Source organism: Nocardia sp. NRRL WC-3656 (genome assembly GCF_000720265.1).
In the GTDB taxonomy this organism is placed as follows: domain Bacteria; phylum Actinomycetota; class Actinomycetes; order Mycobacteriales; family Mycobacteriaceae; genus Nocardia; species Nocardia nova.
The window spans coordinates 171497-284608 of the sequence record NZ_JOJF01000001.1; the positions used below are offsets into that span (position 1 = coordinate 171497).

Below are 113112 nucleotides of genomic sequence, written 5' to 3' on the forward strand. Positions count from 1 at the left end.
GTAGACGGATGCGGCCATGCCTGCCGTGGTGAGGATCAGCGACAGTGCCGCGATCCGCGCGGTACCCGGCAGGTCGATCCGCCGCGCCACCGACTGGATGGCGAAACCGCATCCGAGCGTGATCACCGTGATCAGCGCGGAGAAGGCGATCGGGGTTCCGGCGATGCGGTCGGCGGCCAGCGTCGGCAGGATCGCGTAGGCGGTCGCGGCGGAGGTGAACAGCCACAGCGCCAGCGGCAGTGCGATGCGGCGGAAACGCCGGTGGCCGGCCGCCGGAATCCGCAGATCCTCACGCAGTGGCTTGCGAATCGGTTGCGGTGCCACTGTTTCCGGTGCGCGCTGCACCCAGACGGCCGCGATCAGGCACAGCGCCACATTGATGAGATAGGCCAGAGTCGCGGGCCACGGCGCCCACTGCGCCAGCACCCCGGCGACGCCGGCTCCGATGGCGAAACCGCCGGTGAGGCTCATCGCCGAGCGGCGAGCGCCGGTGCCGGGAGCCGACACGGGCCCCAGCGGCGGCTGCGACAGCTCCTTCAACCAACTGCTGCCCACGGCCATCGCCAGCCCGAGACCGACTCCGCACAGCACGCGGCCGATCGACAACATCGGCACCACGCCGGAACCGAAGGCCAGCAGCGTCGATCCGACCGCGGTGATCAGCGGTGCGGGCCGCATCAGCCGCTGCCTGCCGTAGCGATCCGACAGCGGCCCGCCGATCAGCAGTGCCGGCACGATGCCCAGGACGTATTCGAACAGCAACAGATCGACCGTGGTGACCGGCAGGCCGTCGTTCTTGTACATCACCAGCAGCGGGGTGAATTCGTTTCCGCCCCAGGCGATCGCGAAGACCGCCGCGGCCACGCCCCACCACACGCGCGGCGTGGTGGCGACCCGTGCCGGGCGGATGTCGACGGCGGTCGGCGCGGTCATCACAGTCCTCTCAGTTCGAGCTGGTGCACACCCGAAAGGTGTTCGGCCAGTGCGGTATCGAAGCCCGCGGTATCGCCGGCGGCGATCAGATCGGTCAGCTGCGCATGCTGTTCCACGATGCGGGCGGTATTCATCGGCGCGCGGTGCAGGGCGACGCTGTTCATCCGCCGCTGGCGTTCGCGCAGCGAGTCGTAGAACCCGGTGAGCAGCGGGTTGCCCGCAGCGACCACATAGCCGCGATGGAAGTCGGTGTCCTCGGTGGCGAAGTGTGACAGCGCCCGGCCGTCGGAGGCGGCGAGGTTCGCGACGAGTTCGCGCTGGCGGGTCAGCGATTCGCGCAGGGCGTCGATCAGCGCCGGCCGGTCGTCGGCGGTGAGGGCGCGCACCGCCGCGGTCTCCACGACATAGCGGGCATGTGCGACGTGTTCGGCCTCGTGTGAGGGAATAGGTACCACCAGCGCGCCGCGTTTGGGATACAGCCGCATCCAGCCCTCGGTCTCCAACCGCAGGAACGCCTCCCGGACCGGAGTGCGCGAGGTGCCCAGATCGGTCGCGATCTCACCCTCGCTGATCAGCTCTCCGCCGGGCAGTGCCCCGGTCAGGATGCGCTCCTTGATCTCCCGATAGGCGCGCTCCGCGGCGGAATACGTCTTAGACACAAGTTGTAGCTTAGCGGGAACATGGGATGAATTGCCATGTGGGTGCCGACACGTACGACCCGCCTGGAGCGTGGGTGGTGACGGCCTTCCCTTCGATGTGACGCCCCGCACAGTACTTCCCGGTAATGCTGTTTCGGTCGCCGCTGAGCTGGGAATTCGGCGGACTATCGGCGAGGTTGCGCGATGGTGCCCGGCACGGCCGGTCGCCGGTGTTGACCTCCGCCGCTATAGGTGTAACTATGGGAAACAGTTACCCATGCGAGATGGAGAGGCTGTGACGACGATGTCGGTTGCCGCGACGCCGGAAGTAGACCCTGTGGTCGCCGAGGCCATGGAATACGCCCAGAAGCTGCTCCTGCTGTCCGAGGGTTCGGTCAACAAGCACTTCGATCCGTTCACCGACATCGATTGGGACAACCCCGACTTCGCCGCGACCGCCGGCGAGAAGCGGTGGATCCTTCCGGAATCCGCCGACCCGCTGGGGCGTCACCCCTGGTACAAGGCGCTGTCGGACGAGCAGAAGATCGCCCTCGGCAAGTACCGCCAGGCCAATGTCGCCAAGGTCGGCCTGCAGTTCGAGTCGATCCTGATCAGTGGCATGGTCACGCACAACTTCAGTCTGCCCAACGGCTCGCCCGAATTCCGGTACTGCTCCCACGAGATGATCGAGGAGCACAACCACACCCTGATGTTCCAGGAGATGGTCAACCGGATCGGGATCGATGTGCCGGGGATGGGCCCGCTGGTCCGTAAGCTCCGCTACATCGCCGCGCCGGTCGCCGCCCGGTTCCCGAATCTGTTCTTCATGGCGGTGCTCGCCGGTGAGGAGCCGATCGACCACATCCAGAAGCAGATCCTGCGCTCCGGCGAGGAAGTGCATCCGATCATGCGCGGCGTCATGGCGATTCACGTCGCCGAGGAGGCGCGCCACATCTCCTTCGCGCACGAATTCCTGAAGAAGCATGTGCCCGAGTCGAATCCGGCCGCGAAGTTCGTGCTGTCGCTGGCCATGCCGATCGTGATGTGGATCCTCGGCCGGTCCATCGCGACCCCGCCGAAGTCCTTCTTCAAGGAATTCGACATCCCGGAGGACGTGCGCAAGGAACTGTTCTACGGCTCCGCCGAGGCGCAGCAGACCTTCGCCGACTACTTCATCGACGTGCGGGCCCTGGCCAAGGAGCTGGGCCTGATGAACCCGATCTCGAAGAACGTCTGGAAGCTGCTGAAGATCGACGGCCCGGCCAGCCGGTACCGCTCCGAGCCGCAGCGCGCCAAGACCAAAGCCGCCTGAAGGGTAGCCATACAGTGCCGTATGTAGTCACCCAGCCGTGCTGCAGCGACGCCTCGTGCGTCTACGCATGCCCGGTCAACTGCATCCATCCCACGCCCGACGAACCGGATTTTCTGACGGCGGAGATGCTGTACGTCGACCCCGCGGCATGCGTGGACTGCGGCGCCTGTGCCACGGCCTGTCCGGTGGACGCCATCACCTCCTCGAAGAAGCTCACCGCGGAGCAGAAGCCGTTCATCGAGATCAACGCCGATTTCTATCGCCAGGCGCGGCCGCGTCCACTGCTGGCCAAGCCGGTGCCGGCCGCCGAGGTGGACACCGATCGCGGCCCGATGCGCGTCGCGATCGTGGGTTCGGGTCCCTCGGCGATGTACGCCGCCGACGAGCTGCTCACCCAGCCCGAGGTGACGGTGACGGTCTTCGACCGGTTGCCGGTGCCCTACGGCCTGGCCCGCCACGGCGTCGCGCCCGACCACACCCGGACCCGGCAGGTGAGCCGGTTGTTCGATGTGATCTCCGCGCAGCCCGGATTCGGGTCGTACCTGAATGTGGCGGTGGGTGCGGACATCTCGCACGCCGAACTGCTGGACCATTTCGATGCGGTGATCTACGCCGTGGGCGCCTCCTCCGACCGCAAGCTCGGTATCCCCGGCGAGGGTCTGCCCGGCAGCCTGTCCGCGACCGAGTTCGTGGCGTGGTACAACGGCCATCCCGACTTCGCGCAGCGCAGTTTCGATCTGTCGCAGCGGCGCGCGGTGATCGTCGGCAACGGCAATGTCGCGCTCGACGTGGCCCGGATTCTCACCATGGATCCTGAACTGCTCGATGCCACCGAGGTGTCGCCGGCGGCGCTGGCGGCACTGCGGCACAGCAAGATCGAGGAAGTGGTGATCGTGGGCCGCCGCGGTCCCGCCGAATCCGCCTTCACCGTACCCGAATTCGTGGGCCTGCTCGGATCCGATCTCGACATCGTCGTGGAAGGTGATGTGCCGGAACCGACTCCGGATATGCCGCAGAAGGTCGAGCAGAAACTGAAGCTGCTGCGCAGCGTGGCCGACCGTCCGGTGGGCGCGCGCAAACGCATCGTCTTCCGTTATCTCTCCTCGCCGGTGGCGCTGGTCGGCACCGACCGGGTGACCGGAATCGAGCTGGTGCGCAACGAACTCGTGACCGACGAGGCCGGTATCACCCGCGCTGTCGCGACGGACGAAACCGAAACCCTGGATGCCGCACTGGTTCTGGCTTCGGTGGGGTACCGCGGCGTGGCCGTGCCGGGGGTGCCGTTCGACGAGCGCGCCGGCGTCATCCCGAACGCCGACGGCCGGGTGCTCGAATCCGCCGGCGGCGCGGTGGTTCCGGGCACCTATGTGACCGGCTGGATCAAGCGTGGTCCGACGGGCTTCATCGGCACCAACAAGTCCTGCGCGCAGCAGACGGTGCGACAGCTGGTCGACGACTTCAACGCCGGGCGTCTGCGCCGGCCCACCGCCGACGCCACCGATTTCGATCGGCTGGTCCAGCGCCGCCGCCCCGATGCGGTGCGCGGCGGCGCCACGGCCCAGCCGTGGTGGAAGCGAAAGCTGCTCGCTCGCGCCTGAGCCGGATCTTTCGACCGAATGCCCCGATCCGCCCGGATCGGGGCATTCGTCGTTTCGGCAACCATCCAGTCATTCGGAACGGCCGCACGGATTTCGGTCTCGTGAATGTCATTGCCGCAATTCCACAGAAAACCGGTCGGTATTCCGCGCGATCAACTGTGAAATGGCCAGTTTTGCCAGCTATTCTCGTGCGGTAGCCGAATTCGGCCTTTCGAACTTGCGGAAGATCGCGGCCTATCAGGTGTTTTGCTCGATCGAGCGGTGGATGTGAAAGCTTTTCCGCCCATTCGGTTTCCGTGATCGAGACCGACCAGCTAACCTGTGTTCGCTATTTGGTAAACGACCGCGACCACATGGTTGAACCACCTGGGGCCGTGGTCTCGGTGCGTTGACGGGATGGCAATGACGGTTGGCTTCGGCATGAGCATCGGCACAGTGAATTCCGTGTGGGCGGCAACTGCCGGTGATCGCGGCCGGCCGGCGGTCCGCGTGCGTCGCACCGCGGTCACCTTCGACCGCTTCGGCGATGTCCGAGTCGGGGGAGTGCCTCGATTCGCGCCGGTGGTCACGGATTTCGCCGATCTCACCCGCCCGCGCGAGCCGGTGTCGCTGGGCGGCCGGATCCGGTCCTCGGCCGACCTGGTCGCCTCGGTCGCCACCTGCCTGATCGAGGGCAGCGATCCCGAGGCCGGGCCGGTCCTCACCTATCCCGCCTGTTACACCGACCGGCAGATCGCATCGCTGCAGTACGCGCTGCACCGCTGCGGCGCCTTCGACGTGATTCTGATGCCCGAACCGGTGGCCGCCGTGGAATGGCTGGACGACGAATACGGTGTTTCCGCAAGCTGTTCCACACTCGTCTACGATCTGGGCGCCAACAACCTGGACGTCGCGGTGGTCCGGACCGAGCCCGAATGGAATCAGCGCGGAGTGCTCGGCTCGGCCCTGCGATCCGATGCCTTCGGCGGCCGGCCGCTGGGCGCCGTCCTGGCGCGCTACGCACGGACGCTGGCTCCGGACGTGCCGGCACCGGTGTCGACGGTGGTGCCGGCCGAGGACACCCGCCGCTTGCGCGCCTGGCATGTCCGCAATTCCCTTCGGGTGGTGCGCGATTGCCTGCAACGTGCGCGGGTGACCATCGACGACATCGATCGCGTGCTATTGATCGGTGGCGCCGCGCGACCGGTCGAGGTGGCGGAGGTGCTGGCCGAGTTGGGTCCTCCGGTGATCGTCCCGCCGGATCCGGCGCATACGGTCGCGACCGGAGCCGCCATCGCCTCGGCTCGATTCGCCACGAGCAACAGCAACGCCGGGCGATACGCCCGGGGCGCCGCGGTCGTATCCTCCGCCGCGGTCGTGTCCGCTCTCGCGATGTCGGCGGCGACCATGATCGGCGGTGGCCCGCTCGGTACCGACGGCCCGATCATGGAATTCGCCCCCGCGCTGGCCGGCCCGGCGGATGCGTTGCGCGAACAGATCGGCGACCTGCCGCAGACACCCGGCTTCGGTGTCGGATTCGCTGCGCTGGCGGCCCGCGCCGACAGCCTGATGGGCACCTCGCTGTCCGGAATGCGCGGCTATGCCGGTGCGGCGCACGACTTTTCGCACGCCATGACCGATCGGGTCGAGAACGCGCTGCGCGACTACGGCGCCGTCACGCCCTGTGTGCCGCCCCGCGCCCGGACCTACTCCGATCCGGCACGCTTCACCAACCCCATGCCGTTCGTGAACTCGGGCGCGGCGGCGCTCCTGGCCGCCGGCGCCGCGGCCCGCAACCTGCCCGGCACGGGACACCCCGGGCAGCCGGGATCCGGTGATCAGGGCACCCCGCCCGACGGCGGTTCCACACCCGGGGACTCGTCGAAGCCCGGAAATCCGGCGCCGAAACCGGACGGTTCGAGTACACCCGCATCCGGCACGAACCCCGCACCCGCCGACAAGACGACCGCGACTCCCGGTGCGTCGTCCGGGAATTCGCATACCGGCGATGCCGCGTCCACTCCGCGGCCCGGGCACTCGGGCGGCACCGCGGGCAGCGGTGACGGCTCGGGTACCACGTCTGCCGAGTCGAATTCGGCCGGTGCGACCGGCGGGTCGAGTGCATCCTCCCAGGGCTCGGACTCCGACAGCGCCGATACGCACGGCTCGCACGCCGACGACTCCGCGAACTCCAGTGGTACGAACTCGGATCCGGCGAAACCGGGGGCGGCGAACTCGGGCCCGGCGCACTCCGGCGACGCCACGAACTCCGACACCGGACCCGATGCCGGTGGTACGACGAATTCGGGCGACGGTTCCCACTCGGGCGACTCCGCGAATTCGAACGGCACTGCCGATTCGAACGGCACTGCGAACGCCGGGGACAACGCGAAGCCCGGCACCTCCGCCCCCGCCGGTGGCGGCACCGATTCCGCGCCGGCCGGTGGTGCCCGATCCGCCCCCGGCACAACGTCTTCCGATACCGCTCCGGGTGCCGGAACCGCCCGTACTCCCGGCCTCGGGGGCAGCACGGCCACACCTCCCGGCGGCGCTACCCGCCCCGGCGGGACGAACCCCGCACCGGTCGCCCCCGCCCACCCCGGCGCCGTCGCGCCGAGCCACCCCGGCCTCGGCGCCACCCCCGGTGGCGGCTTCCACGGAGGTGGCCTGGGCGGCGGCTTCCACAGCGGTGGTTTCGGCGGTTTCGGGCACTGACCGGGTTCACCGACAGGGCTCGGCCCCGATATCGCGCCGAACCGGCGATGACGAGTCCCGACGGCTGTCCAGGACGTCGAGGTAGTGCTGGTTGGACATGATGCCGAGCAGATTGCCGAAGGGGTCGACCACCGAGGCGGTGACGAAGCCCGGACCGCGTTCGGTGACGGGTTGGTGTTCGGCGGCACCGAGTTCGCGGAGCCGTTGCAGTGCGGCGTCGAGATCGTCGACGTGCCAGTACAGCAGTGCGCCGCCGGGTTCGTGGGCGGGGTCCGGGCAGTAGCGGCGATCGATGATGCCGAGTTCGTGCCGGTAGTCGCCGATCCGGAACTCGATATAACCCGGAACCTCGAAATACGGTGTGGTATCCAGCAATTCGCTGTACCAGCGCTTGGCGGCCGCCAGGTCGTCGGCGTAGTAGGACACGGTCGTCATTCCGCGCAGCATCGGTCTCTCCTCGGTCGTTGCGGTCTTCGATACGATCCTCACGGTCAAAGTGCTCACCGAATGAGCACTTTGTACGGCAGAATTGCCGTATGCGCGCCGACCGTCTGATTGCCACGCTGCTCCTCATGCAGGCGAGGGGCCGGGTGACCGCCGCCGAGCTCGCCGGGGAACTCGAGGTGTCCGTGGCGACCGCGCGCCGCGACCTCGAGGCGCTGTCGTCGGCAGGCGTTCCCGTCTACCCGCAGCCCGGCCGGGGCGGGGGCTGGGCGCTGATCGGTGGTGCCCGGACCGACCTCAGCGGAATGACGGCCGACGAGGCGCGGGGGCTGTTCCTGCTGCTCGGCCCGGCGGCCTCGGGCTCGCCCGCGACCCGCTCGGCGCTGCGAAAGTTGTTGCGAGCCTTGCCGGAGACGTTCCGCGAACAAGCCCTGGCCGCCTCGGCGGCGACGCTGATCGATCCGGTCGGCTGGGGCCGGCGGCCGCGATCCGAACCGGCGGAGGTCGAGTTGCTGCAACAGGCCGTCGCCCGGCGACGGACGGTCCGCTTCCGCTACGGCCCGGCCGGTCGTGAGCGAGCCGTCGATCCGTGGGGCGTCGTCGACAAGGACGCCGTGTGGTATCTCATCGCCGGGACCGACCGGGGGCGCCGGACCTATCGCGTCGACCGGATGAGCGAGGTGACCGCCGAGGACGGCGTCGCCGACGTCCCGGCGGATTTCGATCTGGCGCAGGCGTGGTCGGAGATCGTCGAACAGATGGAACATCGGCGCGGCGAGGTATCGGCGATCGTGCACGCCGATCCCGAGATCGTGCCGGTCCTGCGCGATCGGCTGGGCCGGCACTGCGCCGAGGACGGCCCGGTCGACGGCGGCCGGGTGCGGCTGCGGATCAGCGCTCATCTGCCGCGCGCGATCGCCGAACAGCTCGCCGGATTCGGGGGACGCCTCGAAGTCGTTGCCCCCGAATCGATTCGGCGTGAGCTGGCCGCGCTGGCAGCCGAGCTCACCGCCATCTACCGTTGATCCGCGTTACCGAGCGGTGAAACCGCCGTCGACCGCGACCGCCGCGCCGGTGACGAAGCTCGCCTCGTCGGAGAGGAGGTAGGCGCACAGCGAGGCGATTTCCTCCGCGCGGGCGATTCGGCCGAGCGGATGCAGCGCCGCGATCGCCGCCTCGCCTTCGGGTGTCGCGCCCATCGACGCGCGAAACGCCGGGGTATCCACCGCGCCCGACACCAGCGCGTTGACCCGCACACCCGCGGCGGCCGTCTCCAGCGCGACCGCGCGGGTCAGGCCGACCACGCCGTGTTTGGCCGCGACGTAGGGGGCGACCGAGCCCATACCGACCACGCCGAGGTTGGAGGCGTTGTTGAGGATCGCCCCGCCGCCGGACTCCAGCAGCGCCGGCACCTGCGACCGCAGGCCGAAGTACACGCCGGTGAGGTTGAGGTCCAGATCTGCGCGCCAACCGGCTTCGTCGATGTCCTGCACCGGGCCGAAGGAGTTGACCGCGCCGGCGTTGTTGAAGGCCGCGTCCAGCCGGCCGAATTCGTCGATCGCGGCGTGGGTGAGCCGATCCACGTCCTCGGCCACGGTGACGTCGGTCGGGACGAAGAGGGCCCGGCCGCCCTGGCCGCGGATATCCGCGGCGATCCGGTCCCCGGCCTCCTTGCCCCGGGCGCCCAGCACCACCGCGGCGCCCTCCGCCGCCACTCGCCGGGCCACGGCCGCGCCGACCCCGCTGCTGGCGCCGGTGATCAGTACGACCTTCGATTCGAAGCGGTGGTGCACTGTCGTGTCCATCTCTGCTGCCCTCTCCATATCCGTTGTCTGCCACGCGATCTCGTGACAGATGCCAGTCAAGTCGCGCGAAACCGGCAAAGCTGGCGGGATTCGGACCTGTAGTTGATGTGTCATCTAGTCGTCGGAGTGGCATACCGCCGGGTAACGGCGGCGGGGCTGTAAGCGCAGATGCACGATCGGTGACAATGACCGGGTGAACAGTCCTCGACTGATTGCCCTGGATGTGGACGGGACCATCCTGCAGGCGGGCGCGCCGATGAGCCCGCGGGTGCGTGCGGCGGTGCGTGCCGCGGTCGACGCGGGCGCCCATGTGGTGATCACGACCGGCCGCACCCTGCTCGCCACCCGGCTCGTGATGGAGGAGCTGGGACTCGAGGAGGGCCAGGCGCTGTGCTCGAACGGCGCTGTGCACGTGGACATTTCGAACTGGGAACCACTGGCGGTCCATACCTTCGATCCGGAACCCGCGGTCGCGACACTGCGTTCACTGCTGCCCGATATGGTGCTGTCGGTGGAGAAGGTGGGGGTGGGGACCTGGGCCACCGGCTACTACCCCGGCAGCTTCCGGCTCGGCGAATTCCGCTTCGTCGACGATGCCGAACTGAGCCTCGAGCCCACCACGCGGCTGAACGGCTGGTGGCCCGGCGGCAGCCTCGACGAAATGATCGACGCCGTCGGCGAACTCGACCTCCCCGGCGCCGGCTGGGTGCACGGCGAGGACGAACCGTGGCTGGTGGCCTCCAAACAGGGGGTGTCCAAAGGCTGGGCGCTGGAACAACTTCGCCTGGCCCTCGACATCCCGCTCGAGCAGACCCTGGCCATCGGCGACGGCTACAACGATATCGACATGCTCACCTGGGCAGGGCATTCCGTCGCCATGGGCAACGCCGTGCCCCCGGTCCACGAGCTCGCCGACGAAACGACCGCCGATATCAGTGAGGACGGGGCGGCCCTGGTGCTGGAGCGCTGGTTCGCGGGATGAACCGCGAAGCCGGCACGACCCACGTGGGTCCGGGCCGGGCGGGACCAGGGTGACCGAGACTGCCGGAAGGGCAGGCGGAATCAGGCCGTGAGATCGAGGGACATCCGGTCGACGGCCCGATAACGCTCGAGCGCGACCTCGGTGAGGAACCGGTGCGGCCCGATCGCAGGGGCGTGCACGAGGCCGGGTTCGGCGACGGCGAGACGATCGATGAGCAACCCCGGGGCCAGGAACCACGGGGCGACCATCACCCGGCGGGCTCCCCGGCTGCGCAGATCCGAGACCGCTCGGCTCAGCGACGGCTGTGTGGTCGCGAAGCAGATCGCGGACCGCCAGCGGGTGCCGTGCGTGAGCGCCACCGCGACCTCGGCCGTGATCCGGTTGGCGGCCGCGGACGAGGATCCGACGGCTGCGACCGCGATACCCAGCTCGGCATCGTCGCGGTCGGCGCCCGCGTGCAGCGCTCGGTCCCGCAGCGCCGCCACCAGTCGTTCGTCGGTCCCGAGCACATCGGCCTGCGTGATCCGCAGCAGTGGATGCCGGCGGCGGGCAGCCGCGAGCATGCCGGGCAGATCCACCCGGGCGTGAAACGCGCTGCCCAGCAGCAACGGGACGACAACGGCCACGGTATGTCCCTGTGCCGCAACGGCATCGATGACCTGTTCCACCGAAGGCGTGTTCAGGTCCAGGAATGCCAGCCGCACGTCGACATCCGGACGTTGTCCGGCGATCTCGGCGACCACGGCCGACATCGTCGCGGCGGATCGCGGATCACGGCTGCCGTGTGCCACCGCGATCAATGCCGGGGCGCGGCCGGTGGTGACACCGGCGAGCGACCGCTCGCCGTTCACGAACATCCCACCGGCCGAACCCATCTCAGCTGCCGACCTCGACCGAGGTCAGTACGTCGCCCACCAGGCCCGCGGCCAGCGTGTTACCGCCCGCCGGGTCGATGAGCAGGAAGCTGCCCGTGTACCGGTTGACCCGATAGTCGTCGGCCGCGATCGGCTCCGCGACGCGCACGGAGATGCGGCCGATATCGTTGAGCGCCAACGACTCCGGATTCGGATCGGCGGCCAGGTTCTGTTCGTCGAACCGCTCGATCAGCGCGCCGACGATGGCCTGCGTGGTCCGGGTGCCGTGCTTGAGCAGCAGGCGGGCGCCGGGCCGCAGCGGCTTGTCGCCGAGCCAGCAGACGGTGGCGTCGAACGCATCGATCGGTTCGGGAGCATCGGCGGCCGCGACGATGGTGTCGCCGCGGGAGATGTCGACATCATCGGTGAGCAGCAGGGTCACACTGCGTCCGGGCTGGGCGGAGGGCAGTTCGCCGTCGGCGGTGTCGATGCGCTCGACCGTGGTCCGGATGCCGGAGGGCAGCACCACGACCTCGTCACCCTTCGACACCACGCCCGCGGCGACCTGTCCGGCATACCCGCGGTAGTCCGGGTACTCCGCGGTCCGCGGGCGGATCACGTACTGGACCGGGAAGCGCAGGCCCACCTGATGGCGGCCGGTGCTGTCGGCATCGACCGGCACCGACTCCAGATGCTCGATCAGGGATGGGCCGTCGTAGAACGGGGTGTTCTCCGAGCGCGACGCGATGTTGTCACCGTGCAGCGCCGAGACCGGGATCTCGACGATGTCCTCGGGGGCCCAGCCGAGTTTGCTCGTGAGCTCGGTGAACTCGGCCACGATCTGCGCGAAGACCGCTTCCGAGTCGTCGACCAGATCGATCTTGTTCACCGCCAGCACCAGCTTCGGCACACCCAGCAGCGCCATCACGGCGGCGTGGCGCCGGGTCTGCTCGATGACGCCCTTGCGGGCATCGACCAGCAGGATCACCAACTGTGCCGTCGACGCGCCCGAGACGGTGTTGCGGGTGTACTGCACATGGCCCGGGGTGTCGGCGAGCACGAAGGACCGCTTCGGCGTCGCGAAGTACCGGTAGGCCACATCGATGGTGATGCCCTGTTCGCGTTCGGCGCGCAGCCCGTCGACCAGCAGCGAGAGATCGGGGGTGGCCAGGCCCTTGTCGACCGAGGCCCGGGTGACGGCGTCGATCTGGTCGGCCAGTACCGATTTCGTGTCGTAGAGCAGGCGTCCGACCAGTGTGGACTTGCCGTCGTCGACACTGCCGGCGGTGGCCAGTCTCAGTAGGTCGGACATCAGAAGTAACCCTCTCGCTTGCGGTCTTCCATGGCGGCCTCGGAGACGCGGTCGTCGCCGCGGGTCGCGCCACGTTCGGTGAGTCGCGACGCGGCGACCTCGGCGAGGATGTCGTCGTTGGTCGCGGCATCGGAAAGTATTGCGCCGGTGGTGGATCCGTCACCGACGGTGCGGTAACGCACCGACTTGACGACCAGCTCCTCGTCCTCGCGCGGACCACCCCAGGAGCCCGGGGTCATCCACATGCCGTCGCGCTGGTACACGGGCCGCTCGTGCGCGTAGTAGATGGTCGCGAGTTCGACGTTCTCGCGCGCGATGTAGCGCCAGATGTCGAGTTCGGTCCAGTTGCTCAGCGGGAACACCCGCACGTGCTCACCGGGCGCATGCCGGCCGTTGTACAGGTTCCACAGTTCCGGGCGCTGCCGCTTCGGGTCCCAGCGGCCGAAGGCGTCTCGCAGCGAGAAGATCCGCTCCTTGGCCCGCGACCGCTCCTCGTCGCGCCGCCCGCCGCCGAAGACCGCGTCGAAGCGGTTCTCGGTGATGGCGTCCAGCAGCGGCACGGTCTGCAGCGGGTTGCGGATACCGTCGGGCCGCTCGGTGAGCCGGCCGTCGGCCAGATACTCCTCGACGCTGGCGACGTGCAGCCGCAGCCCGTACTTCTCGACCACGTGGTCGCGGAAGGCCAGCACCTCGTCGAGGTTGTGGCCGGTGTCCACGTGCAGCAGCGAGAACGGCAGCGGCGCGGGCCAGAAGGCCTTGAGCGCCAGGTGCAGCAGGACCGTGGAGTCCTTCCCGCCGGAGAACAGGATCACCGGACGCTCGAATTCGCCTGCCACCTCACGGAAAATGTGGATGGCTTCGCTCTCGAGGGCGGCAAGGGTATCGAATTGTGTCTCGGTCACCGTTGAAGTCATGAGGCGTGCAACCCGCATTCGGTCTTGGCGAGGCCGGCCCAGCGGCCGCTTCGCGGATCGGATCCCGGTTCCGGCTTCCGCGTGCACGGAGCGCAACCGATGGACGGATATCCCTCCTCGACAAGGGGATTGACGAGAATGCCGTGCTGGTCGATATACGCGGCCATCTCGTCGTCGGACCAGGCGGCGATCGGATTGATCTTCACCAGGCCGAAGCCCTCGTCGAAGGAGATCAGGGGGGCGTTGGCCCGGGTGGGGGCCTCCACGCGCCGGATGCCGGTCACCCACGCGTTGTAGGGGGCCAGCGAATTCTGCAGCGGCACCACCTTGCGCAGCCGGCAGCATTCACCCGCATCGCGCGCGAACAGATCCTTGCCCAGCAGCTGATCCTGTTCGGCGACAGTGTGTTCGGGCCGCACGTTGAGGATGTTCACGCCGTAGACGGTTTCGACCGCGTCCCGGGTGCCGATGGTTTCGGCGAAGTGGTAGCCGGTGTCGAGGAACAGCACCTCGACGCCGGGCCGCACCTGCGCGGCCAGTTGCACCAGCACCGCATCCTGCATATTCGAGGCGACGATGTAGCTCGAACCGAAGGTGTCCTCGGTCCACTGCAGCAGCTCGGTGGCCGAGGCGTCCGGACCCAGCTGCGCCGCGCCGTCCTCGGCGATCCTGCGCAGCTCGGCTTCGCTCAGCTTTTCCAAAGTGGTTGCCATACTGAATCTCCCGTTACCGAAGGTCGGCCTCGTCGGCGCGGACAGCCCATTGCGCGAACCGCTCACCGTCGTTGCGGTTCTTGACGAAATTGCGGACGACACGCTCGATGTAGTCGCCGAGCTCCTCGCTGGTCACCTTGTGCTGGCGCAGCTTGCGGCCGAAGCCGCTGTCGAGCCCGAGGCTGCCACCGAGGTGAACCTGATAGCCCTCCACCTGATTCCCGTCGCCGTCGTCGACGAGCTGGCCCTTGAAACCGATATCGGCGATCTGCGAACGGCCGCAGGAGTTGGGGCAGCCGTTGATGTTGATCGTGACCGGCACGTCGAGCTGGGCGTTGATATCGGCCAGGCGCTGGTCGAGTTCGGGCGCCAGGACCTGCGAACGCTTGCGCGTCTCCACGAACGAGAGCTTGCAGAACTCGATACCACTGCAGGCCAGCAGGTTTCGCCGCCAGGCCGACGGCCGGGCCTGCAGGCCCAGCGGTTCCAGTTCGGCGATCAGTTCCTCGACCTTGTCGTCGGGGACGTCGAGCACGACGACCTTCTGATACGGGGTGAACCGGATCCGGTCCGCACCGACCCGTTCGACGGCGTCGGCGACCTGCGTCAGAATCGTGCCCGAGACACGGCCGGCGATCGGGGAGAAGCCGATCGCGTTGAGGCCGTTGCGCAGCCGCTGCACGCCCACGTGGTCGATGGGCCGGGCCGGCTTCTCGGGCGCCGGGCCGTCGATGAGCTTGCGCTGCAGGTACTTCTCCTCGAGAACTTCTCTGAATTTCTCGATGCCCCAGTCCTTGATGAGGAACTTCAACCGCGCCTTGGTCCGCAGCCGGCGGTAACCGTAGTCACGGAACAGCGAGACGACGGCTTCCCACACATCCGGCACCTCCTCCAGCGGCACCCACGCACCGACTCGCTGCGCGAGCATCGGGTTGGTGGACAGGCCGCCGCCGACCCACAGGTCGAAACCGGGGCCGTGCTCGGGATGTTCGACGCCGACGAATGCGACGTCGTTGATCTCGTGGACCACATCCTGCTGACCGGAGATCGCCGTCTTGAACTTGCGGGGAAGGTTCGAGTACTCCTTCTTGCCGATGTAGCGCCGGGTGATCTCCTCGACCGCCCAGCTGCCGTCGACGACCTCGTCCAGCGACTCACCGGCCAGAGGGGAACCGAGGACCACGCGCGGGCAGTCGCCGCAGGCCTCGGTGGTCTGCAATCCGACCGCCTCGATGCGCCGCCAGATCTCCGGGACGTTCTCGATCTCGATCCAGTGGTACTGCAGGTTCTCGCGGTCGGACAGATCGGCGGTGTCCCGGGCGAACTCGGTGGAGATCTGGCCGAGGGTGCGCACCTGCTCGACGTTGAGCGCGCCGCCGTCGCAGCGGATGCGCATCATGAAGTACTTGGCCTCGAGCAGGTCGATGTTCTCGTCACCGGTCCAGGTGCCGTCGTAGCCCTGCTCACGCTGGGTGTAGAGGCCCCACCAGCGGAAGCGGCCGCGCAGATCGCTCTTGTCGATCGAGTCGAATCCGCCCTTGGCGTAGATGTTCTCGATGCGCGCACGGACGTTGAGCGGATTGTCGTCCTTCTTGCTCTGCTCGTTCGCGTTCAGCGGTTCCCGGTAACCGAGGGCCCACTGGCCCTCGGACTTGCGGCGGACCGGCTTGCCGGTGCGTTCGCGCGGGCCGGAAGCCTCCGGGCGGGGCCGGGCACGACGCTCACGGGCGAGGCGTTCACGATCCGCGCGAACGGACTCGGGGCTGGGACCGGCGTCGGTACTCGACGTCATAGGGTCGCTCCTGAAGAAGATGGATCAGGCCTTGCGGCAGGCGGGAGGGGCTGGCTCGCGCCTTCGGAGTTCAGCGAATCGGACCGATGGGGCATCGCGACGGATGCCGGGAACCGGGAGAGGGGAGGCCGAGCTACCGGAGGCGATCCGGCAGACAACTGGCGCTGCAGACGCGCTTGAAGTCGACATGGCGGCGCGCCACGAGTCGTACTCCAAGTCCGGTCATGGAAGTTATTGTGCCATGTCAGGTGGGTCTTTCCGACCGGTGGGTCATATTCTCCGCAAAAAAGCGGGAAATTCCCTGGACGGCCGTCCCAATTTGTGAGATGCGTCATAGATCAAGCGGATTCGCCGATCGCGACGGCGCAGGGCCGTCCCACGGGGGCACCGAGGGGTCGGCTACGGCACGATGACGAGCTTTCCGGTCGCCTCGTCGTTCTGCATCCGGCGGTGGGCCGCGACCACGTCGTCCAGTGTGAAAACGCGGTCGACATTCGGACGCAAGGCACCCGTTTCGACGGCGTCGACGAGGCGCTGCAGCACCGTCGTGCTGCCCGCGCACTCGTCGCTGTGGAAAGCGGTGAGTCCGGTTCCGGGCGGGATCATCGCGATCGGCTCGAAATCCGGAATCAGCCATCCGCTGAGCGAACCGGCCACGCATACCGTGCCGCCGCGGCGAACCAGGCGAAGCGAGTCCACCGCCGTCCGCGCGCCGACCAGATCCAGGACGTGGTCGGGACCCTCGGGCCAGATCGCGTGAACGCTCTCGGCCAGGGAGCCGCCGTCGTCGGCCAGGACGTGATCGACGCCGGCGGCGATGAGCGCGTCCACCTTCGCGGGCTGCCGGGTCGTGGCCGCGGTCTCGATACCCTCGGCGGCCGCGATGGCGATCGCCGCCATGCCCACCGACGAGGTCCCGCCCCGAATCAGCAGCCGCGCCGCGCGCTGCCGCACCCCGGACAGGACGCCCGAGGCCGCCAGCGCGCCGTGCGCGGTCAGATACGTCTCGGGCACCGCGGCCAGCACGTGCCAGGGCAGGGTGGTGCGGACCGGCATCAGTAGTGCGTTCGGCAGCAGCGCGAATTCCGCGTACCCGCCGTCGAATTCGCGTCCCATCCCGCCCATCACCGCCGCGACAGTCGTGCCCTCCGGCAGGCCGGGATCGGTCGATGCCGCCACTTCGCCCACGCACTCGATACCGAGCACGCGCGGGAATCTCACCGCCGGGGAATGACCCTGCCGGGTCCGCAACTCTGAACGGTTCACCCCCGCCCCGCGCACCCGGACCAGGCTCCATCCCGCCCGGACCCGCGGAATCGGCAGCTCCCTGATCTCCAGGACCTCCGGCCCACCCGCTCGCACACAGACCGCCGCACGCATCGTCGTCTCACCCATGCGTTCACTGTCGTGGGCGACCGCGGCGGCCGACCACCGATAGAATGCCGATTCATGCCCGTTCGCCGCCAACCTGCTGAGGCGGGTCCGACGTCGCGGCTGTGGCCGTCCGGGGGCGTTCACCAGTGGGCTTCGGGAGCGTCGAGTTCGGTCCACTCCCATGCGCGCGGGCATCTGGTGTACGCCGCCCGCGGGGTGCTCTCGGTGCACACCGAACGCGGGACGTCGATCGTGCCGGCCAACCGAATCGGCTGGACCCCAGCCGGATTCACGCACCAGCACCGCGCCCACGGGCGAACCGACATGCGGATCGTCTTTCTCCCGGCGGCCCCGGCCCGGCTGCTACCGGACCGCCCCGCGGTATTCGGGGCCACCGATCTGGCCCGCGAGGTGTTCCTCAGCCTCACCGGGCCCCGCGACCACGACCGCGGTGCGCGCGCCCGGCTGCATCGCGTGCTCGTCGACGAACTGCGGGAAGCGCACGAGCAGCCGCTGCAACTGCCGCAGCCCCGCGACGACCGGTTGCGGGCCCTCGCGCGGATTCTGTACGACGACCCCGGCGACCACACCGCGCTGGCCGAACTCGGGCGCAGGGTCGGCGCGGGAGCGCGAACGCTGAGCCGGCTGTTCCACGACGAGCTCGGCATGACCTTTTACGAGTGGCGCACCCAGTTGCGCATCTCGCACGCGCTCGTCCTGCTCGCCGAGGGGCACGACGCGACGTATGTCGCGCACGCCTGCGGGTGGGCGAATCCGAGCGGCTTCATCGCGGCGTTCGCCGACATCGTCGGCACCACTCCCGGAAAATACGCCCGTTCGCACCGAACTCGCGGGCTACCGGCGCCGGAAGCGATCGACTAGCCGGTGTGCCGCCGGTCACTGCGCCGCACCGGGCACACTGGTGGGGTGACCGCGCCCGCTCCCGAACACACCACCGCCGCGCCGACGCTGCGCGATTTCGGCGGCGGGCCGTTCGGGATCTACGTGCACGTCCCGTTCTGCGCGACGCGCTGCGGCTACTGCGATTTCAACACGTATACGGCGGGCGAGTTGGGTTCCTCCGCCTCGCCGGAGTCGTGGCTCGACGCCCTGCGTGGCGAATTGGCCACCGCGGCAGCGGCTTTCGCGGAACTGCCGAGCGCGCAACCGCCGGTGTCGACGGTCTTCGTCGGCGGCGGCACCCCGTCGCTGCTGGGCGGCGACGGCCTGGCCGATGTCCTCGACGCCATCCGTGCCGAGTTCTCCCTCGCCGCCGATGCGGAGGTGACCACGGAATCGAATCCGGAGTCCACCTCCCCGCAGTTCTTCGAGCGCATCCGAACCGCCGGCTACACCCGCGTCTCCCTCGGCATGCAATCGGCCGCAAGCCACGTTCTGCGCATTCTCGACCGCACCCACACCCCCGGACGTGCCGTAGCGGCTGCCCGCGAGGCCCGGGCAGCCGGTTTCGACCACGTCAACCTCGACCTCATCTACGGCACGCCCGGTGAATCCGACGCCGACCTCGACGCCAGCCTGGACGCGGTCCTCTCCGCCGGTGTCGACCACGTCTCCGCCTACTCCCTGATCGTCGAGGACGGCACCGCCATGGCTCGCAAGGTCCGCCGCGGCGAACTCCCCGCCCCCGACGAAGACACCCTCGCCGCCCGCTACGAACGCATCGACGCCCGCCTCACCGCGGCGGGATTCGGCTGGTACGAGGTATCCAATTGGGCCACAACATCTTCCGCGCGCTGCCGGCACAACCTCGGCTACTGGGACGGCGGCGACTGGCTCGGCGCCGGTCCCGGCGCGCACAGCCACCTCGGCGGCGTGCGCTGGTGGAACGTGAAGCATCCGGGCCGCTACGCCGAGCGCGTCGCAGCCCGGGACGGACTGCCCGCCGCCGGATGGGAGGCGCTGACCAACGCGGAGCAGTACACCGAGCGCGTGATGCTCGGCGTACGCCTCCGCTCCGGACTCCCGGTCGGGGAATTGGATGCCGACGGCCGCGCGGCATGTGAGCGTGTGGTGGCCGACGGATTGGCCCGGGTGGACGGTGATCGGTTGGTGTTGACCGACCGTGGGCGTCTGCTCGCCGATGGAGTAGTTCGCGAGCTGCTGGGCTGACCGGCTGTCGGTCGGTAGCGGCCCGGTGAATCGGTCTATTTCGCCCCGAATTCGGCGCTGCGGCCCGGGCGGGAGTCCGGACAGCGTAGGGTTCGAGACAACTTGAGGAGATCCATGTCACAGGCACGCCACATCACACTTGTCCACGAGCAGAGCGAGTTCGCCGAAACGCGTGCCGCAGAGAAGGCCGAGGCCGCACGGCGCGGCGCGCTCGCCGCGCGGGCGGTGGCCAGTCATTCGACCGGAGTCGACGACTGCCAGTCGCTGCTGACGATGCTCGGATTGGATGCGGCGGCAGGCAAACTCGTCGCCGAATCGGACTGAGTTCGCGCCGCGGGCGCAAGACGGACGTCTTCGCCCGCGCCTTCCGTGGCTCCACCTCCGTTCCGCTGCGCGACCGGGTCCCCGGCGCCGGCCCGGCATCACTGTGCGACCTCACACGCGGGAACTCGTGAGCACAGGAACTAAACTGGTGTCGGATCAACCGGGAATCCGCGTGGTCGATGCTGCCCGTGTGCGGCCGCGTGGACCCCGAAGGCGAACGAGGAGGTGGGGCCGATGTCGAGCACCGAGGAGCGGCGGCTGGAGGTCCTGCGCGCGATCGTCGCGGACTACATCGCGACCAAGGAGCCGATCGGGTCGAAAACGCTGGTGGACAAGCACAATCTGGGCGTCTCCAGCGCAACCGTGCGCAATGACATGGCGGTCCTCGAGGCCGAGGGGTACATCACTCAGCCGCACACGAGCTCCGGTCGCATCCCGACCGACAAGGGCTATCGCCAGTTCGTGGACAACATCTCCGAGGTCAAGCCGCTGTCCAATGCCGAGCGCCGCGCGATCATGGAATTCCTGGAAAGCGGCGTCGATCTCGACGACGTCCTGCGCCGCGGGGTGCGGCTGCTGGCGCAGCTGACCCGTCAGGTCGCGATGGTGCAGTACCCGACGGTCTCGGCGTCGACCGTGCGTCACCTGGAGGTCGTGGCGCTCAATCCGGCCCGGCTGCTGCTGGTCGTGATCACCGATACCGGGCGGGTCGATCAGCGGCTCGTCGATCTGGGTGCGGTGATCGACGAGGAGGATCTCGCCGCACTGCGCGGCATGCTCGGCAAGGCGATGGACGGTAAGCGTCTGTCCGCTGCCTCGAGCGCCGTCGCGGCGTTGCCGGAGAACGCCCCCGCCCGGCTGCGCGACGTCTTGGTCCGGGTGTCGACCGTTCTGGTCGAAACCCTGGTGGAGCATCCGGAGGAGCGGCTGGTGCTGGGCGGCACGGCCAACCTGACCCGCAATGCCGGCGATTTCGGCTTCCCGGGTTCGCTGCGTGCCGTGCTCGAGGCGCTCGAGGAGCAGGTGGTGGTGTTGAAACTCCTGGCCGCCGCGCAGCAGCCCGGCACGGTGACGGTGCAGATCGGCGAGGAGACCCGCGTCGAGCAGATGCGCGGCACCTCGGTGGTATCCACCGGGTACGGTATGCCGGGTACCGTGCTGGGAGGTATGGGAGTGGTCGGCCCGACCCGGATGGACTACCCCGGCACGATCGCCTCGGTCGCCGCGGTCGCCCGTTATATCGGTGAGGTGCTCGCGGAACGATGAGCCCGCCCCGGTAATCGGGATCCGCGCCGGTCGGCAACCTGGTTCGCCGGTCGGCCACAGTGAACATGGCAGCATCGGCTGTGAGCAGGGATGCTGGACGACACCCATTCGGAACAGGACTAGAGACTCAAGTGGCACGGGACTACTACGGAATCCTCGGCGTCGGGCGTAACGCGTCCGACCAGGAGATCAAACGCGCCTACCGCAAGCTGGCCCGGGAACTGCACCCCGACGTCAACCCGGATCCGGACGCGCAGGAGCGGTTCCGCGAGGTATCCACCGCTTACGAGGTTCTCACCGACTCCGAGAAGCGCCGCATCGTCGATATGGGCGGCGACCCGATGGAATCGGCGGGCGCGGGCGGCGGCTTCTCCGGCGCCGGTTTCGGTGGTCTGGGCGATGTGTTCGAGGCCTTCTTCGGCGGTATGAACGCCACCAGTTCGCGCAAACCGCGCGGCCGGGTGCAGCCGGGCGCGGATTCGCTGCTGCGGACCCGGTTGTCGCTGGCCGAATGCGCGGTCGGTGTCACCAAACACCTCACCGTCGACACCGCGGTGCTCTGTGATCTGTGCCAGGGCTCGGGTACCAACGGCAATTCCAAGCCGGTGCGCTGTGAAACCTGTGGCGGCGCGGGTGAGGTGCAGACCGTGCAGCGGTCCTTCCTGGGACAGGTGATGACGTCCCGGCCGTGCCCGACCTGTCGCGGTACGGGCGAGACCATCCCCGACCCCTGCCGCAAATGCGGTGGCGACGGCCGGGTGCGCGCCCGCCGCGAGATCGCCGCGCCGATTCCGGCGGGTGTGGCCAACGGCATGCGGGTGCGGCTGGCCGCGCAGGGCGAGATCGGCCCCGGCGGCGGACCGGCCGGCGATCTGTACGTCGAGATCGTGGAGCAGCCGCACGACACCTTCGTCCGTGACGGCGACGATCTGCACTGCACGATCCGGGTACCGATGGTCGATGCCGCGCTCGGCACCACGGTGGTCATCGACACCATCCTGGACGGGCCCACCGAACTGACCATTCCGCCGGGCACCCAGCCGGGCGAGGTGTCGGTGCTGCGCGCCCACGGCATGCCCAAGCTGCGTTCCAGTGCGCGCGGTGATCTGGTAGCGCACCTGGACATCGTGATCCCGACCAAACTGGACAACAAGCAGTTCGACCTGCTGCGCAAGTACCAGGCGATGCGCAACGGCGAACACACCGAGGTGCTCTCGGCCCAATCCGAACACAACAGCGGATTGTTCGCACGGTTGCGGGCCTCCTTCAGCGGTCGCTGAAAACGCCGTGGCCGCAACGGTTTTCTATCTCGACGAGATACCGCCGGTCGGCGCGGTCGCGGTGCTCGACGGTCCCGAGGGACGGCATGCCGCGACCGTGCGCCGCATCCGGGTCGGCGAGCCGGTCACGCTCTCCGACGGTGCGGGACTGCTCGCCGAATCCGAGGTCGTGGCCACCGGGCGGGATCGCCTGGATCTGAAGGTGCTCGACCGCGTGGTCGCCCCGCCCGTGTCGCCGGCGGTGACGGTCGTGCAGGCACTGCCCAAATCGGATCGTTCCGAACTCGCGGTCGAATTGATGACCGAGGCGGGCGCCGACGCGATCGCCCCGTGGCAGGCCGCCCGGTGTGTCGCGAACTGGGAAGCCAAGGCGCGCAAGGGCGTCGACAAGTGGCGTGCGGCGGCCCGGACGGCGGCCCGGCAGTCGCGGCGGGCCTACATCCCCGAGGTCGCCGATCTGCATCGCACCGCGGATGTGGCCGAGCTGGTCCGGAAAACCGTCGCGGACAACGGCATAGCGATCGCGCTGCACGAATCCGCGACGGCGCGATTCGCCGAGCTGGCGTTCCCGCAGACCGCGCCGATCGTGCTGATCGTGGGCCCCGAAGGCGGTCTGGACGACTCGGAGTTGGATGCGCTCACCGCGGCGGGAGCCACCGTCGCGCTCCTGGGGCCGACGGTGTTGCGCACCTCCACCGCCGCGGCGGTCGCGCTCGGTGCGCTGGGGGCATTGACTCCGCGCTGGTAGGTCCCGGATCCGGCCGGCATCCGCGGTCGTCAGGCGGGGCCGGAAGTTCCGATCTCGGATGGGCCGGCGGTAGGCCGGGACCGGGAGTTCTCGGCTCGCAACCGCAATCCGAGGCAAGCCACCAGCCCCGCCGCCACGACGATCAGCACTCCCACGTACAGCGCCAATCCGGCCCACCCGTGCCAGCTGTAGGCCAGGCCGGCCAACGCGCCGACGATCGAACTGCCGACGTAATAGGCGAACAGGTACAGCGAGGACGCGGCCGCCCGATTACCCGTAGCCGTGGCGCCGACCCACGCGCTGGCCACCGCGTGCGCGCCGAAGAAGCCCGCGGTGAACAACAGCAGACCCGGCAACAGGATCGCCAGATGATCCGGAAGGGTCAGCAGCAGGCCGATACTCATCGTCGCGAGAGAGATCGCCACCACCGGGAAACGGCCGAGCCGATCGGCGAACCGGCCCGCCGCGGTCGACGAGACCGTGCCCGACAGATACATCAGGAAGACCGCACCCGCGGTGGCCGCGGACAAACCGAACGGCGACTGGATGAGCCGGTAGCCGAGGAAGTTGTACACCGAGACGAATCCGCCCATCAGCAGGAAGGCCAACCCGAACAGCGGCAGCAGCGCGCGATTGCGCAGATGCGTGGTGAGGTCGCCGAGCAGCGCGCCGACGCCGAGGGGCCGCGCGACGAAGTATCGGGAGGGCGGCAGCATCCGCACGAACCACACCGTGCACAGCGCGGCGCCCACCGCGAAAATCGCTGCGCCCCAACGCCAGGACGCCACCTCCAAGGTGAAGGCGGGAATCAGCCGACCGGCCAGACCGCCGATGGTGGTGCCCGAGACGTAGATGCCCATCGCGGTGCCCAATCCGGCCGAACCGATCTCCTCGGCGAGATACGCCATCGCGACCGCGGGCACGCCGGCCACGGCGATGCCCTGCACGGCCCGCCCCGCCAGCATCAGGTCCAGATTCGGGCTGAAGGGCAACAGCAGACCGATGACGCTGGTCGCCACCGCGGACGCGATCATCACCCGGGTGCGGCCGTACCGCCCCGACAGCACGCTCACCGGCACGATCGCCACCGCCAGCAGACCCGTCGTCAGCGATACCGCCAGTGCGGCGTGCGCGGGTGTGGCGCCGAAGGCCGTGGACAGGCTCGGCAGCAGCGCCTGCGCGCTGTACATCGACCCGAAGGTGGTGAGTCCGGCCGCGAACAGCGCCAGGGTGATCCGCCGCTCGTGCCGCGCGTCCTCGGCCGTCCGGACGGGAGCGGTGGTCACGGTCGCGCTGGTCATGCCTCCACCGTGGCTCCACAGGGCTGGAAAAGGAAATGCATAATGATCGGTAAGTTGATGCAATTGCGGCATTAGCTGAGCTGAGCGCGGGGAGCCTGCCGATGGCGAGTGACGATTTGCACTGGTTTCTGACCCTCGCCGAACTCGAACGCGTGGGTGCGGCGGCCGATCGGCTGCATCTGGCCCAGCCCACGCTGTCGCGCATGCTCGCCCGGCTGGAACACCGACTCGGCACGCAGTTGTTCGATCGGCACGGTAAGCGGCTGACGCTCAACGAATCCGGGCGCATCTTCTACGAACACGCCCGCCGCGCCCAGGCCGAACTGGACGCCGCGAGCCGGGCGCTCGCGGATCTGGCGAATCCGGCCCGGGGGTCGGTGCGGCTGGCGTTCGTCCATTCCTTCGGCGGGCGGGTCGTGCCGGAGCTGATCGCCGGCTTCCGGCGCGTGTCGGGGCGGATCACGTTCCGGCTCGATCAGGGACCTGCCAACGTGGTGGCCGCCGAGGTGCTCGACGGTACGGCGGATCTCGGTCTGACCTCGCCCGAACCGGCGCTGCCCGGGCTGGGCTGGCGCACGCTGTTCCGGCAGCGCCTCGCCCTCGGAGTTCCGGTCGATCATCGGCTGGCGGGCCGGCGGCAGATTCGGCTGGCGGAGGCCGCGGAGGCCGAATTCATCGCCATGCCCACCGGCTACGGGATGCGCAGAATTCTCGACGAGCTCTGTGCCGCAGCGGATTTCCGGCCACGGATCGCGCTGGAGTCCAGTGATCTGGTGACCGTGTCGGGTCTGGTGGCGGCGGGACTCGGAGTGGCGCTGCTGCCGTTGGAGGAGCCCGCGGTGCGGGGGCCGCAGCCCGGGCCGGTGCTGGTTCCGCTGTCGGATCCGGGTGCCGCCCGCGCGGTCGGATTGATCTGGTCGGCGGACGCGGTGCCGGGCGATGCGGTGCGCACCTTTCGCGAGTTCGCCGTCGAATGGTCGCGCGGGAGCGGGCGGTGAACGAACGGTGACGACCGCTCATCTTCCGGGTGAGCGGCCTCTGAGCTGGGGCTGGAGATCAAATAAGTGGGCGGTGTCGGTGCCGCGCGATAGACTTTGAGGAAAGGAGAGGATCCGTTCGAGACCGGAAAGCAGGCCATAGCCCCTTTTGCGAACATCAGGCGATATCGGCGACCCGACAACACCCACGACCGGCATCGGAGCCGGTACCCCCGGCAATGGTAGCGGTTCGGGTCCAGCGGCCCGGACGGTGCGGTCCAGCATCGAACTGGCCCCGGAGTCCGTATTCGGATTCCTCGGTTCCGCCGATGCGAACCTGCGTGAACTCGAAGGTCTGCTCGATGCCGACATCCACGTGCGCGGGAACTCGGTCACCCTCACCGGTAAGGCCGCCGACGTGGCGCTGGCCGAGCGGGTGGTCGAGCAGCTCGTGGCGTTGACCGCGCACAATCGCGTCGTCACCCCGGAAGCGGTCCGGCATACGGTGTCCATGCTGACCGAGGGGTCCTCCGATTCCCCGGCCGAGGTGCTGAGTCTGGACATCATCGCCCGGCGCGGAAAGACCATCCGCCCGAAGACGCTGAACCAGAAGCGCTATGTCGACGCCATCGACGAGCACACGATCGTCTTCGGCATCGGCCCGGCCGGCACCGGTAAGACCTATCTGGCGGTCGCCAAGGCCGTACAGGCGCTGCAGAGCAAACAGGTCACCCGCATCATCCTCACCCGTCCGGCGGTGGAGGCAGGGGAGCGGCTGGGATTTCTGCCGGGCACGCTGAACGAGAAGATCGACCCGTATCTGCGTCCGCTCTACGACGCCCTGCACGACATGATGGACCCCGAGGCGATTCCGAAGCTGATGGCGTCCGGAGTGATCGAGGTCGCGCCGCTGGCGTATATGCGCGGACGCAGCCTCAACGACTCGTTCATCATCCTGGACGAGGCGCAGAACACCACGCCGGAACAGATGAAGATGTTCCTGACCCGGCTCGGCTTCGGCTCGAAGATCGTCGTCACCGGCGACGTCACCCAGGTCGACCTGCCGGGTGGCACGCGATCCGGGCTGCGGGTGGTCAGCGACATCCTCACCGATATCGACGACATCCATTTCGCGGAGCTCACCTCCAGCGACGTGGTGCGCCACCGGCTGGTCTCGGACATCGTCGACGCCTACGACCGCTACGAGTCCGACGCCCGGCCGCAGGTGGCGCGGCACTACCCGGGCGGCAACCGCGCCCAGCGCCGCGCGGCGGACAAGGCGGCTCGCCGCTGAGTTGCCCGAGCGGCTCGCCGCTGAGTTGCCCGAGCGGCTCGCCGCTGGTGTGGTGGTGAGGCCATGCGCGGCCCCCATTAGGCTGGCAGGGTGAGTATCGAGATCGCCAACGAGTCGGGCATCGACGTATCGGAACCGGATCTGGTCAGCGTCGCGCGGTTCGCGATCGAGCGGATGGACGTGCATCCGGCGGCCGAATTGTCGATGGTGCTCGTCGATCTCGACACCATGGCCGACCTGCACATGCGGTGGATGGACCTGCCGGGTCCCACCGACGTGATGTCGTTCCCGATGGACGAACTCGAACCCGGTGGCCGTCCCGACGGCGCCGAACCGGGCCCCTCGATGCTCGGCGACATCGTGCTCTGCCCGGAATTCGCGGCCGCCCAGGCCGGTAAGGCCGGCCATTCCCTCGACCACGAACTGGCGCTGCTCACCGTCCACGGGGTGCTGCATCTGCTCGGCTACGACCACGCCGAGCCGGAAGAGGAGAAGGTGATGTTCGGCCTGCAGAACCGCCTGCTCGCCGAATGGTACGAAAGCCTGCGCGAGGCCGCCCGCCGAGCCGAACTGGCCGAACGCGACCGCCGCCTGCTGGGGAAGACCGGTTTCACGGCCCCGGGCGACCCCCTGGACCCCGCATGAGCGGTCGGGGCCGGAGGCGGCAGCGCAGCGTTACCACGGAGGCCCGAGCTCATGCGGCGGTTGAACACAGCGTGAGCGGTCGGGGCCGGAGGCGGCAGCGCAGCGTTACCACGGAGGCCCGAGCTCATGCGGCCGAGGGCAGAGCGTGAACTGGCTGATCCCACTGTTGCTGGCGATTCTGCTGGTGCCGGTCGGCGGTGTCTTCGCGGCGATCGATTCCGCGTTGATGACCGTTTCGCCGGCGCGGGTCGACGATCTGGTCCGCGCCGACCGTCCGGGCGCCCGCCGGCTGGCCCGGATCACGATCGACCGGCCGCGCTATGTGAACCTCATGGTGTTGCTGCGGCTGACCTGTGAGATCGCGGCGACGGTCCTGCTGGCCGCCGCGCTGAGCGAGGTGCTCGGCTGGGGGTGGGCGCTGGCTGTGACCGCGGTGATCATGGTCGTGGTCGACTATGTCGTCATCGGTGTCGGCCCGCGCACCCTGGGCCGCCAGCACGCGTATTCGATCTCGCTGGCGGCCGCGCTGCCGCTGCAGGCGATCGGGGCGCTGCTCGGACCGGTGAGCCGGTTGCTGATCATGATCGGTAACGCCATCACCCCCGGTCGCGGATTTCGCAACGGCCCCTTCGCTTCCGAAGTGGAGCTGCGTGAAATCGTCGATATGGCCCAGCAGAGTGGTGTGGTCGACTCCGAGGAACGCCGGATGATCCAGTCGGTGTTCGAACTCGGCGATACCGCGGCCCGCGCGGTGATGGTGCCGCGCACCGAGATGGTGTGGATCGAGGCGGACAAGGCGGTGGCGCAGGCGATGTCGCTGGCCGTGCGGTCCGGGCACTCGCGCATTCCCGTGATCGGTGAGAACGTCGACGACATCCTCGGCGTGGTCTATCTGAAAGATCTTGTGCCGTATGCGGATCGGGGCCGCAGCGTGCAGGTGCGGGCGGTGATGCGGCCTGCCGTGTTCGTGCCCGATTCGAAACCACTCGACGCCTTGCTCGACGAGATGCAGCGTCGCCGGAACCATATGGCGCTGCTGGTGGACGAATACGGCGGAATCGCCGGGCTGGTCACCATCGAGGATGTGCTCGAGGAGATCGTCGGTGAGATCGCCGACGAATACGACACCGACGAGATCGCGCCGGTGGAGGAGTTGGGCGAGGGCGTCTACCGCGTCTCCACCCGGCTGCCGGTCGAGGATCTGGGCGAGCTGTTCGGCCTGGAGATCGAGGAGGAGGACGTCGACACCGTCGGCGGCATGCTGGCCCACACGCTGGGCAGGGTGCCGCTGCCGGGATCGGAGGTCGTCGTGCACGGGCTGCTGCTGCAGGGGGAGGGCGGCGCCGATGCCCGCGGCCGGGTGCGGGTGCACACCGTCGTCGCGCGCCGCGCGGAGGAACCGGACGAAATGTCGGGCGCGCTCGCGGATGCGGTGCGTGGTGACCGTCAGGGGCGGGAAGAGACGTCGAGATACGAGAACGGAGATGGCGATGACCGAGGGTGAAACCGCCGATTTGAACACCGCCGATTTGAACGCCGAGGACGGCAAACTGCTGGTGCTGGCGCGCGGTGCGATGGGACGCACCGGCGGGGTGGCGGGCGCGGCGATCCGCGATACCGACGGCCGCACCTACGCCGCGGGCACGGTGGAGCTGAACGCGCTGTCGCTGTCCGCGCTGCAGGCGGCGGTCGCGGCCGCGATCTCCAGCGGTGCGGAGGGGTTCGAGGCAGCGGTGCTGGTCGGTGGTCAGGATTCCGATCCAGGGGTGGCCGCGGTGCGCGAGGTGAGCGCGTCGGCGGTCGTCATCGTCACCGATCGCAAGGGCGCCGGCTACCGCACCGTCGCCGCCGGAACCGAGTCGGCGCGATGAGCGTCCAGCAGCCCGGCGAGGGCGAATTCCGTTCCGGCTTCGTGTGTTTCGTGGGCCGGCCCAACACCGGCAAATCCACGCTGACCAACGCCATGGTCGGCCAGAAGATCGCGATCACGTCCTCGCGGCCGCAGACCACCCGCCACACCATCCGCGGCATCGTCCACCGCGACCACGCCCAGCTGATCCTGGTCGACACTCCCGGGCTGCACCGCCCGCGCACCCTGCTGGGGCAGCGCCTCAACGATCTGGTGCGCGACACCTACTCCGAGGTCGACGTGATCGCGCTGTGCATTCCGGCCGACGAGAAGATCGGCCCGGGTGACCGCTGGATCGTCCAGCAGGTCAAGCAGATGGCGCCGAAGACGACGCTGCTCGGCGTGGTCACCAAGATCGACAAGGTGGACAAGCCGCAGGTCGCCGAGCAACTGCTCGCGGTCTCGCAACTGCTGGGCCCCGAGGCCGAGGTGGTTCCGGTGTCGGCGGCCAAGGGTGAGCAGGTCGAACTGCTCGTCGATGTGATCGCATCCAAGATGCCGGAGGGCCCGGCGTTCTACCCCGACGGGGAGCTGACCGACGAGCCCGAGGAAACCCTGATGGCCGAACTCATTCGCGAGGCGGCGCTGGAGGGTGTGCGCGACGAACTGCCGCATTCGCTGGCGGTGGTGATCGAGGAGGTCATGCCGCGCGAGGAACACGAGGACATGCTCGACGTGCATGCCCTGCTGTACGTGGAGCGGCCGAGTCAGAAGGCGATCATCATCGGCAAGCGCGGCGCCCGGCTCAAAGAGGTCGGCACCGCGGCGCGCAAGCAGATCGAGCACATCCTGGGCACCCGGATCTATCTGCATCTGCACGTGAAGGTCGCCAAGGACTGGCAGCGCGACCCCAAACAGCTGCGCAAGCTGGGATTCTGAGCGTCGTTCCCACCGGGGATCGGCCGCCGACCGGTGCGGCTCCGAACGATGACGTCGCCATCTGTGATCTCCGTCTCGGGGCGCGCGCGAAACCCGGCGCGAAGCTGGTCATCCGTCCATATCGGAGTCGCAGGTTGGCCGTAGTCGAATTGTGATGTCCGGTTCCGGTATTTCCGCAGGAGCGGGCGAACTGTGTGCGCACGCACATTGTGAGACGGGCCTACGATCCTGGCGTGAAGTGGATGTCCCGGGCGTTCGGCTCGAAAGAGCTGCCGCCGCAAGTGCGTTCGGATCTGGAATCGGAAGGGATCGTCGTATTCGGCCCGGTGAGTGGATCGCTGGCCAGACGCAATTATCGGACACCACTGCACTACGGTTCTTCCAGTTGGGAGAATATCGTCGGCGGAACCATCGGGATGAGCAGAAAACGCCTGGTCATCTGGGGGAATGGGGAGGCGTTGGTCGACGTCTGGCTGGGCCATCCCGCCGTCACCATGGAACTGCAGGGTTCCGAACGCATGCTCGTCGAGGCCGATCGGGGCGCGATCGATCCGATTCGCACCGGCTGGACCACGTTGCTGCTGCGCACGATTCACGCCCCGCGCATCGCGCAGCTGTATGCGGAGGGACTGCCGCGCAGCGTGTGAGACGTCGCGGGTGTGACGTCGGAAAGCGTCGCGCGATCGGCGGCCGAGTGGCGTGGGGGCGCGGGCACGTCGGAGCGGCGTGGGAGACTGTCAGCGTGTTGTTGTATCGGGACCAGGCGATTGTGCTGCGCCAGCACAAACTGGGTGAGGCCGATCGCATCGTCACGCTGCTCACCCGTCAGCACGGGCTGGTCCGGGCGGTGGCGAAGGGTGTGCGCCGCACCCGTTCGAAGTTCGGCGCCCGGCTGGAACCGTTCGCCTATATCGACGTGCAGCTGTATCCCGGACGCAACCTCGACACCGTGACGCAGGTGCATACCGTGGAGGCGTTCGCCGCCGATATCGTCGCCGACTACGGTCGCTACACCACCGCCTGCGCGGTGCTGGAAACCGCCGAACGCCTCGCCGGCGAGGAGCGCGCCCCCGCCTCCCGCCTGCACACCCTGACCGCCGGCGCCCTGCGCGCGATCGCCGCCGGCCGGCGCCCGCACGAACTGATCCTCGACGCATTCCTGTTGCGCGCCATGGGTTTCGCGGGCTGGGCGCCCGCCCTCGACGAATGTGCCCGGTGCGCGACCCCCGGCCCGCACCGTGCCTTCCACGTGGCCGCCGGGGGAGCGGTCTGCGTCCACTGCCGCCCGCCCGGCTCGGCCACGCCCTCGGTCGGGGTCCTGGAATTGATGAGTGCGCTCAATCGCGGGGACTGGACCGGACTCGACGCGGTCGCCGAGTCCGTCCGCCGCCAGGCCAGCGGGCTCACCGCCGCCCATTTGCAATGGCATCTGGAACGGCAGCTGCGGACCTTGCCGTTGATCGAGCGCTCGCGTCCGCACGAGGCGGCGGAGCCGCCGGCCTCGCGGGTGGGATAGCCCGGCCGCCTACCCGAGGTCGGCCAGCTGCGGGACCGCCGGCGCCATGCCCTCGATCCATGCCGCGGGCGAGCTCGTGGTCGGGGTGATCAGCACCGCGTCGATGCCCAATTTCGCGTAATCGGCCATGCTGCGGACGAATTCGTCGCGAACGTCCGGATTCGGGCGCGGATTGTTGGCCATGATCGTGGTGCGGATGGTGTCGAAATCGCGGCCGACATCGTCGCAGTGGCGGCGCAGCACATCCAGCTTGTGGGCCACATCCTCCGGCGACGTGCCGAACAGATTGCAGGCGTCGCCGTACTGTGCGACCAATCGCAGCGTCTTCTTCTCGCCGCCGCCACCGATCAGCACGTTCGGGCGATGGATCGGCTGCGGCGAGCACAGCGTCTCGGCCAGCTGGTAGTACTTGCCCTCGAACGGCCCGTTGTTGTCCGGATCCCACATCTGCGCGCAGATCCGCAGCGTCTCCTCCAGCCGCTCGAACCGTTCGGCCAGCGGCGGGAACTCGACTCCGAGCCCGCGATGCTCCCGCTCGAACCAGGCGGCGCCGATACCCAGCGTGGCCCGGCCGCCCGACAGCACGTCGAGGGTGGTGACGATCTTGGCGAGCAGACCCGGATGCCGATAGGTCACGCCGGTGACCAGCAGTCCGAGGTCGATCGAGCTGGTATGTGCCGCAAGGTATCCCAGCGTGGTGTATCCCTCCAGCATGTTCGCCTCGGCCGGTAGGCCGGTCGGCTCGATCTGGAAGTAGTGATCCATGAACGACAACCAGGTGGCGCCCGCCGCCTCCGCGGCCTGCCCCACTCGCGCCAGCTCACCCGCGATCGCGGGGGTGCCGCCGTCGATATCGAAGATAGGAATGTGAAACCCGAGCTCCATGGAGTTCTCCTCGTCAGTGACTGACTTCCCGGGGAGAACGCTATGCCCTGGAGCGCACTCCAGGTCAAGAGGTTTCCCGGAATGCGGGCCCTACGTGCGGCTCGGACGAGGTAACTTCACTCGAAGGTCCCACCCAACCTTACGGAGAAAGCTTCGATGTCTCACGAACTGGTCGAGTTCGATACGGAGAAGGCGCATTCGGCGCGGATGTACGACTACTACCTCGGCGGCAAGGACAACTATCCGGCCGATCGCGAGGCCGCGTCGAAGGTGATGGAGGTATTTCCCGAGACCGCGCAGGCGGCGCGCGCCAATCGCGAATTCGTCCATCGGGCAGCTCGTTTCGCGGCGCGCAACGGCGTGCGGCAATTCCTCGACATCGGTACCGGAATTCCGACCGAACCGAATCTGCACAACGCCGTGCAGGCGGTCGACCCGCACTGTCGCGTGGTGTACGTCGACCACGACCCCCTGGTGCTGGCACATGCCCGCGCGCTGATGATCGGCTCGGAGGAGGGGCGTACCGAATACATTCCCTCCGATGTGCGCGATCCGGACGTGATCCTCGGCTCCGAGGCGTTCCGCGCGGTGATCGATCTGTCCCGGCCGGTGGCGCTCAACCTCGCCGCGATCATGCATTTCGTCACCGACGAGGAGGGCGCCTACGACATCGTGCGCACCTATATGGACGCGTTCGCGCCCGGGTCGTACCTCAGCATCACCCACGCCTCCAGCGATGTGAATCCGGAACGGCTCGCGAAGGTGGCGGCGGTCTACGCCCAGGCCGGAATGAAGGTCGCCCTGCGCAACAAGGCCGAGGTCACCCGCTTCTTCGACGGACTGGAGATCATCGAGCCCGGCGTGGTTCCGATGCACCGCTGGCAGCCGAATCCGGACTTCTACATCCCGGAGGAACGGCTCGCGTGGGCCGACGAGGCGTTCGGCATCTGGGCCGCGGTCGGCGTCAAGCGCTGAATTCCCACGGCCCCGGTCACGTGCGATGCGCGGTGATGCAGGATAGGTGGCGTGATCGGTAACCGCTCCCAGACCACCCGCACGATTCGTCCGCCGTCACCGCACCCCTCGGGCGCCACTCCGCCCGCGCTGCCGCCGGAGTTCGTGCCCAGGCATGTGGCGCTGGTGATGGACGGCAACGGCCGGTGGGCGCAGGATCGCGGGCTGCCGCGCACCGCCGGGCACGAGCGCGGCGAGGCGGTGCTGATGGACACCGTCGAGGGGTGTATCGAGATCGGCGTGAAATGGCTTTCCGCCTATGCGTTTTCGACCGAGAACTGGCGGCGCAGCCCGGACGAGGTCAAGTTCCTGATGGGCTTCAACCGCGACGTGATCCGGCGCCGCCGCGACGAGATGCACGAGATGGGGGTGCGGGTTCGCTGGGCGGGCCGCCGCCCGCGCCTGTGGCGCAGCGTGATCAAGGAGCTGGAGATCGCCGAGGAGCTCACCAAGGACAACACCGTGATGACGCTGACCATGTGCGTCAACTACGGCGGCCGCGCCGAAATCGCCGACGCGGCACGGGAAATCGCGCGGAAGGTCGCGGCCGGACAGCTGGATCCGGAGAAGATCACCGAATCGACCTTCGCGAAGTATCTCGACGAACCGGATATGCCGGATGTGGATCTGTTCCTGCGGCCCTCCGGTGAGCTGCGCAGCTCGAACTTCCTGATCTGGCAGTCCGCTTATGCGGAATTCGTCTTCCAGCACACCCTGTTCCCCGACTTCGACCGCCGCGACCTGTGGGAGGCCTGTGTGGAGTACGCCAAGCGCGATCGCCGGTTCGGTGGCGTGAAGTGAGCAACGATCTGACCGTCGCCCGGGAATTGCAGGCCCAAGCCGCCGCCTGCCTGCGGAAATGCGATATCGCCGTGCGGGAGGAGGACGGCGGCGCCCTCGGCTTCGAATTCGAGGGCGCGCTGTGCTCGCTGCGCGGCGTCACACTGGCGCCCGGCCTGGACGTTCTCACGCTGACCTGCGTCCTCGCCTGGGATCGTCCCTTGAAGCCGCAACTGCACAAGCGGGTCGCCGATCGCAACAACGCGCTGCAGTTCGGCTCGCTGACCATCATCGCCCACGAAAAACTGGCCGACGTGCTGCTGCGCTACACCTTCCCCGCGGCCGGCCTCGACGACGACGCGCTGGCGACGATGCTGCTGCTGGTCCTCTCCGGCGCGGGCCGCGCCCGCCAGGGCCTGGTGCCCTGACCGGCGGGCGACCGCGATCAGCGCCCGATGTGGGCGCAGTCGCGGCAGGTGCCGAACACCTCCATGGTGTGGCTGATGTCGGTGAAGCCGTGCTCGCCCGCGATGGCCGCGGCCCAGGCCTCCACGGTGGGACCCTCCACCTCGACGGTGCGTCCGCACTGGCGGCAGACCAGGTGGTGATGGTGGCCCTTGGAGCACTGCCGGTACACGGATTCGCCTGTGTCCGTGCGCAATACGTCGACCTTGCCGGCGTCGGCGAGCGACTGCAGCGTGCGGTACACGGTGGTCAGGCCGATGCCCTCACCGCGGCGGCGTAGTTCGTCGTGCAGCTCCTGGGCCGAACGGAATTCCTCGATATCGCCCAGCAGGGCGGTGATCGCGCTGCGCTGGCGGGTGCTGCGAATTCCGACAGTCTTCTCGGCGGTGCCCGTCTTCTCCGGCACGGTCATCCTTCCTCGGCGTGTGCGACGGCGTCGACGACGATGCGTGCCAGATGGTCGTCGACCAGTTCGTAGATCACCTCACGGCCGGTGCGTTCACCGCGCACCACGCCCGCGGACTTCAGAATGCGCAGGTGCTGGCTGACCAGGGGCTGTGTGACGCCCAGCGTGTCGACCAGCTCGTGCACGCAGCGCGGCGATTCCCGCAGCTGCAGCACGATCGCGATCCGCACCGGCGCGGCCAGCGCGCGCAGCAGTTCACCCGCGTTGTCGAGGGTGGTGCGGGCGGGGACCGCGGGGGCGGTCGGAGCGCGATACGGATACGGGTCGTGCGGGATCGGCGCGGGCGCCTCGACGGCGACGCGGCTTCGACGCGCGGGGACACCGCTGTCGGCGGTCATCGAACCAACTCCTTATTGGAAACCGATGCCATTATTGATATGCATAAGTGCGCATGTCAAGGAGGCGGGCCGTCGATGCTGCTTCGCGGTGCGCCCGGGGGTGTCGCTAGGCTGGGGCGAATCGTTCCACCCATCATCCAGAGGGAGAGCTCGTACCGTGGCACCCAAGTCGAAGATCGACACCGTCGCGAACCTCGCCAAGCGTCGTGGCTTGGTATACCCCAGCGGCGAGATCTACGGAGGGACCCGGTCGGCGTGGGATTACGGTCCGCTGGGCGTGGAGCTCAAGGAGAACATCAAGAAGCAGTGGTGGCGGGCCATGGTCACCAGCCGCGACGATGTGGTCGGCCTGGACTCCGCGATCATCCTGCCGCGGCCGGTGTGGGTGGCCTCCGGACACGTCAGCGTCTTCAACGACCCGCTGGTCGAATGCCTGAACTGCCACAAGCGGCACCGGCAGGACCATCTGCAGGAGGCGTACGCCGAGAAGCACAAGATCGACGATCCGGACAGCGTGTCCATGGATCTGGTCGGCTGCCCGGACTGCGGCACGGTTGGCAAGTGGACCGAACCGCGCGATTTCAACATGATGCTCAAGACCTACCTCGGGCCGATCGAGTCCGAGGAGGGCCTGCACTACCTGCGCCCGGAGACCGCGCAGGGCATCTTCGTGAATTTCGCGAACGTGATGACCACCGCGCGCAAGAAGCCGCCGTTCGGTATCGCGCAGATCGGCAAGAGCTTCCGCAACGAGATCACCCCCGGCAACTTCATCTTCCGCACCCGCGAATTCGAGCAGATGGAGATGGAATTCTTCGTCAAGCCGGGTGAGGACGAGCAGTGGCACCAGTACTGGATCGACACCCGGTTGGCCTGGTACACCGACCTCGGCATCGACCCGGAGAATCTGCGGCTCTACGAGCACCCGAAGGAGAAGCTCTCGCACTATTCGACCCGGACGGTCGATATCGAGTACCGCTTCCACTTCCAGGGCAGCGAATGGGGTGAGCTCGAGGGTGTCGCCAACCGCACCGACTTCGACCTGTCGACCCACTCCAAGCATTCCGGCACCGATCTGAGCTACTTCGACCAGAACACCAACGAGCGCTACACGCCGTACGTGATCGAACCGGCGGCCGGCCTGACCCGCTCGCTGATGGCCTTCCTGATCGACGCCTACACCGAGGACGAGGCGCCGAATGCCAAGGGCGTCATGGAGAAGCGGACTGTGCTGCGCCTGGATCGCCGGCTCGCGCCGGTGAAGGCCGCCGTACTTCCGTTGTCGCGCAACGCCGATCTGTCGCCGAAGGCGAAAGACCTTGCCGCGCAACTGCGGAAGAACTGGAACGTCGACTTCGACGACGCCGGTGCGATCGGCCGCCGCTACCGCCGCCAGGACGAGATCGGCACCCCGTTCTGCATCACCGTCGACTTCGACACGCTCGAGGATCAGGCCGTCACCGTGCGCGAGCGGGACTCGATGACGCAGGAGCGGATCGCGCTCGACCAGGTGGAGGGCTACCTGGCCCAGCGCCTGCTCGGCGCCTGAGTTCACCGCGCCCGGGTATACCGAATTCGGACATAACCGAAGACCCGGGCGTCATCGGGGCTAATCGCGCGCAAAAGTGGGAGTGGCGGAAATATCGCGGTGGTCCGAGTCGTTCCGGGCACTGAGAATCCGGGATTCGGCGGGCCGAGTGGGGTCCGGCCGGGCCCGGCCCACAGGTGCGACGAAAGGTCCTGATCATGGCGCAGGCGGTCAAGTTCGATCGTTACGGCGATGTCGATGTACTAGAGGTTCGTGAGGTGCCGGATCCGCAGCCCGGACCGGGCCAGGTCGCGGTCGAGGTGGTGGCCGCGGGCATCAATCCGGGCGAGGCCAAGATCCGCAACGGCTCGCTGCACGAGCTGTGGCCGGCCACTTTTCCAGAGGGGGAGGGCACCGATTTCGCCGGGCGCATCGTCGCGCTCGGCGACGGGGTGAGCGGGATCGCCGTCGGCGACGAGGTGCTCGGATTCAGCGACAAGCGGTCCAGCCACGCCACCCGGGTGGTGGTGCCGGCCCAGCAGATCACCCCCAAGCCGGTGGGCCTGTCGTGGGAGGTGGCCGGATCGCTGTACGTCGCGGGCACCACCGCCTTCGCCGCCGTGCGGGCCGTGAGCCCGGAGGCCGGCGACACCATCGCGGTGTCCGGCGCGGCCGGTGGAGTCGGATCCATTGTGGTGCAACTGCTTCGGGCCCGCGAGGTGACGGTGATCGGCATCGCCGGGCCGGACAACCAGGACTATCTGCGCGAGCTGGGGGCGGTCGCGGTGGAATACGGTGACGGGCTCGCCGAGCGCATCCGGGAGGCGGCGCCGGGCGGTATCGACGCCTTCATCGATACACACGGCAACGGCTACGTCGAAATCGCCCTCGATCTCGGCGTGAAGCCCGAGCGCATCGATACGATCATCGACTTCGCCGCCGTGGAGAAGTACGGCGTCAAGGCGGAGGGCAATGCGGCCGCCGACACCATCGACGTGCTCGCGCAGCTGGCCGAACTGGCCGCCGCGGGGACCGTCCGGATTCCGATCGCCGCCACCTATCCGCTCGGCGAGGTGCGCGCGGCGTTCGCCGAACTCGAGCGCGGCCACACCCGGGGCAAGATCGTCCTGCTGCCATGACATCTGTCATGGCACAGTCGTGACGCTCGGGCCAGGTACGGCGCCGGGTTCCCCGCGACAGTGGAACCATGACATCAGCAATGACATCCGGTTCGGCGGAACGGGTCGCCGCCGCACCGGTGATCGAGCTTCGCGGATTGACCAAAACCTTCCGCAGCTCCGCCGGGCCCGTCCGCGCGGTCGACGGACTCGATCTGACCGTCACCGCGGGTGAGGTGGTCGCCTTCCTGGGGCCCAACGGTGCCGGGAAGTCCACCAGTATCGACATGATGCTCGGCCTGCTGCGGCCCGACGCCGGAACCGCCCGCATTCTGGGCGCAACGCCGGCGGAAGCGGTTGCGGCGGGCCGGATTTCGGCCGTTCTGCAGTCGGGTGGTCTGCTCCCGGATCTCACCGTCGGCGAAACGGTGCGGGTCGTCGCGGCCCTGCATCGGAATCCGCGCCCCGCCCGGGAGGTGCTCGTCCGTGCCGGAATCGACGGCATCGCCGACCGCATGGTGGGCAAATGCTCCGGCGGTCAGCAGCAGCGCCTGCGGTTCGCGCTCGCGCTGCTGCCCGATCCGGATCTGCTGATCCTCGACGAGCCGACCACCGGCATGGACGTCGAGGGCCGCCGCGATTTCTGGAACGCCATTCGCGCCGACGCGGATCTCGGCCGCACCGTCGTCTTCGCCACCCACTATCTGGACGAGGCCGACGCCTACGCCGACCGGATCGTGCTGGTGCGAGGCGGGCGGGTCGTGGCCGACGGCAGTGCGGCGTCGGTGAAGAATCTGGCCTCCGGCCGCACCGTCTCGGCGACGCTGCCCGACGCCGATCCCGCGAGCCTGCTCGCCCTCGCCGGCGTGGACCGGGTCGAACAGCGTGGTGGTCGAGTGCTGGTGCACGGCAACGACTCCGACGCGGTCGCCCGCTATCTGCTGACCAGGACACCGGCAGTCGACATCGAAATCACCGGCCGCAATCTCGAAGATGCCTTCCTCGCACTGACCGGAGACCACTGATATGACTACATCGATCGTGCCCGCATCGCATGCCGCCCGCCCGGGCACCGGCGGATTCAGCTGGGGATTCCTGCTGCTCGAACTGCGCCGCATGCTGCGCAACCGCCGCACCGTCATCTTCGCGCTGGTGATGCCGGTGGTGTTCTTCGTGATCTTCGGCGCCCAGAACTCCTCCCGCAACGAAACCTACGGCTCGGCGAACGTCACGGCCTACGTGATGGTGTCGATGGCCGTCTACGGGGCGATGCTGGCCACCACCAGCGGCGGCGCCATGGTCGCGGTGGAGCGCGCCGCCGGCTGGGTACGCCAGCTCCGTCTCACGCCGCTGCGCCCGGCCGCCTACGTCGCCACCAAAGTGGCCGGCGCGATGGTGCTCGGATTGTGTTCGGTCGTCGTCGTTTTCGTCGCCGGCGCGGTGACCGGCGCGCATCTGACCACGGCGGCCTGGGTGGGCTGTTTCCTGATCGCGTGGCTGACCTCGGTGGTCTTCGCGGCCTTCGGACTGTTCATGGGCTATGTGCTGCCCTCGGAGAATGTGATGCAGATCCTCGGCCCGGTCCTGGCGCTGCTGTCGTTCGCCGGTGGATTGTTCATGCCGCTGCACGGCTGGTTCGAGACGGTGTCGAAGGTCTTCCCGACCAACGGCGTCGCGACCCTGGCCCGATTGCCGCTCGGCGACACCGGTGCCGGTTCCGCCGCACTGGCCGTGCTGAATATCGCGGTGTGGGCGTCGGTATTCGCCCTCGGAGCCGCGGTTCTGTTCCGGCGTGACACCGCTCGCTGACCGCCGCACCGCACCGTCCGACTCGGTGGACGGTGCGGTAGCGTCGGAATCCGGCGGCGGCCAGGGCAGGAGACGGAGGGTGAGGATGCGGGTACCTCCGGTCGATCGGCCGATATCCGGAGCGCTGGACCGGATCGCCCGCGGGATGGACCGCGAACCCGCCCCGCATACCGCCATCCAGCATCGACGCCTGTTCTTCGGCGCGGTGCTGGCTTTGATCTGGCTGCTCTATCTGATCGCGCCGATCGTCTCGCAATGGCAGGACGGGCATCGGATGCGGGCCGTCGCGGCGGCGGTATGCCTCGCGGCCTTCTGGGTACTGACGGCCTCGTGCTTCGGTCCGTTCCGGCAACCGGACTGGGACGAGGGACACGCACAGGCGGTGCTGCCGGTCTCGTACGAGTGGCCGCGATGGCTCGTGGTGGGCGCGCTGGCGGCGCTCGCCGCCGCGATGACCGTACTGCTGGGTGTCACCGGCCTGGGCACCGCCATCTACGTCGCGGCCGCCGCCGTCTTCGTCCTTCCGACCGCGAAATCCGGTGCGGTGGTGGCGGGTACGGCCGCGCTGCTGATCGGCCTGTCGCTGCATTACGGCAGCGCCCCGCTGTATTTCGCCTTCATTCCGGTGGTGATGTGGACCGGTCGCGAAATCGGCCGGCGGCGTGGCCAGTTGCGGGAACTGACTCGCCGTCAGCAGGGCGAGCTCGCGATCGTGGAGGAACGCAACCGGGTGGCGCGCGACGTGCACGACATCCTGGGTCACTCGCTGACCGTCATCACCGTCAAAACCGAATTGGCGCAACGGCTGCTCGATTCGGATCCGTCCCGGGCCCGGCAGGAGATGGCCGATGTGGAGCGACTCGCCCGGGAGGCGCTGGCCGGGGTGCGCGATACGGTGGGCGGCCTGCGCGAGGTGTCGCTCGTGAGTGAACTGGTCAACGCGCGCACGGCCCTGCGCGCCGCCGGTATCGAGGCGGAGCTCCCGGGCCCGGCCGAACTCCCCGAGCGATACGCGGTGATCTTCGGATGGGTCCTGCGCGAGGCGGTGACGAACGTGGTGCGCCACAGCGGCGCCCGCCACTGCCGGGTACGGGTGAGCGAATCGCGGATCGACATCTTCGACGACGGAAAAGGGCTGTCCGGCAGCGTCTTCGGCTCGGGACTGAGCGGCTTACGCGACCGGGTGCGCGCCGAGGGCGGTGTGTTCACGGTCGACACACCTCCCTCCGGGGGAACCTTGATCGCCGTGGACTTCACCACCGCGGACGAGCACCGCTGAGCGACGCAAGGCAGCGGACGGGCTGCCGAAGTCGTGCCGAGTCGCGACGCCGCGAGCGGCGACGCCCGGCCGGTGTGCGGCGTCGAGGTTCGGCCGGTCGGGCGGCGGCGAGCCTGCCGTCCGGATTAGGGTCGCAGGTGTGCGATGGATGATCTCGGTCGGTGAATCACGGCGGGGGCGACGGCGATGATCCGGTTGCTGCTCGCCGACGACCAAGCGCTGGTGCGGGGCGCATTGGCGGCACTGCTGGGTCTGGAGTCCGACCTCGAGGTGGTAGCCGAGGTGGGCCGGGGTGACGAGGTTCTCGACGCGGTGCGGCGCACCACACCGGATGTGGTCCTTCTCGATGTGGAAATGCCCGGAATGGACGGTATTTCGGTCGCGGCGCGTCTGCATGCGGAATTCCCGGACATCCGGATTCTGATGGTGACCACGTTCGGCCGGCCCGGCTATCTGCGCCGCGCCATCGACGCCGGAGCCGGCGGATTCGTCGTCAAGGACACGCCCGCACGGGAATTGGCGGATGCGGTGCGGCGCGTGCACATGGGCCTGCGAGTGGTGGATCCGGCGCTGGCCACCGAAACCCTCACCGCGGGAACCTCACCGCTCACCGCGCGCGAGCGCGAGGTGCTCGCCGCCGCGGCCGACGGATCGACGGCGGCGGTCATCGCGGGCCGCCTGCATCTGTCCGAGGGGACCGTTCGCAACCATCTGTCGGCCGCGATCGGCAAGACCGGCACCCGCACCCGCGCCGAGGCCGTCCGCGCCGCCGAACGCCTCGGCTGGTTGTGAGCGACCCAGGTTAACGCGGGCGTAGATTCGCCGATGTGCACCTGACGCAGATCCGCTTGATCGTGTCCGAATTCGACCGCTGCGTGACGTTCTATCGCGACATTCTCGGACTCACACCGCAAACCGACGACCCGCGCCCGCCCTACGCGGCCTTCAAACCCGAGCTGGGTAGCACGCTCGCTTTGCATGAGCGCGCGAATCTGGCCGCGGCGCTGGGCGATACCTTGCGGTCCGAGGCCGGCCCGCGATCGCCGTCGGGCAGCGACGTGGCGCCGGTCCCGTCCGCCGACGCGGCGATGGTGTCGCTGCGGGTCGACGATCTGGACGCCTATCTCGCCGAGATCACCGCGCGCGGCGCCGAAATCTCGGGCGAACCAGTCGAATACGACGGCCGTCTCCGCTGCGCCTATCTGCGCGACCCCGAGGGCAACCTGATCGAACTCCAGCAGTGGCTCGCGACCCGCGCCGGTGACGCCGTGCCACCGGCACGGTGAGACGACCGGATCAGAACCGCCCGCCCCGGCTGATCCGGCGGGAACTGTCGGATCCCCCGAAAGAGGCCGGGCCCCAGCCGGATCCGCCCATCGAACGGCCGCGATAGCCGCTGCCCGCGCCGCGCAGCAGACTGTCGATCAGAATTCCGCCCAATACGGCGCCGGCCTGCGAGGTCCCCGACATCGGCCGGCGCGCCTGCCACTCCCGAACATCGGCCTCGGCGGCGTGCAGTGCGCGGGTGGCCAGATCGGCGGCCTGTTGCGCACTGTCCAGGGCGGCCTGCGGGTCGGTGGCCGAAAGCTGCTGCGCCCGATCCAGATTCCGCTGGGCCTCGGCCAGGCGCGTGCGGGGCGCGGCGTCGATACCGCCGCGGCGCGTGTCGATGAAGTCGGCGGCCGCCCGGACCTGGCTCTGCGCGGCGATCACGGCCTGGTCCAGGCGGCGCCGCAGTTGTTCGGCGGCGAGTTTGCGCTCACCGGCCGCCGCGACCGCGCGATCCAGTGCGGTATCGGCCGCGACCGCGCGGTGGAACGTGCCGAGCGGGTCGCGGTCCCCGGTGGTCCGGGCCGCCTCCCATGCGGTGCGGGCGCCCGACATCGCGTCCGCCAATTCCGGGCCGCCGTGTTCGGTCAGACCCCGCGCGGTCTCGAGGTCGCGGCCCAGTTCGTCGATCGCCGCCGGCAGACCGGCCCGCGCCTGGGTGATATCGGTCTCGGCGGTGTCCACGGCGTCGAGCAGGGTACGGGCGGCGGTCACCGCCGCCTCCGCGCCGCGAATCGCCGCGACCACCCCACCCTGGCGTCCGACCGGCTCGGCCGCGGCCTGCCTGCCCTGTTCGATCGTGTTCTCGGCGAAGCCGATTCGCTCCCGCGCCATCGTCACGTTGTCGCGCACCGGCGCGGTGACCGATTCCGGTTGTGCGGCCAGCAGCCGCCGCAGCGTCTCCTCCGAGCGCGGCAGGCGCACTGTGAGATCGACCACATCGCGAGTCAGCGCGTCCAGCCGTTGCGGGGCGTCGATCAGCAGATTGCGCATGGCGTCGAATTCGGCCACCTTGTCGTCGAGTTCGGCATCGGCCCGCCCACAGGTGGTGATCAGCTCGACCAGCAGATCGCGGCGCTGATCAGGAGTTTCCGGGATTTCGTCGTCGAGCCGCTGGCGAATCGAAAAGGCATGCGCCATCGCCTGTTTCGCGGACTCGAGCGCGGCGGCGAACGGGGCGGTCGCGGTGGTGCCGAATTCGTCGGTGGCCAGGCGCAGTTCCTCGGCGCTGGCCCGGATCGCGTTGTCGGTGTCGACAAGCACCTGCGCCGAGCGAGCCTCGAGCAGATCCTGGCGGAGCCCGGCCAGCGCGGCGGTGTCGGTCGGGTCGACCGCCCGGGCGGCGTCGGCCTCGGCGCGCCCCCGCGCCCGCCGGCGCAACTGCGAATAGCCCAGCACCAGGCCGATCACACCCAGCACGATCAAGGTGATCACGATCAGCGGCCAGATCCCGACACCACCGGAATCGCCCATGGCCGTGGACAATCCGTCGGCCGCGGCCACCGCGGCCTCGGCCCACTGGCCGTTGTGCAGCCGCGGCTCCACCTGATCGGTGAGCAGCGAATTCAGTTCCGCATCGCTCACCGAGGGCGGGAGCGCACCGGTGAAGGCATAGGAGCGGTCGCTGGTCGCGATCGACAGCAGCACATCGCGCTCGCCGAATCCGGACGCGGTCGCCGTGCGCTGGCCCCAGGTCTGCGGATCCACGCCACCGAAATCGCGGACGTACACCACCCACAGCCGCTCCCGGTGCGCGGTGTAGAGCGCGTCCACCGACGCGCGCACGGTGTCGCGCTGCGGACCGTCGAGAACCTGGGCGGAATCGGTGACGTATTCGTTGAGCCGCATCGGCTCGTCGGCGACCGCCGGGCCGCAGCAGCCGAGCACGAACCCGAACACGATCGACAGCAGCACCGCGAGCAGCGTCGGCGGCTGTGATCGGCGAAGACGCGAGTCCGGCGGCATAGCACGAATGTATCCGCCGACACGGCGTAAAGGGCGTTGATCCGGCCGACCCGTGTCGGAACCGATGATTACCATCGGCAGGGTGATCACGCTGGATATCCCCTATACGGGCCACGTCGCGCCGGGTTCGAATCCGCAGCAGCGCGATGTGCCGGGCGCCCGGATCGTCAAGATGTCGGTCGGCGGTATGGACAACAACGTCTATCTGGTGCAGGACACCGCCACCGGAGACGCGGTGCTGATCGACGCCGCCAACGAATCCGAACGCATCCAGGCCCTGCTGGACCAGGAGGTGCCCGGGCGGCTGCGGCTGATCGTCACCACCCATCAGCATTTCGACCACTGGCAGGCCTTGAGCGCGGTGGTCGCCGACACCGGCGTACCGACCGCCGCCCACGCCCTGGATGCCGAACCGCTTCCGGTGCGGCCGGACCGGCTACTGGCCGACGGTGACACCGTCTCGATCGGTGAACTGGAATTCGAGGTCGTCCACCTGCGCGGACACACCCCGGGTTCGGTCGCGCTGGCGCTCACCGACGGGTCCGGGCGCACCCATCTGTTCACCGGCGACTGCCTGTTTCCCGGGGGTGTCGGACGCACCACTTCCCCGGAGGATTTCGATTCCCTCTACAGCGATGTCACCACCAAGGTGTTCGACCGCTTCGGCGACGATACGGTCGTCTACCCGGGCCACGGCGACGACACCACCCTGGGTGCCGAGCGTCCGCAGCTCGCGCAGTGGCGGCAACGCGGTTGGTGAGCGGTTCCGGTGCCCGGCAGCGGTGAGGATCCGGCGCTCCGCAATCGTGGCGTGACCGAGCACTGGCACACTCGGGGAATGCCCTCGGCCCTCACCCATCCCGCCCCGACCCGCACGCCCGTCGCGCCGCGCCGTCCGCGCGGATCGGCGGTCGCGCGCTGGGTGCGCCGGGTGATCGCCGGCACCGTCCTCATCGGGGTCGTGCTCGTCGGCGGCACCGCTTTCCGGGTCTGGCAGGTGGCTCGGATCGACGACTACAGCCGTGCCGACGCGATCGTGGTGCTGGGCGCCGCGCAATACGACGGCACCCCGTCCTCGGTTTTCGAGGCCCGGCTCGGCCAGGCCTATCATCTGTACACCAAAGGTGTTGCGCCGCTGGTGATCACGGTCGGCGGCAAACAGGTGGGCGACAACTACACCGAGGCCGCCTCCGGTAAGAACTACTTGAAGAATCGCGGCGTGCCCGCCGACCGGGTAGTGGCCGTGGAGACCGGATCGGACACGTTGCAGAGTATCGAGGCGGTCGCCTCCGCGATGCGGGCTCGCGACCTGTCCTCGGCGGTGCTGGTCAGCGATCCGTGGCATTCGCTGCGCACCCGCACCATGGCCCGCGACGCGGGTCTGGACGCGTGGACCGCGCCGACGCGCACCGGCCCGGCGGTCTACACCCGGGAGTCCCAATTCCACGGCATCGCCCGCGAAACCGGTGCGCTGCTGTGGTATCAGCTCACTCACTTCTCCGCGGATTTCAAATACACCGCGGAGCAGTGAGAAACGTACCAGGCGGTATCCTCCATGAGTTTCGACGCGATGCCCGAATGCCCGTATGTCGACAGCGATCACGAGCGCATGGTGTCCGAGACCTCGCCCACGGCGGGGTTGCGGTGGTCGCCCGCACCGGCGCGGCGCAGCGACTTCGCGCGGGACCGGGCACGGGTGCTGCATTCGGCGGCGTTGCGGCGACTTGCCGACAAAACCCAGGTGATGGGTCCCCGCGACGGCGACACACCGCGCACCCGGCTGACCCACTCGCTGGAGGTCGCCCAGATCGGGCGCAGCATCGCCGAGGGGCTGGGGTGTGACGCGGACCTGGTCGATCTGGCCGGGCTGGCTCACGACATCGGCCATCCGCCGTACGGCCACAACGGCGAACGCGCCCTCGACGAATTCGCCGACGCCTACGGCGGGTTCGAGGGCAACGCCCAGAATCTCCGGATTCTGACGAGATTGGAGCCCAAGGTCTTCGATACGGCGGGGGAGAGTTACGGCCTCAACCTGACCCGCGCCGCCCTCGACGCCACCGTCAAATATCCGTGGGGCAGAACGGCTTCCGGGTCGAAGTTCGGCGCCTACGACGCCGATCTGGACCGGCTGAGCTGGGTCCGCAAGGGTGCGCCCGAGCGGCGGCAATCGCTGGAATCGCAGGTCATGGACTGGTCCGATGATGTGGCGTACTCGGTGCACGATGTCGAGGACGGGGTCATCGCGGGCCGGATCGATCTGCGGGCGCTCGCCGATCCGGCCGAACAGGCCGCCCTCGCCGAACTGGGCCAGCGCCAGCACCGCGACCTGTCCGCCGACGATCTGATCGCGGCCGGTCAGCGGCTCTCGCAGCTGCAGGTGATCGCCGAGGCCGCCGGCTACGACGGCACCCTGCGCGCCGCTGTCGCGCTCAAGCGGCTGACCAGCGATCTGGTCGGCCGGTTCGCCACCGCGGCGGTCGAGGCGACCCGCGCGGCATGGACCGGGCAGTCGCTGTGCCGCTACGCCGCCGACCTCGAGGTGCCGGCCGTGGTGGCCGCGGAGGTCGCACTGTTGAAAACGGTCGCCCTGCGGTACGTGATGTCGGACCCCGAACATCACAAACGCCAGGCCGAACAGCGCGAGCGCATCCGATTCGTGGCCGACCGCCTGCTGGCCGGCGCCCCCCAGGGCCTCGACCCGATCCTGCTGCCGTGGTGGGAGGCGGCCACCGACGACACCGCCCGCGTGCGCGTGATCGTCGATCAGATCGCCTCCTACACCGAGAGCAGGCTGGAACGGATCGCGGCCTGCTGACCCCGGTCGTCGGCGTGGGCCCCCAACTCTGTGGGGCGCATCCACCCATGGCACTTGGGTGGGCAGCGCCGGATTGATGTCGGTGCCGTGTGGGAGGCTTGGCGAGTTATGGCCAGGCACACTACTTTCAGGTTCTGTCTCGACCCGACGGTCGAGCAGAGCGGCGTGCTCAGCCGACATGCGGGCGCTGCGCGGTTCGCGTTCAACCACTGCTTACAGGTGGTGAAGACGTCCCTTTCTCAGCGCTCGTCCGACCCGAAAATTGTTGTGCCGTGGACCGGGTTCGACCTGATCAACGAATTCAACAAATGGAAAAAGAGTGTGGACGCGGGTCGGATCTTCGCCGTCGATGGAGAGGGCGTTGCCGAGGTGGTGGTGACGGGGCTGGCATGGCGCAACCAGGTCTGCCAACAGGTTTTCGAAGAAGCCGCCGTCGACTGTGGTCGTGCGCTCACAGCTTGGTCCGCCTCCCGGTCCGGTAAGCGACGAGGTCGGCGGGTTGGGTTTCCGCGATTCAAACGCAAGGCCACGGCTGTGCGGTCGTTCCGGCTCCGCAACAAGCGGTCGACGAGTGGTCGTCCTCTGATTCGCGTCGGAGAATGCGATCGGCCGCGCTCGGTCGTCTTGCCCGGCATCGGATCGATCGCAGTGCTTGACGACACTCGACGTTTGCGGCGGATGATTGCCAAGCAGCGCGCCAAAATACTGTTTGCCGCCCTCAGCCACCGCGCCGGGCGATGGTGGATCAGTCTGACCGTCGAGGCCGCTGACTTGCATCCCGACCTTCACCACTCGGCACTTAGTGAAACGGATCGGTCGGGTTGGGTCGGTGTCGATCGGGGGTTGTCGGCATTCGTCGTTGCGGCCACTTCGGACGGCACCGAAGTCGCCCGAATCACCGATCCGCCCAGGGCGCTCGCCGCACGTATCCATCGGCAGCGTCGGCTCGCGAAATCGGTGTCCCGCAAGAGAAAAGGGTCGAATCGCTACAACGAGGCACATGCACGACTACGGCGGCACCATCGGCATGTCGCCGACATTCGCCGCCACTTCCTCCACTCGGTTTCGAACAAGCTTGTCAAAACCCACGACAGGCTTGTCCTCGAGGATCTGGATGTGGCCGGGATGCTGCGTAACCATCGGCTCGCTCGCGCCATCTCCGATGCGAGCTGGGCCGAGTTCGCACGGCTTCTCGAATACAAGCAGCGATGGCGGCACGGCCGGGTCGAGATTGCCGACCGTTGGTTTCCTTCGAGTCGGCTCTGTGCGGCCTGTGGGAGGCGCAACGCAGAACTGACGCTGGCTGACCGCGTCTTTACCTGCGGATGTGGCTACCGGCTCGATCGAGACCTCAATGCCGCGATAAATCTCGCACGCTGGGCAGCCGCCCAGCATGAACCCCCGGACCCCCAAGCAGGAGGCCGGGTCATCAACGCCCGCTGACGGAAAGGCTCTGACCAGCACCGTCGAGTGCCGGTGAAACCTTCCCGAGAGACGTGGGAACCGACGTTCACTCCGTTTGCCGCGGTGGGGACCGACGACGCCCGAGAAGGGCGGTGCCGACCGATCAACCATGGTCGTTCGACACGCTTTAGACTCGGATGCCGTGGCAGGTCGACTTCCGGATCGCGATATCGCGGCAATACGTGAACGCGTACGCATCGAGGATGTCGTCGGTGAATATGTGTCGCTCAAGCGGGCCGGTGCGGACTCGCTGAAGGGCTTGTGCCCCTTCCACGACGAGAAGTCGCCGTCGTTCCACGTGCGGCCGAACCACAGCCACTTCCACTGCTTCGGCTGTGGCGAGAGCGGTGACGTGTTCGCGTTTCTGCAGAAGATCGACCACGTCGGATTCGTCGAGGCGGTCGAGCAACTGGCCGACCGGATCGGCTACAAGATCAATTACGAGGGCGGCGGAACCTCGGTGCAGCGCGACCGCGGCACCCGTTCCCGGCTGGTCGCCGCCAATGCGGCCGCGCACGAGTTCTATCAGGCGCAACTGCGCGAACCGGGCGCGGAGATGGCTCGCAAGTACCTGACCGACCGCAATTTCGATGCCAACGCCGCGCGGCATTTCGGCTGCGGTTACGCCCCGGCCGGTTGGGACACGCTGACGAAATACCTGCTGCGCAAGGGTTTCGACATCAAGGAGCTGGAGGCGGCGGGGCTGTCCAAGCCCGGCCGGCACGGCCCGATCGACCGGTTCCACCGCCGGCTGCTGTGGCCGATCCGGAATCTGAGCGGCGACGTCATCGGCTTCGGCGCCCGGCGCCTGTTCGACGACGACCAGATGACCGCGAAGTACATCAATACGCCGGAAACGGTGTTGTACAAGAAGTCTCAGGTGCTGTTCGGGCTCGACCACGCCAAGCGGGAGATCGCCAAGAGCCACCAGGCGGTGGTCGTCGAGGGCTACACCGATGTGATGGCCATGCATCTGGCGGGTGTGACGACCGCGGTCGCCTCCTGTGGCACCGCCTTCGGCGACGAGCACCTGTCGATGCTGCGCCGGTTGCTGATGGACGACAATTTCTGGCGCGGTGAGATCATCTACACCTTCGACGGTGATGCCGCCGGCCAGGCAGCGGCGCTGAAGGCCTTTTCCGGTGACCAGAAACTGGCCGGGCAGACCTATATCGCGGTCGCCCCCGACGGGCAGGACCCGTGTGAATTGCGTCAGCGTTCCGGCGACGGGGCGGTCCGCGATCTGGTGGCCCGGCGGGTCCCGTTGTACGAGTTCGTGATTCGCGGCCTGCTCGCCGACCACAACCTCGACACCCCCGAGGGGCAGGTGGAGGCGCTGCGTCGTGCGGTGCCCGTGGTGGCGCAGATCAAGGACAACGCGCTGCGCAAGGCGTACGCCACGAAGCTGGCCGGGTGGGTCGGCTGGGACGACATCCAGCTGGTGGTGCGACGGGTCGGTGACCACGCCCGCCGCGGTAAGCCGGTGAAGGGCGTGCCCGGCCGCGAAGCGGCCGCCGAGACAGCGGTCGCGGAGTCGGCCGCCGCGCGCCCGAATCCGGGCGATCCGGTGCTGCTGCCGCAGCGGCAAGTACTGGCCGCCGCCCTGCAGTATCCGGCGACCGCGGGACCGATCTTCGACAGTCTCGAGCCCGAAGCGTTCACCCACCCCGCTTACACCGCCGTGCGCGCCGCCCTCGCCGCCGCCGGTGGCACGGCAGCGGGACTCGGTGGCGCGGAATGGGTTTCGCGCGTCGCCGACCACACCGACGATCTGATGCTGCGCGCACTGGTCTCCGAACTGGCCGCCGAGCCGCTCCCGGTCAAATCGATGGACGACATCCCCCGGTTCATCTCCGGCGTGCTGGCGCGGGTGCAGGAGGCGTGGGTCGGGCGCCAGGTCGCCGTGCTCAAGTCGAAACTGCAGCGGGTCTCGTCGACCGAACAGCCGGACGACTACATGGCCCTGTTCGGCGATCTGGTCGCCCTCGAGCAGTACCGCAAGAGCCTGCTCACCCAGGCCATGGGCAACTCGGATGATTTCAACGTGGCCTGATCGTTCCAATCGGAATGTCCCGGAGTCATGTCCGATGCCGCCACCTGGCGACCCGTCGTGGAGCGGCTCGGACTGCCCAATCCGGTGGTGACGATCAATCGCCGCGGACGGGTGCCGAGCGGCCCGCTGGGAGCCGACTACTCCGTACGAACCGAAATCGACGACTTGCACCACATCCTCGACGCCCTCGGCGCGGCGGTGGAGCTGTTCGGATGGAGCTACGGCGGACTGATCGCCCTGGAGGCGGCCTGTGAGCGGTCGGATCTGCGGTCGGTGATCGCCTACGAACCGGTATCGGCGCCCTTCGCCCCCGCGGCGATCCCCGCGCTGCGCGTCGCCGTGAACCGCGGTGATCTGGATGCGGCCGTCCGGCTGGTCAACACCGATGTATCGGGTTTTCCGCGGAATATGTTGCCGCCCTGCGGGAATCGCCGGCGTGGGCGGTGCTGCGCCCGCTGGCGGCCCCGCTGCCGACGGAACTCGCGGCAATCGAGGCCTACCGAGTGGACGTGCGGCGGTATCGCGCCCTGAGCGTCGCCGTCACCCTGCTGCTGGGCGAACTCAAACGCGAACGCCGAACCCTACGGCACCGCATTCGACCGCATCGCCGGAGCACTGCCGCAGGCCCGCATCGACCGGCTACCGGAGCAGGGACATCTGGCGCACGCGGAGGCGCCGCACCTGCTCGCCTGCCACATCGCCGCGGCGGTACGCGCGGGCTCGCCGGCCGAAGCGGGGCCCGGGAAAATCGGCTCGGCCGGTAATTAGGCGATCCGGTGACACGCTGCCCGGTGGAAACGTCGGGCAGCGTGTCACCGGGATCGCAGCTCAGCGGCGGAGCTGGTCCTGGGGGACGAGGACGGTGGTGCGCTCGTCGATCGGCTCCATGGGTTCGAGCCGCGGCTGGGTATTGAGGCGGTCCGACAGCTTCTGGCGGCCGGCCTGAACCAGTTTGCGGGTGACCGGGCTGGCGGCGACAGCACGGGTGGTCTTGCTGATCTGCTCGTAGCGAGCCCGCCCCGCCTTGGCCCCCAGCACATAACCGGCTGCGACGCCGATGATCAACCGCAGCATTCTTTCGGGCTCCTCCCAGTAGCTGTCCGCGCCGTACATCCTGCCCGACATCGAGCCGGACTGTCGATCCGGCACCACCTTGCCAGACCCCACCGACAATTTCCGATCCCCGCCGCCGGCTTTCGAAATCTCCACCCGCACACTCCGGTGGGAGACCGCGGTCGGGGCCGTGCCGCCCGCCCCCGACACGCCGCTGCGTTCCGCATTTCCCCAGCTCCCGGGCCGATTTGGGGAGCGGACCGGACATAAGCTAAAGTTTGTGCTCGGCCGGCCCGCACGGGCTGACCGGAGCAATCCCCTATAGCTCAATTGGCAGAGCAGCCGACTGTTAATCGGCAGGTTTCTGGTTCGAGTCCAGATGGGGGAGCAGAAACAGCCCCTGGCCTGTGGGAATGTACCACAGGCCAGGGGCTGTTCTCGTTCTGAGAGCCCTGGCCGGGGCGAACGCCGACCGTCCGATTCGGGATCCTCACCGCCGGGCGGTCGCAGGGCGCGGGGATACGATGTGCGCCGCGTACGGGCTCACGAGGAGATCGATGGACGAGGCGGCATACGAGCAGGCGAGTCCCGCTGTGCAGGCGCGCATCCGGGACAGTTTCGAGCGGCAGGGGCTGATGCGTCATCTGGGCGCCCGGCTCGCCCATATCGGTCCGGGGCGGGTGCACATCGAACTGCCGCACCGGCCCGAGGTGACGCAGCAGCACGGGTATGTGCATGCCGGCGCCACCAGCGCCATCGCGGACAGCGCCGGCGGATATGCGGCATACACGCTGTTCCCCGACGACTCCTCGGTGCTGACAGTGGAGTACAAGATCAATCTGCTCGCCCCGGCCGAGGGGGATCACCTCGAGGCGGTCGGTGTCGTCCTCAAATCGGGGCGCACGCTGACCGTGTGCAGGCTGGAGGTGTTCGGTGTCCGCGACGATCGGCGCACACTGATCGCGACCGGCCAGCAGACGTTGATCTGTCTGAGCGGCGCATCGGATCAGCCGATCCGGAAGCCGTAGCCGACGATCCCCGGACGGGAGTTGATCTCGGCCAGCACACCCTCGATGCCGGAGAACCAGAACGGGCCGGCCGGTGTCGTGGGGTTGATCTGCGAGTCGATGCCCACCAGACCCGTGCCCTGGTAGGCGGGGGAGCCGCTGTCGCCGTTGAGGCCCGGGACGGAGGTGTGGATCACATTGTCGGTGACCGAATCGACCTGGCCGCTGGTGGAGCGGGTGGTGCTGCCGTATTTGTCGAGGCGGCTGCCGGGGGCCGGGACCGCACCGACGTGATCGATCACGGCGCCGTTCGGGGCCACGGTCGAGATGCCGAGCCCGGGACGGAGTGCGATGACGGCCCAGTCACTGGTCGAATCCGATTGCAGCAGCGCCCATTTCGATGTCCAGCTGGCGTAGTGCCCGATCCTGCCGATGGCGGGGGCCACGACGCTCTGCCCGGGGCTGAACATGCAGTGACCGGCGGTGAGCGCCACCGCGTTGCCCGCGGCGTCGTGTCCGGCCGCGGTGATCGTGCAGAGGCCGAGCGAGGTGCCGGGCCCCACCACCCGGGAGGGGGAATCAGCGGGAGCCACCGCCGGCGCCGCCAGGACGACGGCTCCGGCCAACAGCGCGGTTGCGATGATCGATCTCTTCATCTGCTCGGTCATGGCGCCCTCGGCGTCACTCCTCCCTGCCGCCTGCGATGTCGCTGCAGCCTTTTCTACGGACAGGGTGCCGGCTGTCGATAGGGTCTTCGGTCACTTGCCGAGGAATAGTCGCGATCGGCTCGGGTAGTGCGCGTGATGGGGAGGGAAAACGCGTCCGAAGACCGGGATCGAACGCCGAGGCCGCCCGCAGCTGTCCTGCTCGGCACCGGCCCGAGCTGTGTCGTTGGTTGAGCGATCGGGATATCGAGGACTGCAACGACTTTCGCTCGCTGTCGCGGGCTGGAGGGTCTGCTCGTCGAAGTTCGCCGCACAGCCCTTTCGGTAGCCGAGCGAACGTTGGTCTCCGGACCGGGCGGGTCTCGGCTCGGTGACCGAGGGGTTCGGCGTACAGCGGCAGGAGGTCGGGAGATGACGGACAGTGTGGCAGGTCGGCCGGGCAACGGCGGCGAAACTCACCAGGAGGCAACCGGTGAGGACGTGCGGCTGACCACCCAGCAGGGTGTGGTTGTCGGAGACGATCAGAACACATCGTCGAGGCGTTCGTCTTCGAGCTGAGCAAATGCGATCGAGTCGAGATCCGTGCCCGGGTCGTCGCCGCGCTGCGCAACGTTCACGAGGATCTGGCCACGGCGGTCGCCGACGGGCTCGGCCTCGCGGAGCTTCCGGAACCGGCTCGCTGTGCCCGCGAGCCGATCACCGATCTGGCGCCCTCGCCCGCGCTGAGTATCGTGCGCAACGGCCCGGACAGCATCGCGGGGCGCAAGATCGGCGTGCTGGTCACCGACGGGGTCGATGCCGAGGCATTGGCCGAGGTGCGTGAGGCGGTGCAGGCGGAGAAGGCGATCCTGGAGATCGTCGCGCCGAAGGTCGGCGGTGTCACTACCGAGGACGGCAAAACTGTCGAAGCGGACCAGAAGATCGACGGCGGACCCTCGGTGCTCTACGACGCGGTCGTGATTCTCGCGTCCGAGGCCGGAGCCGCCGATCTCGCCACCCCTGCGCGCGGCCGGGCGAGTTGCGGTCCAGTGCCGACGAGCCCGCGGCGCGCGAACCGATGCTTACCCACGGATTCAAATGGCGCACAGGGGGATTCGGCCGGGAGCCGCCGCCGTGCGGCTGGACTGTCACATCCGCCGCCCGCCCGGTTGCCCGATGGTTCTGCTCCGGACCGTTTGCATCGCCGCTGCGAGGGCATGACGACCACGAACCGGTTCAGAAGTCGACGATCGAGCCGGGCGCAGCGAGTCCCAACATCCATGGCACGGTTTCCGCCGGCTATGGCGCAGTTCGAGAGCGCGAGATCCACCGGCGGCGACGCGGATCGGAGGAAGCGTGAAGATTGCGATGGTGTCCGAGCACGCGAGCCCATTGGCTCCCCTGGGTGGTGTGGACGCGGGCGGGCAGAACGTGCACGTGTCCGAGCTCGCTGCGGGACTGGCCCGGTTGGGGCACGATGTGCGGGTATACACCCGCCGAGACGACCCCGACATTCCCCCCGAGGTGCTGATGGGGGCGGGATATCGCGTGATCCACGTTCCGGCCGGTCCGCCGGAGCGCATCTCGAAAGACGATATTCTGCCGTTCCTCGGCGAGTTCGCCGCCTTCCTGCGCGCCCAGTGGATTGCCGATCGGCCCGACGTCGTGCACGCGCATTTCTGGATGTCGGGGATCGCCGCCGAACGCGCCGCATGCGACCTCGCCGTTCCGGTCGTTCTGACCTTCCACGCGCTGGGCACCGTGAAGCGGCGCTTTCAAGGGCTGGCCGACACCAGCCCACGCTCCCGTGTCCAATCCGAGCGCCGGGTGGCGGCGGGAGCGACCCATATCGTCGCGACCTGTTCCGACGAGGTCCGCGAGCTGGGCAGGATGGGTGTGCCGCGCGAGCGCACATCGGTGGTGCCCTGCGGTGTCGACCTGTCGCTGTTCACTCCCGACGGCCCCGCCGAGGAACCCGAGTTGCCGCGGCGGATCGTCTCGGTCGGCCGCATGGTGCGGCGCAAGGGCTTCGACACCGCGATCGCGGCACTGTCGGAGGTCCCCGATACCGAACTGGTCATCGCCGGCGGTTCGGCGAGCGCCGAGGACGAAGCCGAGCAAGCGCGATTGCGGGCCGTGGCCGCGGAATACGGTGTGTCGCAACGAGTCCGGCTGCGCGGGCCGGTACTGCGGGCGGAGATGCCGATGCTGTTGCGCTCGGCCGACGCCGTCGTGTGCACGCCGTGGTACGAGCCGTTCGGCATCGTTCCCCTCGAAGCGATGTCGTGCGCGAAGCCCGTGGTCGCCACCGCGGTCGGCGGAATGCTCGACACCGTTCTCGATGGGGTGACCGGACACTTGGTCCCCTCGAGGGACCCCGCCGTTCTGGCCGAGGTCCTGTCGGGCTTGCTCGACACCCGGCAGGCGCGCCGGGTGATGGGCGAGGCGGGTCTGCAACGAGCCCGCGGACGTTATTCGTGGGATCGGATCTCCAGGGATACCTCGGCGGCCTATCGGCGGACCGCCGCCACGGCCGCTGCGGGCGTCATCGCGTCGTCCGCTCGCTGACATCAGGAGGCGCTCGCGGAGAATCAACCGACATGCCCGCTCGGCAATGTCGTCATCACCGGTGGTGCGTCCGGACTGGTCGCGGCGACGAGGGCGGGGCATATCGGCGATCCGCACGCCACCGAACCGGACCCCGGGCTGCTCCAGATCGGGACCGGTCCGGTCATCGCGGCAGCGATTCGGCAACTGCGATGTTTCGGCCCCGATTCCGGTGGTATCGCCCCGTCGTTCCATTCCCGAACGGACAGTACCGAGAGAGGAGAAACGATGAGCCAGAAGGTGAATCCCATTCAGGTGCAGAAGTATCTCTCCGGCGTGGACTATCCGTGTGACCGCCGCGATATCGTGCGCGCGGCGCGGAACAACGGCGCCGGCGCGGAGATCGTCGACGCGCTCGAGAGCATGCCCGACCGTATGTTCGACGGACCGAACGCGGTGAGCGAGGCCATGTCCTGACCTGAATGCACCTGGGCCGCCCGCACTGCGGGCGGCCCAGGCTGTATCGATGGGCAGTGCGTGTCAGAACGTGAATTGATCGCCGTACGCGGTGGTTTGGACCAGACCCGTCGCCGTCGACACCGTGGTGGAGACGAACGGGACGGCCGCAACCGGGGATGCGCATTGGGAGACGTTCAACGCGGCGTTGTTGAAGGCGATGTGGTAGGGGAACGTGGTCGTGTTGTCCAGGGTGGCCGTCGCGGTGGTGGCGGTGGTGACCTGACCGGGACCGATGTTCGCGTCCAGATTCTCGGACAGGCCCAGGAGGCCGCCGACGCTCGGCCCGAGGTCGAAACCGGGCGGCGATACTCCGGGCAGGGTCGCGCTGCCGGACGTGGTCGGCAGGGTGGGGGTGGTGGGAGTCGTCGTGGGGGGAGTCGTTGTAGGGGGAGTCGTCGTGGTGGGGGTGGTCGTGGTCGGGGTTGTCGTGGTGGTGACCGTCGTGGTGGGCGCAACACTCGTGCCGACAGCCTTGGTCTGGGTGGTCGTGGGGCGAGTTGTCGTGGTGCGGGCGGTTGTGGAGGAGGCGCCGGTACCGCTGGGGGTGGTCGTGGTCGGAGTGGCGCTGCCGGTGGTCGCGATGGGAGCGGCGGCGGTCGTCAGCGACGGTGGCGTGAACGTCGGGGAGATGCTCAATTGCAGCCCTTGGTTGGGCGAAATGCCTACGTCGAAGCCGCCTGCCACGCTGATCCCGCATCCGAGCAGGAATCCCGCCACCGCCTGACCCGAGGTGATCGGATCGCCCTCGACGTTGACCGAGAAATTCCCGGACAGCTGCGCGGCATGCGAGAACGTCATGAGATAGTTCGGCGTCCGGTCACCGGGTGGGTTCACCCCGATGTTGTCCACCGACGCGGTCAGATGGACTCCCGAGCCGGTCACGTCCGTGCCGGGTGGCTGGGCGTGACTCGTTTCGCTCCCGCCGGTCCATAAGATCGACGCGACGGCGGTAACCGCGGCGATACCCGTCGCGGCGGCGATGAGAGGACGTCGCATAGCTGGATCCTGTTCCTCGGTGTCACGGCAGCAGTCCCCGAACAGCTATCGACCGGCAAGCATAATGCGCGAACCCGCACGGACCCCGGATTCGACGCGCGCCACGCCGCCCCCCTCGAGATTTCAAGCGGGGTAGACATGGATTTCGGTCGCCTTGACCGCGGCCCATACCCGCATACCCGGTTGAATGCGCAGGTCGGCCACCGCCGCCGCGGTAATGTCGGCGAGCACAGGTGGAGCTCCGTCGAGGCGGACGCGGGTGAGATTGGCGTGGTGTTCCAGGCCGCCGACGGTCACCGGCCAGGTGTTGCGGGGGCTGCCGCCGGGTTGCTGGGGATGCAGGCTCACCGCGGTAGGCGGGAAGGTGAGGAAGACGCGGCCCGTGGCCGGAGCGGCGACGGTGAGGTGCCCGCCGTTGTCGATCTCGACGCCGGTGCCCGCGGCGGTGCCGCGAAACAGATTGAGCCCCATCAGATCTGCGACATAGTCCGACCGCGGCCGCCGGGCGATCTCGGCCGGCGCGCCCTGCTGGACGATAGCGCCCTGTTCGAGGATGACGAGCCGGTCCGCCAGCACCATCGCGTCGAGCGGATCGTGGGTGACCACCACGGTATGGCCGCGATAGTCACGCAGGTGGCGGGCCAGGTCGGCGCGCACCTGCACCCGGGTCCCGGCGTCGAGCGCGGCCAGTGGTTCGTCGAGCAACAGCAGCTGCGGGTCGGTGGCCAGGGCGCGCGCGAGCGCCACCCGCTGCGCCTGTCCGCCGGAGAGTGTGCGCGGTGTGGCGTGCGCGTGCTCGGCGAGACCGACCCGGGCGAGCTGCTCGGCGGCGCGGGCCCGCGCCTGCGCGCGCCGCATGCCGCGGGCCCGCAAGCCGAAGGCGACGTTCTCGAGCGCCGAAAGATGCTGAAACAGCAGGTAATCCTGGAAGACGACGCCGACCTGTCGCTGCTCGGCCGGGACGAACACTCCCGGCGGTTCGTCCCAGACCCGGTCGGCGACGCTGAGACGTCCACCGGTGAGCGGTTCGAGTCCGGCCAGCGCACGCAGCGCCGTGGTCTTCCCGGCGCCGTTGGGCCCGAGCAGCGCCACCACCTCACCGGGTTCGACGGTGAGCGCGAGGCCGAGGCGGAAGCGCTCCCGCCGCACCTCGAGTTCGGCCCGCAGCGTCATACCGCTCCTCGAATCCAACGCTCGCGCAACGACACCAGCACCGCGACCGACACGAGCAGCAGCACCAGGCTGAGCACGATCGCGGCATCGGGATCGGTTTCCAGCGCGAGATACACCGCCAGCGGCATGGTGGTGGTGCGGCCGGGGAAATTCCCGGCGAAGGTGATGGTCGCGCCGAATTCGCCGAGCGCCCGGGCCCAGCACAGTACGCCGCCGGCGAGCACGCCCGGCAGGATCGCGGGCAGGGTGACGCGGCGGAAGGTGTACCAGGGGGTCGCGCCGAGGGTGGCGGCGGCTTCCTCGTAGCGGGTGTCGGTACTGCGCAGGGCGCCCTCCACCGAGATGACCAGAAACGGCATGGCGACGAACGCCTCGGCCACCACCACTCCCGGCGTGGTGAACGGCAGCGAGACGCCGAACCAGTCGTACAGATACTGCCCGAGCAGCCCGCGGCGGCCGAACACCAGCAGCAGCGCCACGCCTCCGACCACCGGCGGCAGGACCAGCGGCACCGTCACCAGCGCGCGGATCACGCCCCGGCCCGGGATGTGCGCCCGCGCCAGCAGCCAGGCCAGCGGGATGCCCAACAGCAGGCAGATCACGGTCGCGCAGCTCGCGCAGATCAGCGAAAGTCGCAGGGCGGTACCGACTTCCGCGCTGAACAGCCGGTCGGTCAGGCTCGCCCACGGGGTGCGCACCAGCAGACCGATCAGCGGAATCACCAGGAACGCCAGCGCGCCGAGCGCGGGCAGCACCAGCACGACCGGCCGCCGTGCCGATACCGTCCGTCGCCGCGTTCCCGGCCTGCTCACGGGGTGTCGAATCCCGCGGCGGCGAACACCTTCTTCGCCGCATCGGAGTGCACGTAGTCGACGAAGGCGGCGGCCGCGGCGGCGTGCGGGGCCTTGGCGAGCGGTGCGATCGGATAGGTGTTGACCACCTTCGCCGATTCCGGGAAGTCCATGCCCTGCACCTTGTCGCCGGCCGCCTGCACATCGGTGCGGTAGACCAGTGCGGCGTCGACCTCGTCCAGGGTCACCTTGGTGAGCACGGCCTTGACATCCTGCTCGCGGGTGTCGGGCCGCGGGGTGATGCCGGCGATCTGGAAAACCTTCTCCGCGGCCGCACCGCACGGCACCTGCACCGCGCACAGCGCGATCCGCGGCTCGGTTTCGCCGAAGTCTGCCAGTCCGGTGATCTTGCCCGGATTGCCCTTGGGCACCGCGATTTCCAGCCGATTGCTCACGAACGTCTCCGGTTTGGCGGTGACCTCACCGGCGTCGACCACCTGCTGCATATTGGCCGGGGCCGCGGAGGCGAAGACATCGGCCGGCGCCCCCTGCTCGATCTGCTGGGCCAGTGCCGAACTGCCGCCGAAGCTGTAGACGACCTTCACGCCCGGGTGGGCGGCCTCGAAGTCGTGTCCGAGTTTCGTGAACGTCTCGGTGAGCGAGGCCGCCGCGAAAACCGTGACCGTGCCCGAGACCTGGTCCGTTCCGGTGGCGGACTTCGCGTCGTCGGAACCGCATCCGGCCAGGCCCGCGGTGACGGCCACGGCGGCCGCCGCGGCGCCGATGGTGCGCAAGATCTGCATTCTCGTCAACTTTCCGGAATTTCGACCACGACGTGGGTCGATTTGACCGAGGCGACGGCGATACTGCCGACCTCGAGACCGAGTTCGTCGACCGATTCCCGGCTGACCAGCGAGACCAGCCGGAACGGTCCGGCCTGCATCTCGACCTGCGCCATCACCGTGTCCTTGATGATGCGGGTGACGATGCCGCGCATCCGGTTGCGGGCCGAGGCGGCGACGGTGACACCGGGTTCGCGCGCCTCGGCGTGTTGACTACGCAGGACCTCGGCCAGATCCGCGCCGCGCACCCCCTTGCGGCCGCTGTCGAGCCGGATCTCCGGCAGCCGCCCCTGATCGATCCAGCGCCGCACGGTGTCGTCGCTGACCCCCAGCAGCGCCGCCGCCTCGCTGATCCGCAAATTCGTCACAATGGGAAGCATATTGCCGTGAATGCGGTACGCAAGCCCCGCCCGGTTGCGGACCGGTTACCCGATTCTCACCGGGACGCGCCCTCGTCCGTGCGGGGCCTGATATCGCAACGGCTAGGCCCACCCCGACACCACGATTCGGATCGGAAGGCAAGTCCGCCCGGCGCGGGCGCGGGTCGCCACCGCGACGGAATATCCGGACTGTGGCGTGAATTCGTCGCTATGACACCGGATTACGAGTTCTATCGGCGCCAGGCGGGCGGGCGCACGATCCCGCTGGTCGTTCTCGAACCGCGCTGAGCGTTCAGCAGTACAGGTCGACGAACCGGTCGAGGGAGCGTTCGATATCGCCCCGCAGCGCTCGTGCCACCGTCGCTCCGATCGGGCCGAACAGCGGTCGCCCACCCAGATCGATGTCGACGGTAACCGCCGAACCCGAGGCGTTCGGCGCGACCAGCAGTTCCAGTCCCAGTTTGGTGCCGCCTTTGCCGGCGCCGCTCAGCACGAGCCGGCGCGGTGGTTCGGCGGTGCGCACGGTCCAGCGCACGCGGTTGCGCAGACCCTTCACCGAGGCGATGCCCACCAGTTCGGTACCGGGAGTGAGCTCGTCGGGCACCCGGCCGCGCCACGCCTCGTGCATGATCAGCCACTGGTCGAGCTCGCCCAGATTCGCCGCGTGCGACCACGCCCGATCGGGGGAGATCGGAACGTCCACCGAGACCTTCAGTTTCGCCACGGGTGGATGGTAACCGCCGGTGATTCGGCCATCCGACCGTGGTTACGAGGCGAGTCCGGGGTCGGCGTGGATCGGCCGGTCCGTCGCCGAGAGCGGTCGCCCGGAACCGCCGCGGCGCACCGCCACGATCTCGGCGCCGATCGACACCGCGGTCTCCTCCGGTGTGCGGCCACCGAGTTCCAGTCCGATCGGTGAATGCAGCCGGCGCACCTGATCATCGCTGATGCCGTTGTCGCGCAGGTGTTTCCGTCGCTCTCGATCCGACCGCCGCGAACCCATCGCCCCCACATAGGCCACCGGCAGTCGCAGCGCTGTCGCGAGGACCGGCACATCGAATTTCGGATCGTGGGTCAGCACGCAGATCACCGTGCGCGAATCGACGTGCGTACCGGCCAGATACCGATCGGGCCGATCGCGCACCACCTCGTCGGCCTCGGGCAGACGCGCACGGTCGGCGAAGACCGGGCGCGGTTCGCAGACGGTGACGCGGTAGCCGAGCAGCCGCCCGACCCGGCACAGCGCGGTGGTGAAATCGGTGGCGCCGAAGACGATCATGCGCGGTGGCGGGGCGAAGGACGTCACGAACACCGTGCGTTCACCCTCCGCGCACCCGATGGTGCGGATCGCGCTGGTGGCGGCCTCGAGCATGGCGCGAGCATGTGCGATCACCGCCGGGTCGGCGGGCCCTCCGATCGAGCGATCCGGTCGCACCGCGACGATCGCGCCGGATTCCAGATCGCGGACCAGGGCGACCGGCCGATCCGGATCCAGCGCGACGTCGATCGTCTCGTACTCGGTCGCGGTCACCCGGTGGATGAACACCTCCAGTTCCCCGCCGCAGGTGAGCCCGACCGCGAAGGCGTCGTCGGCGTTGTAGCCGAAGGTGCGCCGGACCGGCTCCCCGGATGCGAGCACCTGCAGGCATTCCTCGTAGACCGCGCCCTCCACGCAGCCGCCGGAGAGGCTGCCCCGCACCTGGCCGGACGCGGAGACCGCCATGGTGGTGCCCAATGTCCTCGGCGCGCTTCCCTGTACGCCGATCACGGTGGCCAAGGCGTATGTGGTTGCGGCGGCATGCCAGTGCCGCAGGTGCTCGCCGAGTTCCCGCACGCCGACCTCCGATGAGAATTACATTCTCCTTCTACTGTAGCGACGTACTCAATATCGGCATATATTGTTAACCGACCCGCGAGGTGCCGGTCCTTGTCCGACGGCGAACAAGAGGGGATCAGTCCGATGACCGCGATGCGAGCCGCCCGATGACCTCGACGACAACAACCGCGAGCGCCTCCGTGGTCGGCGCGCGGATCCCGCGCATAGAGGACGCGCGCCTGGTCACCGGCGCGGGAACCTTCGTCGACGATGTGACCCGCCCGGGCGCGGCGCACGCCTGCTTCGTGCGCAGCCCGCTGCCCCGCGCGACCATCGGCACGATCGACGTGTCGGCGGCGCTGGAACTGGACGGGGTACTCGCTGTCTACACCGCCGCGGACCTCAATCCCGGTGCGCACGAGATCTCCTACGACCTGGACATGGTCGGTATGCCGCCGGTGCCGCGCCCGCCGCTGGCCGAGGAGGAGGTCCGATTCGTCGGCGATCCGGTCGCGCTGGTGATCGCCGCCGACCGCTATATCGCCGAAGACGCCGCCGAACTGGTCGTCATCGACTACGAACCGCTGGAGCCGGTGGTCGACTACACCACCGCGGAACAGTCGCCCAATCTGGTGCACGCCGGATTCGCCGGTAATTCGGCCGGGGCGATGGGCGGGCGTCCGGCCGCCGACCTGGCACCGCTGTTCGACTCCGCCGCGCATGTGGTGCGCCAGCAGATCTTTCAGCAGGCCTATCTGCCGGTGCCGATGGAAACCCGCGGCATCCTCGCCGAATGGTCGGCGTCGACGGCGGAGATGACGATCTGGATCGCCACCCAGTCGCCGCACGAGGTCCGCGCGTTCTGCGCCCGGCTGCTCGGCATCGACGAACACCAGGTCCGGGTGATCGCGCGCGACACCGGCGGCGGTTTCGGGCTCAAGCAACTGCCGCTGCGCGAGGAGACCTGCGTCATGCTCGCCTCGCGTGCGCTCGGCACCCCGGTGAAGTGGATCGAGGACCGTCAGGAGAATCTGATGGCCTCGGGCCTGGCCCGGCACGAGAACGCCGATGTGGCAATGGCTTTCGATGCGGACGGCCGGATCGTCGCGGCCTCCATCGACCATGTGCAGAACGTCGGCGCCTATCCGACACCCTCGCCGATCACCGGTGGTGTGGTCGTGGGCATTCTGTTCCCCGGCCCTTACCGCATCACCGACGCCTCGTTCAGTTCGAAGTTCCTCTACTCCAACACCGTCGGGCGGGTCGCCTATCGGGGGCCGTGGCAGTTCGAATCCGTGGCGCGCGAGGTGCTGCTCGACCACGCGGCCCGGCAGATCGGCATCGACCCGATCGAGCTGCGCCGCCGGAACATGCTGCGCCGCGACGAATTACCGTGGGCCAATCCCAACGGCATGTCCTACGACAACATCTCGCCGATGGAGACGCTCGAGCAGGCGGTCGAGAAACTGGACTACGACGCCTTCCGTGCCGAACAGTGCGCCGCCCGCGCGCAGGGCCGCTACCTCGGCGTCGGCACCTGCACGTATGTGGAACCGACCACCGGCGCGAGCCCGTTCCTCAGCACCGAGGGCGCCACGATCCGCATCGAACCGAGCGGCAAGGTCAACGTCTACGTGGCGGGTGGTTCGGCCGGTAACAGCTTGGAGACCACCGTCGTTCAGCTCGCGGCCGACGCGCTCGGGGTCACGCTCTCGGATGTGCGGACCATTCAGGGCGATACCGCGGTGACGCCGTTCGGCGGCGGCACCGGGGGCAGCCGGTCCGGATCGATGACCGCGGGTGCGATCGGGCAGACCACGGCCGTGTTGCGCGAGCGGATCGTCGCGATCGCCGCCCACCGCTTGGGCGTCGCGCCGGAGAAGATCGAGTTCGCCGACAGTCGCGCGAGCGTGCGCGGCGCTCCCGACAAGGGGCTGACGCTGGCCGAGATCGCCGATATCGCCTACTTTCAGGCCGACAGTCTGCCGCCCGGAGTGCCGCCGGGGCTCGAGGCCAACGGCCGGCACAAGACCTCGCAGATGGCGATCTGGGCCAACGCCACCCACATCTGCACCTGCGAGGTCGACATCGAGACCGGAGCGGTGACGCTGCTGCGCTACATCGTCAGCGAGGACGTCGGCCCGATGATCAACCCGAATGTGGTGGAGGGCCAGATCTACGGCGGCACGGTGCAAGGCATCGGCGGCGCGCTCTACGAACATCTCGCCTACGACGAGAGCGGAAATCCGGTCGCGACGACCTTCCTGGACTATCTGCTGCCGACCGCGATGGAGGTTCCGGATATCGAGGTCGGCCACGTCGAGACGCCGAGTCCGGGGCCGGGCAGCTTCAAGGGCGTCGGCGAGGGCGGGGCGATCGGCGCGGCGCCGGCCGTGCTCAACTCCGTCGCGGATGCGTTGTCGCCGTTCGGGATCGAGCTGCGGGAGCTGCCGCTCTCACCCGCACGGATCGTGGAGATGGTGGAGCGGGCACGTGCCGCCGGGAAGGAATCGGCATGAAACCGGCCGCCTTCGACTATCACGCCCCCGGCTCGGCCGAGGAGGCGGTGACGCTGCTGGCCGAACTCGGCGACGAGGCCAAGGTCATCGCCGGCGGCCAGAGCCTGGTGCCGATGCTGGCATTGCGGCTGGCGGTCTTCGACCATCTCGTCGACCTGCGGCGAGTCGACGACCTGCGCGGTATCGAGGCCGGGGCCTCGAGTGTGCGGATCGGTGCGGGGACCACCCACGCGGCGGTCGGCGCCTCCGCGGAGGTCCGCCGGGCGGTTCCACTGCTGCACCGGGCGACACCGCTGATCGGGCACTTCCAGATCCGCAACCGCGGCACCATCGGCGGTTCCATCGCCCATGCCGACGCCGCGGCCGAATATCCGGTGGTGGCGCTGACCCTGGACGCCGAGATCGAGGCGTTGTCACCGCGCGGACGGCGCACCCTCGCGGCAGCGGACTTCTTCACCGGCATGTGGACCACCGCGCTCGAACCCGACGAACTGGTCACCGCGATCACCTTCCCGGTCCGATCCGGGCGCAGCGGCTTCGCGATCGAGGAATTCACCAGGCGCAGCGGCGATTTCGCCATGGCCGGGGCGGCGATAGCGGTCCGGCTGGACGGGGACTCCCGCATCGACCGCTGCGCGATCGGACTGTTCGGCCTCGCGCCGACCCCGGTGCGGGCGCATCGGGCCGAGGCCGCACTGCTGGGGCGGCCCGCCGATGCGGTGGCGGCCGAGGAGGTCGGCGCCGCGGCGACCGCGGACCTGACCGCGATCTCGTCGGATGTGCACGGTTCGGCCGAATACCGCCGCCGGCTCGGTGCGGCGATGGTGGCGCGGGCGTGGGGCCGCGCGATAGAGGAGGCGAGCAATGACTGAGGTCGATATCGAGGTGCGTATCAACGGCACCCGCCGCCGCGACAGCGTTGCGGCCCGGCTGACGCTGGCCGATTATCTGCGCGACCGCTGCGGGCTGACCGGCACTCACCTCGGATGTGAACACGGCGTGTGCGGGGCCTGCACGGTCCTGCTCGACGGCGCCGCGGTGCGCTCCTGCCTGATCTTCGCGGTCCAGGCCGACGGCGCCGAGATCACCACCGTCGAGGGCATCGCGGGACCCGACGGGAAACTGTCGGCGGTGCAGGAGGCCTTCCGCGCCGAACACGGATTGCAGTGCGGCTTCTGCACGCCCGGCTTCATCGTGTCCGCGACCGCCTTCCTGCAGGAGAATCCCGACCCCACCGACACCGAGATTCGCGAGGCGATCTCGGGAAATCTGTGCCGCTGCACCGGATATCAGGGCATCGTGCGCGCGGTCCGTGCCGCCGCCGATGCGCGCGACGCCGGTGCCGAATCGTCCACCGGCGACGAGGCGGCCGATATCGCCGCACCCGCCGCGCGGCGGGCCTGATCCGACCGAGGACCTTCATGAAACTCGACAACACGTTCACCATCCCCGTTCCGGCGGCGCAGGCCTGGCCGGTACTGCTCGACCTCGAACGCATCGCACCGTGTGTGCCCGGCGCGACCATCACCTCGCGCGAGGGCGACGATTTCCACGGCCGGATCAAGGTCAAACTCGGCCCGGTGGGGCTGAGCTACAACGGGATCATCAAGGTCGTCTCGCAGGACGAACAGGCCGGGGTCGCGGTGCTCGAGGGCCGCGGCCGTGAAGCGCGCGGCAACGGCACGGCGAAGGCGACCATCACCTGCCGATTGGTCGAGAACAACGGCAGCACCGACGTTTTCGTCGATACCGATCTGGCGATCACCGGTAAGCCCGCCCAGTTCGGCCGGGGTGCGCTGGCCGATGTCGCGGGAACGCTGATCGGGCAGTTCGCCACCAATCTCGCCGACGAGATCACCGCCTCGGCACAGCCGGCGGCCGAACCACTGCGCGCCGTCACGGAGTCGCAGGACACGGGCGCGGCCACTGTCACCGCGCCACGGCAGCGCAGCGTCGCCGCCGCGCCGCGGACCCCGGCCGAGCCGCTGGATCTGCTCGCGGCCGCGGGGTCCGGAAATCTGGTGCGCTACGGCGGATTCGCGGCGGCGCTGCTGATCGTGGTGCTGGTGGCCGCGCTTCGGCGGCGAGCACGACAGGGCTGACCGGGCCGCGTCAGCGCTCGAGGTCGCCGGGCTCGTCGATATCGCGGCCGGTGGCCAGATCACCGCATTCCACGGTCTGCGCGGGGACAGTGCGCAGATAGGCGGCGGCACCGCGGTCACCGGACAGGGTCGGCAGCAGGTCGGCCCAGTGCCGGCGGGCGATCACTACGGGATGGCCGGGGCGTCCGGCGAAACTCGCGCGCGCGATACCGGACGGGTCGGCCGTCGCTCGCTCGATCACCCGGGCGACGACATTCGCGCCGACATCGGGTGTATCCACCACGTGCAGGGCGGCGTAGGTACCGTCGAGCCGCTGCGCCGCAACGATTCCCGTGCGCACCGACGCGCTCATTCCCTCGGCCCACTCCTGCGCCACCACCGTGGTGGTCGCGGGAACGGGTGGGACCTCGGCGGCGCCGAGCACCACCACGACCTCCGCGCAGCCGCCGTCGCGCAGTGCGTTCACCGCGGTGGTCAGCCAGTCGCCGACGGTGGCCTTGGGACGGCCGAATCGCCGTCCCGCCCCGGCGGCGAGGACGACTCCGACGACTCGATCCGACATGGTTGGCCTCTCGGTGGGGAAACTGCTGTGGCGCCAATGTAATAGCGGAAACGCCGGTCCTTTGTGGACTCGGCCAATTCGCCGTCGCAAGCCGCCGAACAGGCGAAATATCGTTCGCGGGCATCCTAGGATGAGTAACCGACCAACAGGCGCGAGATCAGGTAGGAGTGCGTGATGCCGTCCAAGGCGGTCGGTCAGCGTCGACGCCCGACGCAGGAGCGTGCGAAGGAAACCCGCCAGCACATCCTCGACACCGCGGCGCGGTTGTTCGGTGAGCGCGGGATCGAGAACACCTCGACCAACCGGATCGCCGCCGAGGCCGGCCTCAGCATCGGCACCGTCTACCGGTACTTCTCCGACCGCACGGTCATCGTCGAGGAATTGCTGGAACGACTGCTGGTGAGCATCGAACGCCGCTTCACCGAACGGCTGGATCGCGCGGACCGCTCGGTCGAGGATATGACCGCCGACATCCTCGCCGCCATCTGCGACGAACTGGTCGACAACGCGAAACTGGTTCGCGCCCTGGCCGCCGGAGTGCAGTTCTACAACAGCGGCATCCCCGAATTCGAACCCCGCCTGCGCCTGCTGGTGAAGGTCCTGCTGATCCAGATCCTCGGCCCCAGCGACGACCATGAACTCGACGTCATGGCCTTCGTCTTGGTGAACACCGGTTTCTCCGCGGTCCTGCGCGCCTCCGCCCTCGAGGTCGACCCCGAGGAACGCCGCGAAGCCATCGTCATGACCGCCCGCATGATCGGCGCCTGGAGCACCGCGGAAATCGAACGCCGCGTGGCGAATTCGGCCTGAGCGCTCCCTCGCGGCCACCGAGCGCGGGCCGCTGGCGGGAATACGGTGCCCGGATGACGATGATTCGAGCCGGTCGCGATCTCGCGGCGGATATCCGGGTGCGCTCGCTGTTGTCGGCGGCCGCGGGTGGCGCCTAGGTCCTGCTCACCACGACCTCGCTGGGCGAGAAGTATCCGGGCGTCGAGCGATTCCTGGTTCGCCTGGCGGCAGGTGATGACAGCGGCTGATATCGAGGTGTAGCGTGATGGCAGTCGCTGACATCGGCGGCCGCCGTGCGAGAGGTGCGGCGTATTCCTCGCGGGAAGGTCTTTCCATGCGCGTATTCATCACCGGGGCGTCGGGACATGTGGGGTCCGCGGTCGTGCCCGAACTGCTGTCAGCGGGACACGAAGTGATCGGACTGGCACGATCGGATGCCTCGGCCGCGGCGTTGGAGGCCGCGGGAGCGCAGGTGCAGCGCGGAAATCTGGACGATCCGGAGGCGCTGGCCGAGGCGGCGGCCGCGGCCGACGGCGTAATCCACCTGGCGTTCAAGCACGAGAACATGATCGCCGGAGACTTTCTCGGTGCGGCGGATGCCGATCTCCGAGTCGTCCGGGCGTTCGGTGAGGCCCTGGCGGGGTCGGGTAAGCCGCTGGTCAGTACGTCCGGAACAGGTCTGCTCGCGGCCCTGGGACGAACCGGCACGGAGGCCGACTCGCTGCCGGCTGGGCCGCGCATCGACTCCGAGAACGAGGTGATCGGATTCGCCGAGCGCGGAATCCGATCCAGCGTGGTCCGGCTGCCACCGACCGTGCACAGCACCCTCGACCGTCAGGGTTTCGTCCCCATCCTGATCGCCACCGCCCGCGAGAAGGGCGTGTCCGCCTACGTCGGCGAGGGCACCAACCGCTGGCCCGCCGGCCACACCCTCGACGCGGCGAACCTGTACCGCCTGGCGCTCGAATCCGCCCCCGCCGGCACCCGCCTGCACGCCGTCGGCGACGAAGGCATCTCGCTGCGCCGCATCGCCGAGGTGATCGGCCGCCACCTCGACGTCCCCGTCGTGAGCATCGCCGCCGAGGACGCCCCCGCCCACTTCGGTTTCCTCGCCCCCATGGTCCAGCTGGACAACCCCGCCGCGGCCGAGGCGACCACGGCCCTGCTCGGATGGAAACCCTTGCACCCCAACCTCATCGAGGATCTGGAGGAGGGCCACTACTTCACCGGGCAATAACCCGGAAGCACCGGCGGCCCACACGAGCCGCCGGCGCTCACCGCATGCGCCGTTCACACTCCTCGAACGGTGTGCCGGCATTGAAGCAGTCGGCCACACCGCTTTGGATGTCACCACTGGTCGGCGGCTCGCCGCAGAGAATTCCGCAGCGCTGATAGCCGGGGACGGCGGAACCGTCGGGGAAGTGACAGCCGTTGTCGTCGCAGGTATAGCCCCGGGTATTGGGGTCGTGGTTCAGGGGTCCTCGCGAGTAGGACCACACGTAGGCGTCCGTGCCTTCGACCTGAGTGCAATAGACGGTGCGGCCGCTGACGAGGTGGGCGCTGCCACCGTGGTCGTCACAATAGGCGTTGAGCTCGACCTCGGGGCCCGGAGCTGCGGTCGGCGACGCGGATCCGCTGCCGGGTGCAGGGACAGCCCCGGCCGGCGCGACCATCAGAATGGTCGCGGCCGCGGCGCTCACGAATCCGACGGCACATCGTCCTGTGCTCCGGAAACGCTTCGATCGGATCATCGGCCCCACCCTTCGGTCCCTGTCGACGACAGGTCCGGACGATACTTATTCGCACCGACAGCTGTCGACGGCGCCCGGACGACCCTATATCGATGCCGGCGAGGACACCGTTAACCGCGACTGCCCATCCCCGAACTACCCGACTGCGTCCATGCGCAGGGTGGTGTTCTCGGCGGCGGGGGCCAGCATGGGTTCGAGGGCGGTGGGCTGGTCGCGGTACTTCGACTCGTAGGCCTTGCGGACGCGGTCGTTGGTGTAGGAGTCGGTGACCGGGTGCAGGGTCACGTCGGTTTCCACGCCGTGGGCTCGGATCCGTGCGCCGCGGGTGTGCATGGCGTGGCGGTACCAGTCGCCGGATTGGCCGTAGGCGGAGCGGATGTAGAGATCGTTGTCGACGCGCACCACCCAGATGGTGGTCCAATCCCGCAGGGCGCCACTCTCGTAGTAGCTGGTGATCTGCAGTTCTTCGGAAGATCCGATCCGATCGAGCTGAGCGGCAGTCCAGGCCATGTCGTTAAACCTCCATCGATCGCGATGCGGTGGTTCGCCCAGGCTAGGCCGATTCCTGGCGGCGATGGGGCTGTCTCAGCGCGGTTCGGGGAAACTTTCGGCGACCGCGGCGATCAATGCGCCGGCCCAGCGGTCGAGGATCCGCGCGCCCTCGGCGGCGTCGGCGGTGGTGGGATCGCCGAGTATTCCGTTGGCGCTCACCGCTTTCACCCCGCCGGACCGCAGCCGCGGCATCAACTCCCGCAGCGGCCGGGTGGCGCCGGGTTCGGCGCGGTGCATCGTCACCCGCGCCGGGGCCAGGTGGAGCATGACCGAGGTTTCCCCGTGTCCGGCGTGGGTGTCGTCGGCCGGACCGGTCGGCGACCACACCAGCGTCGATCGGCCCTCCGCGGTGAGCAGGCGTTGGGCGGCCCGCAGTGGCCCGAGGTTTCCGCCGTGCCCGTTCACCAGGATCACGCCCGCGAATTCGTCCGCCGAGCGCACCAATTCGACGATCAGCAGTTCCAGGGCGCGGTGCCCGATCGACAATGTCCCCGGGAATCCGGCGTGTTCACCACTCGACCCGTACGGAATCTCCGGCGCCGCAACGATATCCGGACGCGTGGCGACCAGACGGCGGCACAGTTCCTTCGCCACGGTGGTGTCGGTGCCCAGCGGCAGATGCGGTCCGTGTTGTTCGGTCGCGCCGAGCGGAATCGCCAGCAGCGGCGCGCGGTCGGCCTCGGCGAGGTCCGCCGAGGTCAGATCAGCCAGACGCATCACTGTCTCCGTCGGTTCGATACAGCAGCGGCACCACCGGCTCGGCGGTCCGCGCCCGCAGACAGCCGGCCCACACTCCCGTCCCGTAGGCGAGATCGTCCGCGATGCGCAACAGTCCGGCCCGCGGATCCGGCCCGGCCGCCACCGCGCGGGCCACGACCGGCAGGTAGGCCGCGAGCAGCAACCGGCGGCCGCGGCGGCTGAACAAGGCCGCCGGCCACCAGATTCGGCGCAGCGCATCGGCGAGCTGACGCACCGCGGACACTTCGGCCTCGCCGACCACCGTCGCGGCCATCGACGCCGGCAGCCCGGCGGTACGCAGCCGCCGCAGCTGCCGCACCGGTTCGACGGCCGTCACGATGCCGAGCCCCGGGCGGCCCAGCGCGATCGTGGCCCAGCGGAACGCGGTGCTGCGAGGCAGGCGCGCGCAGTACAGGTGTCCTGGATGTCGCCGCGCCAGGACAGCGGCCGAGGTGCCGTAGTCGTAGCGCTGCCGCAGCCATGCCCGCAGCGTGGTGCGCGGCTCGTGCCGCACGACCGAATCGGGTTGATAACGAACGACTTTCCCGTCCCCCACGAGCCGCCAGACCAGATCGACATCCTCGCCGTAGCGCAGGCTTTCGTCGAATCCGCCCGCTCGTTCCCACGCCGACCGCCGCACGACCAGCGCCGCGGTCGGGACATAGGAGATGCGCCCGCCCGGCCGCACCACCGCCGGTTCGCCACCCATATCCAGGCTCGACCGATGGGCCTCGTAGCTGCCGAGCACACCGTGCTCGAAGGTCCGCACCCGAGGAGCCACGGCCGCGACCGCGGGATCGTCGAACAGCGGCAGGAGCGGGTCGAGCCAGCCCGGGTCGGGCACGATATCCGAATCGAGAAAGGCGATCAGCTCGGTGGCGACCGCGCGGCATCCGCTGTTGCGGGCTGCCGCCGGGCCGCGCGCGGACGCGTGCCGGACGATCGTCACGGTCGGTGTCGCGTGCGTGCGGTCCCCGTCCTCGGCGACACCATCGGTGATCGGCTCGGCCGAACCGTCGTCGACCACGATGCGGGAGCTCACGTCACCGGTCGCGGCGAGCAGCCGAGTGAGTCCAGGGAGGTTGTCCTTGACCGGGACCACGACCGTGACATCGGCTGTGGTGTGCCGGCCCTGCCCGACTGCCGGGTGCGCGATGCCCGCCGCCAGCATCCGCTGCGCCAGCGCCTGGGCGCTCGCATCACCGCCGACCGGCTCGCCCGCGAACCACGCCCGCACTCGACGGGCGCCGGCGGGAGAGAGGCGCAGCATTCGTAGCGGACTGCCGCCCAGCAGTACTCGTCCGTCGGGCGAGGACCGCAACCGCGCGTCCGGACGCAGTGTGACGGTCACAACGGCACAACCTCCATCGGCACGACCCGGCCGGCACCGGCCGCGTCCGGAACGAACCAGACCAGGCTACGTGTGCCGCCGGAGGGGGTGGCCGGTGGATCTATTCGATGCCGAGTGTCACCTCGGTCGATTTGATCAGCACCTTGACCGTCGAGCCCTCGGTGAGGCCGAGATCGTCCACGGCATCGCGGGTGATCGACGAGGTGATCTCGTCGCCGCCGGTGAGGCGGACCCGCACGACTGCCATGGCCTCACCGCGAGTGACCGAGACGACGGTGCCGTCGAGTTGGTTTCGGGTGCTCAGGCGCATGCGGCGACCATACGCCCGCGACCTGCTGCCGCGAGGGAGGACGGAGTCGGCGCGCTCAGCCGATCTCGCGGAGGGCCGGCGCGATCGACGCCAGCTGTTCGATACCGGAGGCGAATTCGGTGCCGATCGGTGGCAGCAGCACCACATGGTCCGCCCCGGCGTCCAACTGGGCGCGGATCGTGGCCGCGATGGATTCCGCGCGGCCGTGGGCGACGAGTGCGTCCACGACCCGGTCACCGAGTTCGTCGATTTCGATTGCCGGATAGCCCAATTCGACGAGTGTGGCGCGAAACGACGGCCAGGCGGACCAGGTTCGCACCACCTCGCGGGCGGTCGCGCGGGCTCGCCCGCGATCATCGTCCACGACCACCGATTGACCCACCACCAGCAGTTTTCCGGGGCCGAGCGCGTCCCGGGCGCGCGCGGTATGTTCCGCGGGCAGGCCGGCCGGCAGGGCGCCGTCGGCGATATCGGCGGCGAGCGCGAGCATCTTCGGACCGTTCGCGGCGAGAATGCGGGGATAGGACGTCTCGGGCGCGGGTGGCCAGGTTTGTTCGTCCATTCCCGCCACGTAGTCCCGCATCGTCGTCAGCGGGCTGCCGAATTCGCGGCCGACGCTGTCGGCCTGCTGCGGATACCCCACACCCAGGCCGAGCACGAATCGCCCCGGATACGCCTGGGCGAGGTAGGCGGCGGCGCCGTGCGCGGTCTGCGGCGCCCGAGCCCAGATGTTGGCCACGCAGGTTCCGGCCGTCATCCGTTCGGTGGCGGCGAGCAGAACGGCCAGGTGCGCGAAGGCGTCCTTGCCGATCACCTCGTTGGTCCATACCGCCCGAACGCCGGCCTCTTCCAACCGGCGGCCCGCGCTGCGTTGCTCCTGCGCCGAGGGAGTCCGGGTGAACGACACCGGGAGGGTGACGCCAACGCGTCCCAGCGCGCTGCGTGCGGCTTCCACGACGGTGGTGCTTGTCATCGTTTGTCCCTCCTGGGATGTACGGCGATTCGTTGAAATGAGTTGTGCTGGTGAGGAATACGTAGGTCTCGACGGGTGTCTCGGGTTCGGCGTCCGGTAGTGCCACCCGGTGTCGCGGACCGGCCGCCGGTAGCGAAACCGGTGTCGCGGACCGGCGGCTGCTGGTGCAACCGGTGCCACGGACCGAGGGCGCGAAGGCAGTGTCGTGGGGCGTCGGCGCAAGGTGAGTCACGATCCCGTCGACGCCGCCGCCGGATCTCCGCCGGTAACTCACTCTCGCACCGGCGACGGACGCGGTGCCAATGAATCTTTCGTCTGACGCAATACATTTTCCGTATCGCCCCAGGTAGGCGCAGCTGAGCACTCGGGCTCACGGCTAAGCTGGCGTCATGCCCGAGACGTCGCCCGTGGACCTCGATCTACGGCTGGTGCACTGTTTTACCGTGGTCGCCGATCATCGGCACTTCGGTCGCGCGGCCGAGGCGCTGCACGTCACGCAGCCGTCGCTGAGTCGCCAGATCCACCGGCTGGAACAGCAACTCGGCGCTCGCCTCCTGGACCGCACTCCGCAGGGAAGCCGGCTCACCGAGGCCGGTGAGGTGTTCCTGCCGCAGGCCCATGCGCTGCTCCGGGCGGCGGCCGCGGCGGTCGCCAAGACCCGCGCCGCCGCCCAGCCGGGGCGCCTCGCGGTCGGCTATACCAGCGGGCTGATCGTCACCCCCGCCGTCCGGGAACTGCGCCGCCGCCATCCCGATGCCGAGGTGCGCGCCCAGCACGTGCCCTGGAACGACGTCCCCACCGCGCTGCTGGAACATCGCGTGGACGCGCTGGTCACCCGGCTGCCCTTCCCCACCGAGCGGCTGCACGTCACCGTTCTCTACGACGAACCGCGCGTGGTGATCCTGCCGACCTCCCACCGGCTCGCGGGCAAGGAATCGGTCACCCTCGCCGATATCGCCGACGAACCGTTGCCCCGGCTCCGCGATTCCGATCCGGCCTGGAATGCCTACTGGCGCATCGACCCTCGCCCCGACGGACGCCCCGCCCCCGACGGCCCGGTCATCGACGCGATGGAGGACAAACTCGAGATCATCGCCGCCGGCGAGGCCATCGCCATCGCCGCCGGCTTCCGAATCCACACCCTCCGCCCCGACCTCACCGCCGTCCCCCTCACCGACGTCGACCCGGCCCACGTGGTCCTGGCCACCCGCGCCGACGACCGCAGCCGCCTCGTCGCCGCCCTCCGCAAAACCGCTCAAACCATCCTCACCGGCCCCACCCCGGAGGGCTGATCACGCCGGATGCCGGTCGAGCGGCCCCGGCCTGGAGAAACGGTCGCTCTCAGTCGGCGTCGGGGACGAGGCGTACGGCGCGGCGGGCGTTGGCGATGGCGGAGACGGTGGTGGTGCCGAGGACGCCGTCGCGGTCGAACATCACCGCGGTGCCGACGGTGAGGCCGTGGTGTTCGACGCGTTCGGTGAGGGCGAGGCCGATTTCCCTCTCGGCCGGCAGCCGGGTGATCGCCATCGTCACATCGGGATTGATGTATTCCAGGCCCGCGCTGCCGAGATTGGACACCATATTCGTGACGTCGGCGACCGAGGCCGCGAACTGGAACGGGGTCGGCTCCTCGCCCTCGACGACCGGAATGGCGAAGTGCCAGATGCGTTTTCGGGGGCTGTCGCGGAAGGCGTCGGACCACTCGCCCCAGCCCTCGGATTCGGTGTAGTAGAGCCGTTCCGGGTCTCGGGTAGCGCGCAGGCCCGGATCGGGCGCGGTCGGGGTGGTGCCGCCGGACCACACCTGCCCGGGCGGGGCCTCGCTCGCTCGCAGGAACAGCGCACTCGCGCGAGCCGCCGGTTCGCCGTCCTGACTCAGCACCGCGTCGACCAGGCAGAGGCGGGGACCTTCACGGACAATCGTCGCGGAGGTCACCGAGGGGCGCATCCGGACCGCGCGGAACAGATCGAGCGTCCACCGCACCGGCTGCAGATCCGGACGGCCCAGGGCCTCGACCGTCCGCTCGACCTCTCGCGCCAGCGCAGCGCTGACGGCCGGCCCGCGCATCTGGTCCGCACCCCAGCCGCTGCCCGCGCGGGGTTCGGGGTGCAGTTCCTCGGTCTCCTCGTGCTTGACGCGGAAGAACGCACTGTCCATGGCGCCGAACTCCTTCCTCACCGACCGACGGCCGGGCACCCACGATCATCAACCGCCCGGAATCGACGATTACTTCCGGGGTCGGCGAAGCCGGGCCGGCAACCGAGGGGATCAGGGCGCCGGCACCCGGCCGGGGTGGACGAGGCAACGCTCTTCAGACCCGAATGCGTTGTGGCAGAAGGTATTCCGCCGACCGGTGAGACGAATCACAACCAGGCCAGCAATCGGTGCCACCGGCTGCGGCGCACGTGCGCTTCGGCGGTCATGGGCTGTGCTCGCGAGGGCGCGGGCGTAGCGGGCTCGCCGCCCGAGGCCGGATCCGGGACGGCCGGGGACTCGGCGTCGCCGTAGGATCCGGGTGGCGTCGCACCGGCCTCGGTCATCGGCGCCGGTTCCGCGCACGGAGCCTGTGACCAGGCGAGATGGGGTGGGGAATGGGGGCCGTCCGGCGGCATGAAATGGGTGAAGCGCGGCAGTTGCACGGTCGGGTCGTCCAGGTCCCGGCGCAGTTGGTTGCAGAACTGCTCGACCGAGCCGTAGCGATCGACGATCTCCTCGACCAGCAGAGCCGCCGACGGAGTTGTCGTGATCAGTTTGCCGCTCACCGTTCTCCTCACCTCACAGCCCGGACTCGATCTGCCGCATACCGGGCTCAACCGACATATGTCTGCGAATAACCCCCAGCACATCCACGGCGAGTCGGGGAAATATCGGAATCGCTCCCGCTCGAGCGCTATCCGCGCCGCGCCGTGGTGATCGTTCTGCGAGGCAGCCTAGTCAGAAACGCGGTTATCCGCAAACTTTCCGCGAGCTGGTCGGTGGCCCGAAACAACCTGGTGTCCAGTCGTTTTCGAATGGTAGTGTTGGTTCGGTGGAAATTCGGGGGATTTGTGGTGAGTAAGCCTTCCAGCTTCAGCAAATATCGAGCACATGCTTGGTTCGGTGCTGCCGGATTTGTCCGCCGGAATATCGGGGACGCCGAAAAATCTCCGGCGGCCATCGGGAATATCGGGGGAGGGCAGCCGGGTTGCCGATGGGGGTGAAGCGTAGGTGGTGCGCGGAAGGCGGAAGGATACCCCCAAGGTGTGCAGGTCAACGGTGGGATAGGCTGGATCGGTCATGATGTCGGCTTTCCCGGGTCCGGTCGCAGCGGCGCCCAAGACGGTCTACCTCGATCACGCGGCCACGACACCCATGTTCCCGGCCGCCGTCGAGGCGATGACGGCTGTGCTCGGCACGGTCGGTAACGCCTCGTCTCTGCACGGCTCCGGCCGCACCGCGCGGCGATTGCTGGAGGAGGCGCGCGAATCCGTCGCCGCCGATCTCGGGGCGCGGCCCTCGGAGGTGATCTTCACCTCGGGCGGTACGGAAAGTGACAATCTCGCGATCAAGGGCATCTACTGGGCTCGTCGCGACGCCGATCCGCGCCGCACCCGCATCCTGGTGAGCTCGGTCGAACACCATGCGGTGCTCGACGCGGTGGACTGGTTGCAGCAGCACGAGGGCGCGCAGGTCACCCTGCTCGACGTCGACTCCGAGGGGATCGTCTCGCCGGGTGCGCTGCGCGAAGCGCTGTCGGTGCACGCCGACGATACCGCCCTGGTCAGCGTGATGTGGGCCAACAACGAGGTCGGCACGATCGAGCCGATCGTCGGATTGGCTTCCGTCGCCCAGGAATTCGACATTCCGATGCACAGCGACGCGGTGCAGGCGGCCGCCCAGCTGCCCATCGATTTCGCATCGAGCGGCCTGGCCGCGGCCAGTTTCGCCGGGCACAAGGTCGGCGGTCCGCACGGATGTGGGGTCCTGCTGCTGGGCCGGCAGGTCGGCTGCGTGCCGCTGCTGCACGGCGGCGGCCACGAGCGCGATCTGCGATCGGGCACCTCCGATGTGCCGGCCGCGGTGGGAATCGCCGCGGCGCTGCGGGAGACCGTGCGGGAAATGCCCGCGCGCACAGCGGAATTGATCGAGCTGCGCGATCGCCTGATCACCGGAGTGCGCGACGCGATGCCCGGGGCAGTCCTCAACGGCGCTACCGGTGAACGGCGCCTGCCCGGAAACGTCCACTTCACCTTCCCCGGTTGCGAGGGCGATTCCCTGCTGATGCTGCTCGACGCCGCGGGGATCGAGTGCTCGACCGGATCGGCGTGCAACGCCGGAGTGGCCGCGCCGAGCCATGTACTGCTCGCGATGGGGGTGGAACCGCGTCAGGCGCGCGGTTCCCTGCGGTTCTCGCTCGGTCACACCACGACCGTGGCCGAGATCGACAGAGTGCTGGAAGTTCTGCCCTCCGTGGTGGAGCGGGCCGAAGCGGCCGGGCTGGCCGGTGCGAAAGGAGGTACGCGATGAGAGTGCTGGCAGCGATGAGCGGCGGCGTCGATTCCGCCGTGGCCGCCGCGCGTGCGGTCGCCGCCGGCCACGAGGTGGTCGGAGTGCATCTGGCCCTGTCGGCCACCCCCGGAACACTGCGCACCGGGTCGCGCGGCTGCTGTTCCAAGGAGGACGCCGGCGATGCGCGCCGCGCCGCCGACGTGCTCGGAATTCCGTTCTACGTCTGGGATTTCGCCGACCGCTTCAAAGAGGACGTGATCGACGACTTCGTCGCCGCCTACGCGGCCGGCGAGACGCCGAATCCGTGCCTGCGCTGTAACGAGAAGATCAAGTTCTCGGCGCTGGCCGACCGCGCCGCCGCGCTCGGATTCGACGCCGTGGTGACCGGCCACTACGCGCAGCTGTCCGACGGTGTGCTGCGCCGTGCCGTCGACGGCGACAAGGATCAGTCCTATGTGCTGGCCGTGCTCACCGCCGACCAGCTGTCGCGGGCGATGTTCCCGGTGGGTGACACCCCGAAGCCGCGCATCCGCGAAGAGGCCGCCGAGCGCGGTCTCGCAGTCGCGAACAAGCCCGACTCCCACGACATCTGCTTCATCCCCTCCGGCGACACCCGCGCGTTCCTCGGCGCCTCGATCGGTGTGCGTCCGGGCGCCATCGTCGACAGCGACGGCCGCAAACTGGCCGACCACGAAGGCGTACACGGATTCACGATCGGCCAGCGCAAGGGGCTCGGGCTGCCCGGCCCCGCCGCGGACGGCCGCCCCCGCTACGTCACCGAGATCGACCCGGACTCCGGCACCGTCCACGTCGGGCCCGCCGAAGATCTGGACGTCTGGACGGTGCGGGCGGACCGGGCCGTGTGGACCTCCGGTGAGGTGCCGTCCGGGCCGTTCGACTGTGTCGTCCAGGTGCGTGCGCACGGCGGCATCGCCCCGGCCGTCGTGGAGGCGGTCGACGGCGGTCTGATCGCGCGGCTGCGCGAGCCCCTGACCGGCGTGGCGCGCGGGCAGGCGGTAGTGGCCTATCTGCCGGATCCGTTGGGAGACCGGGTGATCGGCAGCGGCACCATCAGCGGTACCGGACGTGAGCGCGCCGGGGAGCTGGTCGCGGATTCCGCGCGGTGAGCGCGGACGTCGTCCGGATCGGGGGCCACTTCGGGGAGTACGGCCGGCTCCGCGTCCACGTTCGGATACGGTTGCGCCGTGCGTGATCACGTCGTGCGGCCGCCGACGTTCGGTGCGGTGATCGAGATGGGTGACATATGACGAGCGAGAACCGATCCGACGCGCGGCCGAGCCTGCGGGGAGGTATCGCCACGGGTGTCGGTTCCTGGCCGGGCACCGATCCCCGCGAGGCCGCCGCCACCATCGTGGGGGAGCTGCCCGAACTCGCCCATCTACCCGAATTGCCCGGGCGCGGTGCGGGTTCCGATATGGTCGGGCGGGCCTCGGCGTTGCTGGTCGACATGCAGTTCGACACCACCACCCGCGGATACCGCTTGAGCCCCCGCCCCGGAGCGACCGCGCGGCGCGCGCACGATCTGCTTCGCACCGATCTCGACGCGCTCGAAGAAGCCTGGGAGACAGCGGGTCTCACCGGTGCCGGCCGCACCCTCAAGGTCCAGTCGGTCGGACCGCTGACGCTCGCCGCGCAGGTCGAACTGGCGAACGGTCATCGCGTGCTCACCGACTCCGGTGCGGTGCGCGACCTGTCGGAATCATTGGCCGAGGGGCTGTCCGATCATGCCGCCGAGGTGGCCAAACGGCTGGGCGCCGATGTCGTCGTGCAACTGGACGAACCGTCGCTGGGGGCCGTGCTGGAGGGAAGTCTGCGCGGCGCCAGCGTGCTGAACACCGTGCGCGCGGTTCCCGAGCCGGAGGCGCTGCACATCCTCGACACGGTCGTCACCGCCCAGTCCGGCCCGGTGCTGATCCACAGCTGCGCCGATGCGCCGCCACTGTCGCTTCTGCGCGGAAGTTCCGCTGCCGCAGTAGGTTTCGATATGGCGGCCGTCGCCACCGGCAACCTCGACGCCGTCGGTGAACTACTGGACGCGGGCAAATATCTCGCGCTGGGGCTGGTCCCCACCACGGCCCCGGCCGCTCCGCCCACCTGGCGGCAGCTCGCCGAACCGGGCGTGCGCCTCGTCGACCGCCTCGGCTTCCCGCGCCGCACCCTCACCGACCGCATCCTGGTCACCCCCGCATGTGGCCTGGCCTCCGCCCCCTTGGCGTGGGCCCGTCGTGCGCTGGACCTGTCGTCCGACGTGGCCCGCGCCTACGCCGACGACCCGGATTCGCTCACCTTCGAATAGGGCGCGGCGGGGTCTGCGCCGGGCTCACAGCCCTGCGGCCGGCCCCGGGCCGGGATGGCCGATCTGCCAGTGCTGAGGCTTACCCGGCGGATAGACGACGGGGAGGTCTTCACCGGGGAACGGCCACTGGTTGACGTCCCAGGCGAAGCGCCCGTACACGGTCTCGGCCGCAACGCTCGGCCCCGAGATCGTGCCGGTGATCGTCACGAACTGCTCGCCCTGCGCGGCCGGGCGCGGGCTCACGCCGGTGATCCGCAGCGTCCCGGCCTCCTGCGCGCCGCGCTGGAAACCACCGAAACGGCCCCGGCCGCGAAAGTTCATCAGCAGCGCGATCAGTGCGCCGGCGATCAACACGATGAACACGATCTGCAGCAGCATGCCTCCATGCTAGGCGGACAAACGGGACAGCCTCGATGTGCCGCCGTCGCCGGGGCGCCGCGGCGATATCAGCCGGCGCTGAGCTCGCTGGTGCCAGCGGCGGTGCGGCGCACCTGCCACACCCGGGTGCGCCGAGACTGCGAGCGCCCGTTGCCGCGGTCGATGAGCGTGCGGTTGCGGGTGGTGAAGATCAGCTGCGCACCCCGGGAGTTGGTCTCCGGATTCTGGAACAGCTGGATCAGCCGGTCGGCGGTGTCCCCGGTGAGGTGGGTGTCGACATCGTCGACCGCCAGCACCCGGCCGGTGTCGAGCGCGTCGAGCACGGTCGGCAGCAGGCGCAGCAGGGCCAGTGTGGCGGTGGATTCGTCGGCGATGTCGAAGGCGGCGCCGATGCCCTCGTGGACCACACCGAGCCCGACCCCGCGGCGGGCGACCATGCGCGCGTAGAGGGTGTCGCGGGCCGCGCGCAGATTGCTCAGTTCCCGCTCGAGGGCGACGGGTTCCACGCCGAGGGTTTCGCGCACCCGCAGGGCGTGCGCGGGCGAGGCGGCACAGGCATCCAATTCCTTTGCCATCCCGGCGATTTCGCCGTCGATATCGCGCAGGTAGTCCGCGTACATCGGATCGTTCTCGGCCAGGAGCAGATCCTCGATGCCCAGTTCGGCCGAGCGCAGCAGCATCAGCAGCCGCGCGGCGTTGTCGGCGGAGCGGGAGATGTGGCCGCCGAGGCGCTCGGCGATGCTGTGCGGGTCGGCGGGCCCGCGCTGGACGTCGAGCTGCGCGGAGAACCAGCGATAGGCGGGCACCAGCGCCTCGGCGTACATCTGCCCGGTCAGGCTGAGCAGCAGCGCATTCGGCCGCACCAGCGGCACCAGGGCGGTGATGCCGAAGCGCACCGGTTCGAACATCGGCCCGATCCGGATCTGCTCGCCCTCCCGTTCGAAGATGACGCGTTTGCGGTTGTGCGGATGCGTATGCAGCCATTCGGCGGTGACATCGGCGTTGTCGAGGCGGAACCCATAGGTGTAGGGAGTGCCCTCGGCGACGAAGGTGGCGACGAATTCCGAAGGCCGGTCGGCGAATCCGAGATGCGGCGTGCGCACCGGCCCGGCGTAGGGATCCCAGCCGGTCACCGAATGCAGGACCGCGTCGCGCATGTGGGCCAGTGCGTCGACGAGACCGGATTTCCCGCTCGCCGCCGCGCCGTGGACGGCGGTGACGGGAGCGGGCAGCGCACCGGCCCGGCTCGACACCAGGCGGAGTTCCTGTGGTTCGGCCAGGGAACGGTGATTGGTCACCTGAAAACTACGCAGCACCCGAGCCATCCTGCCGTCCGCCGGGCGGCGCCGCGACATCAGGTGCGAAGTTCGCTCCGGTACAGCGAGACCAGACAGACCACGAGGGTGACGATCTCGGCGACGACCGCGACCATCGCCTGCGGTGCCGGCTGCCAGCCGGTTTCGGTGAATCCGAACAGGCCGCTCGTTCGCGACAGCACGAAGCCGGCCAGGGCGGCGGCGCTGAGCACCGCCGCCGCCGCGCGCAGGCTCCAGGGGCCGACGAGAACCAATGCGGCCAGCGCGAATGCGGCGGCGGCCTGGATGGCGAACGACGGGCCCACGTAGTCGATGTAGCGATAGCCCCGGCCGTAGAGTTGGGTGTGCACGACACCGGTCGTGACGAGTCCGGCGCTGATCGCCAGGCGCACCGGGAACTGCGAGCGTACGGTATTCAGCGTGTTCATCGCAGTGTCTGCTCCTTGATCGCGAGCATCTGCCGGCCCTGCTGGTAGCTCACTTCCCGGATCCCCAGGGCGTCGTGGAGCTTTCCGGCCGGCAACGTCACCGGTTTGGGCGCGGGCCCGTCGCCGGGATGCGGCAGGGGATAGGCGGTGGTCGTCCCGCTGAAGAAGGTGATGTTTCCCTCGGTCTTGGTGAAGAGTTGATGCACATGGCCGTTGAGGCAGGTGACCGAGGAGAACCGCCGCAGCAGGCTCAGTACTTGCGCGGCATCGTCTGTGCCCCAACCCCATTGGGGATACATCGCGAACAGCGGGATATGGCTGAAGACGATGATCGGGGTGTCGGCGGACAATCCCGCCACGTCGGTGCGGACGAAGTCGATCTGATCCTGTCCGAGATGGCCCAGATTCTGCGCGTTGAGCGTATTGACCAACCCGATGACGTGCACCCCCGCGATGTCGAAGCTGTACCACCCGTCACCGCGGGTGCCCTTGCCGAACACCGAGCGGTAGCGCTGTCCGCCGTCGTCGGTCGAATCGTGTTCGCCGGGCACGGTGAAGATGTGCGGCGTGGACAATCCGGACATCATCTGGCGGACCTGATCGAATTGCGCGGGCGTGGCGAGGTGTGTCAGGTCACCGGTGTGGATGACGAAATCCGGTGTGTATCCGAGGGTATTGACCTGATCGATCGCCTCGGTGAAGGTGTCGGTGACATTCGCGTTGGCGGTGCCCTGGAATCCGATGTGGCTGTCGCTGATCTGCGCGAATCGCAGGGTGGGGCGTTCGGCGGTGGCCGGGGCCGCGCCCGCCACATGGGAGATGACCTCGCCGCCGACCACGGTCAGGCCGACGGCCGCGCCGAACCAGGCGCTGTGGCGTAGCAGCTGACGCCGGGTCATGGCGTGCGGATCGCGCGGATCGGTGTGCTGTGGGAGTTGTTCGGTCACGGGGTCACCACCACTGTCGCGTGCATGAAGGGATGGATCGAGCAGAAGTAGGCAAAGGTGCCCGGCTGGGCGAAGGTGAAGCCGAATGTGGCCCCCGTGCCCATTCCCGGGGAGTGGAACGAGCCGTCGCGCGCCACCACCGTATGCGGTTCCTCGTCGCGATTGGTCCAGGTCACGGTGGTACCGGCCCTCACGGTCACGGTCTGCGGGCCGAAGGCGAAATTGTCGATGGCGACGGCGTTCGGTCCGGCCACGGCGGCCGGCGTGCGAGGCGCATTCGACATTCCGGGCATATTCGGCATCGGTTCCGGGCCGCCCGGGGTCATACCCAGACCGGGGTCCTCGGAGCGGACGGTGGGAGCGGGTGGGCTCGCCCCCTTGTCGGCGGGGGTCGCGCACGCCGACAGTGTCATGACGCCGAGGGCGACCGTCGCAGCGGCGGTGAAATTCAGAACGAGGTGTCGTGGCATCGGATCCGGCCTCCATCGGACCCCGCGGAGTGCGGGGCTTCACCGACAGATAGGCGACCGGGTTACAGGCCGAGGTCGATATTCAGTTCCGACGCCGCGCGCAGCGCCCGATGCTGCAGCACCTTCGCATTGGCCACGCTGATGCCGAGCGCGGCGGCCGATTCGCGCACCGACAATCCCTGCAGGAAACGCAGTTCGAGAATCCGGCGGTAGCGTTGCGGGAGTTCGCCCAAGACCGCGCGGACGTGTTCCGGTGCCCTCGACGCGGCGGAATCGGTTGGCGTCGAAACGGTCTCGTCCGGAATGTCGTCGTCGATGACCGTGATCTCGCGGCCCATCCGCGATCGCCAGTGCGCGGCCAGGACCGTGCGAGCGGTGGCCCGCAGATAGGCGCGCACCTCGGCGACGCTCGCGGTGATCCGCAGCGGTTTCAGCGCGGCCACGAACACCTCCGCGGTGAGATCCTCCGCATCCGGCTTGTTGCCGACCTTGCCGAAGATCAGCGCGTAGACCCAGCCGACGTTGTCCCGGTACACCTCTTCCCAGCTGGGATAGCGATCTTGCGGTACCAGTCGCAGGTCGCGGCGCCGGGGCTCCTCCGGCGATCGCGACCCGGCCGTGGATCGCCCTGCCATCCCAACCACCCTCCTGCAGCCCGGTGACGCACGCGCCTGTCAGGGATAGATACGGGATGTGGTTACATGCGGTTCGGTGCGCGCTGTCAGGCCGGCTTCTCCGGTGCGAACACCTCGATCGAGCCGTTCGCTTCACGGACCTGCAGCCGCGGCAGGGGGGCGGGCGTGCGGGGCAGCTCGTGGGTCACGACCTCACCCTCGAAACCGAAGGAGGTCGAGTGGCACGGGCAGCGCAGCCGAGCCGCCGCCGCGTCCAGCCACAATTTGCACCCCTGGTGGGTGCAGATGCCCGACAGCGCGTAGACGATCCCGTCGCGGCGGCGGAGGAAGCCGTTGACGGCGCCGACATCGAACGGTGTGGTCGCGCCGTCGGGTAATTCCGCACTGGCGAGGACCGGTTGCCAGGTTCCGTGCGACGGCACCAGGGTCTGCTGTGCGGCAGGAACTTTCGGCTCGCCGGGTCCGCTCAGCACCGTGTGGTCGATCACCCCGCCCGCCGCGGCCGCGGCCGCCACCGACGTGCCGATCAAGACCGCGCGCCGGGTGGGACGCCGCGTGCGCGCACCGGGGTCGGCGGCGGGCTCGTCGAGGTCCTCGGACAGGCGGTGATGCAGCCGGGCGATGAACTCCTCGTCGGGGCTGCCGGCACCGGTCCGGGCCGCCCGCAGCGCGATCGCGGCGCGGATCTGGGCGGCGTCGTCATCGTCGGGCCGGAAACCGCGCGGGCTGCGGCCGGCCAGGATGTCGTCGACGTAGCGCTCCACATCTTTGCTGCTCACAGCGAGCCTCCTGATCCGGGACGGGCGGCCGATCGCAGCGCCGAGCGCTGGCGTGCCTCGGCCTCGGGAACGCTGACACCGAGCCGCGCCGCCGTGTCGGCCATCGAAAGTCCTTGCAGGAAGCGCAATTCCAGGATCCGCCGATCGGGTTCCGGCAGTTCGGCGAGCAGATCGCCGAAGGCTGCCGGCGTGGTCGAGGTACGGCCGGGCGGCTCGGTGTCGATCACGGTGATCTCCCGGCCCACCCGGGAGAGCCAATAGCGGGCCAGGACCGCACGCGCGGTATGTCGCAGCAGTGCCGGAATCTCCGATGGTTCCGCACCGAGGGGCGATGGTTCCAGCGCCGTCATGAACACCTCCGTCGTCAGCTCTTCGGCATCGGGCGCGGCGCCCACCTTCGCGAGCATCAGCGCGTATACCCAGCCGACATTGCCGCGGAAGATCTCCTCCCAGTCGGCGTAGCCGTCCCCGGATGGCGGCGCCGGTGTGGGCGCCGACTCGGGCTGCCCGCTCATCTGCCGCCGCCCTCCTCTCCGATGCCGCCGCACTCGAGTCCCTCTCGGGCCGATCGGGTGTGCGAACACTGTGCCGCCGTCGAAAACTGTGCCGCCATCAATTAGATAGCAGGGCGGTTACACATACCACCGGTTACCCGCCATGAGTCGGGCCGAGCGCCGCGCCGCGTAACCCGCGCTCCTATCTGCAGGCACAACGACTGCGAGGAGTGAAGAAGATGAACGTGGCATTCGAGGTGCAGTGCGCACGAGTAGTGGCGGCCGGCGTTGCCCTCGCCGGTGCGATCGCGGCGGCCGCACCCGGTGGCGCTGCCGGGGCGCCCGACCATACGGCCGTCGATCCCGTTGCCGTGCAGTGTCTTTGGGCCGACACCGCGCATTCGCGCGGAGACACCGTCACGGCGGGCGGGTGGAGTTACAGCTGCGGAACCGACGCCGCCGGCGCACCGCGGTGGATTCGCGGGGCGGCGGCGGTCGGGCCGAGTACAGTGCCCAATCCGGGAGCGGCGAACGCGCCCGCCGGACATTTCAGCGCGGGGGCCCGGCAACCCGGCACCGAATACACCGACTACTGCGTGGGGGACCAGTTGATCGAAGGGCGCGACAACGTCTACGAAGCCACGCCGAGCGGGACCGGACTGCTGTTCTGGCGGTCCGCCGCGGCCCTGGACTCGTGGACGTTCGACCCCGGCAGCCGTCCGGCGCCGCCCTCCGCGCGCGGTTCGAGCCTCTGCCGGGACAGTCAACTCCTCTGAATTCGGGTCTTCCAGGCGTCGCCCGACCATGGGCCGCGGCACATCGGCGAGTGAATCACCGGCGGGCGGGTAATCGCACTGCCGAGCGAAGTTGTCGCGGTGCGGCGCCCCCGGGTGTGGCAGTTGCGACGGTTTCGGTGCGAAAGTGCGGCGGCCGGGCGGTGACGTTCGTCCGGTTCGTGTCGGTGGGACAGGAATCGGCATGTTCTCCGTAGGGTCGCCGGTGTCGAGGAAAGGGGCCGTCCGGATGTTCGAGCGGGTAGTGCAGAAGTCGGTGGAGACGTTCGTGCGGGCGGGGACGGGGGTGCAGGAACCGCTGGCGGCGAAGTACGTGGGCCGGTTGCGGCGCAAGCATCCGGAGCGGACGCCGGAAGATATCGAGCGCGGCCTGCGGTGGCGCTATCTGGGCGCGGTGACCGTCAGCGGCACACTCGCGGGCCTGTCGGCGGCGGTGCCCGGAGTGGGCACGATCATCGGACTGGCGGCCAGCGGTGTGGAATCGGTCTTCTTCATGGAGGCCTCGGCGTTCTACGCCGTCTCGGTGGGCGAGCTGCACGGGATGCGAACGATGTCGCAGCAGCAGCGCCGGGCGCTCGTGGTGGCGGTGGTCCTCGGCGAGGGCGGGGCGCAGTTGCTCGGCAAGGGCGCCGGGCAGTCGGCCAAGGATTGGGCCTCGGCGGTGGCGGACAAGCTTCCGGTGGTCCGCTCGATCGACAATCCGATGGCCCGCAAATTCGTCGTCGGGTTCATCGCCAAGCGCGGGGCGTTGCTGTTCGGCCGGGCGCTGCCCGCCGGCCTCGGTGCGATCATCGGCGGCACCGGCAACTACGCGCTGGGCCGGGCGGTGCTCGCGAACGCCGATCGCACCTTCGAATCGGCGCCCCCGTCCTGGCCGGACGACGTCCGGGCCGCCGTCAACGCCTGATTCCGACGTGCCCGAAGGGTCCGCGAGCATGTCGGTGGGCTGGGCTAATGTGCCAGAGGTGAGCGAAACCGGGATCGAGGACGCACGTGCCGCGGAGGCGGCCGACACCGCCGAGGCGGCGACGGGCGACGAGCGCACCGAATGGCAGCAGCTGGCCGAGGAGGTCCGCGAGCACCAGTTCCGGTACTACGTGCGCGATGCGCCGATCATCTCCGACGGTGAGTTCGACAAGCTGTTCCAGCGCCTGCTGGCGCTGGAGGAGGCGCATCCGGACCTGCGCACACCGGATTCGCCGACGCAGCTGGTCGGCGGCGGCTTCGCCACCGATTTCACCGCGGTCGACCATCTCGAGCGCATGCTCTCGCTGGACAACGTGTTCGACGAGGACGAGATGCGCACCTGGATCGGCCGGGTGGTCGCCGAAACCGGGGCCGATACGCACTTCGTCTGCGAGGTGAAGATCGACGGCGTGGCGTTGAACGTGGTCTACGAGAACGGCCGGCTGGTGCGCGGTGCCACCCGTGGCGACGGCCGCACCGGTGAAGATGTCACCCTCAACGCGCGCACGATCGAGGACATCCCCGAACAGCTCACGCCCACAACGGAATTCCCGATCCCGGAGCTGCTCGAGGTGCGCGGTGAGGTGTATTTCCGGCTCGAGGACTTCGAGAATCTGAACGCCGCGATCGTCGCCGAGGGCAAACCGCCCTATGCGAATCCGCGCAATACCGCCGCCGGATCGCTGCGGCAGAAGGATCCGGCGGTCACCTCCCGGCGCCGGCTGCGCATGATCTGCCACGGCTTCGGCCGGATGGTCGGATTCAGCCCGTCCTCGCAGTTCGAGGCCTATCAGGCGCTGGCGGCCTGGGGCCTGCCCGTCTCGGCGCACACCGTGCGCGTGCAGGGCGCCGACGCGGTGGTCGAACGCATTCGGTACTGGGGTGAGCACCGCCACGACATCGAGCACGAAATCGACGGCCAGGTGATCAAGGTCGACGAGTTCACCCTGCAACGCCGCCTCGGCAGCACCTCGCGCGCCCCGCGCTGGGCGATCGCCTACAAGTACCCGCCGGAGGAGGCCACCACACGCCTGCTCGACATCCAGGTCAACGTCGGCCGCACCGGCCGGGTGACGCCGTTCGCGGTGATGGAACCGGTCACCGTCGCCGGCTCCACGGTCGCGATGGCCACGCTGCACAACGCCTCGGAGGTCGAGCGCAAGGGCGTGCTGATCGGGGATACCGTCACCATCCGCAAGGCCGGCGACGTCATTCCCGAGGTCCTCGGCCCGGTGGTCGACGTGCGTGACGGCAGCGAACGGCGCTTCGTCATGCCCACCCACTGCCCGGAATGCGGCACCGAGCTCGCTCCCGAGAAGGAGGGCGATGCCGATATCCGCTGCCCGAACCAGCGGCACTGCCCCGCGCAGCTGCGGGAGCGGGTCTTCCACATGGCCGGGCGCGGCGCGTTCGACATCGAGGCGCTGGGCTACGAGGCCGCGATCGACCTGCTGAAGTCGGGCGCGATCGCGGACGAGGGCGATCTGTTCGACCTCACCGAGGAGAAACTGCTCGGGACAACGCTTTTCGTCAACAAGAGCGGCACCCTCTCGGCCAACGGCAAACGCCTGCTGCAGAATCTGGACACCGCGAAGGACCGTCCGCTGTGGCGGGTGCTGGTGGCGCTGTCCATCCGCCACGTCGGGCCGACCGCGGCGCGCGCCCTGGCCGCCGAACTGGGGAGTACGGCGGCGATCGAGGAGGCGTCGGCCGAGGCGCTCGCGGCCGTCGACGGCGTCGGCCCGATCATCGCGGCCGCGGTGAAGGAATGGTTCACCGTCGACTGGCACCGCACCATCGTCGACAAGTGGCGTGCGGCCGGGGTGCGGATGGAGGACGAGCGCGACGAATCCATCGAACGCAACCTGGAAGGGCTGTCGATCGTGGTCACCGGCTCCCTGCAAGGATTTTCCCGCGACGAGGCCAAGGAAGCGATCCTGGTGCGCGGCGGCAAGGCGGCCGGATCCGTGTCGAAGAAGACGGCCTTCGTGGTGATCGGCGATTCCCCCGGGTCCAAGGCGGCCAAGGCCGAGGAACTCAATGTGCCCATTCTGGACGAGGACGGGTTCCGCACTCTGCTGGCGGAGGGGCCCGATGCGGTGCGGCCGGAGTCGGATACCGAGGACGAATCGGACTGAGGATGGATCAGCTGGATACGGGGGTGCGGATTCGTTCCGCCGACCCGGACGATTTCGCGGCGATCGCACTGCTCACGGTCGACACCTACGTCGGCGAGGGGCATGTGCATTTCGAAAGTCCCTATGTGGCAGAACTTTCCGATACCGAGACCAGAGCGCGCGAAGCCGAGGTCCTCGTCGCGGAGCGCGACGGAGACCTGCTCGGTTCGCTGACCATCGCGCGGCCCGGCACCCCGTACGCCGATATCGCGCGGCCGGGCGAACTGGAGTTCCGCATGCTCGCGGTCGCCAAGCGTGCCCGTGGCGCCGGTGTCGGCACCGCTTTGGTCCGGACCGTCGTCGAGACGGCCCGGGCGGAGAGTTTCGCCGCCGTGGTGCTGACCACGATGCCCGGGATGGCCGACGCACGCCGCATCTACGAGCGGCTGGGATTCGCCCATGTGCCGGAACGGGATTGGCACACCGACGCCGGGCTGCCGCTCACCGTGATGCGGCTGGAGCTCACGCGAGGCGCGTAGGCGTATCCGGCGCGAGGCGGGCAGGGGCGGGTACCGCGCAGGTGCCCACCGCTGGTCGTCGCCGAGATGTGCTGCGCCGCAACCGGTTCAGCTCAGCACGGTGGCGATGATGCCCGCCAGATAGCCCAGCCGCGCGATCTCGGACGGCCGGAAATCCGGCCCGCCCGGGCGGCCCAGCAGCAGCGCCTTGCCGGTATTGCCGAGCGGGGCGGCCGCGAGCTTGGTGTCCATGTCCCGCCAGATCTGCGGGACCCAGTCGGCCTCGGGATCGAGGGCGGTCGGCTTCTCGAGCGGCATCCACGGCACACTGCCGGCCTGCGTCTCGGGTGCACTGGTGCTGCCGACCAGACGCTGGCCGCCGCCGTGCGGGCCCAGATCCATCACGGTGCTCCATCCGACCTGCAGGACGCGCGGGACGCCGTCGACCAGCACTTGCAGCCGGTCGTCGCGGGCGGTGGCGACCTGGTCGATCAGCTCCAGCTCGCGATGGGTGTCGAGAATGCCGGAATACGGACGCAGCGAATCGACCCGCACATCGGCGAGCGATTCGGCCGCGGTGATCAATGTGTCGGGCAGCGCGCCCGACGGAACTTCCACCACCAGATCGTCGATCGCATATCCTGCGCCGCGTTCGACGACATCCAGCGAGAGGATGTCGGCGCCGACGGAGCCCAGCGCTACTGCGAGTGAACCGAGACTTCCTGGGCGATCCGGAAGCTGCACGCGAAGCAGATATGACACGTGCTTGCCTTCCTTTCCTGTGCGACCGAGACTTTCGGACGTATACCCGAGTCTCGCAATACTTACACCCACTGCTTTCAGCAAACGATTCCACGCGGGGGCAGTGAGGTATGCCACATCTATTGTCGGCCGAACCCCCGGTGCCGTGCCAGTGCCGTTCCGATGACGTTGTGATGTCAACCGTGTGTCCGACGAGCACCGGAACGAACAGCGCAGCCCGACCGTGACCGGATGGCTACAACACGCACCCATTAGGCTGTCCCATGCGCAGCACCCTGCGCCATCGACACGCACCAACCTGCCGAAAGGGGATTCGCGGTGTCCGCCATCTCCCGCGACGAGGTCGCACACCTCGCCCGGTTGTCCCGGCTCGCCCTCACCGACGAAGAGCTCGATCTGTATGCCGGTCAGCTGGATTCGATCCTGAGTCACGTGCAGGTCATCACCGAGGTCGCCGCCGACGTACCGGCCACCGCGTCGCCGAACCCGACCGCCAACGTCACCCGCCCGGATGTGGTCGTTCCCGGGCTCAGCCCGGACCAGGCCCTGTCCGGCGCTCCCGCGGTCGACGAGCAGCGGTTCATGGTTCCGCAGATCCTGGGAGAAGGCGAGTAATGAGCGGCGATCTGACGAAACTGTCCGCGGCCGAGCTGGCGGAGAAGATCCACGGCCGCGAGGTGTCCTCGGTGCAGGTCACCGAGGCGCATCTGCAGCGCATCGCCGAGGTCGACGGTGAGCTCAACGCCTTCCTGCACGTCGCCGGCGAGCAGGCGCTGGTGACCGCCGCCGAGGTCGACGCCGCGATCGCCGCGGGCACCGTGGCCTCGCCGCTGGCGGGAGTTCCGTTGGCGCTCAAGGACGTTTTCACCACCACGGATATGCCCACCACCTGCGCGTCGAAAATTCTCGAGGGCTGGGTGTCGCCCTACGACGCGACCGTGACGGCCAAACTGCGTGCCGCCGGCATCCCGATCCTGGGCAAGACGAACATGGACGAGTTCGCGATGGGTTCGTCCACCGAGAACTCGGCGTACGGCCCGACCCGCAACCCGTGGGACACCAGCCGCATCCCCGGCGGGTCCGGCGGCGGTTCGGCGGCGGCCCTGGCCTCCTATCAGGCGCCGCTGGCGATCGGCACCGACACCGGTGGTTCCATCCGTCAGCCCGCCGCGGTCACCGCGACCGTGGGTACCAAGCCGACCTACGGCACCGTGTCCCGCTACGGCCTGGTCGCTTGCGCGTCGTCGCTGGACCAGGGCGGCCCGTGTGGTCGCACCGTGCTCGACACCGCCTTGCTGCACGAGGTGATCGCCGGTTACGACCCGAAGGATTCGACCTCGCGCGATGTGCCGGTGCCGGCGCTCGTGGAGGCCGCTCGCGCGGGTGCGCGCGGCGATCTGACCGGCGTGAAGGTCGGCGTGGTGAAGGAGCTGCATTCCGACAGCTATCAGCCGGGTGTTCTCGCCTCCTTCGACGCCGCGGTGGCGCAGCTGAAGGATCTCGGCGCCGAGGTGGTCGAGGTGTCGTGCCCGCACTTCGAATACGCGCTGGCGTCCTACTATCTGATCCTGCCGAGTGAGGTCTCGTCCAACCTGGCTCGCTTCGATGCCATGCGGTACGGCCTGCGCGTCGGCGACGACGGCACCCACTCCGCGGAGCAGGTCATGTCGCTCACCCGCGAGGCGGGTTTCGGCCCGGAAGTCAAGCGCCGCATCATGATCGGCACCTACGCGCTCTCGGCCGGATACTACGACGCCTACTACGGTCAGGCGCTGAAGGTGCGCACCCTGATCGCGCAGGACTTCGACAAGGCCTACGAGACCGTCGATGTGCTGGTCTCGCCGACCAGCCCGTTCACGCCGTGGAAGCTGGGGGAGAAGGTGAACGATCCGCTGGCGATGTACCTGTCGGACCTGTGCACCCTCCCGACCAACCTGGCCGGGCACTGCGCGATGTCGGTGCCGTCCGGGCTGTCCGCCGACGACGGCCTGCCCGTGGGCCTGCAGATCATGGCGCCGGCGCTGGCCGACGACCGGCTCTACCGCGTGGGCGCCGCCTACGAGGCCGCGCGCGGCCCGATCGCCTGAGCGCACGCGATCGGCGAGCTCGTTCCGGGGGCCCGGATGCGTGGCGGCGTACCCATCAGGTGACGCCGCCGCGCGGACCGGACGCAGGCGCGGATCGGATCGTCGATACGCCGATTACGGCCGCGGCCACGGGCGGCCGTCGAGCCGCTCGATATCGGTGTTGAAGCGCTGCAGATAGTCGGCGAAGCGCGCGACGTCGTCGAGGGACCAGCCTTCGAGCACGCGGCCCAGACCTTCGATATTGGCGTTGCGTTCGGCGTCGAGGTTCTCCTCGCCGGCCGGTGTGATGCGGAATTTGCGGGCCATTCCGCCTTCGGGATCGGGGATGCGCTCGACGTGTCCGGCGCGCAGCAGTGCCGCGGTCTGCCGGTTGAGGGTGGACGCGTCGAGACCGAACGCCTCGCTGAGCTGGCCGATCGACATCGGGCCCTCGATGGCGAGCCGGCTGAGCAGCAGGTAGGCGCTGCGATCGAGGCGGGTGCCGTCGCGGCGATAGCGCGGGTGAATGGTGTAGCGGCCGAGCAGCATGGTCTCGAATTCCACCAGATTCGTGGGCTTGTCCATGCCGTCCTTCCGCCGATTTACAGTTCTGACCTGCGAGAACCGGTATAGCACACGGCCGGGGCCGGACGGGCACGGTGGTCGGCTGGGTGGGAGTCGGCGCCGTGGCCGCCGCGGCTGCCACACTCGACGTCAGCAGCTCCCGAAGGCGGTGCCCTGATCGAATCCGTAGCGGTGGCCGTGGCCGGGCCCCGGGGCGAGGGCGGAGAGCATATCCGCGTTGGTCTGCACCCAGCTCAGTCCCGGCAGCCACATCGGATGGGGTGCGTCGTGACGGGCACCGGTGAGATCGGGTGCGCGCCAGAGCAATCGGGGCGACCACTGCACCACGGGATCGGAGGAGTTGGCGAGGACGGTGGCCCCGCCGCGGTGCACCGCCGATGCCGGTGGGCCCGCCCACAGCGCGGCGCAGACCCGCGCGCTTTCGTCCCGGTCGTCGACGAAGATCGCGCTGCCCGCGGTCGCGCCCAGGCTCTGGCCGTAGACGTAGAGCTTCGGCGGATGGGCCAGGCCGGCCAGGCGTCGTTCGATGCCGGTGAACAGTGCCCGTGCCGAGCGTTCGGCGTCGGCCCGGGCGAACAGGAAGGTCGCCCAGCTGGGAGCCTGCGAATATTGCATGCCGACGAGCGTCGCATCGCCGTCGAACCGCTCGTCCAGGCCGCGGGCGGCATTGGCGTCGAGCCAGCCCGATCCGGTCGGCACCATCATCACGAGGTGGGCGCGGTCGAATCCGCCGGATCGTTCGATCTCCCGAATCGCCAGCGCGACACGGGAATCGAGATCCGGCGCCGAGTCCAGACCGATGTAGACGCGCACCGACCGGCCGCGTTCGGCGACGAATTTGCGCCCCTCCGCTCCGAGCGAGGCCCAGCTCACTTCCGAATCCGGGCTGCCCGAGCGGGTGTAGGAGACCGGTCGCACGACGCCGGGATCCATGGCGGCGTCGGCCGAGGCGAATGCCGACCGCTGCCAATTCACGACTGCCGGAAGCAGGGCGAACTGGCAGGCCAGGACGGTGGCGGCGACCAGTGCCGTCGCCCGCAGTCTTCCCACATACCGTGCCGCCCAGCGCAATCCACGCCCGACGAGCACGATCGGAACGACCACCGCGACGACGCCGATCGCCCAATGCAGCCAGTACCGCACACCGACCGGCGGAAAATCCATGGCCGCCCGCAGCCGGTTCTGCCAGTACCAGGCATGGATCAGCGCGGCACCGGCCACGGCGCACGATGCGATCACGATCGCACTCCGGAACCGCCTCGTCCGCACGTGCATATCGAACTTCCAGTGCCCCAACACCTTCCGCCCTAGTCCCGCCACACCCAGCGCGATGAGCACCAACAGTGCGGTGAGCAACGCCTGCGCGATCGAGGTGCGCGGAAGTAGCCCCGGCGCCAGCGAGGCGGAAATCCCTGCCGCCGAAGCCACCAGTGTTCCGGTCCGAGGGGTGCCCATAGTGACGAGCCGCCGAATCGTCGCGCCGAGTGCGTGCCGTGCCCGCTCGGACGCGCGGGGAGGCAGCGTCGTGGGAGTCGGTTCGCCGAGCGAGGGTGGTGCGAAGCATGTCCGTACGGTGGCCTCGGAGTCGGCCGCCGACGAATTGCCCAGCGTGCCAGTTGAATCTGCAGGATGGTGCGAGTGCTTCGGCGTCGATCGGTGATTACCGTCCGTGCAAGTGCAAGTGCAAGTGCAAGTGCAAGTGCAAGTGCCAGAGGCCGAGGCAGAGCCAGTGGCAGAGCCCGTGCCCGGCGTCGCCGTCCTTCGTAGGTTGCTCGCTGGTTGGGTTCGCGAAACCTCTCGCCGCGCACCCGGCCGCTGGAATGGTGAAAGTTCCAGCGCCGTAACGGACACCCGCGCCCGATCCGGTACCCATCCGCTGGCGCTGCCTCCTGCCGTCGCTGTCACCGGAGTGCCGAGCCACAGGCCGATCCTGTCGACACCCCGCCCGGTAACGCCGCCGAGCTGAATAGCCACGCGCGACAGCCACTCGCGCGCTCCTCGCGCGGCCTGCGACGCCGCTGCACCGATGCGTGCGGCGGGGAGAACGCGCCGGTCACGATCGCCGGCACTCCCACCCGGGCGTCCGCTCCACCCGCGCCCGGCCGGTACACCGCGATTCGAATCCGACCACGGCGACCACCGATTCGCCGGTGCCGCTGTACCTTTTCCTCCCTGTCGCGGCCGGATGGTTCGGCGCACGATGGCGAACAACGCCGCCACCATCAGCAGCACCATGGCAAGCCGGACGAGCACGTGGGCGATCTGCGGTCCGAGCTCCGTTCCGGAAAGCTGCCGGCCGAACAGGTATTCGGGCATCGGCGCGGCATAGTTCTGGCGGCGGGAGTTCAAATCCACCGCCGCGGTGGCGACGGACGCCATCGTGGTGCAGCGAGCGCGGGCGAGCAGATCGCCGCGCGTATCGCAGGCGGCGAACATCCGGGTTTCGAGGGCGTTGTCGACGGCTCGGCGTGCCCACGGGCCGAGGGGATGGCCGCGACCTGCGGCGTAGCGCAGCAGGTCGTAGCCGAGGTCGTGCGCCTTACAGGCGGTGTCGAATTCGGTGGGCAACAGAATCGGCGAGGAGCACTCACCGGACGGATCGACCGGCATACCTGCCAGCTGAACCGGCCGATACCCCTGTGTCGCAGCGAAATCCGCGGGCATCACCGCCAGCTCCGGCCGGTCCCCGGTCAGCGCCCGCACCGCATCGCGCGCGGCCGCATTCTCCGGCGCGGGTCCGACCTCGGCCGCCCCCGCCCCCGGCGACGACGACACCAGAATCGCGATCACCGCCGCGACGAGGGTGACGAATCCGGCGATCACGCGCAAAGACGCACGCCGCCAATGCTTTACGCCGCGCTTGCGCGCCCCGGCCCGACTTGACATCGCGGGCGACACCGTACCGTCGTGCCCGCGCCGCGCACGTCGGCCGTCGCGTCCCGGCCCGGCGTCGACCGTGGTCCCGCCGGCCCCGCGCCCCGGCCCATCCGCAATATCGCTCATGGCGGTCGAAGGTAGGAATCGGGAACCAGCGCGCACCTCACGCTGCGGATCGATTTCGGCACCGCTACCGGGGTGCGCGCGGCCGGCCGTCTCATACCCGGGTAGGGGGCGAGATGTCGATCCCGGGGGTGAGGACGGATCGCCGGGAAATTCCTAGGCTCGTCACCATGAGACGGGCGATACGAGTGGCGCGGCAGGCGCGGGCGGCGGCGCGAACTCCGGGCCGGGCGCGGCTGTGGTTCGACATGGCGACGGTGGTGGTCGTGGGAACGCTGTTCGCGGTCGGCTGGCCGACCCTGCACCTCACCCATCAGGTGCCGGCCGCCGCACAGCCGTTCATCGCCGCGCTGGCGGTCTTTCCGCTGGCGCTGATCCGCGTCAACCCGGCGCTGGGCTGGGCCATCTCGGCCGGTGCGGCATTGCTGATCGCGCTGGCCATCCAGCATCAGCCGGGCAACGATCTGCCGTACCAGGTCGTGCACATTCTGGTGTTGTTCGCGTTGCTGTTCGCGGTGGCGGTGCGGGCGCCCATGCAGATCGTGCTGATCGCGTGGATCGCCTCGTCACTGCTGTTCGCGACCACGATGGCAGGCACCAGCTCGTTCGCGGAGGCGGGGTTCGGCTGGCCGCTGGCGATGACCGGGCTGGTCGGATTCGGTCTGCTGGTGCGCTGGCTGGTGCTGTCGCGGCAGGCGCTGGTGCGGCAGGAGGAACAGAACGAACTGGAACGGGCTCGCCGCGCGATCCTCGAGGAGAAGGCTCGCATCGCGCGCGATCTGCACGACGTGGTCGCCCACCACATGTCGATGGTCGTGGTGCAGGCACAGACCGCGCCCTATCGGGTGCCGGACGTGTCGGAGGCGGCCCGTGCGGAGTTCGACTCCATCGGCGCTTCCGCCCGGGAGGCGCTCAACGAGATCCGCAGCATGCTCGGCGTACTGCGCAGCGACGGTCAGCTGCCCGAACACGCGCCGCAACCGGTCGCCGCGGACGTGGTGTCGGTTCTGGACGGCGTGCGCCGGGCGGGTGTGCGCATCGACTGGACCATCGACGGTCCGCTCGCCGCGGTTCCCGATACCGTCGGCCTCGCGCTCTACCGGATCGTGCAGGAGTCGCTGTCGAACGTCTCGCGGCATGCGCCGGGCGCGGCGGTCACCGTGACGTTGACGGTGGCGGCGCAGGCGGTGGAGGTGCTGGTCGCCAACGATGCCGGGACGGGCGGGGCGCCGGTGGTGAGCTCGGATGGCAGCGGTATCTCCGGAATGCGGACCCGGGCGGAATCCATCGGCGGCATGCTGGCCGCCGGCCCGCGCTCCGAAGGTGGCTTCCAGGTGTACGCGCGGTTACCGCTCCTCGTCGCGGAAGGAACCGTCGAGGCACCCGCCGCGACTGCCCTGCCGGGCGCGCGGAACTGAGTGCGCGGTCGTGTAAGACTTAGCGGCGATGCTCACCTATTTCCAAGCCATCGTGATCGGCGCGCTGCAGGGCGTCACCGAATTGTTCCCCATCTCGAGCCTGGGCCATTCCGTGCTGGTGCCGGCCTGGCTGGGCGGCAGCTGGGAGAAGCTGGTCACCGAGGGCGACTCCGACAACGGCACCCCGTATCTGGCCTTCGTGGTCGCCTTACACGTGGCGACCGCGCTCGCACTGCTGGGCTACTACTGGCGGGATTGGCGCGACATCATCATCGGCTTCGTGACCACGCTGCGCACCCGGCGCATCGAGACCTCGTCGCAGCGGCTGGCCTGGCTGATCGTGCTGGCGACCATTCCCGTGGGCGTGCTCGGCCTGCTGCTGGAACATCCGCTGCGCACGATGTTCGCGACGCCGATCTACGCGAGCATCTTCCTCACCCTCAACGGCGTGGTGCTGATCGTCGGCGAGGGCCTACGCCGGCGCAACGCGCCGTCGCTGGCCGAATACGGTCGCCGCTTCGCCGCGGACGAGGCCCGCGCCGACGCGCAGGCGCGCGGTGTGGCGCTCCAGGAGGATCTCGAGGTCCCCTCCGACGAGCGGCTGGCGGCGCTGTCGGTCAAGGATGCGCTCGGCATCGGCCTGGCCCAATCCGGTGCGCTGCTGGCCGGATTCAGCCGCTCGGGCCTGACGATGGTCGGCGGTCTGCTGCGCGGACTCGACCACGAGGACACCGCGAAATTCGCCTTCCTGCTCGCCACCCCGGTCATCCTGGCCGCGGGTGTGCTGAAGCTGCCGGAACTGGCCGGTCCGCAGGCCGCCGGCATCCACGGGCAGGCGCTGGTGGGGGCGATCGTCGCCGGCATCGCGGCGTGGCTGGCGGTGCGATTCCTGGAGCGGTTCTTCAAGTCCCGCACGCTGCTGCCGTTCGCGGTCTACTGCTTGGTGGCGGGGCTGCTGTCCATCATCAGATTCATCTGAGGCGGGTATGCCCATCACCGTATTGATCGCCGACGATCAGGCGATGGTCCGGCAGGGGTTCGGCGCGCTGCTGGCCGCCCAGCCCGATATCAGCGTCATCGGCGATGCGGCCAACGGCGCGATCGCGGTGGCCGAGGCCAAACGGCTGCGACCCGATGTGGTGCTGATGGATGTGCGCATGCCGGAGATGAACGGGCTCGAGGCGGCGCGCGCCATTCTGGCCGCCGGATTCGATCCGCCGGTGCGCGTGCTGATGCTGACGACGTTCGATATCGACGACTACGTGTACGAGGCGTTGGGCCTGGGCGCCAGCGGATTCCTGCTCAAGGACGCACCCGCCGACGAACTGGTCCGCGCGGTGCGGGTGGTCGCCGAGGGACAGGCGTTGCTGGCGCCGACGGTCACCCGCCGCCTGATCGCCGATGTGACCCGTCGCCGCGCGCGCCCGAAAACCGCTCCCGCCCTGAACGCGCTGACCCCGCGTGAACGCGAGGTCCTCGAGCTGATCGCCAAGGGCATGTCCAACACCGAGATCGCCGAGGCGCTGTTCGTCGCCGAGCAGACCGTGAAAACCCATGTGTCCAAGGTGTTTTCCAAACTCGATCTGCGTGACCGCGCGCAAGCGGTGGTGATCGCCTACGAATCCGGCCTGGTCACGCCGGGCTGAGCGATCCGGGTAGGATCCCCACCTGGTACGTCGCCGGAAGGGGGAACGTAGGTGTTGAACAACGGTGACGTGTTCGCCGGCTTCACCGTGGAGCGACTGCTCGGCCAGGGAGGGATGGGATCGGTCTATCTGGCGCGGCATCCGCGTCTGCCCCGGCTGACCGCGTTGAAACTGCTGAATCGCGAGCTGTACACCGATGCCGAGATTCGCGCCCGTTTCGAACGCGAGGCCGATCTGTGCGCACAACTCGATCATCCCGGCATCGTCGCCGTCTACGACCGCGGCGTCGAGGACGATCAGCTGTGGATCTGCATGCAGTATGTGGACGGCGTCGACGCCGCGACGGTGAATCCGCTGACGCTGCCGCCCGAGCGCGCCGTGCAGATCATCGAAGGTGTCGCCGACGCATTGGATTACGCGCACGGCAACGGTGTACTGCACCGAGATGTGAAGCCCGCCAACATCTTGCTGGCCCGGGCGGTGAGCGGCAAGGGGGAACGGGTCTTTCTCACCGACTTCGGAATCGCCCGCCTCCGTGAGGATTCCACGCACCTCACCCAGGCCGGCATGTTCACCGCCACCCTCGCATACGCCTCGCCGGAACAGATGACCGGTGTCGAACTCGATCACCGCTCCGATCAGTATTCGCTGGCGTGTGCCCTGTACTGGCTGCTCACCGGAACCGGGCCGTTCGACTCCGAACATCCCACCGAGGTCATTCGCGGCCACCTGCAACTGCCGGTCCCGCCGGCCAGTGCGCGGCGCGCCGGACTGTCCCCGGCGATGGACGGGGTGATCGCCCGCGCCATGGCCAAGCGAGCCTCCGAAAGATTCGGCAGCTGTACGGAATTCGCGGCCGCGGCGCGAGCGGCGCTGACCGCGCCCGCGGGGGCGCCGACGGTGAGCGGTGCGGCTCCGACGCTGATCCGGCCCGGCGGTCCGGCCCCCGTCCCGCCGAACTCGGCGCGGGTTCCCGCCGGACCGCTTCCCGGCACACCTACACAGGGATACCCGCCGCCGAACGGCGCTGGCGTGCCGACCGTGGTTCCCGTTGGGGGACAGCCCTATTCGACGATGACCGCTGGACCGTCGAATGCCCCGTCCGCCGCGCCCAGCCGGGTGCCGATGCCCGCTTCAACCCACTCTCCCGCAGGGCCTCCTCCAGGGGTGCCTTCGCCCGCAAGGCCCTCTCCCGCAGGTTATTCCGCGCCGCCACCGGGCTACCCGCCGGCCCAGGGATATCGGCCGCAGCCGCCGAAGCGCTCGGGCGCGATGGTGGCCGCGATCATCGTCGCCGTGCTGGTGGTGGTGGCCGTCGTCGTCGCGATCGTGGTGGTGGTGCTGCAGAAGAAGGAGAGCAAGGGCGCCGAGGATTGGCTGCATGCTACCCAGGCCATGGACCAGCAGGCTGCCACCATCACCCAACTGTTTCCCGCACTCGCGGTCTCCGAGCGCGCATACGACGGTGCGTCCTGCGTCCGGAAGCCGAACGGTCAGAACCTGCTCGCTTTGACGGGAACCGATCTGAATCTGGGAAAGTGGACGATCGGCTGGGATTGCGTGAACACGAACTACACGCCGAGTTATGCCGTCCTCAAATACGCGTCGCCCGCCGATGCTCAGGCAATGGTCGCTCAGCTGACCGGTTCACCGCAGGGCAGCGGTAGAACCGGCACCGTCAGCTATACGAGTCACGTCAACCCGCCGAGTTCCGCATCGCTGTACTACCGGTGGGTCGTGCTGTCCTTCGGCCCGGATTCCGAGCGGGGCCGATGTCTCGTCATCGCGAGCAGCCGGTATTCCTCGTTCATGAATTCCGCGGACGGCCTTACCGAGTCCGAATTCGCCGCGTGGTGGCGGAAGATGCCGCTGGAATGAGAGGCCGGCGCGGCGCCGGCCTCCCTCACCCGAAGAACGCGGCGGCCTCCCCGTGCCGATCGGTCGGCACCAGCTTGAGCTGTTTGGTGGCCTCCGCCAGCGACACCAGGCCGATCTCGGTGCCGTGCAGCGCCACCATCTGACCGAACTGGCCGGCGTGGACCGCTTCGGCGGCGTGCAGGCCGAAGCGCGTCGCGAGCACCCGGTCGTAGGCGGTGGGCTTGCCGCCACGCTGGACGTGGCCCAGCACCGTGGTGCGGACCTCCTTGCCGATGCGGCGTTCGATCTCCACGCCCAACTGGTGGGCCACCCCGGTGAACCGCTCGTGGCCGTATTCGTCGACCCCGCCCTCGCGCAGATGGAACGAGCCCTCGGCGGGTTTCGCGCCCTCGGCGACCACGCAGATGAAGTGGGAATCACCGCGCTGGAAGCGGCGTTTGATCATGGTGCACACCTCGTCGACGTCGAAGGGCACCTCGGGGACGAGGGTGAGGTGGGCGCCGGAGGCGATGCCGGAATTCATCGCGATCCAGCCGGCGTGGCGGCCCATCACCTCCACCAGCATGACGCGCTGATGCGATTCCGCGGTGGTGTGCAGCCGGTCGATGGCGTCGGTGGCGATGGTGACGGCGGTGTCGTGGCCGAAAGTGGTGTCGGTGCAATCGATGTCGTTGTCGATGGTCTTCGGTACGCCGACCACCGGCACACCTTCGTCGGAGAGCCAGTGGGCGGCGGTGAGGGTGCCCTCCCCGCCGATCGGGATGAGGGCGTCGATGCCGTTGTCGTCGAGGGTGCGTTTGATTCGCCCCAGTCCCTCGAGCAGCACGTCGGGATTGGTGCGGGCGGTGCCGAGCATGGTGCCGCCCTTGGTCAGCAGCCGGTCGGTGCGGTCGTCGTTGTGGATGTGGATCTTGCGATCCTCCAGTAACCCGCGCCAACCGTCCTGGAAGCCGACGATCGCGTCACCGTAGCGGCCGTTCGCAGTGCGAACGACAGCTCGGATGACCGCGTTCAAGCCTGGGCAGTCCCCGCCTCCGGTCAAGACTCCGATGCGCATGCCGCTATCTTGCCGCGCCCGGCCGCGCGGCGCAGCCCCGCCCCCGTTAACCGGCGGTTACAGCAACCGGCTACCACAGACAGTGGACATTGCGGCCGCGCGGTGAGGTCGTCGCGCGGGCGCGCGGTGGTGTCATTGCGCGGGGGCGCAGTGGCCGGCCGGAAGGTCGTCGAGATGTTTCGTGATCAGCCCCGCCATCTTGTTGAGAATCTGGGTGCCGTCGTCGAACGTGCCCGATGTCGCCTGTGCGGCAAGGGAAATGGCGACATCGCCGTTGGGTGTGGTCAGCAGGCCGAATTGGCGAACCAGGTAGTTGCCGCTCGGATCGGGGCCCCAGCCGCCTTTGAAACGGGTGTTGTCCAAATGTCCGAGGCCCCACTGCTGGCCCCAGACCACCTTGCCCATCAGCGTGGTCACGGTGTCGGCGTCGGGCAGGCAGGGCAGTCGCGATGCCCAGCGCACCTGGTCGGCCAGCGACCAGTCGGCCTGGCCGAACGCCGAGTACTCGGCGCGTGAGCGGGTCGCGGGGACGGTCGTGGTGGTGTCGCCCCCCTCACGCAGTACCGCCTGCACCGCCTTGGCCGCCGCGTCGGGGGCGCCCAGCGCCTGCCACAGTCCGTCGGCGGCGGAGTTGTCGGACTCGGTGATGGCCGCCGACATCTGATAGGTGCTGGTGTTGCCGTTGGTGCGCAGAACGGCAAGTGTCAGTGGGACTTTCATGGTCGACCAGGAGGGCCCGGTGGTCCAATCGCCCATCTGCGCGGTGCGCTGGCCACCGACCGCCATGATCGCCATACCGGCGTGCCCGTCCAGACTCGGCCGCAGCGCGGTGAAATCGGCTGCCAGCGAACCCGGCAGCGCGAACATCGTGACGGGGGCGGACGAGGTGCTCGCCCGGGTCGTCGTGGTCGGCGTGCTGGTGTCGGAGGCGTTCGAGCAGGCCACCGGGCTCAGTAACAGGCCCGCTCCGAGCAGTGCCGCCGCACAGCGAACAGCGCGAAAAGCCATGGCCCGCTTCGTGCTCGGCCGGAGTGGTGCGTGCACCCGTTCACCTCCAGATCATGCGAATGGCCCCGCGCGGCACCATCCGTCAGACGAGGAATTGTGTGCGGTCGCGGCCCGCCGGTCAAATGCGCCGACCGTCGACGGCGCATATGAGACGACTGCGCAATCACCGCTCGCATTCTCCGCCGTGCAGTTCGTGCACGTGTTCGGACAGCAGTGCCGACATCCGGTTCATCATTTCGACCGCGTCATCATAGGAGCCCGAATCCGGTTGCGCCGCAAGGGCTACCGCGAGCTGGCCGGACCACGTCGGCACCAGTCCGAACTGGCGGACCAGATACGCTCCGGTGTCGTCGTCGGGTCCCCAGCCGCCCTTGTACTCGGCGCCGACGAACGAACCCAGGCCCCAGCTCTGGCTGTCGGTGATCTGCTGCATCAGATCCACCACCCGCGAAGCATTGTGCAGGCACGGCAGCCGGGCGGCGAAGCGCAGCTGATCGACCAGACTCCACTGGGTGGCACCGAAGACCATGGGGTCGTCGATGGATTGGCGCGCATCCGGATTGTGCCGGTCGGCGACATCGGTGGTGGTGTCGCCGGCCTCGCGCAGCACCGCCTCGACCGCTTCGGCCGCGGGTTCACCGCCACCCAGCGCGATCCAGAGTGCTTGGGCCGCATCGTTGTCCGAGGCGGTGATGGCGGCCTGTGCGACATCGGCCAGGCCGACCGGGTCCCGGCGCAGCGCCGCGAGGGCGAGTGGCACCTTGATCGTCGACCAGGCGACTCCCGTGGTCCAGTCGCCGAGTGTGATCACGCGGTCGCCGCCCACGGCCATCACCGCCAAGCCCATCCGGCCGGGCAACTGCGCGCGCAGGTTGGCGAAGCCGGCCACCAGGCCGCTGGGCAGGCTGGGCGTCGAGTCGGGAACGGGCGCCGGACGCACCATGTCGGCGGGCGGCCGGGACAGGCCCGGCTCCGTACTGACCGCGGCACCGTGCGCCGCGCACGCCGAAACGAGAAGTGGGACAACTGCCAAGAACAACCGCCGCCGACCCTGGCGCCCGGTGGGCGTCGGGTCAGTAGACATAGACCACCGCGTTGTCACCGCCCGTACAGGTGACGACCTTGCCCGAGCTGGTGCAGGTCATCGGATAGGACCGGCCCGTCACCGGACTCACCGCGATGATCGAGGTGCTGGCCTCGGCGGTGGCCGCGCTGGTCGCGCTGTGGGATTCGGCCGCTTGCGCATACGCCTTGCGCACCGCTTCCGCGAAACCGCAAGAGGTCACCGAGGAACCGGTCGCGGTCTTGGCGAACGAACCCTGGGTTGTCGAGGTCTGCGAGCACGGGGTCGCGCCGACCGGAAGATTGGCCGACGTGCCGGTCGTGGTCGGCGCCGCGGTCGTGGCCGGCGCGGAGCCGGTCGCCGGTTGCTGGGCGGTCACCGCCGGGGCAGCCGGGCCCGCCGCGGTGGCCGGGTGGTCGTTGTTCGACGAGGAGCCGAAGACCTGCCAGCCGACCACGCCGATACCTGCCAGGACGGCCGCACCCAGCACACCGAGCACGACCGGAACCGCGACCGATCGCGAGCGCTTCGCGGGGCGCGAATCCTGCGAACCCGTTGCCGCCACGGCGTATTCGTCATCGAAGTACTCGTCGTCGGCATAGCCGTCGTCGTAGGCGTCGTCCTCGTACCGGACGTCCTCGTCGTAGCGAGCGTCGTCGCGGTAGCGCAGCTCGTCGTCGTACCGGGCGTCGTCGTAGCCCTCGTCGCCGGTGACGTCGAGGAACCGCGTGTCGCCCGCTGCCTTCGCGGCGGTGCCGAACTGCGAGACATCGAGGAACCGGGTGTCCTCGTCGCGGGGCGTGCGATCGGTGCCGCCGGTGCGGAACTGCGAGATGTCGATCAGTTCGGTCTTCTCGCCGGGCTGCAGGTCGGCGTCGGAGAGAGCGGCGTCGGAGAGAGTGGCGCCGGATCGCGTGTTGGCCTCGGGACGGGTGCTGAACTGCGTCGGGTCGAGCAGTTGGGTGCGGTGTTCGGAACCCGGTGCCGAATCCTGCTCGGCGTCGGACTGCTCGGCGCGGTCGCGAACTTCTTCGCTCCCGGTCACGCCGTACGCGCGGGTCGGTTCGGCCGCGGACCGCCGGGCCGGCTCGGCCGCGCGCGGCACGACCGGTTCTGCGACCGGCCGTGCCGATCCTGCCGCGCCCGATGCGGGTGGCTTGCGCATCGGCAGGCTCGGCAGGGTCGCCGGTTTCGGCTCCGCCGCAGGGGATTCGGCGGTCAGCGTGAAGTGGAACTCGCCCGGTTTGACCAGCGTCGGATCGGCGGGGCGGATGATCGGCAGATCGCCGGACGTATCGCGCTCGTCCTTGCTCGGCGGCGGGATGATGCGCAGCGTGCCCGTGGTCTCGTACGCGCGCGACGTGGCCGCGGGGGCGTCGGTGCCGGCGGGCCGGTCCGCACCGGCCGCGTCGTTCGGAGCCGGGGCGGTTCCCGATGCGGCGGCTGAAACAGGCTGCGCGGCACCGGCATTCGCGGTGTCCGCAGCGGCGGTAGCCGCGCCCGCGGCGGTGTCACCGGCGGCGGCGGGGCCGCGTGGCTGGAAGTTTGCCGCAATCGTCGGTCCGTCCGGTCCGAACGGCTGGAACGTCGTCGGTTCCGGCGTGCGGCGGTAGTCGTTGTCCCGCGCCGCCGCCACGTCCACCGGGCTGGGGCCGGAGGGCGTGTTCCCGCCGCGCGGAGTGTTCGCGAGCAATTCCGCGCCGAAGACCTTCGGCGTCCCGGAATCGAACGGCGTCCCCGCGGTATTCGACTCGGCGGGCATCCGTCCGCCCAGTCCCAGCGCGGCACGCGCGGCGGCCGCGAACTGTCCGGCGGTCTGATACCGGTCCGCCGGCGCCTTCGCCATCGCGCGCGCGATCACCCCGTCGATGGCCTCGGGCACGCCGGCCCGCGCGGCGCTGGCACGCGGCGGTGGTTCCGACAGATGCGACCGGATCAGCACACTGACGCTCTCGGCCGGGAAGGGCGTCGCGCCGGTCAGGCATTCGTGCAGGACGCAGGCCAGCGAATAGATGTCGGCACGGGCGGTCACGGGCCCGGAGTCGAATCGCTCCGGCGCCATATAGGTGTAGGAACCGGCGGCGTGGCTGCCCGTGGTGTGCGGGTTGTCGCCCTCGTCGCGGGCGATGCCGAAATCGGTGAGATACGCGAAATCGGCCGGGGTGACGAGGATGTTGCCGGGTTTGACATCCCGATGGACCAGCCCGGCGGCGTGTGCCGCATCCAGCGCGGCGGCCACTTGCTCGACGATCGCCACCGCGCGGTCGGCATCGAGCTTTCCCTGCCGGCGCAGCAGCGTGCGCAGGTTCTCGCCGCGCACCAGGCGCATATCCAGGAACAGGGAGCCGCCGGCCTCACCCCAGTCGTGGATCGGGATGATGTGCGGTTCGGCCAGCCGGGCCGCCGCCTGCGATTCGCGGCGGAAGCGTTCCTGATATATCGCGTCCTGCGCGAGTTGTTCGGGCAGGATCTTGAGCGCGACGACGCGATCCCTACCGGTATCGAACGCCTCGTACACCTCGCCCATACCACCGCGACCGAGCAGCGAGCGCACCTCGTACGGGCCGAATCTGGTGCCGACCCGTGACCTCGGCACTTCCACCGGTGAACCTCCAACTCCTGGGCAAGGTGGCCAACCTGCCCGGCGCCGCACCGGGTTGCCTGCCCCTCAGAACGCCGATTCTCCGGGTGCGACCACGCCGTGGTCAAACGCGAAGACGATCGCGGCCGCCCTGTCTCGTAACCCTAGCTTGCCGAAAATGTGTCCGACGTGGCTCTTTACCGTTACTTCGGAGATGCCGAGTTCGCCGGCGATCTCGGAGTTGACCCGCCCGCGGCCGATCAGTTTGAGCACCTCGAGTTCGCGAGCGGTGAGCTCCGCCATGCGGGAGCGGGTGTCGGTGGGGACCGGCCGCGCCGTCCGGTAGCCCGACAGCACCCGGCCGGTGACGGACGGATCGAGCCAGGAGCCGCCCTCGGCCACGGTGCGCACCGCCCGGATCAGATCCTCGGCGGGGGAGTCCTTGAGGATGAAGCCCGCCGCGCCGGCCCGCAGCGCACCGGAGAGCAGATGGTCGTCGTCGAAGGTCGTGAGCACCAGCACCGGCGGCGCGTCCGCGCGGGTCCGCAGCCGCCGGGTCGCGTCGATGCCGCCGACCCGCTTCATCCGCAGATCCATCAGCACCACGTCCGGCCGGTATTCGGCCAAGGCGGCCGGCACCTCGTCACCGTCGCCGCATTCGGTGACCACGAAGCCGTCGCGGCGGCGCAGGATCCTTCGCAGTCCACCGCGCACGAGTTCCTGGTCGTCGACGACGAGCACGGTGGTGGTCGCGGTATCGGTGTCGGTGAGCGGACTCTGACCCGGATTCACGTGCCCTCCTGCGTTCTACGGGACACCCGCACCCGGTCGGCGCAGGTATGTCTCACCGGTCCCGGTGAGTTGCGGGACACCCGCACCCGGTCGGCCGGGTCGGCGGACGCGCCGGTATGTCTCACCGATCCTCCTGGCGTTTGCGGGTGAGCGAGGTGATCGCGTCACGCACCTTCGTCAGGGGATCGTCGAGTCCGCTCACCGGGCACACATCGACGGGAGCGAGCGGGATGCGGGCGCGCACCTGCCAGTACTCGCCCGATCGGCCGGCCGACAGATTGCCGTTCAGGGTCGCCGTGCGCTGGCGCATGCCGTTGATCCCCATTCCGCGGCCGGTGCGCGGCGCCGGGCCCTGCGGCAGCGTATTGCGCACGCGCACGGTCACTTCGCCGGGGGTCACGGCGATGTCGAGGGAGGCTTGCGCACCCGGCGCGTGCTTGGCGATGTTCGACAGCGATTCCTGGCTGATCCGGTACAGCGCCAGACCCGTCGACGCGGACACCGCCGCAGTGTCGCCGGTGAGGTGATAGGTCACCGACAGCCCGGCGCCGACGAAATCGGCGACCAGGTCGGCGATGTCCTCGAGACCCGGTTCGGGCGTCATCGCGGACGGGCGCTGATCGAGCAGGCCGACGGTATGCCGGATATCGGCCATCGCCTGGCGGCCGAGGCGTTCGGCATCGCCGAGTGCGTCGATGGCCTCGTCGACATCGCGATCGGTCTCCAGTGCGTGCCGGGCCGCGGTCAGGTGCAGCAGCGTGACACTGAGGGAGTGGGCGATCACGTCGTGGACCTCGCGGGCGATCCGGCGGCGTTCGTCGTCGGCCGCCTGCGCGGAGCGAATCGCCTGATTCTCGCGCTCCTGATCGAGTGACTGTCGCTGGAATTGCAGCATCAGGCCGACCATCCAGCCCAGCACGATCGCGACCACGTACACCTGCACCAGTTCGGCGGAGCCCAGAGCGTAGAAGATGACGATCTCCGCGACGGCGGCGATCATCCAGAACAGGCTGACCCGTTTCGGCGCGATCGCCCCGATCATGCCGACCATCACGGTCAACACCAGCGGAGAACAATCGGGTGAGACCGGCTGCAGCAGGAACAGTGCCTGGGCGGTGAGCGCGGACAGGCCGAACACCGCGGGTTTCGGGGGCAGGTCGAAGAAGAACAGCAGCGGATAGCAGGCGAACAACAGCGCCACCGCGAGGAAGGGCACCCCGGTCGAGAAGTACTGGCTGCGCAGCGCCGCGGCCGCGACCGCCGCCACCACGACCGCGATATCCGCGGTGACGACCACCGAGACGGGATAGCCGTAGGACATCTCCTCGACCCGCCGCCGCAGCGTACCGGCCGGATCGTGCACGAGGTCCAGGAGACGACGGGCGACCCGCCCCAGTGCCAGGCGGGTCCGGCCCGGGCGCCGCGGCGCGTGCGGCGATACCTCCGCACGGTCGTCTGCGCTGGTCAGGTCCATAACAGTCAGGCTAGTCGCCGACGGGTCGTCGCTGCATCGTTCCCGGAAAGGGCCCGCGCTCCTACCGTGGTAGGACCCGAAGTCTCGTCTGCGGCACGACGTATCCGCCGGGCCGCGTCCGTAGCGTGAGTCGCACAGTGTCCGGCGAAAGGCCCGGACACCCGGCCCGAGGAGATGGGTGCGATGACTTGGCAAGACCAGCACGCTCGTACCGACATCCTGCACGAGGTGCTCGCCCGCGCGGCCGTCGATCCGGCCACCCCGGGACTGTTCTACGACCTGCCCGACTGCGATCGGCTCTTCGGCGGACCCGCCGGAGTGCTTGCCGCCCTGCGGTATCGGTGGGACAACCATCTGCACGCCAAGCTCGACCAGGCTCAGCTGCAGGGCCAGTCGCCGGGCGAGGCCTATCTGGAACTGGCCGCGGAACAACCCGTACTGCGTGCCGTACTCGACGCACACGAGGTCCGGCATTGGCATCGCGAGCCGGCCCTGGCACGCTGAGCGACGATCCGACCCGGTTGCGGCGCAGTCGAACCCGCGCCGTCACCTAACCGACAGCAGAAAGAGGGTGGGGCGACCGCCATGTTGGAATTGACCGACGTCGTCAAGGAATACCGGGTGGGTGAACAGCGGGTTCGCGCTCTCGACACCATCAGTCTGCGCATCGAGGCGGGGGAATTCACCTCGATCATCGGCCCGTCCGGATCCGGTAAGAGCACCCTGCTGCATCTGCTCGGCGCACTGGATTCACCGGATTCGGGTTCCATCACCTTCCAGGGCGACGAGATCGGCTCCCTCGACGACAACCGGCAGTCCGAGTTCCGCCGCCACCGCGTGGGTTTCGTCTTCCAGTTCTTCAACCTGCTGCCGACGCTCTCGGCGTGGGAGAACGTCGCGGTGCCGAAACTGCTGGACGGCACCGGATTGCGCAAGGCCAAGCCGCGGGCACTGGAACTGCTCGACCGCGTGGGCCTGGCCGATCGCGCCGAGCATCGCCCCGCCGAACTGTCCGGCGGTCAGATGCAGCGGGTGGCCGTCGCTCGCGCGCTGATCATGGATCCGCCGCTGATCCTGGCCGACGAACCCACCGGCAATCTGGATTCCAAGACCGGCGCCGCCATTCTGGAACTGCTCGGCGACATCTGCGGCGCGGGCAATTCGGTGGTGATGGTCACCCACGACATGGGCGCCGTCGAATACTGCGATCGCGTGATCACGCTGCGGGACGGGCGAATCGGTTCCAACGAGCTGGTGTCCGCGCGCCGTGGCGAGGTTCGCGACGGCGACGAGGTGGTGCGCGCGTGATCACAGCCGGCTGGGATCGGTTGCGGCTGTTCAACATCGGAGAGCTGTTCACCCACAAGGGCCGTACCGCCATGTCGATGGCGGTCATGGGGGTGTCGGCGGGGCTGCTGGTGGCGGTGCTCAGCATCTCCGGTTCGGTGACCGGCTCGGTGGATCGGCTGACCTCGGCACTGGGCGGTAAGGCGCAACTCGAGATCTCCGGCGTCACCGAGAGCGGATTCGGGCAGGACCTGGTGCCGCAGGTGCGCGCGGTCCCCGGAGTCGAGGCGGCGGTGCCGATGATCCGCACCGGGGTCGGCAACCCTGCCGACCGCACGCTGCTCATCGGCGCCGACGCGTCTGTTTCGGCGCTCGGCAGTGATCTGAACGGGGCGATGAGCGGGCAGGTGGCGAAACTGCTGTCGGTGCCGGGCGGAGTCCTCGTCGGCGCGGGGCTGGGCCGGCACGAGGGCGAGACCTTCACGCTGGGCAACCAGCAGGTGACCGTGGCCGGAGTGCTCGACGACGCCACCTCGCACAAACTCAACAGCGGGCACATCGTCATCGCCACCCTGCCTGTCGCCCAGCAACTCGCCGGCCGGGCGGGCATGGTCGACTCCGTCCAGATCGTGCCGAAGCCGGGAACCGATGTGGGGCAACTGCGTTCGGCGCTGACCGCACTGGTGAACGGCCGTGCGGTGGTGGCCGATCCGAGCCTGCGCACCGCGCAGGCGAGCGGCGCGATCCAGCTCGTGCGTTTCTCCACCACGATGGCCTCGGCCGCGGCGCTGATCGTTTCGGGCTTCCTGATCTACAACGCGATGAGTATGGCGGTGGCCCAACGCCGCCCGACGCTGTCGCTGCTGCGCGCGATCGGCGGGCGGCGGCGTCCGATGGTGCGTGACCTCGTCGTGGAGGCGGCCGTCATCGGATTGATCGGCGGCGCGATCGGTTCGGTGGTGGGGATCTTCGCCGGGCGTATGTCGATCGACACGATTCCCTCGGCCATGGTGGCGGCGGTGGACACCCGCACCGAATACATGGTGCCCGGCTACGCGATTCCGTTCGCGATCGCGGCCTGCGTGCTGGCCAGCGTCGCCGCCGCGTCGATCGCCGCCCGCCAGGTCTACAAGGTCCAGCCCATCGAGGCGCTGGCGCCGGTGGGGGTGTCGAAGGCCGATTCGGTCGGGCCGTGGTTGCGCTGGGGTGCGCTGGTGGGTGGCCTGGCCATGGTCGGTGGCGCCATCGTCATCGCGCGCGCCGATCTGGGCCGGGCTTCGCTCGGCGCGATCTCGCTGTCCATCGCGGGCGCGGTCGGCCTGTGTTTCGCCGCGATGGGGCCGATCGTGCGCCTGGCGGCCGCGGTCGCCCGGATCTTCGGCGCGCCCGGCGCCCTGGGAGCCACCACCATCGAACGGGCTCCGCGACGCGTGTGGGCCACGGCGATGACGGTGATGATCGGCGTGACCGCGACGGTCGCGATGGGCG

Annotated in this window: 113 protein-coding genes, 1 tRNA gene and 1 pseudogene (2 of these 115 only partly in view); 64 read left to right on the forward strand and 51 right to left on the reverse strand. The window is 69.0% G+C overall.

Annotated features, from left to right (window positions below; translation table 11 throughout):
- Positions 1-933, reverse strand: the 5' portion of a protein-coding gene (locus IG65_RS0100795; RefSeq protein WP_051755084.1) for an MFS transporter. Its footprint begins 333 nt before the window's first position; 933 of the gene's 1266 nt are visible here — the first part of the coding sequence; its start codon is at positions 931-933; its stop codon lies off the left edge, out of view.
- Positions 933-1592: a GntR family transcriptional regulator gene (locus tag IG65_RS0100800; RefSeq protein WP_030512836.1), complete on the reverse strand. Its 660-nt coding sequence runs from the start codon at positions 1590-1592 to the stop codon at positions 933-935. The genes IG65_RS0100795 and IG65_RS0100800 overlap by 1 nt, the downstream gene beginning before the upstream one ends.
- Before the next feature lie 283 nt (positions 1593-1875).
- On the opposite strand from IG65_RS0100800, the gene IG65_RS0100805 reads away from it, so the two are divergent.
- The 3 genes from IG65_RS0100805 (at position 1876) to IG65_RS35640 (ending at position 7175) form a co-directional block, all read left to right on the forward strand.
- Positions 1876-2883, forward strand: a complete 1008-nt coding sequence (locus tag IG65_RS0100805; protein ID WP_030512837.1) for a diiron oxygenase — start codon at positions 1876-1878, stop codon at positions 2881-2883.
- 14 nt (positions 2884-2897) lie between these two features.
- The gene (locus IG65_RS0100810; protein WP_030512838.1) at positions 2898-4481 is read left to right on the forward strand and encodes an FAD-dependent oxidoreductase; all 1584 of its coding nucleotides are present in this window, start codon (positions 2898-2900) and stop codon (positions 4479-4481) included.
- Between the two features lie 420 nt (positions 4482-4901).
- Complete coding sequence (locus tag IG65_RS35640; RefSeq protein WP_051755085.1) at positions 4902-7175, forward strand: Hsp70 family protein; 2274 nt, start codon at positions 4902-4904, stop codon at positions 7173-7175.
- 6 nt (positions 7176-7181) lie between these two features.
- Here IG65_RS35640 and IG65_RS0100825 read toward each other — a convergent pair whose 3' ends face one another.
- Positions 7182-7622, reverse strand: a complete 441-nt coding sequence (locus IG65_RS0100825) for a VOC family protein (protein WP_051755087.1) — start codon at positions 7620-7622, stop codon at positions 7182-7184.
- Between the two features lie 89 nt (positions 7623-7711).
- On the opposite strand from IG65_RS0100825, the gene IG65_RS0100830 reads away from it, so the two are divergent.
- The gene (locus IG65_RS0100830; protein WP_030512841.1) at positions 7712-8644 is read left to right on the forward strand and encodes a YafY family protein; all 933 of its coding nucleotides are present in this window, start codon (positions 7712-7714) and stop codon (positions 8642-8644) included.
- Between the two features lie 6 nt (positions 8645-8650).
- On the opposite strand, the gene IG65_RS0100835 is transcribed toward IG65_RS0100830, so the two are convergent.
- Positions 8651-9424: an SDR family NAD(P)-dependent oxidoreductase gene (locus tag IG65_RS0100835; RefSeq protein WP_030512842.1), complete on the reverse strand. Its 774-nt coding sequence runs from the start codon at positions 9422-9424 to the stop codon at positions 8651-8653.
- A gap of 193 nt (positions 9425-9617) precedes the next feature.
- Between IG65_RS0100835 and IG65_RS0100840 the strand changes: the two genes are divergently transcribed.
- A complete protein-coding gene (locus IG65_RS0100840; protein WP_030512843.1) occupies positions 9618-10406 on the forward strand; it encodes an HAD family hydrolase in 789 nt (262 codons plus the stop codon).
- 80 nt (positions 10407-10486) lie between these two features.
- Here IG65_RS0100840 and IG65_RS0100845 read toward each other — a convergent pair whose 3' ends face one another.
- The 7 genes from IG65_RS0100845 to IG65_RS0100870 all read right to left on the reverse strand — a co-directional run bounded on the left by IG65_RS0100845 (position 10487) and on the right by IG65_RS0100870 (position 17386).
- Complete coding sequence (locus tag IG65_RS0100845) at positions 10487-11263, reverse strand: sirohydrochlorin chelatase (protein ID WP_051755181.1); 777 nt, start codon at positions 11261-11263, stop codon at positions 10487-10489.
- A 19-nt stretch (positions 11264-11282) separates the two neighbouring features.
- Positions 11283-12572 carry a sulfate adenylyltransferase subunit 1 gene (locus tag IG65_RS0100850; RefSeq protein WP_030512845.1) on the reverse strand — a complete coding sequence of 430 codons (1290 nt, stop codon included), beginning with the start codon at positions 12570-12572 and terminating at the stop codon, positions 11283-11285.
- The gene (gene cysD, locus IG65_RS0100855) at positions 12572-13504 is read right to left on the reverse strand and encodes a sulfate adenylyltransferase subunit CysD (RefSeq protein ID WP_104364755.1); all 933 of its coding nucleotides are present in this window, start codon (positions 13502-13504) and stop codon (positions 12572-12574) included. Before cysD ends, IG65_RS0100850 begins: the two co-directional genes overlap by 1 nt.
- On the reverse strand, positions 13483-14199 hold the full coding sequence (locus tag IG65_RS0100860; RefSeq protein WP_030512847.1) for a phosphoadenylyl-sulfate reductase: 717 nt from the start codon (positions 14197-14199) through the stop codon (positions 13483-13485). Before IG65_RS0100860 ends, cysD begins: the two co-directional genes overlap by 22 nt.
- 13 nt (positions 14200-14212) lie before the next feature.
- Entirely contained in the window at positions 14213-15991 is a 1779-nt protein-coding gene (locus IG65_RS0100865; RefSeq protein WP_030512848.1) for a nitrite/sulfite reductase, read from the reverse strand.
- A 133-nt stretch (positions 15992-16124) separates the two neighbouring features.
- Entirely contained in the window at positions 16125-16217 is a 93-nt protein-coding gene (locus IG65_RS39720; protein ID WP_368854180.1) for an Ms4527A family Cys-rich leader peptide, read from the reverse strand.
- A gap of 173 nt (positions 16218-16390) precedes the next feature.
- The gene (locus IG65_RS0100870; RefSeq protein WP_036522845.1) at positions 16391-17386 is read right to left on the reverse strand and encodes a zinc-binding dehydrogenase; all 996 of its coding nucleotides are present in this window, start codon (positions 17384-17386) and stop codon (positions 16391-16393) included.
- 54 nt (positions 17387-17440) lie between these two features.
- Here IG65_RS0100870 and IG65_RS0100875 point away from each other — a divergent pair, with 54 nt between their 5' ends.
- The 6 genes from IG65_RS0100875 to IG65_RS0100900 all read left to right on the forward strand — a co-directional run bounded on the left by IG65_RS0100875 (position 17441) and on the right by IG65_RS0100900 (position 23113).
- Positions 17441-18247, forward strand: coding sequence for a helix-turn-helix domain-containing protein (locus IG65_RS0100875; protein ID WP_030512850.1), 807 nt, complete (start codon positions 17441-17443; stop codon positions 18245-18247).
- A gap of 45 nt (positions 18248-18292) precedes the next feature.
- Positions 18293-19495: a radical SAM family heme chaperone HemW gene (gene hemW, locus IG65_RS0100880; RefSeq protein ID WP_030512851.1), complete on the forward strand. Its 1203-nt coding sequence runs from the start codon at positions 18293-18295 to the stop codon at positions 19493-19495.
- A gap of 114 nt (positions 19496-19609) precedes the next feature.
- A complete protein-coding gene (locus tag IG65_RS0100885; RefSeq protein WP_030512852.1) occupies positions 19610-19819 on the forward strand; it encodes a hypothetical protein in 210 nt (69 codons plus the stop codon).
- Positions 19820-20053: 234 nt separating this feature from the next.
- On the forward strand, positions 20054-21085 hold the full coding sequence (hrcA, locus tag IG65_RS0100890; protein WP_030512853.1) for a heat-inducible transcriptional repressor HrcA: 1032 nt from the start codon (positions 20054-20056) through the stop codon (positions 21083-21085).
- 131 nt (positions 21086-21216) lie between these two features.
- Positions 21217-22365 carry a molecular chaperone DnaJ gene (dnaJ, locus tag IG65_RS0100895; protein ID WP_030512854.1) on the forward strand — a complete coding sequence of 383 codons (1149 nt, stop codon included), beginning with the start codon at positions 21217-21219 and terminating at the stop codon, positions 22363-22365.
- A 7-nt stretch (positions 22366-22372) separates the two neighbouring features.
- Positions 22373-23113, forward strand: a complete 741-nt coding sequence (locus IG65_RS0100900) for a 16S rRNA (uracil(1498)-N(3))-methyltransferase (RefSeq protein WP_030512855.1) — start codon at positions 22373-22375, stop codon at positions 23111-23113.
- Positions 23114-23142: 29 nt separating this feature from the next.
- Here IG65_RS0100900 and IG65_RS0100905 read toward each other — a convergent pair whose 3' ends face one another.
- Positions 23143-24414: an MFS transporter gene (locus tag IG65_RS0100905; RefSeq protein WP_051755088.1), complete on the reverse strand. Its 1272-nt coding sequence runs from the start codon at positions 24412-24414 to the stop codon at positions 23143-23145.
- A 101-nt stretch (positions 24415-24515) separates the two neighbouring features.
- On the opposite strand from IG65_RS0100905, the gene IG65_RS0100910 reads away from it, so the two are divergent.
- The 8 genes from IG65_RS0100910 (at position 24516) to recO (ending at position 31634) form a co-directional block, all read left to right on the forward strand.
- Entirely contained in the window at positions 24516-25412 is an 897-nt protein-coding gene (locus tag IG65_RS0100910; protein WP_030512857.1) for a LysR family transcriptional regulator, read from the forward strand.
- A gap of 196 nt (positions 25413-25608) precedes the next feature.
- Positions 25609-26685 carry a PhoH family protein gene (locus IG65_RS0100915; RefSeq protein ID WP_030512858.1) on the forward strand — a complete coding sequence of 359 codons (1077 nt, stop codon included), beginning with the start codon at positions 25609-25611 and terminating at the stop codon, positions 26683-26685.
- A 90-nt stretch (positions 26686-26775) separates the two neighbouring features.
- On the forward strand, positions 26776-27330 hold the full coding sequence (gene ybeY, locus IG65_RS0100920; protein WP_030512859.1) for an rRNA maturation RNase YbeY: 555 nt from the start codon (positions 26776-26778) through the stop codon (positions 27328-27330).
- A gap of 145 nt (positions 27331-27475) precedes the next feature.
- Positions 27476-28834, forward strand: coding sequence for a hemolysin family protein (locus tag IG65_RS0100925; protein WP_051755090.1), 1359 nt, complete (start codon positions 27476-27478; stop codon positions 28832-28834).
- On the forward strand, positions 28821-29201 hold the full coding sequence (locus IG65_RS0100930; protein ID WP_051755185.1) for a hypothetical protein: 381 nt from the start codon (positions 28821-28823) through the stop codon (positions 29199-29201). The genes IG65_RS0100925 and IG65_RS0100930 overlap by 14 nt, the downstream gene beginning before the upstream one ends.
- Complete coding sequence (era, locus tag IG65_RS0100935; RefSeq protein ID WP_030512862.1) at positions 29198-30118, forward strand: GTPase Era; 921 nt, start codon at positions 29198-29200, stop codon at positions 30116-30118. The genes IG65_RS0100930 and era overlap by 4 nt, the downstream gene beginning before the upstream one ends.
- A gap of 233 nt (positions 30119-30351) precedes the next feature.
- The gene (locus tag IG65_RS0100940) at positions 30352-30765 is read left to right on the forward strand and encodes a hypothetical protein (protein WP_156055447.1); all 414 of its coding nucleotides are present in this window, start codon (positions 30352-30354) and stop codon (positions 30763-30765) included.
- A gap of 95 nt (positions 30766-30860) precedes the next feature.
- A complete protein-coding gene (gene recO / locus IG65_RS0100945; RefSeq protein WP_036522680.1) occupies positions 30861-31634 on the forward strand; it encodes a DNA repair protein RecO in 774 nt (257 codons plus the stop codon).
- A gap of 9 nt (positions 31635-31643) precedes the next feature.
- Here recO and IG65_RS0100950 read toward each other — a convergent pair whose 3' ends face one another.
- Positions 31644-32519 (reverse strand): LLM class F420-dependent oxidoreductase, encoded by an 876-nt coding sequence (locus tag IG65_RS0100950; protein ID WP_030512865.1) that lies wholly within the window; start codon positions 32517-32519, stop codon positions 31644-31646.
- Positions 32520-32675: 156 nt separating this feature from the next.
- Between IG65_RS0100950 and IG65_RS0100955 the strand changes: the two genes are divergently transcribed.
- The 3 genes from IG65_RS0100955 to IG65_RS0100965 are packed head-to-tail and all read left to right on the forward strand — an operon-like array spanning position 32676 to position 34741.
- A complete protein-coding gene (locus tag IG65_RS0100955) occupies positions 32676-33494 on the forward strand; it encodes an SAM-dependent methyltransferase (RefSeq protein WP_036522682.1) in 819 nt (272 codons plus the stop codon).
- Positions 33495-33536: 42 nt separating this feature from the next.
- A complete protein-coding gene (locus tag IG65_RS0100960) occupies positions 33537-34334 on the forward strand; it encodes an isoprenyl transferase (protein ID WP_051755092.1) in 798 nt (265 codons plus the stop codon).
- 8 nt (positions 34335-34342) lie between these two features.
- Positions 34343-34741, forward strand: coding sequence for a hypothetical protein (locus IG65_RS0100965; RefSeq protein ID WP_036522858.1), 399 nt, complete (start codon positions 34343-34345; stop codon positions 34739-34741).
- 17 nt (positions 34742-34758) lie between these two features.
- Here IG65_RS0100965 and IG65_RS0100970 read toward each other — a convergent pair whose 3' ends face one another.
- Both IG65_RS0100970 and IG65_RS0100975 read right to left on the reverse strand, forming a co-directional pair.
- Positions 34759-35190 (reverse strand): Fur family transcriptional regulator, encoded by a 432-nt coding sequence (locus IG65_RS0100970; RefSeq protein WP_104364756.1) that lies wholly within the window; start codon positions 35188-35190, stop codon positions 34759-34761.
- On the reverse strand, positions 35187-35582 hold the full coding sequence (locus tag IG65_RS0100975) for a helix-turn-helix transcriptional regulator (RefSeq protein ID WP_227462942.1): 396 nt from the start codon (positions 35580-35582) through the stop codon (positions 35187-35189). Before IG65_RS0100975 ends, IG65_RS0100970 begins: the two co-directional genes overlap by 4 nt.
- 157 nt (positions 35583-35739) lie before the next feature.
- On the opposite strand from IG65_RS0100975, the gene IG65_RS0100980 reads away from it, so the two are divergent.
- The 7 genes from IG65_RS0100980 (at position 35740) to IG65_RS0101010 (ending at position 42602) form a co-directional block, all read left to right on the forward strand.
- Positions 35740-37131, forward strand: coding sequence for a glycine--tRNA ligase (locus IG65_RS0100980; RefSeq protein WP_030512871.1), 1392 nt, complete (start codon positions 35740-35742; stop codon positions 37129-37131).
- Positions 37132-37328: 197 nt separating this feature from the next.
- Positions 37329-38249, forward strand: a complete 921-nt coding sequence (locus tag IG65_RS0100985; RefSeq protein WP_030512872.1) for an NADP-dependent oxidoreductase — start codon at positions 37329-37331, stop codon at positions 38247-38249.
- A gap of 68 nt (positions 38250-38317) precedes the next feature.
- Entirely contained in the window at positions 38318-39253 is a 936-nt protein-coding gene (locus tag IG65_RS0100990; protein WP_030512873.1) for an ABC transporter ATP-binding protein, read from the forward strand.
- Position 39254: 1 nt separating this feature from the next.
- Complete coding sequence (locus IG65_RS0100995; RefSeq protein WP_030512874.1) at positions 39255-40037, forward strand: ABC transporter permease; 783 nt, start codon at positions 39255-39257, stop codon at positions 40035-40037.
- Between the two features lie 85 nt (positions 40038-40122).
- Positions 40123-41316 (forward strand): sensor histidine kinase, encoded by a 1194-nt coding sequence (locus tag IG65_RS34225; RefSeq protein WP_051755093.1) that lies wholly within the window; start codon positions 40123-40125, stop codon positions 41314-41316.
- A 186-nt stretch (positions 41317-41502) separates the two neighbouring features.
- On the forward strand, positions 41503-42108 hold the full coding sequence (locus IG65_RS0101005; RefSeq protein ID WP_030512876.1) for a response regulator transcription factor: 606 nt from the start codon (positions 41503-41505) through the stop codon (positions 42106-42108).
- Positions 42109-42143: 35 nt separating this feature from the next.
- Positions 42144-42602, forward strand: a complete 459-nt coding sequence (locus IG65_RS0101010; RefSeq protein ID WP_030512877.1) for a VOC family protein — start codon at positions 42144-42146, stop codon at positions 42600-42602.
- Between the two features lie 10 nt (positions 42603-42612).
- Here the strand turns inward: IG65_RS0101010 and IG65_RS0101015 are convergent, their stop codons facing one another.
- Entirely contained in the window at positions 42613-44610 is a 1998-nt protein-coding gene (locus tag IG65_RS0101015) for a TPM domain-containing protein (RefSeq protein ID WP_030512878.1), read from the reverse strand.
- Positions 44611-44674: 64 nt separating this feature from the next.
- Here IG65_RS0101015 and IG65_RS0101020 point away from each other — a divergent pair, with 64 nt between their 5' ends.
- From IG65_RS0101020 to IG65_RS34235, 6 genes are all read left to right on the forward strand, one after another.
- Positions 44675-45370, forward strand: coding sequence for an MBL fold metallo-hydrolase (locus IG65_RS0101020; RefSeq protein ID WP_030512879.1), 696 nt, complete (start codon positions 44675-44677; stop codon positions 45368-45370).
- Positions 45371-45448: 78 nt separating this feature from the next.
- The gene (locus tag IG65_RS0101025; protein WP_030512880.1) at positions 45449-46141 is read left to right on the forward strand and encodes a YdcF family protein; all 693 of its coding nucleotides are present in this window, start codon (positions 45449-45451) and stop codon (positions 46139-46141) included.
- A gap of 24 nt (positions 46142-46165) precedes the next feature.
- Positions 46166-47428 (forward strand): deoxyguanosinetriphosphate triphosphohydrolase, encoded by a 1263-nt coding sequence (locus tag IG65_RS0101030; RefSeq protein WP_255359438.1) that lies wholly within the window; start codon positions 46166-46168, stop codon positions 47426-47428.
- A gap of 108 nt (positions 47429-47536) precedes the next feature.
- Positions 47537-48871, forward strand: coding sequence for an RNA-guided endonuclease TnpB family protein (locus IG65_RS36580; protein ID WP_081879178.1), 1335 nt, complete (start codon positions 47537-47539; stop codon positions 48869-48871).
- Positions 48872-49034: 163 nt separating this feature from the next.
- The gene (gene dnaG / locus IG65_RS0101040; RefSeq protein WP_030512883.1) at positions 49035-50945 is read left to right on the forward strand and encodes a DNA primase; all 1911 of its coding nucleotides are present in this window, start codon (positions 49035-49037) and stop codon (positions 50943-50945) included.
- A 27-nt stretch (positions 50946-50972) separates the two neighbouring features.
- The gene (locus IG65_RS34235) at positions 50973-51476 is read left to right on the forward strand and encodes an alpha/beta hydrolase (RefSeq protein ID WP_051755094.1); all 504 of its coding nucleotides are present in this window, start codon (positions 50973-50975) and stop codon (positions 51474-51476) included.
- A gap of 297 nt (positions 51477-51773) precedes the next feature.
- Here the strand turns inward: IG65_RS34235 and IG65_RS36585 are convergent, their stop codons facing one another.
- Complete coding sequence (locus tag IG65_RS36585) at positions 51774-52070, reverse strand: hypothetical protein (RefSeq protein ID WP_156055448.1); 297 nt, start codon at positions 52068-52070, stop codon at positions 51774-51776.
- Positions 52071-52313: 243 nt separating this feature from the next.
- On the opposite strand from IG65_RS36585, the gene IG65_RS0101055 reads away from it, so the two are divergent.
- Together IG65_RS0101055 and IG65_RS0101060 are read left to right on the forward strand one after the other, a co-directional pair.
- Positions 52314-52386, forward strand: a tRNA-Asn gene (locus IG65_RS0101055).
- Positions 52387-52555: 169 nt separating this feature from the next.
- The gene (locus tag IG65_RS0101060; protein WP_030512885.1) at positions 52556-53026 is read left to right on the forward strand and encodes a PaaI family thioesterase; all 471 of its coding nucleotides are present in this window, start codon (positions 52556-52558) and stop codon (positions 53024-53026) included.
- On the opposite strand, the gene IG65_RS0101065 is transcribed toward IG65_RS0101060, so the two are convergent.
- Positions 53005-53673: a hypothetical protein gene (locus IG65_RS0101065; RefSeq protein ID WP_030512886.1), complete on the reverse strand. Its 669-nt coding sequence runs from the start codon at positions 53671-53673 to the stop codon at positions 53005-53007. The genes IG65_RS0101060 and IG65_RS0101065 overlap by 22 nt on opposite strands.
- Before the next feature lie 527 nt (positions 53674-54200).
- Here IG65_RS0101065 and IG65_RS39725 point away from each other — a divergent pair.
- The 3 genes and pseudogenes from IG65_RS39725 to IG65_RS0101085 all read left to right on the forward strand — a co-directional run.
- Positions 54201-54308, forward strand: a pseudogene (locus IG65_RS39725) (catalase-related domain-containing protein); the annotation flags it as partial.
- Positions 54309-55005: 697 nt separating this feature from the next.
- Complete coding sequence (locus IG65_RS0101080; RefSeq protein WP_030512888.1) at positions 55006-56217, forward strand: glycosyltransferase; 1212 nt, start codon at positions 55006-55008, stop codon at positions 56215-56217.
- A 267-nt stretch (positions 56218-56484) separates the two neighbouring features.
- Positions 56485-56673, forward strand: coding sequence for a DUF2795 domain-containing protein (locus IG65_RS0101085; RefSeq protein ID WP_030512889.1), 189 nt, complete (start codon positions 56485-56487; stop codon positions 56671-56673).
- 63 nt (positions 56674-56736) lie between these two features.
- Here IG65_RS0101085 and IG65_RS35645 read toward each other — a convergent pair whose 3' ends face one another.
- The 7 genes from IG65_RS35645 to IG65_RS0101120 all read right to left on the reverse strand — a co-directional run bounded on the left by IG65_RS35645 (position 56737) and on the right by IG65_RS0101120 (position 62731).
- Complete coding sequence (locus IG65_RS35645) at positions 56737-57711, reverse strand: MspA family porin (protein WP_051755096.1); 975 nt, start codon at positions 57709-57711, stop codon at positions 56737-56739.
- A gap of 123 nt (positions 57712-57834) precedes the next feature.
- A complete protein-coding gene (locus IG65_RS0101095) occupies positions 57835-58884 on the reverse strand; it encodes an ABC transporter ATP-binding protein (protein WP_030512891.1) in 1050 nt (349 codons plus the stop codon).
- The gene (gene modB, locus IG65_RS0101100) at positions 58881-59696 is read right to left on the reverse strand and encodes a molybdate ABC transporter permease subunit (protein ID WP_030512892.1); all 816 of its coding nucleotides are present in this window, start codon (positions 59694-59696) and stop codon (positions 58881-58883) included. The genes IG65_RS0101095 and modB overlap by 4 nt, the downstream gene beginning before the upstream one ends.
- Complete coding sequence (modA, locus tag IG65_RS0101105) at positions 59693-60478, reverse strand: molybdate ABC transporter substrate-binding protein (protein WP_030512893.1); 786 nt, start codon at positions 60476-60478, stop codon at positions 59693-59695. Before modA ends, modB begins: the two co-directional genes overlap by 4 nt.
- 5 nt (positions 60479-60483) lie before the next feature.
- Positions 60484-60885 (reverse strand): molybdopterin-binding protein, encoded by a 402-nt coding sequence (locus tag IG65_RS0101110; protein WP_030512894.1) that lies wholly within the window; start codon positions 60883-60885, stop codon positions 60484-60486.
- 304 nt (positions 60886-61189) lie between these two features.
- The gene (locus tag IG65_RS0101115; RefSeq protein WP_030512895.1) at positions 61190-61621 is read right to left on the reverse strand and encodes an SRPBCC family protein; all 432 of its coding nucleotides are present in this window, start codon (positions 61619-61621) and stop codon (positions 61190-61192) included.
- Positions 61622-61663: 42 nt separating this feature from the next.
- On the reverse strand, positions 61664-62731 hold the full coding sequence (locus IG65_RS0101120; protein ID WP_030512896.1) for an XdhC/CoxI family protein: 1068 nt from the start codon (positions 62729-62731) through the stop codon (positions 61664-61666).
- Positions 62732-62880: 149 nt separating this feature from the next.
- Between IG65_RS0101120 and IG65_RS0101125 the strand changes: the two genes are divergently transcribed.
- From IG65_RS0101125 to IG65_RS0101140, 4 genes are read left to right on the forward strand one after another with little or no spacing between them, the layout of a single operon-like run.
- Positions 62881-65232 carry a xanthine dehydrogenase family protein molybdopterin-binding subunit gene (locus tag IG65_RS0101125; RefSeq protein WP_030512897.1) on the forward strand — a complete coding sequence of 784 codons (2352 nt, stop codon included), beginning with the start codon at positions 62881-62883 and terminating at the stop codon, positions 65230-65232.
- On the forward strand, positions 65229-66104 hold the full coding sequence (locus IG65_RS0101130) for a xanthine dehydrogenase family protein subunit M (protein WP_030512898.1): 876 nt from the start codon (positions 65229-65231) through the stop codon (positions 66102-66104). Before IG65_RS0101125 ends, IG65_RS0101130 begins: the two co-directional genes overlap by 4 nt.
- Entirely contained in the window at positions 66097-66636 is a 540-nt protein-coding gene (locus IG65_RS0101135) for a (2Fe-2S)-binding protein (protein WP_030512899.1), read from the forward strand. Before IG65_RS0101130 ends, IG65_RS0101135 begins: the two co-directional genes overlap by 8 nt.
- A gap of 17 nt (positions 66637-66653) precedes the next feature.
- Complete coding sequence (locus IG65_RS0101140; protein WP_030512900.1) at positions 66654-67334, forward strand: SRPBCC family protein; 681 nt, start codon at positions 66654-66656, stop codon at positions 67332-67334.
- A gap of 10 nt (positions 67335-67344) precedes the next feature.
- On the opposite strand, the gene IG65_RS0101145 is transcribed toward IG65_RS0101140, so the two are convergent.
- On the reverse strand, positions 67345-67896 hold the full coding sequence (locus IG65_RS0101145) for an NTP transferase domain-containing protein (protein ID WP_030512901.1): 552 nt from the start codon (positions 67894-67896) through the stop codon (positions 67345-67347).
- A gap of 174 nt (positions 67897-68070) precedes the next feature.
- Here IG65_RS0101145 and IG65_RS0101150 point away from each other — a divergent pair, with 174 nt between their 5' ends.
- Positions 68071-68706, forward strand: coding sequence for a TetR/AcrR family transcriptional regulator (locus tag IG65_RS0101150; RefSeq protein ID WP_030512902.1), 636 nt, complete (start codon positions 68071-68073; stop codon positions 68704-68706).
- A gap of 313 nt (positions 68707-69019) precedes the next feature.
- Positions 69020-69922 (forward strand): SDR family oxidoreductase, encoded by a 903-nt coding sequence (locus IG65_RS0101160; RefSeq protein WP_030512903.1) that lies wholly within the window; start codon positions 69020-69022, stop codon positions 69920-69922.
- Between the two features lie 37 nt (positions 69923-69959).
- Here IG65_RS0101160 and IG65_RS0101165 read toward each other — a convergent pair whose 3' ends face one another.
- The 6 genes from IG65_RS0101165 to IG65_RS0101190 form a co-directional block, all read right to left on the reverse strand.
- Positions 69960-70385 carry a hypothetical protein gene (locus IG65_RS0101165; RefSeq protein ID WP_156055449.1) on the reverse strand — a complete coding sequence of 142 codons (426 nt, stop codon included), beginning with the start codon at positions 70383-70385 and terminating at the stop codon, positions 69960-69962.
- A 186-nt stretch (positions 70386-70571) separates the two neighbouring features.
- The gene (locus IG65_RS0101170; protein ID WP_030512905.1) at positions 70572-70946 is read right to left on the reverse strand and encodes a DUF2255 family protein; all 375 of its coding nucleotides are present in this window, start codon (positions 70944-70946) and stop codon (positions 70572-70574) included.
- 75 nt (positions 70947-71021) lie between these two features.
- Complete coding sequence (mftE, locus tag IG65_RS0101175) at positions 71022-71705, reverse strand: mycofactocin biosynthesis peptidyl-dipeptidase MftE (protein WP_030512906.1); 684 nt, start codon at positions 71703-71705, stop codon at positions 71022-71024.
- The gene (gene mftF, locus IG65_RS0101180) at positions 71692-73077 is read right to left on the reverse strand and encodes a mycofactocin biosynthesis glycosyltransferase MftF (RefSeq protein ID WP_051755097.1); all 1386 of its coding nucleotides are present in this window, start codon (positions 73075-73077) and stop codon (positions 71692-71694) included. The genes mftE and mftF overlap by 14 nt, the downstream gene beginning before the upstream one ends.
- 100 nt (positions 73078-73177) lie before the next feature.
- Positions 73178-73387, reverse strand: a complete 210-nt coding sequence (locus IG65_RS0101185) for a molybdopterin-binding protein (protein ID WP_030512908.1) — start codon at positions 73385-73387, stop codon at positions 73178-73180.
- A 55-nt stretch (positions 73388-73442) separates the two neighbouring features.
- Entirely contained in the window at positions 73443-74360 is a 918-nt protein-coding gene (locus IG65_RS0101190; protein WP_030512909.1) for a TIGR03620 family F420-dependent LLM class oxidoreductase, read from the reverse strand.
- 389 nt (positions 74361-74749) lie between these two features.
- On the opposite strand from IG65_RS0101190, the gene IG65_RS0101195 reads away from it, so the two are divergent.
- On the forward strand, positions 74750-75652 hold the full coding sequence (locus IG65_RS0101195) for a LysR family transcriptional regulator (RefSeq protein WP_030512910.1): 903 nt from the start codon (positions 74750-74752) through the stop codon (positions 75650-75652).
- A gap of 49 nt (positions 75653-75701) precedes the next feature.
- On the opposite strand, the gene IG65_RS0101200 is transcribed toward IG65_RS0101195, so the two are convergent.
- Together IG65_RS0101200 and IG65_RS0101205 are read right to left on the reverse strand one after the other, a co-directional pair.
- On the reverse strand, positions 75702-76517 hold the full coding sequence (locus tag IG65_RS0101200) for an acyl-CoA thioesterase domain-containing protein (protein WP_030512911.1): 816 nt from the start codon (positions 76515-76517) through the stop codon (positions 75702-75704).
- Between the two features lie 206 nt (positions 76518-76723).
- Complete coding sequence (locus IG65_RS0101205) at positions 76724-77122, reverse strand: hypothetical protein (RefSeq protein WP_030512912.1); 399 nt, start codon at positions 77120-77122, stop codon at positions 76724-76726.
- 514 nt (positions 77123-77636) lie between these two features.
- Here IG65_RS0101205 and IG65_RS0101210 point away from each other — a divergent pair.
- From IG65_RS0101210 to IG65_RS0101220, 3 genes are all read left to right on the forward strand, one after another.
- Complete coding sequence (locus IG65_RS0101210) at positions 77637-78866, forward strand: cysteine desulfurase family protein (protein ID WP_030512913.1); 1230 nt, start codon at positions 77637-77639, stop codon at positions 78864-78866.
- Positions 78863-79975 carry a tRNA 2-thiouridine(34) synthase MnmA gene (gene mnmA, locus IG65_RS0101215; protein WP_030512914.1) on the forward strand — a complete coding sequence of 371 codons (1113 nt, stop codon included), beginning with the start codon at positions 78863-78865 and terminating at the stop codon, positions 79973-79975. Before IG65_RS0101210 ends, mnmA begins: the two co-directional genes overlap by 4 nt.
- A gap of 137 nt (positions 79976-80112) precedes the next feature.
- Positions 80113-81165: a methionine synthase gene (locus IG65_RS0101220; protein WP_030512915.1), complete on the forward strand. Its 1053-nt coding sequence runs from the start codon at positions 80113-80115 to the stop codon at positions 81163-81165.
- Between the two features lie 24 nt (positions 81166-81189).
- On the opposite strand, the gene IG65_RS0101225 is transcribed toward IG65_RS0101220, so the two are convergent.
- The 8 genes from IG65_RS0101225 to IG65_RS0101260 all read right to left on the reverse strand — a co-directional run bounded on the left by IG65_RS0101225 (position 81190) and on the right by IG65_RS0101260 (position 86633).
- Positions 81190-81543, reverse strand: coding sequence for a hypothetical protein (locus IG65_RS0101225; protein ID WP_030512916.1), 354 nt, complete (start codon positions 81541-81543; stop codon positions 81190-81192).
- Positions 81544-81611: 68 nt separating this feature from the next.
- Complete coding sequence (locus IG65_RS0101230) at positions 81612-82859, reverse strand: AAA family ATPase (RefSeq protein ID WP_030512917.1); 1248 nt, start codon at positions 82857-82859, stop codon at positions 81612-81614.
- Positions 82860-82897: 38 nt separating this feature from the next.
- Complete coding sequence (locus tag IG65_RS0101235) at positions 82898-83287, reverse strand: hypothetical protein (protein WP_051755098.1); 390 nt, start codon at positions 83285-83287, stop codon at positions 82898-82900.
- Positions 83284-84186: a metallophosphoesterase gene (locus IG65_RS0101240; protein WP_030512919.1), complete on the reverse strand. Its 903-nt coding sequence runs from the start codon at positions 84184-84186 to the stop codon at positions 83284-83286. Before IG65_RS0101240 ends, IG65_RS0101235 begins: the two co-directional genes overlap by 4 nt.
- A gap of 44 nt (positions 84187-84230) precedes the next feature.
- Positions 84231-84704: a cupredoxin family copper-binding protein gene (locus IG65_RS34245; protein ID WP_369801447.1), complete on the reverse strand. Its 474-nt coding sequence runs from the start codon at positions 84702-84704 to the stop codon at positions 84231-84233.
- A 62-nt stretch (positions 84705-84766) separates the two neighbouring features.
- Positions 84767-85339 (reverse strand): RNA polymerase sigma factor, encoded by a 573-nt coding sequence (locus IG65_RS0101250; RefSeq protein WP_036522684.1) that lies wholly within the window; start codon positions 85337-85339, stop codon positions 84767-84769.
- Positions 85340-85425: 86 nt separating this feature from the next.
- Positions 85426-86118 (reverse strand): Rieske (2Fe-2S) protein, encoded by a 693-nt coding sequence (locus IG65_RS0101255; protein WP_030512922.1) that lies wholly within the window; start codon positions 86116-86118, stop codon positions 85426-85428.
- A complete protein-coding gene (locus tag IG65_RS0101260; protein WP_030512923.1) occupies positions 86115-86633 on the reverse strand; it encodes an RNA polymerase sigma factor in 519 nt (172 codons plus the stop codon). Before IG65_RS0101260 ends, IG65_RS0101255 begins: the two co-directional genes overlap by 4 nt.
- 218 nt (positions 86634-86851) lie before the next feature.
- Between IG65_RS0101260 and IG65_RS0101265 the strand changes: the two genes are divergently transcribed.
- The 4 genes from IG65_RS0101265 (at position 86852) to IG65_RS0101280 (ending at position 91028) form a co-directional block, all read left to right on the forward strand.
- A complete protein-coding gene (locus IG65_RS0101265) occupies positions 86852-87388 on the forward strand; it encodes a hypothetical protein (protein ID WP_156055450.1) in 537 nt (178 codons plus the stop codon).
- Between the two features lie 247 nt (positions 87389-87635).
- Positions 87636-88313 carry a hypothetical protein gene (locus IG65_RS0101270; RefSeq protein WP_030512925.1) on the forward strand — a complete coding sequence of 226 codons (678 nt, stop codon included), beginning with the start codon at positions 87636-87638 and terminating at the stop codon, positions 88311-88313.
- Between the two features lie 73 nt (positions 88314-88386).
- On the forward strand, positions 88387-90510 hold the full coding sequence (gene ligA, locus IG65_RS0101275) for an NAD-dependent DNA ligase LigA (protein ID WP_030512926.1): 2124 nt from the start codon (positions 88387-88389) through the stop codon (positions 90508-90510).
- 2 nt (positions 90511-90512) lie between these two features.
- Positions 90513-91028 carry a GNAT family N-acetyltransferase gene (locus IG65_RS0101280; protein WP_030512927.1) on the forward strand — a complete coding sequence of 172 codons (516 nt, stop codon included), beginning with the start codon at positions 90513-90515 and terminating at the stop codon, positions 91026-91028.
- Positions 91029-91115: 87 nt separating this feature from the next.
- Here the strand turns inward: IG65_RS0101280 and IG65_RS0101285 are convergent, their stop codons facing one another.
- A complete protein-coding gene (locus IG65_RS0101285) occupies positions 91116-91769 on the reverse strand; it encodes an amino acid-binding protein (protein ID WP_030512928.1) in 654 nt (217 codons plus the stop codon).
- A 318-nt stretch (positions 91770-92087) separates the two neighbouring features.
- Between IG65_RS0101285 and gatC the strand changes: the two genes are divergently transcribed.
- On the forward strand, positions 92088-92384 hold the full coding sequence (gene gatC, locus IG65_RS0101290) for an Asp-tRNA(Asn)/Glu-tRNA(Gln) amidotransferase subunit GatC (RefSeq protein ID WP_030512929.1): 297 nt from the start codon (positions 92088-92090) through the stop codon (positions 92382-92384).
- Entirely contained in the window at positions 92384-93856 is a 1473-nt protein-coding gene (gene gatA / locus IG65_RS0101295) for an Asp-tRNA(Asn)/Glu-tRNA(Gln) amidotransferase subunit GatA (RefSeq protein ID WP_030512930.1), read from the forward strand. The genes gatC and gatA overlap by 1 nt, the downstream gene beginning before the upstream one ends.
- A 114-nt stretch (positions 93857-93970) precedes the next feature.
- On the opposite strand, the gene IG65_RS0101300 is transcribed toward gatA, so the two are convergent.
- Together IG65_RS0101300 and IG65_RS0101305 are read right to left on the reverse strand one after the other, a co-directional pair.
- Positions 93971-94420 (reverse strand): MarR family winged helix-turn-helix transcriptional regulator, encoded by a 450-nt coding sequence (locus IG65_RS0101300; protein ID WP_030512931.1) that lies wholly within the window; start codon positions 94418-94420, stop codon positions 93971-93973.
- A gap of 129 nt (positions 94421-94549) precedes the next feature.
- The gene (locus IG65_RS0101305) at positions 94550-95848 is read right to left on the reverse strand and encodes an alpha/beta-hydrolase family protein (protein WP_231509001.1); all 1299 of its coding nucleotides are present in this window, start codon (positions 95846-95848) and stop codon (positions 94550-94552) included.
- Between the two features lie 825 nt (positions 95849-96673).
- On the opposite strand from IG65_RS0101305, the gene IG65_RS37530 reads away from it, so the two are divergent.
- From IG65_RS37530 to IG65_RS0101325, 5 genes are all read left to right on the forward strand, one after another.
- Positions 96674-97303, forward strand: coding sequence for a hypothetical protein (locus tag IG65_RS37530; protein ID WP_156055451.1), 630 nt, complete (start codon positions 96674-96676; stop codon positions 97301-97303).
- Between the two features lie 287 nt (positions 97304-97590).
- Positions 97591-98838, forward strand: a complete 1248-nt coding sequence (locus IG65_RS0101310; protein ID WP_081879181.1) for a sensor histidine kinase — start codon at positions 97591-97593, stop codon at positions 98836-98838.
- 28 nt (positions 98839-98866) lie between these two features.
- Positions 98867-99817, forward strand: a complete 951-nt coding sequence (locus tag IG65_RS0101315) for an undecaprenyl-diphosphate phosphatase (RefSeq protein WP_030512934.1) — start codon at positions 98867-98869, stop codon at positions 99815-99817.
- Between the two features lie 7 nt (positions 99818-99824).
- On the forward strand, positions 99825-100484 hold the full coding sequence (locus tag IG65_RS0101320) for a response regulator transcription factor (RefSeq protein WP_030512935.1): 660 nt from the start codon (positions 99825-99827) through the stop codon (positions 100482-100484).
- A gap of 51 nt (positions 100485-100535) precedes the next feature.
- Entirely contained in the window at positions 100536-102362 is a 1827-nt protein-coding gene (locus IG65_RS0101325; RefSeq protein ID WP_051755100.1) for a serine/threonine-protein kinase, read from the forward strand.
- Positions 102363-102387: 25 nt separating this feature from the next.
- On the opposite strand, the gene IG65_RS0101330 is transcribed toward IG65_RS0101325, so the two are convergent.
- From IG65_RS0101330 to IG65_RS0101355, 6 genes are all read right to left on the reverse strand, one after another.
- Complete coding sequence (locus IG65_RS0101330; RefSeq protein ID WP_030512937.1) at positions 102388-103419, reverse strand: ATP-dependent 6-phosphofructokinase; 1032 nt, start codon at positions 103417-103419, stop codon at positions 102388-102390.
- 132 nt (positions 103420-103551) lie between these two features.
- On the reverse strand, positions 103552-104427 hold the full coding sequence (locus tag IG65_RS0101335; RefSeq protein WP_036522690.1) for a hypothetical protein: 876 nt from the start codon (positions 104425-104427) through the stop codon (positions 103552-103554).
- A gap of 163 nt (positions 104428-104590) precedes the next feature.
- On the reverse strand, positions 104591-105511 hold the full coding sequence (locus IG65_RS0101340; protein ID WP_051755103.1) for a hypothetical protein: 921 nt from the start codon (positions 105509-105511) through the stop codon (positions 104591-104593).
- On the reverse strand, positions 105501-108092 hold the full coding sequence (locus IG65_RS38335; protein WP_369801448.1) for a protein kinase: 2592 nt from the start codon (positions 108090-108092) through the stop codon (positions 105501-105503). The genes IG65_RS0101340 and IG65_RS38335 overlap by 11 nt, the downstream gene beginning before the upstream one ends.
- 66 nt (positions 108093-108158) lie before the next feature.
- Positions 108159-108812, reverse strand: coding sequence for a response regulator transcription factor (locus tag IG65_RS0101350; protein WP_030512941.1), 654 nt, complete (start codon positions 108810-108812; stop codon positions 108159-108161).
- Between the two features lie 172 nt (positions 108813-108984).
- The gene (locus IG65_RS0101355; protein WP_051755106.1) at positions 108985-110337 is read right to left on the reverse strand and encodes a sensor histidine kinase; all 1353 of its coding nucleotides are present in this window, start codon (positions 110335-110337) and stop codon (positions 108985-108987) included.
- A 183-nt stretch (positions 110338-110520) separates the two neighbouring features.
- Between IG65_RS0101355 and IG65_RS0101360 the strand changes: the two genes are divergently transcribed.
- The 3 genes from IG65_RS0101360 to IG65_RS0101370 all read left to right on the forward strand — a co-directional run.
- Positions 110521-110841 (forward strand): hypothetical protein, encoded by a 321-nt coding sequence (locus IG65_RS0101360; protein WP_051755193.1) that lies wholly within the window; start codon positions 110521-110523, stop codon positions 110839-110841.
- 81 nt (positions 110842-110922) lie between these two features.
- A complete protein-coding gene (locus IG65_RS0101365; RefSeq protein ID WP_030512944.1) occupies positions 110923-111645 on the forward strand; it encodes an ABC transporter ATP-binding protein in 723 nt (240 codons plus the stop codon).
- Positions 111642-113112, forward strand: partial view of an FtsX-like permease family protein gene (locus tag IG65_RS0101370; RefSeq protein ID WP_030512945.1) — the 5' portion only. It continues 1022 nt past the right edge of the window; 1471 of the gene's 2493 nt are visible here — the first part of the coding sequence; its start codon is at positions 111642-111644; the stop codon falls past the right edge of the window. The genes IG65_RS0101365 and IG65_RS0101370 overlap by 4 nt, the downstream gene beginning before the upstream one ends.

What these genes read in the sequence shown, in the direction of transcription:
- IG65_RS0100805 (WP_030512837.1), top strand. Translation starts at nt 1,876, where the DNA reads ATGTCGGTTGCCGCGACGCCGGAAGTAGACCCTGTGGTCGCCGAGGCC.
- IG65_RS35640 (WP_051755085.1), top strand. Translation starts at nt 4,902, where the DNA reads ATGAGCATCGGCACAGTGAATTCCGTGTGGGCGGCAACTGCCGGTGAT.
- IG65_RS0100825 (WP_051755087.1), bottom strand. Translation starts at nt 7,622, where the DNA reads ATGCTGCGCGGAATGACGACCGTGTCCTACTACGCCGACGACCTGGCG.
- IG65_RS0100830 (WP_030512841.1), top strand. Translation starts at nt 7,712, where the DNA reads ATGCGCGCCGACCGTCTGATTGCCACGCTGCTCCTCATGCAGGCGAGG.
- IG65_RS0100835 (WP_030512842.1), bottom strand. Translation starts at nt 9,424, where the DNA reads ATGGACACGACAGTGCACCACCGCTTCGAATCGAAGGTCGTACTGATC.
- IG65_RS0100845 (WP_051755181.1), bottom strand. Translation starts at nt 11,263, where the DNA reads ATGTTCGTGAACGGCGAGCGGTCGCTCGCCGGTGTCACCACCGGCCGC.
- IG65_RS0100850 (WP_030512845.1), bottom strand. Translation starts at nt 12,572, where the DNA reads ATGTCCGACCTACTGAGACTGGCCACCGCCGGCAGTGTCGACGACGGC.
- cysD (WP_104364755.1), bottom strand. Translation starts at nt 13,504, where the DNA reads ATGCGGGTTGCACGCCTCATGACTTCAACGGTGACCGAGACACAATTC.
- IG65_RS0100860 (WP_030512847.1), bottom strand. Translation starts at nt 14,199, where the DNA reads ATGGCAACCACTTTGGAAAAGCTGAGCGAAGCCGAGCTGCGCAGGATC.
- IG65_RS0100865 (WP_030512848.1), bottom strand. Translation starts at nt 15,991, where the DNA reads ATGACGTCGAGTACCGACGCCGGTCCCAGCCCCGAGTCCGTTCGCGCG.
- IG65_RS39720 (WP_368854180.1), bottom strand. Translation starts at nt 16,217, where the DNA reads ATGACCGGACTTGGAGTACGACTCGTGGCGCGCCGCCATGTCGACTTC.
- IG65_RS0100870 (WP_036522845.1), bottom strand. Translation starts at nt 17,386, where the DNA reads ATGGGTGAGACGACGATGCGTGCGGCGGTCTGTGTGCGAGCGGGTGGG.
- IG65_RS0100875 (WP_030512850.1), top strand. Translation starts at nt 17,441, where the DNA reads ATGCCCGTTCGCCGCCAACCTGCTGAGGCGGGTCCGACGTCGCGGCTG.
- IG65_RS0100885 (WP_030512852.1), top strand. Translation starts at nt 19,610, where the DNA reads ATGTCACAGGCACGCCACATCACACTTGTCCACGAGCAGAGCGAGTTC.
- hrcA (WP_030512853.1), top strand. Translation starts at nt 20,054, where the DNA reads ATGTCGAGCACCGAGGAGCGGCGGCTGGAGGTCCTGCGCGCGATCGTC.
- IG65_RS0100905 (WP_051755088.1), bottom strand. Translation starts at nt 24,414, where the DNA reads ATGACCAGCGCGACCGTGACCACCGCTCCCGTCCGGACGGCCGAGGAC.
- IG65_RS0100910 (WP_030512857.1), top strand. Translation starts at nt 24,516, where the DNA reads ATGGCGAGTGACGATTTGCACTGGTTTCTGACCCTCGCCGAACTCGAA.
- IG65_RS0100930 (WP_051755185.1), top strand. Translation starts at nt 28,821, where the DNA reads ATGACCGAGGGTGAAACCGCCGATTTGAACACCGCCGATTTGAACGCC.
- era (WP_030512862.1), top strand. Translation starts at nt 29,198, where the DNA reads ATGAGCGTCCAGCAGCCCGGCGAGGGCGAATTCCGTTCCGGCTTCGTG.
- IG65_RS0100950 (WP_030512865.1), bottom strand. Translation starts at nt 32,519, where the DNA reads ATGGAGCTCGGGTTTCACATTCCTATCTTCGATATCGACGGCGGCACC.
- IG65_RS0100955 (WP_036522682.1), top strand. Translation starts at nt 32,676, where the DNA reads ATGTCTCACGAACTGGTCGAGTTCGATACGGAGAAGGCGCATTCGGCG.
- IG65_RS0100970 (WP_104364756.1), bottom strand. Translation starts at nt 35,190, where the DNA reads ATGACCGTGCCGGAGAAGACGGGCACCGCCGAGAAGACTGTCGGAATT.
- IG65_RS0100975 (WP_227462942.1), bottom strand. Translation starts at nt 35,582, where the DNA reads ATGACCGCCGACAGCGGTGTCCCCGCGCGTCGAAGCCGCGTCGCCGTC.
- IG65_RS0100985 (WP_030512872.1), top strand. Translation starts at nt 37,329, where the DNA reads ATGGCGCAGGCGGTCAAGTTCGATCGTTACGGCGATGTCGATGTACTA.
- IG65_RS0100990 (WP_030512873.1), top strand. Translation starts at nt 38,318, where the DNA reads ATGACATCAGCAATGACATCCGGTTCGGCGGAACGGGTCGCCGCCGCA.
- IG65_RS0100995 (WP_030512874.1), top strand. Translation starts at nt 39,255, where the DNA reads ATGACTACATCGATCGTGCCCGCATCGCATGCCGCCCGCCCGGGCACC.
- IG65_RS34225 (WP_051755093.1), top strand. Translation starts at nt 40,123, where the DNA reads ATGCGGGTACCTCCGGTCGATCGGCCGATATCCGGAGCGCTGGACCGG.
- IG65_RS0101005 (WP_030512876.1), top strand. Translation starts at nt 41,503, where the DNA reads ATGATCCGGTTGCTGCTCGCCGACGACCAAGCGCTGGTGCGGGGCGCA.
- IG65_RS0101015 (WP_030512878.1), bottom strand. Translation starts at nt 44,610, where the DNA reads ATGCCGCCGGACTCGCGTCTTCGCCGATCACAGCCGCCGACGCTGCTC.
- IG65_RS0101020 (WP_030512879.1), top strand. Translation starts at nt 44,675, where the DNA reads ATGATTACCATCGGCAGGGTGATCACGCTGGATATCCCCTATACGGGC.
- IG65_RS0101025 (WP_030512880.1), top strand. Translation starts at nt 45,449, where the DNA reads ATGCCCTCGGCCCTCACCCATCCCGCCCCGACCCGCACGCCCGTCGCG.
- IG65_RS0101030 (WP_255359438.1), top strand. Translation starts at nt 46,166, where the DNA reads ATGAGTTTCGACGCGATGCCCGAATGCCCGTATGTCGACAGCGATCAC.
- IG65_RS36580 (WP_081879178.1), top strand. Translation starts at nt 47,537, where the DNA reads ATGGCCAGGCACACTACTTTCAGGTTCTGTCTCGACCCGACGGTCGAG.
- IG65_RS34235 (WP_051755094.1), top strand. Translation starts at nt 50,973, where the DNA reads ATGTCCGATGCCGCCACCTGGCGACCCGTCGTGGAGCGGCTCGGACTG.
- IG65_RS36585 (WP_156055448.1), bottom strand. Translation starts at nt 52,070, where the DNA reads ATGTCGGGCAGGATGTACGGCGCGGACAGCTACTGGGAGGAGCCCGAA.
- IG65_RS0101060 (WP_030512885.1), top strand. Translation starts at nt 52,556, where the DNA reads ATGGACGAGGCGGCATACGAGCAGGCGAGTCCCGCTGTGCAGGCGCGC.
- IG65_RS0101065 (WP_030512886.1), bottom strand. Translation starts at nt 53,673, where the DNA reads ATGACCGAGCAGATGAAGAGATCGATCATCGCAACCGCGCTGTTGGCC.
- IG65_RS0101085 (WP_030512889.1), top strand. Translation starts at nt 56,485, where the DNA reads ATGAGCCAGAAGGTGAATCCCATTCAGGTGCAGAAGTATCTCTCCGGC.
- IG65_RS35645 (WP_051755096.1), bottom strand. Translation starts at nt 57,711, where the DNA reads ATGCGACGTCCTCTCATCGCCGCCGCGACGGGTATCGCCGCGGTTACC.
- IG65_RS0101095 (WP_030512891.1), bottom strand. Translation starts at nt 58,884, where the DNA reads ATGACGCTGCGGGCCGAACTCGAGGTGCGGCGGGAGCGCTTCCGCCTC.
- modA (WP_030512893.1), bottom strand. Translation starts at nt 60,478, where the DNA reads ATGCAGATCTTGCGCACCATCGGCGCCGCGGCGGCCGCCGTGGCCGTC.
- IG65_RS0101125 (WP_030512897.1), top strand. Translation starts at nt 62,881, where the DNA reads ATGACCTCGACGACAACAACCGCGAGCGCCTCCGTGGTCGGCGCGCGG.
- IG65_RS0101130 (WP_030512898.1), top strand. Translation starts at nt 65,229, where the DNA reads ATGAAACCGGCCGCCTTCGACTATCACGCCCCCGGCTCGGCCGAGGAG.
- IG65_RS0101135 (WP_030512899.1), top strand. Translation starts at nt 66,097, where the DNA reads ATGACTGAGGTCGATATCGAGGTGCGTATCAACGGCACCCGCCGCCGC.
- IG65_RS0101140 (WP_030512900.1), top strand. Translation starts at nt 66,654, where the DNA reads ATGAAACTCGACAACACGTTCACCATCCCCGTTCCGGCGGCGCAGGCC.
- IG65_RS0101145 (WP_030512901.1), bottom strand. Translation starts at nt 67,896, where the DNA reads ATGTCGGATCGAGTCGTCGGAGTCGTCCTCGCCGCCGGGGCGGGACGG.
- IG65_RS0101150 (WP_030512902.1), top strand. Translation starts at nt 68,071, where the DNA reads ATGCCGTCCAAGGCGGTCGGTCAGCGTCGACGCCCGACGCAGGAGCGT.
- IG65_RS0101160 (WP_030512903.1), top strand. Translation starts at nt 69,020, where the DNA reads ATGCGCGTATTCATCACCGGGGCGTCGGGACATGTGGGGTCCGCGGTC.
- IG65_RS0101170 (WP_030512905.1), bottom strand. Translation starts at nt 70,946, where the DNA reads ATGGCCTGGACTGCCGCTCAGCTCGATCGGATCGGATCTTCCGAAGAA.
- mftE (WP_030512906.1), bottom strand. Translation starts at nt 71,705, where the DNA reads ATGCGTCTGGCTGATCTGACCTCGGCGGACCTCGCCGAGGCCGACCGC.
- IG65_RS0101185 (WP_030512908.1), bottom strand. Translation starts at nt 73,387, where the DNA reads ATGCGCCTGAGCACCCGAAACCAACTCGACGGCACCGTCGTCTCGGTC.
- IG65_RS0101190 (WP_030512909.1), bottom strand. Translation starts at nt 74,360, where the DNA reads ATGACAAGCACCACCGTCGTGGAAGCCGCACGCAGCGCGCTGGGACGC.
- IG65_RS0101195 (WP_030512910.1), top strand. Translation starts at nt 74,750, where the DNA reads ATGCCCGAGACGTCGCCCGTGGACCTCGATCTACGGCTGGTGCACTGT.
- IG65_RS0101200 (WP_030512911.1), bottom strand. Translation starts at nt 76,517, where the DNA reads ATGGACAGTGCGTTCTTCCGCGTCAAGCACGAGGAGACCGAGGAACTG.
- IG65_RS0101210 (WP_030512913.1), top strand. Translation starts at nt 77,637, where the DNA reads ATGATGTCGGCTTTCCCGGGTCCGGTCGCAGCGGCGCCCAAGACGGTC.
- mnmA (WP_030512914.1), top strand. Translation starts at nt 78,863, where the DNA reads ATGAGAGTGCTGGCAGCGATGAGCGGCGGCGTCGATTCCGCCGTGGCC.
- IG65_RS0101220 (WP_030512915.1), top strand. Translation starts at nt 80,113, where the DNA reads ATGACGAGCGAGAACCGATCCGACGCGCGGCCGAGCCTGCGGGGAGGT.
- IG65_RS0101225 (WP_030512916.1), bottom strand. Translation starts at nt 81,543, where the DNA reads ATGCTGCTGCAGATCGTGTTCATCGTGTTGATCGCCGGCGCACTGATC.
- IG65_RS0101235 (WP_051755098.1), bottom strand. Translation starts at nt 83,287, where the DNA reads ATGAACACGCTGAATACCGTACGCTCGCAGTTCCCGGTGCGCCTGGCG.
- IG65_RS0101240 (WP_030512919.1), bottom strand. Translation starts at nt 84,186, where the DNA reads ATGACCCGGCGTCAGCTGCTACGCCACAGCGCCTGGTTCGGCGCGGCC.
- IG65_RS34245 (WP_369801447.1), bottom strand. Translation starts at nt 84,704, where the DNA reads ATGCCACGACACCTCGTTCTGAATTTCACCGCCGCTGCGACGGTCGCC.
- IG65_RS0101250 (WP_036522684.1), bottom strand. Translation starts at nt 85,339, where the DNA reads ATGGCAGGGCGATCCACGGCCGGGTCGCGATCGCCGGAGGAGCCCCGG.
- IG65_RS0101260 (WP_030512923.1), bottom strand. Translation starts at nt 86,633, where the DNA reads ATGAGCGGGCAGCCCGAGTCGGCGCCCACACCGGCGCCGCCATCCGGG.
- IG65_RS0101265 (WP_156055450.1), top strand. Translation starts at nt 86,852, where the DNA reads ATGAACGTGGCATTCGAGGTGCAGTGCGCACGAGTAGTGGCGGCCGGC.
- IG65_RS0101270 (WP_030512925.1), top strand. Translation starts at nt 87,636, where the DNA reads ATGTTCGAGCGGGTAGTGCAGAAGTCGGTGGAGACGTTCGTGCGGGCG.
- IG65_RS0101280 (WP_030512927.1), top strand. Translation starts at nt 90,513, where the DNA reads ATGGATCAGCTGGATACGGGGGTGCGGATTCGTTCCGCCGACCCGGAC.
- gatA (WP_030512930.1), top strand. Translation starts at nt 92,384, where the DNA reads ATGAGCGGCGATCTGACGAAACTGTCCGCGGCCGAGCTGGCGGAGAAG.
- IG65_RS0101300 (WP_030512931.1), bottom strand. Translation starts at nt 94,420, where the DNA reads ATGGACAAGCCCACGAATCTGGTGGAATTCGAGACCATGCTGCTCGGC.
- IG65_RS0101310 (WP_081879181.1), top strand. Translation starts at nt 97,591, where the DNA reads ATGAGACGGGCGATACGAGTGGCGCGGCAGGCGCGGGCGGCGGCGCGA.
- IG65_RS0101315 (WP_030512934.1), top strand. Translation starts at nt 98,867, where the DNA reads ATGCTCACCTATTTCCAAGCCATCGTGATCGGCGCGCTGCAGGGCGTC.
- IG65_RS0101320 (WP_030512935.1), top strand. Translation starts at nt 99,825, where the DNA reads ATGCCCATCACCGTATTGATCGCCGACGATCAGGCGATGGTCCGGCAG.
- IG65_RS0101330 (WP_030512937.1), bottom strand. Translation starts at nt 103,419, where the DNA reads ATGCGCATCGGAGTCTTGACCGGAGGCGGGGACTGCCCAGGCTTGAAC.
- IG65_RS0101335 (WP_036522690.1), bottom strand. Translation starts at nt 104,427, where the DNA reads ATGGCTTTTCGCGCTGTTCGCTGTGCGGCGGCACTGCTCGGAGCGGGC.
- IG65_RS0101340 (WP_051755103.1), bottom strand. Translation starts at nt 105,511, where the DNA reads ATGTCTACTGACCCGACGCCCACCGGGCGCCAGGGTCGGCGGCGGTTG.
- IG65_RS0101355 (WP_051755106.1), bottom strand. Translation starts at nt 110,337, where the DNA reads ATGGACCTGACCAGCGCAGACGACCGTGCGGAGGTATCGCCGCACGCG.
- IG65_RS0101360 (WP_051755193.1), top strand. Translation starts at nt 110,521, where the DNA reads ATGACTTGGCAAGACCAGCACGCTCGTACCGACATCCTGCACGAGGTG.
- IG65_RS0101365 (WP_030512944.1), top strand. Translation starts at nt 110,923, where the DNA reads ATGTTGGAATTGACCGACGTCGTCAAGGAATACCGGGTGGGTGAACAG.